The organism is Mesorhizobium sp. BR1-1-15, from assembly GCF_020165475.1.
Classification (GTDB): domain Bacteria; phylum Pseudomonadota; class Alphaproteobacteria; order Rhizobiales; family Rhizobiaceae; genus Mesorhizobium.
The window spans coordinates 1-86754 of sequence record NZ_JAIUIF010000020.1 but is presented as its reverse complement, the minus strand read 5'-3'; the positions used below and the strand labels follow the sequence as shown (position 1 = coordinate 86754).

93 protein-coding genes, 3 tRNA genes and 1 pseudogene are annotated in these 86754 nt (G+C 62.3%); 82 read left to right on the top strand and 15 right to left on the bottom strand.

All coding sequences use genetic code 11. The features are described 5' to 3' along the window. Window positions 1-222: 222 nt before the first annotated feature. The 3 genes from LB541_RS25705 (at window position 223) to LB541_RS25695 (ending at window position 1528) form a co-directional block, all read left to right on the top strand. Window positions 223-429 carry a hypothetical protein gene (locus LB541_RS25705; RefSeq protein WP_140564611.1) on the top strand — a complete coding sequence of 69 codons (207 nt, stop codon included), beginning with the start codon at window positions 223-225 and terminating at the stop codon, window positions 427-429. 218 nt (window positions 430-647) lie between these two features. Then, on the top strand, window positions 648-953 hold the full coding sequence (locus LB541_RS25700) for a BA14K family protein (RefSeq protein WP_140525532.1): 306 nt from the start codon (window positions 648-650) through the stop codon (window positions 951-953). A gap of 215 nt (window positions 954-1168) precedes the next feature. After that, window positions 1169-1528, top strand: coding sequence for a hypothetical protein (locus LB541_RS25695; RefSeq protein WP_140493579.1), 360 nt, complete (start codon window positions 1169-1171; stop codon window positions 1526-1528). On the opposite strand, the gene bhcR is transcribed toward LB541_RS25695, so the two are convergent. Further along, a complete protein-coding gene (bhcR, locus tag LB541_RS25690) occupies window positions 1529-2350 on the bottom strand; it encodes an HTH-type transcriptional regulator BhcR (protein ID WP_140517623.1) in 822 nt (273 codons plus the stop codon). A gap of 214 nt (window positions 2351-2564) precedes the next feature. On the opposite strand from bhcR, the gene gcl reads away from it, so the two are divergent. The 3 genes from gcl (at window position 2565) to LB541_RS25675 (ending at window position 6276) form a co-directional block, all read left to right on the top strand. Then, on the top strand, window positions 2565-4346 hold the full coding sequence (gene gcl / locus LB541_RS25685) for a glyoxylate carboligase (protein WP_224619868.1): 1782 nt from the start codon (window positions 2565-2567) through the stop codon (window positions 4344-4346). Window positions 4347-4367: 21 nt separating this feature from the next. Continuing rightward, the gene (gene hyi / locus LB541_RS25680) at window positions 4368-5165 is read left to right on the top strand and encodes a hydroxypyruvate isomerase (protein WP_224619867.1); all 798 of its coding nucleotides are present in this window, start codon (window positions 4368-4370) and stop codon (window positions 5163-5165) included. 223 nt (window positions 5166-5388) lie between these two features. Next, window positions 5389-6276 carry a 2-hydroxy-3-oxopropionate reductase gene (locus tag LB541_RS25675; protein ID WP_224619866.1) on the top strand — a complete coding sequence of 296 codons (888 nt, stop codon included), beginning with the start codon at window positions 5389-5391 and terminating at the stop codon, window positions 6274-6276. A 54-nt stretch (window positions 6277-6330) separates the two neighbouring features. On the opposite strand, the gene LB541_RS25670 is transcribed toward LB541_RS25675, so the two are convergent. Continuing rightward, window positions 6331-7176 carry a TrmH family RNA methyltransferase gene (locus tag LB541_RS25670; protein WP_140564605.1) on the bottom strand — a complete coding sequence of 282 codons (846 nt, stop codon included), beginning with the start codon at window positions 7174-7176 and terminating at the stop codon, window positions 6331-6333. Window positions 7177-7373: 197 nt separating this feature from the next. Between LB541_RS25670 and LB541_RS25665 the strand changes: the two genes are divergently transcribed. After that, a tRNA-Tyr gene (locus LB541_RS25665) sits at window positions 7374-7458 on the top strand. Between the two features lie 90 nt (window positions 7459-7548). Beyond that, a tRNA-Gly gene (locus tag LB541_RS25660) sits at window positions 7549-7622 on the top strand. Between the two features lie 83 nt (window positions 7623-7705). Here LB541_RS25660 and LB541_RS25655 read toward each other — a convergent pair. Then, window positions 7706-8164 (bottom strand): YidB family protein, encoded by a 459-nt coding sequence (locus LB541_RS25655; protein WP_140517618.1) that lies wholly within the window; start codon window positions 8162-8164, stop codon window positions 7706-7708. Window positions 8165-8293: 129 nt separating this feature from the next. Here LB541_RS25655 and LB541_RS25650 point away from each other — a divergent pair, with 129 nt between their 5' ends. Beyond that, a complete protein-coding gene (locus tag LB541_RS25650) occupies window positions 8294-8551 on the top strand; it encodes a GlsB/YeaQ/YmgE family stress response membrane protein (protein WP_140493554.1) in 258 nt (85 codons plus the stop codon). A gap of 239 nt (window positions 8552-8790) precedes the next feature. Here the strand turns inward: LB541_RS25650 and LB541_RS25645 are convergent, their stop codons facing one another. Further along, window positions 8791-9678 carry a DMT family transporter gene (locus LB541_RS25645; RefSeq protein ID WP_140517617.1) on the bottom strand — a complete coding sequence of 296 codons (888 nt, stop codon included), beginning with the start codon at window positions 9676-9678 and terminating at the stop codon, window positions 8791-8793. Between the two features lie 293 nt (window positions 9679-9971). Between LB541_RS25645 and tuf (LB541_RS25640) the strand changes: the two genes are divergently transcribed. The 12 genes from tuf (LB541_RS25640) to LB541_RS25585 all read left to right on the top strand — a co-directional run bounded on the left by tuf (LB541_RS25640) (window position 9972) and on the right by LB541_RS25585 (window position 25431). After that, a complete protein-coding gene (gene tuf / locus LB541_RS25640; RefSeq protein ID WP_140515452.1) occupies window positions 9972-11147 on the top strand; it encodes an elongation factor Tu in 1176 nt (391 codons plus the stop codon). Between the two features lie 205 nt (window positions 11148-11352). Beyond that, complete coding sequence (locus LB541_RS25635; RefSeq protein WP_140501616.1) at window positions 11353-11835, top strand: group II truncated hemoglobin; 483 nt, start codon at window positions 11353-11355, stop codon at window positions 11833-11835. 211 nt (window positions 11836-12046) lie between these two features. After that, window positions 12047-12122, top strand: a tRNA-Trp gene (locus LB541_RS25630). 398 nt (window positions 12123-12520) lie between these two features. Continuing rightward, window positions 12521-12724, top strand: a complete 204-nt coding sequence (gene secE, locus LB541_RS25625; RefSeq protein ID WP_140501618.1) for a preprotein translocase subunit SecE — start codon at window positions 12521-12523, stop codon at window positions 12722-12724. 27 nt (window positions 12725-12751) lie between these two features. Next, the gene (gene nusG, locus LB541_RS25620; protein WP_140501620.1) at window positions 12752-13279 is read left to right on the top strand and encodes a transcription termination/antitermination protein NusG; all 528 of its coding nucleotides are present in this window, start codon (window positions 12752-12754) and stop codon (window positions 13277-13279) included. 176 nt (window positions 13280-13455) lie between these two features. Next, complete coding sequence (gene rplK, locus LB541_RS25615) at window positions 13456-13884, top strand: 50S ribosomal protein L11 (RefSeq protein WP_140501622.1); 429 nt, start codon at window positions 13456-13458, stop codon at window positions 13882-13884. 4 nt (window positions 13885-13888) lie between these two features. Next, window positions 13889-14587, top strand: coding sequence for a 50S ribosomal protein L1 (rplA, locus tag LB541_RS25610; protein ID WP_140501624.1), 699 nt, complete (start codon window positions 13889-13891; stop codon window positions 14585-14587). 407 nt (window positions 14588-14994) lie between these two features. Beyond that, complete coding sequence (gene rplJ, locus LB541_RS25605) at window positions 14995-15513, top strand: 50S ribosomal protein L10 (protein WP_140515456.1); 519 nt, start codon at window positions 14995-14997, stop codon at window positions 15511-15513. Window positions 15514-15567: 54 nt separating this feature from the next. After that, window positions 15568-15945 carry a 50S ribosomal protein L7/L12 gene (gene rplL, locus LB541_RS25600; protein ID WP_027146630.1) on the top strand — a complete coding sequence of 126 codons (378 nt, stop codon included), beginning with the start codon at window positions 15568-15570 and terminating at the stop codon, window positions 15943-15945. Window positions 15946-16211: 266 nt separating this feature from the next. Then, entirely contained in the window at window positions 16212-20348 is a 4137-nt protein-coding gene (gene rpoB / locus LB541_RS25595; RefSeq protein ID WP_140501628.1) for a DNA-directed RNA polymerase subunit beta, read from the top strand. Between the two features lie 135 nt (window positions 20349-20483). Next, the gene (gene rpoC, locus LB541_RS25590) at window positions 20484-24680 is read left to right on the top strand and encodes a DNA-directed RNA polymerase subunit beta' (RefSeq protein WP_140501630.1); all 4197 of its coding nucleotides are present in this window, start codon (window positions 20484-20486) and stop codon (window positions 24678-24680) included. Between the two features lie 85 nt (window positions 24681-24765). Further along, the gene (locus tag LB541_RS25585; RefSeq protein WP_224619865.1) at window positions 24766-25431 is read left to right on the top strand and encodes an O-methyltransferase; all 666 of its coding nucleotides are present in this window, start codon (window positions 24766-24768) and stop codon (window positions 25429-25431) included. A gap of 49 nt (window positions 25432-25480) precedes the next feature. Here the strand turns inward: LB541_RS25585 and LB541_RS25580 are convergent, their stop codons facing one another. Continuing rightward, complete coding sequence (locus tag LB541_RS25580) at window positions 25481-26407, bottom strand: Gfo/Idh/MocA family protein (protein WP_140561042.1); 927 nt, start codon at window positions 26405-26407, stop codon at window positions 25481-25483. 164 nt (window positions 26408-26571) lie between these two features. Then, complete coding sequence (locus tag LB541_RS25575; protein ID WP_140501636.1) at window positions 26572-26853, bottom strand: transcriptional regulator; 282 nt, start codon at window positions 26851-26853, stop codon at window positions 26572-26574. 464 nt (window positions 26854-27317) lie between these two features. Here LB541_RS25575 and rpsL point away from each other — a divergent pair, with 464 nt between their 5' ends. The 39 genes from rpsL (at window position 27318) to LB541_RS25380 (ending at window position 55748) form a co-directional block, all read left to right on the top strand. Next, window positions 27318-27689, top strand: coding sequence for a 30S ribosomal protein S12 (rpsL, locus tag LB541_RS25570; RefSeq protein WP_006333356.1), 372 nt, complete (start codon window positions 27318-27320; stop codon window positions 27687-27689). A gap of 63 nt (window positions 27690-27752) precedes the next feature. Beyond that, complete coding sequence (rpsG, locus tag LB541_RS25565; protein WP_008875664.1) at window positions 27753-28223, top strand: 30S ribosomal protein S7; 471 nt, start codon at window positions 27753-27755, stop codon at window positions 28221-28223. Between the two features lie 29 nt (window positions 28224-28252). Beyond that, entirely contained in the window at window positions 28253-30343 is a 2091-nt protein-coding gene (gene fusA / locus LB541_RS25560; RefSeq protein WP_140525521.1) for an elongation factor G, read from the top strand. Between the two features lie 65 nt (window positions 30344-30408). Beyond that, a complete protein-coding gene (tuf, locus tag LB541_RS25555; protein WP_140515452.1) occupies window positions 30409-31584 on the top strand; it encodes an elongation factor Tu in 1176 nt (391 codons plus the stop codon). A gap of 66 nt (window positions 31585-31650) precedes the next feature. Continuing rightward, complete coding sequence (rpsJ, locus tag LB541_RS25550; protein ID WP_006205468.1) at window positions 31651-31959, top strand: 30S ribosomal protein S10; 309 nt, start codon at window positions 31651-31653, stop codon at window positions 31957-31959. Window positions 31960-32020: 61 nt separating this feature from the next. After that, a complete protein-coding gene (rplC, locus tag LB541_RS25545) occupies window positions 32021-32749 on the top strand; it encodes a 50S ribosomal protein L3 (RefSeq protein WP_140501257.1) in 729 nt (242 codons plus the stop codon). Further along, window positions 32749-33369, top strand: coding sequence for a 50S ribosomal protein L4 (gene rplD / locus LB541_RS25540; protein WP_140501259.1), 621 nt, complete (start codon window positions 32749-32751; stop codon window positions 33367-33369). Before rplC ends, rplD begins: the two co-directional genes overlap by 1 nt. Beyond that, window positions 33366-33659, top strand: coding sequence for a 50S ribosomal protein L23 (locus LB541_RS25535; protein WP_006205465.1), 294 nt, complete (start codon window positions 33366-33368; stop codon window positions 33657-33659). The genes rplD and LB541_RS25535 overlap by 4 nt, the downstream gene beginning before the upstream one ends. A 22-nt stretch (window positions 33660-33681) precedes the next feature. Next, window positions 33682-34515 (top strand): 50S ribosomal protein L2, encoded by an 834-nt coding sequence (rplB, locus tag LB541_RS25530; RefSeq protein WP_140501261.1) that lies wholly within the window; start codon window positions 33682-33684, stop codon window positions 34513-34515. Window positions 34516-34531: 16 nt separating this feature from the next. Then, a complete protein-coding gene (gene rpsS / locus LB541_RS25525) occupies window positions 34532-34810 on the top strand; it encodes a 30S ribosomal protein S19 (protein ID WP_006205463.1) in 279 nt (92 codons plus the stop codon). A 2-nt stretch (window positions 34811-34812) separates the two neighbouring features. Beyond that, window positions 34813-35202 (top strand): 50S ribosomal protein L22, encoded by a 390-nt coding sequence (gene rplV, locus LB541_RS25520; protein WP_006205462.1) that lies wholly within the window; start codon window positions 34813-34815, stop codon window positions 35200-35202. Next, window positions 35202-35930: a 30S ribosomal protein S3 gene (rpsC, locus tag LB541_RS25515; RefSeq protein ID WP_140501263.1), complete on the top strand. Its 729-nt coding sequence runs from the start codon at window positions 35202-35204 to the stop codon at window positions 35928-35930. The genes rplV and rpsC overlap by 1 nt, the downstream gene beginning before the upstream one ends. A gap of 27 nt (window positions 35931-35957) precedes the next feature. Then, complete coding sequence (gene rplP / locus LB541_RS25510; RefSeq protein WP_027026963.1) at window positions 35958-36371, top strand: 50S ribosomal protein L16; 414 nt, start codon at window positions 35958-35960, stop codon at window positions 36369-36371. Window positions 36372-36384: 13 nt separating this feature from the next. Beyond that, window positions 36385-36585, top strand: coding sequence for a 50S ribosomal protein L29 (rpmC, locus tag LB541_RS25505; protein ID WP_006205459.1), 201 nt, complete (start codon window positions 36385-36387; stop codon window positions 36583-36585). Between the two features lie 11 nt (window positions 36586-36596). After that, window positions 36597-36836, top strand: a complete 240-nt coding sequence (gene rpsQ / locus LB541_RS25500; RefSeq protein ID WP_010909280.1) for a 30S ribosomal protein S17 — start codon at window positions 36597-36599, stop codon at window positions 36834-36836. An 85-nt stretch (window positions 36837-36921) separates the two neighbouring features. Then, on the top strand, window positions 36922-37290 hold the full coding sequence (gene rplN / locus LB541_RS25495; protein ID WP_006205457.1) for a 50S ribosomal protein L14: 369 nt from the start codon (window positions 36922-36924) through the stop codon (window positions 37288-37290). 12 nt (window positions 37291-37302) lie between these two features. Next, entirely contained in the window at window positions 37303-37617 is a 315-nt protein-coding gene (gene rplX / locus LB541_RS25490; RefSeq protein ID WP_006205456.1) for a 50S ribosomal protein L24, read from the top strand. Next, complete coding sequence (gene rplE, locus LB541_RS25485; RefSeq protein ID WP_023717521.1) at window positions 37610-38188, top strand: 50S ribosomal protein L5; 579 nt, start codon at window positions 37610-37612, stop codon at window positions 38186-38188. Before rplX ends, rplE begins: the two co-directional genes overlap by 8 nt. A gap of 27 nt (window positions 38189-38215) precedes the next feature. Further along, window positions 38216-38521, top strand: coding sequence for a 30S ribosomal protein S14 (gene rpsN / locus LB541_RS25480; protein ID WP_013895695.1), 306 nt, complete (start codon window positions 38216-38218; stop codon window positions 38519-38521). A 12-nt stretch (window positions 38522-38533) separates the two neighbouring features. Beyond that, on the top strand, window positions 38534-38932 hold the full coding sequence (gene rpsH / locus LB541_RS25475) for a 30S ribosomal protein S8 (RefSeq protein ID WP_006205453.1): 399 nt from the start codon (window positions 38534-38536) through the stop codon (window positions 38930-38932). A 91-nt stretch (window positions 38933-39023) separates the two neighbouring features. Further along, entirely contained in the window at window positions 39024-39557 is a 534-nt protein-coding gene (gene rplF, locus LB541_RS25470) for a 50S ribosomal protein L6 (protein WP_140501269.1), read from the top strand. A 139-nt stretch (window positions 39558-39696) separates the two neighbouring features. Further along, the gene (gene rplR / locus LB541_RS25465; protein WP_140501271.1) at window positions 39697-40056 is read left to right on the top strand and encodes a 50S ribosomal protein L18; all 360 of its coding nucleotides are present in this window, start codon (window positions 39697-39699) and stop codon (window positions 40054-40056) included. 147 nt (window positions 40057-40203) lie between these two features. Next, the gene (gene rpsE, locus LB541_RS25460; protein ID WP_006333394.1) at window positions 40204-40767 is read left to right on the top strand and encodes a 30S ribosomal protein S5; all 564 of its coding nucleotides are present in this window, start codon (window positions 40204-40206) and stop codon (window positions 40765-40767) included. A 24-nt stretch (window positions 40768-40791) separates the two neighbouring features. Continuing rightward, window positions 40792-40989 (top strand): 50S ribosomal protein L30, encoded by a 198-nt coding sequence (gene rpmD / locus LB541_RS25455; protein ID WP_006205449.1) that lies wholly within the window; start codon window positions 40792-40794, stop codon window positions 40987-40989. Between the two features lie 22 nt (window positions 40990-41011). Beyond that, the gene (rplO, locus tag LB541_RS25450; RefSeq protein ID WP_140501273.1) at window positions 41012-41485 is read left to right on the top strand and encodes a 50S ribosomal protein L15; all 474 of its coding nucleotides are present in this window, start codon (window positions 41012-41014) and stop codon (window positions 41483-41485) included. 190 nt (window positions 41486-41675) lie between these two features. After that, window positions 41676-43016, top strand: coding sequence for a preprotein translocase subunit SecY (gene secY, locus LB541_RS25445; RefSeq protein WP_140501275.1), 1341 nt, complete (start codon window positions 41676-41678; stop codon window positions 43014-43016). Continuing rightward, window positions 43013-43621 (top strand): adenylate kinase, encoded by a 609-nt coding sequence (locus LB541_RS25440; protein WP_140501277.1) that lies wholly within the window; start codon window positions 43013-43015, stop codon window positions 43619-43621. The genes secY and LB541_RS25440 overlap by 4 nt, the downstream gene beginning before the upstream one ends. A 191-nt stretch (window positions 43622-43812) precedes the next feature. Next, on the top strand, window positions 43813-44181 hold the full coding sequence (rpsM, locus tag LB541_RS25435; protein ID WP_006205445.1) for a 30S ribosomal protein S13: 369 nt from the start codon (window positions 43813-43815) through the stop codon (window positions 44179-44181). A 156-nt stretch (window positions 44182-44337) separates the two neighbouring features. Further along, complete coding sequence (rpsK, locus tag LB541_RS25430) at window positions 44338-44727, top strand: 30S ribosomal protein S11 (RefSeq protein ID WP_006205444.1); 390 nt, start codon at window positions 44338-44340, stop codon at window positions 44725-44727. Between the two features lie 101 nt (window positions 44728-44828). Then, the gene (locus tag LB541_RS25425) at window positions 44829-45839 is read left to right on the top strand and encodes a DNA-directed RNA polymerase subunit alpha (RefSeq protein ID WP_023682599.1); all 1011 of its coding nucleotides are present in this window, start codon (window positions 44829-44831) and stop codon (window positions 45837-45839) included. 43 nt (window positions 45840-45882) lie between these two features. After that, window positions 45883-46314, top strand: a complete 432-nt coding sequence (gene rplQ / locus LB541_RS25420; protein ID WP_140501279.1) for a 50S ribosomal protein L17 — start codon at window positions 45883-45885, stop codon at window positions 46312-46314. A gap of 162 nt (window positions 46315-46476) precedes the next feature. Continuing rightward, window positions 46477-47967: a DegQ family serine endoprotease gene (locus LB541_RS25415; protein ID WP_140525519.1), complete on the top strand. Its 1491-nt coding sequence runs from the start codon at window positions 46477-46479 to the stop codon at window positions 47965-47967. Between the two features lie 45 nt (window positions 47968-48012). Next, window positions 48013-49320, top strand: a complete 1308-nt coding sequence (locus tag LB541_RS25410) for a replication-associated recombination protein A (protein ID WP_140632698.1) — start codon at window positions 48013-48015, stop codon at window positions 49318-49320. 333 nt (window positions 49321-49653) lie between these two features. Beyond that, window positions 49654-50484 (top strand): aspartyl/asparaginyl beta-hydroxylase domain-containing protein, encoded by an 831-nt coding sequence (locus LB541_RS25405; RefSeq protein WP_224619864.1) that lies wholly within the window; start codon window positions 49654-49656, stop codon window positions 50482-50484. A gap of 67 nt (window positions 50485-50551) precedes the next feature. Beyond that, complete coding sequence (gene crcB / locus LB541_RS25400) at window positions 50552-50926, top strand: fluoride efflux transporter CrcB (RefSeq protein WP_140561136.1); 375 nt, start codon at window positions 50552-50554, stop codon at window positions 50924-50926. Between the two features lie 60 nt (window positions 50927-50986). After that, window positions 50987-51967, top strand: a complete 981-nt coding sequence (locus tag LB541_RS25395) for an RluA family pseudouridine synthase (RefSeq protein WP_140515445.1) — start codon at window positions 50987-50989, stop codon at window positions 51965-51967. Between the two features lie 2 nt (window positions 51968-51969). Then, complete coding sequence (locus tag LB541_RS25390) at window positions 51970-52893, top strand: DMT family transporter (RefSeq protein ID WP_140561143.1); 924 nt, start codon at window positions 51970-51972, stop codon at window positions 52891-52893. Window position 52894: 1 nt separating this feature from the next. Then, complete coding sequence (locus LB541_RS25385; protein WP_224619863.1) at window positions 52895-53686, top strand: ATP12 family chaperone protein; 792 nt, start codon at window positions 52895-52897, stop codon at window positions 53684-53686. 172 nt (window positions 53687-53858) lie between these two features. Continuing rightward, entirely contained in the window at window positions 53859-55748 is a 1890-nt protein-coding gene (locus LB541_RS25380) for an MFS transporter (protein ID WP_140525514.1), read from the top strand. A 77-nt stretch (window positions 55749-55825) separates the two neighbouring features. On the opposite strand, the gene LB541_RS25375 is transcribed toward LB541_RS25380, so the two are convergent. Continuing rightward, window positions 55826-56020, bottom strand: a complete 195-nt coding sequence (locus LB541_RS25375; RefSeq protein WP_224619862.1) for a DUF2735 domain-containing protein — start codon at window positions 56018-56020, stop codon at window positions 55826-55828. 311 nt (window positions 56021-56331) lie between these two features. Here LB541_RS25375 and LB541_RS25370 point away from each other — a divergent pair, with 311 nt between their 5' ends. After that, window positions 56332-57372, top strand: coding sequence for a glutamine synthetase beta-grasp domain-containing protein (locus LB541_RS25370; protein WP_140501300.1), 1041 nt, complete (start codon window positions 56332-56334; stop codon window positions 57370-57372). A gap of 849 nt (window positions 57373-58221) precedes the next feature. On the opposite strand, the gene glnA is transcribed toward LB541_RS25370, so the two are convergent. Together glnA and LB541_RS25360 are read right to left on the bottom strand one after the other, a co-directional pair. Beyond that, window positions 58222-59631, bottom strand: a complete 1410-nt coding sequence (glnA, locus tag LB541_RS25365) for a type I glutamate--ammonia ligase (RefSeq protein WP_140527990.1) — start codon at window positions 59629-59631, stop codon at window positions 58222-58224. A 55-nt stretch (window positions 59632-59686) separates the two neighbouring features. After that, complete coding sequence (locus LB541_RS25360; RefSeq protein ID WP_224619861.1) at window positions 59687-60025, bottom strand: P-II family nitrogen regulator; 339 nt, start codon at window positions 60023-60025, stop codon at window positions 59687-59689. A 331-nt stretch (window positions 60026-60356) separates the two neighbouring features. Between LB541_RS25360 and LB541_RS25355 the strand changes: the two genes are divergently transcribed. Further along, complete coding sequence (locus LB541_RS25355) at window positions 60357-61886, top strand: NAD(P)H-hydrate dehydratase (protein WP_224619860.1); 1530 nt, start codon at window positions 60357-60359, stop codon at window positions 61884-61886. Between the two features lie 17 nt (window positions 61887-61903). Here LB541_RS25355 and LB541_RS25350 read toward each other — a convergent pair whose 3' ends face one another. After that, window positions 61904-63436, bottom strand: a complete 1533-nt coding sequence (locus LB541_RS25350; RefSeq protein ID WP_140501306.1) for an acyl-CoA carboxylase subunit beta — start codon at window positions 63434-63436, stop codon at window positions 61904-61906. Window positions 63437-63834: 398 nt separating this feature from the next. Between LB541_RS25350 and LB541_RS25345 the strand changes: the two genes are divergently transcribed. Then, the gene (locus LB541_RS25345; RefSeq protein WP_140501308.1) at window positions 63835-65250 is read left to right on the top strand and encodes a DEAD/DEAH box helicase; all 1416 of its coding nucleotides are present in this window, start codon (window positions 63835-63837) and stop codon (window positions 65248-65250) included. Window positions 65251-65358: 108 nt separating this feature from the next. Here LB541_RS25345 and LB541_RS25340 read toward each other — a convergent pair. Further along, window positions 65359-66332: pseudogene (locus LB541_RS25340) on the bottom strand (alpha/beta hydrolase). A gap of 92 nt (window positions 66333-66424) precedes the next feature. Beyond that, window positions 66425-67246 (bottom strand): SDR family oxidoreductase, encoded by an 822-nt coding sequence (locus tag LB541_RS25335; protein WP_140501312.1) that lies wholly within the window; start codon window positions 67244-67246, stop codon window positions 66425-66427. Between the two features lie 229 nt (window positions 67247-67475). Here LB541_RS25335 and LB541_RS25330 point away from each other — a divergent pair, with 229 nt between their 5' ends. From LB541_RS25330 to LB541_RS25305, 6 genes are all read left to right on the top strand, one after another. Further along, window positions 67476-68510: a cysteine synthase A gene (locus LB541_RS25330; protein WP_140515437.1), complete on the top strand. Its 1035-nt coding sequence runs from the start codon at window positions 67476-67478 to the stop codon at window positions 68508-68510. Then, window positions 68510-69253: an alanyl-tRNA editing protein gene (locus LB541_RS25325; protein ID WP_140515436.1), complete on the top strand. Its 744-nt coding sequence runs from the start codon at window positions 68510-68512 to the stop codon at window positions 69251-69253. The genes LB541_RS25330 and LB541_RS25325 overlap by 1 nt, the downstream gene beginning before the upstream one ends. An 81-nt stretch (window positions 69254-69334) precedes the next feature. Further along, on the top strand, window positions 69335-70186 hold the full coding sequence (gene sseA, locus LB541_RS25320) for a 3-mercaptopyruvate sulfurtransferase (protein WP_140501318.1): 852 nt from the start codon (window positions 69335-69337) through the stop codon (window positions 70184-70186). A 2-nt stretch (window positions 70187-70188) separates the two neighbouring features. Then, a complete protein-coding gene (locus tag LB541_RS25315) occupies window positions 70189-70752 on the top strand; it encodes a GNAT family N-acetyltransferase (RefSeq protein ID WP_140501320.1) in 564 nt (187 codons plus the stop codon). A 96-nt stretch (window positions 70753-70848) separates the two neighbouring features. Then, window positions 70849-71406, top strand: coding sequence for an OmpA family protein (locus tag LB541_RS25310; protein WP_140501321.1), 558 nt, complete (start codon window positions 70849-70851; stop codon window positions 71404-71406). A 143-nt stretch (window positions 71407-71549) separates the two neighbouring features. Continuing rightward, window positions 71550-72017: a DUF1203 domain-containing protein gene (locus LB541_RS25305; RefSeq protein ID WP_140525509.1), complete on the top strand. Its 468-nt coding sequence runs from the start codon at window positions 71550-71552 to the stop codon at window positions 72015-72017. Between the two features lie 376 nt (window positions 72018-72393). On the opposite strand, the gene ald is transcribed toward LB541_RS25305, so the two are convergent. Next, on the bottom strand, window positions 72394-73509 hold the full coding sequence (gene ald / locus LB541_RS25300) for an alanine dehydrogenase (RefSeq protein ID WP_140501325.1): 1116 nt from the start codon (window positions 73507-73509) through the stop codon (window positions 72394-72396). Between the two features lie 158 nt (window positions 73510-73667). Between ald and LB541_RS25295 the strand changes: the two genes are divergently transcribed. Continuing rightward, window positions 73668-74141 carry an Lrp/AsnC family transcriptional regulator gene (locus tag LB541_RS25295; RefSeq protein ID WP_140501327.1) on the top strand — a complete coding sequence of 158 codons (474 nt, stop codon included), beginning with the start codon at window positions 73668-73670 and terminating at the stop codon, window positions 74139-74141. Between the two features lie 30 nt (window positions 74142-74171). Here LB541_RS25295 and LB541_RS25290 read toward each other — a convergent pair whose 3' ends face one another. Continuing rightward, window positions 74172-74831: a 5-formyltetrahydrofolate cyclo-ligase gene (locus LB541_RS25290; protein ID WP_140501329.1), complete on the bottom strand. Its 660-nt coding sequence runs from the start codon at window positions 74829-74831 to the stop codon at window positions 74172-74174. Between the two features lie 165 nt (window positions 74832-74996). Here LB541_RS25290 and LB541_RS25285 point away from each other — a divergent pair, with 165 nt between their 5' ends. The 7 genes from LB541_RS25285 (at window position 74997) to LB541_RS25260 (ending at window position 81457) form a co-directional block, all read left to right on the top strand. Continuing rightward, entirely contained in the window at window positions 74997-76262 is a 1266-nt protein-coding gene (locus LB541_RS25285) for an NAD(P)/FAD-dependent oxidoreductase (RefSeq protein WP_140525508.1), read from the top strand. Window positions 76263-76413: 151 nt separating this feature from the next. Continuing rightward, complete coding sequence (locus LB541_RS25280; RefSeq protein WP_140650873.1) at window positions 76414-78393, top strand: bifunctional 2',3'-cyclic-nucleotide 2'-phosphodiesterase/3'-nucleotidase; 1980 nt, start codon at window positions 76414-76416, stop codon at window positions 78391-78393. Window positions 78394-78594: 201 nt separating this feature from the next. Continuing rightward, window positions 78595-78729 (top strand): hypothetical protein, encoded by a 135-nt coding sequence (locus LB541_RS28575; RefSeq protein WP_263486323.1) that lies wholly within the window; start codon window positions 78595-78597, stop codon window positions 78727-78729. Between the two features lie 118 nt (window positions 78730-78847). Beyond that, a complete protein-coding gene (locus LB541_RS25275) occupies window positions 78848-79138 on the top strand; it encodes a Dabb family protein (protein WP_140501335.1) in 291 nt (96 codons plus the stop codon). A gap of 48 nt (window positions 79139-79186) precedes the next feature. Continuing rightward, entirely contained in the window at window positions 79187-80077 is an 891-nt protein-coding gene (locus LB541_RS25270) for a VOC family protein (protein ID WP_140501350.1), read from the top strand. Next, complete coding sequence (gene kdsA / locus LB541_RS25265; protein WP_140557261.1) at window positions 80074-80919, top strand: 3-deoxy-8-phosphooctulonate synthase; 846 nt, start codon at window positions 80074-80076, stop codon at window positions 80917-80919. Before LB541_RS25270 ends, kdsA begins: the two co-directional genes overlap by 4 nt. Window positions 80920-81091: 172 nt before the next feature. Then, entirely contained in the window at window positions 81092-81457 is a 366-nt protein-coding gene (locus tag LB541_RS25260; RefSeq protein ID WP_140501340.1) for a PRC-barrel domain-containing protein, read from the top strand. Window positions 81458-81527: 70 nt separating this feature from the next. Here the strand turns inward: LB541_RS25260 and LB541_RS28570 are convergent, their stop codons facing one another. Continuing rightward, entirely contained in the window at window positions 81528-81650 is a 123-nt protein-coding gene (locus tag LB541_RS28570; RefSeq protein WP_263483006.1) for a hypothetical protein, read from the bottom strand. A 199-nt stretch (window positions 81651-81849) separates the two neighbouring features. On the opposite strand from LB541_RS28570, the gene eno reads away from it, so the two are divergent. From eno to LB541_RS25235, 5 genes are all read left to right on the top strand, one after another. Beyond that, complete coding sequence (eno, locus tag LB541_RS25255) at window positions 81850-83124, top strand: phosphopyruvate hydratase (RefSeq protein ID WP_140501342.1); 1275 nt, start codon at window positions 81850-81852, stop codon at window positions 83122-83124. A gap of 157 nt (window positions 83125-83281) precedes the next feature. Beyond that, complete coding sequence (locus LB541_RS25250; protein ID WP_140501344.1) at window positions 83282-83605, top strand: FtsB family cell division protein; 324 nt, start codon at window positions 83282-83284, stop codon at window positions 83603-83605. 214 nt (window positions 83606-83819) lie between these two features. Continuing rightward, entirely contained in the window at window positions 83820-84857 is a 1038-nt protein-coding gene (gene pdhA, locus LB541_RS25245) for a pyruvate dehydrogenase (acetyl-transferring) E1 component subunit alpha (protein ID WP_140525504.1), read from the top strand. A gap of 15 nt (window positions 84858-84872) precedes the next feature. Continuing rightward, window positions 84873-86264 (top strand): pyruvate dehydrogenase complex E1 component subunit beta, encoded by a 1392-nt coding sequence (locus LB541_RS25240; RefSeq protein ID WP_140501348.1) that lies wholly within the window; start codon window positions 84873-84875, stop codon window positions 86262-86264. 18 nt (window positions 86265-86282) lie between these two features. Beyond that, the coding region (locus LB541_RS25235; protein WP_224619858.1) for a biotin/lipoyl-containing protein at window positions 86283-86754 on the top strand (472 nt) is incomplete at its 3' end.

Here is an 86754-nt window from a genome sequence, read left to right as displayed (position 1 = left end):
CAGTAGTCAGTAGTCAGTAGTCAGTAGTCAGTAGTCAGTAGTCAGTAGTCAGTAGTCAGTAGTCAGTAGTCAGTAGTACTCACTACTCACTACTCACGATTCATCCCATCTCCGGCCTTGCCGAAAAAAATCTCCTCCACCTTTCGAACCTTTTCCCGCGCCGCGCCGACTGATGGTCAGAGGCGAATGGGTCGCCTCGATCAAAAGATCCAGGAGATCATCATGTTCCAGCGCACTCTCGTTTCAGGCCTCGTTGCCATTTTCGTCGCCACCGGCGCGCTCGCCGGCACCGTCGGCACGTCGTCGGCCCACGGCATGCACGGCCACCATCATCACCACAACCATCACAAGAAGCACTTCAAGAAGTTTTGGTGGAAGCACCACAACCATCATCACCACAAGCACGGCAAGGTGATCATCTTTCTTTGATGGAGGGACCCAATTCTCCCGAAAGGGCGGCTTCGGCCGCCCTTTTTCGTTGGGCGAAATGGGACGGTCATCAATGTCTAGCCAGGCCCTTGCAGGCCGCCGTCAGCATGACCTCCTTGGTTCACGTTCAAAAAAGATTTGAACCTTTTTCTTGTGCCGAACGACAGATGATCAAGAGGCGGATGAGTCGCCTCTCCAAACGAAGCAAGGAGATCGTCATGTTCAAGCGCGCACTCGTTTCCGGCCTCATCGCCACCGCTGTCGCCGCCACCGCACTGGTCGGCACCGTCCAGCCCTCGGCGGCTCATTCGCATCACCACCACCATGGCATCGGCATCGGCATTGCCGCCGGCGTCGGCGGTTTTGTCCTGGGCAGCCTGCTTGCCCAGCCCCGCACCGTCTACGTCGACGAGGGCGGCGGCTCGTGGCACGTCCGCCGCTGCTTCGATCGCTATTCGAGCTACGATCCGGACTCCGACACCTACATCGGTTACGACGGCTATCGCCATTACTGCCGTCTCTGAGAGGAGGAGCACCGTTCAGCACCAGAAGAGGGGCTCAGGCGAGCCCCTTTTCTACGCTTGGATGGCGGCACACCTGTTGGATTAGCCGACTTTCACGGAGACGCCTGAACCCTCGGTCATCGGCTTTTGTCGATGCGATCGGCAATGTACAGGCATTTCCCGAAGGCCTAATCTGCTGGGCGATAATCTGCGGGCGATATGGGGGAGGGTGATCCTTGGACGAGCAGGACCCGAAAGAGGAACAGGTCGAAATCATTTTCCGCAACGGCACGGTCACGGCCGTTGGCATCCTGCTGGCGTTTTCCCTGGGCTTCATCACGCATTGGGCCGCCAATCCGATCCCGTGGCAGACCTATCATCTCGTCGCCGTGCTGCCGATCCTGGCCGGCATCGCCTTGCAGATGCGGGCATTGTCGCTTCTGCTCGACACAAAGTGCCTGCGGCTGAGCGCCTATGAACGCGCCAACCGCATCTTCATCACCGGCCTCGTCTTCACCGCCTGCGGTGTCGGCATGGCGATCCTGCTCGATTTCTTCGATCTTGCGAGCAGAAGCGCGCTGCCCGGAGCAGGTTGATCATCCGGTTTGCACGCCGCCGATCATCTTTGTGACCTCGGCCGCGGCGCTGTGCACCAGCGGGCCGATCTCGGCCAGCCGTTCAGGCGTCACCCGAACCGTCGGGCCCGACACCGAGACTCCGCCGATCGGCTCGCCGAATTCGTTGAAGATGGCTGATGCCACGCAGCGCATGCCTGGATGCCGTTCCTCGTCATCGACCGACCAGCCGCGCAGCTTGATCGTCGCGAGATCATGCGCGAGGGCAGGGATGTCGGACAGCGTCCTGTCGGTAAAGCGCTGCAGGCCGGCCTTGCGCAGGATGGCTCCGACGCGCTCCGGCTCGAGATGGGCCAGCACCGCCTTGCCGATGCCGGAGGCATGAAAAGGGCTGCGCGTCCCCGGTCGGAAGAAGGCGCGAATTGCCTGGTGCGTCTCGACCTGGCTGACGAACACCACGCAATCGTCCTCGGCGACGCCGAGATTGGCGGTCTCGCCGGTTTTCTCCATCAGCTCCTGCATGACGATGCGCGCGCGGTCGACCAGCTTGCGGCGGCGCAGGAACGCCGCGCCCATCCGATAGGTCTCGACGCCGATCGACCAAAGCTGGTCCGAACTGTCGAACTCGACCATGCCGTGGTTTTCGAGCGTCGTCAGCATGCGGTAGGCGGTAGAGGCGGCCAGACCGCTTTGCGCGGATATCTCGCTCAGCGATAGGCCGCTGCCTTCGGCAACGATGGCCAGGATGCGCAAGGCCCGGTCCAACGACTGCACCGAAGCCGCTTCCGAGGGGCCGTTGAAGGCGCGCGGCCGGCCGCGCTGGCGTTTTTCAGCGGTTTCCATTTACGCCATCATGCACGATTTTCCCGAACGGACAATGAAAAAGTTTTTCACGCGTTCTGCATTGCCACTTTTTGGAAAACAAAAAGAGAAAGGAAATCAATTGGCAACGGCAGCTTCCTAGAAATGAAAAAATATTCTGAAAAAATTGAAAAATAGCCGGCTTGCTGACATTCTCGGTCATCCAACAATCACAACCCTGTGGAGGGTCGGAACAATGGCCAGGATGCGCGCTGTCGATGCTGCGGTTCTCGTTCTCGAAAAGGAAGGCATCGCCTGCGCCTTCGGTGTGCCGGGCGCGGCGATCAATCCGCTCTACTCGGCCCTGAAGGCGAGGGGCACGATCCGCCATGTGCTGGCCCGTCATGTCGAGGGCGCCTCGCACATGGCCGAAGGCTTCACCAGGGCCAAGGCAGGCAATATCGGGCTCTGCATCGGCACGTCTGGCCCGGCCGGCACCGACATGATCACCGGGCTCTACTCGGCCGCAGCCGATTCCATCCCGATCCTCTGCATCACCGGCCAGGCGCCGCGGGCGCGGCTGAACAAGGAGGATTTCCAGGCCGTCGACATCGCCGCTATCGCGTCGCCCGTCGCCAAATGGGCGGTCACCGTCATGGAGCCTTATCTCGTGCCGATGGCGCTGCAGAAGGCATTCCACCTGATGAGGTCTTCGCGCCCGGGACCGGTGCTGATCGACCTGCCGGTCGACGTCCAATTGGCCGAGATCGAGTTCGACATCGACGCCTACGAGCCGCTGGCGCCGTTCAAGCCGGCGATGACGCGCGCCCAGGCCGAAAAGGCTCTGGCGATGCTCAACGCCGCCGAAAAGCCGCTGATCGTCGCCGGCGGCGGCATCATCAATGCCGATGCGTCGGACCTGCTGATAGAATTCGCCGAGATTACCGGCGTGCCCGTCATCCCGACGCTGATGGGCTGGGGCGCGATCCCCGACGACCATCGGCTGATGGCCGGCATGTGCGGCCTGCAGACCTCGCACCGCTATGGCAACGCGACGATGCTGGAAGCCGACTTCGTCTTCGGCATCGGCAACCGCTGGGCCAACCGCCACACCGGTTCGGTCGATGTCTACACCAAGGGAAAAAAGTTCATCCATGTCGACATCGAGCCGACGCAGATCGGCCGTGTGTTCGCCCCGGATCTCGGCGTCGTCTCGGATGCGGGGGCTGCGCTGAAGATGCTGCTCGACGTCGCCACCGAGTGGAAAACGGCCGGAATACTGCGCGACTGGTCGGGCTGGGCGAAGGAATGCCAGGACCGCAAGAAGACCATGAAGCGCAAGACGCATTTCGACCAGGTGCCGCTGAAGCCGCAGCGCGTCTATGAGGAGATGAACAAGGCGTTCGGGCGCGACGTCACCTACGTCACCACGATCGGCCTGTCGCAGATCGCCGGCGCGCAGTTCCTGCATGTCTACAAGCCCCGCAACTGGATCAATTGCGGCCAGGCCGGCCCGCTCGGCTGGACACTGCCGGCAGCCCTTGGCGTGCGCGCCGCCGATCCCGACCGCACCATCGTGGCGCTGTCGGGCGACTATGACTTCCAGTTCATGATCGAGGAACTGGCGGTCGGCGCGCAGCACAAACTGCCCTACATCCACGTCGTCGTGAACAATGCCTATCTCGGCCTGATCCGCCAGGCGCAGCGCGGCTTCTCGATGGATTACGAGGTCAGCCTTGCTTTCGAGAACATCAACCGGTCGGACGATCCCGAGGCCGGCTACGGCGTCGACCACGTCGCTGTTGCCGAGGCGATGGGCTGCAAGGCGGTCAGGGTGCGCAAACCGGAAGAATTCGCCGGTGCCTTCAAGGAGGCGCAGCGGCTGATGAAGGAGCATCAGGTTCCCGTAGTGCTCGAATTCATCCTCGAACGCGTCACCAACATCTCGATGGGCACCGAGATCGACAAGGTCACCGAATTCGAAGACCTTGCCGAACATCAAGAGGATGCCCCGACAGCGATCGTCATGCTCGACTAGAACGGAAGAAGGACAAAAAGAATGCCGCGTTTTTCAGCCAATCTTTCGATGCTCTTTGGCGAGCATGACTTCCTCGAACGTTTTGACGCAGCTGCCCGCGCGGGCTTCAAAGGCGTTGAATATATAGGCCCCTACGACCATGCGCCCGAGGTGGTGGCCGCGCGGCTGAAGAAGAACGGTCTGACGCAGGTGCTGTTCAACCTGCCGGCCGGCGACTGGGGCAAGGGCGAGCGCGGTATCGCAGTGCTGCCGGACCGAGTGCCGGAATTCCGCCAGGGCATCGCCAAGGCGATCACCTACGCGCAGGCGCTCGGCTGCTCACAGATCAATTGCCTGGCCGGCATCGCGCCCGCCGGTGTCGACCGCAAGGTGCTCGAGGATGTCTTTGCCGAGAACCTCGCCTTCGCGGCGGAGAAACTGGAGCAGGCCGGTATCAAATTGCTGATCGAGCCGATCAACACGCGCGACATTCCAGGCTTCTTCCTCAATTATTCCGACCAGGCGCTGGCGCTGATCGACCGCGTCGGCTCGAAGAACCTGTTCCTGCAATACGACATCTACCACATGCAGATCATGGAGGGGGATCTCGCCCGTACCATCGAGGCAAACCTCGGCCGCATCGCGCATATCCAGCTTGCGGACAATCCCGGCCGTCACGAGCCGGGGACGGGCGAGATCAACTATCCCTTCCTCTACGAGCATATCGACCGCATTGGTTATTCCGGCTGGGTCGGCGCGGAATACAAGCCGAAGGCCGGAACTGAGCAAGGGTTGGGGTGGTTCCGGGAACTGGCCGGGCAGGGAAGCGCGGCGGCTTAGCTGTCGAAATCGAACTCGCGTTCCTTCACGCCCTCCTCTGGCCTGTCGGCCATCTCCCCCACCAAGGGCGGAGGTTGGATGTCACCGGCGGCTTCGCTAAATTTTGAACCGGGAAAGTTGGGGCCAGCGCCGAAACTGCCAATCTCCCCACCTGTGGGGGAGATGGCCGGCAGGCCAGAGGGGGGCGTGAAGGAACGCAACCTCAACAAGACGGAGAACCACAATGGAAACCATCGGCTTCATCGGCCTTGGCATCATGGGCGCGCCGATGGCGGGACATTTGCTGGACGCCGGCTACACGGTGATCGCCAGCGACCACCGCTCCAAGCCACAGGCCGAACTGGTGGCCAAGGGACTGAAAACTGTCACCGGCCATGCCGCCGTGGCGAAGGCCGCCGATATCATCATCACCATGGTGCCCGACACACCGCACGTGGCCGAGGTGCTGTTCGGCGACAACGGCGTCGCATCAGGTCTTTCCAAAGGCAAATTGGCCATCGACATGAGCTCGATCTCACCGATCGAGACCAAGGTCTTCGCCAAAAAAATCAACGAACTGGGCTGCGACTATCTCGATGCGCCGGTCTCGGGCGGCGAGGTGGGAGCCAAGGCCGCATCGCTCACCATCATGGTCGGCGGCGAGGAGAGGGCGTTCGAGCGCGCCAGGCCCGTTTTCGAGAAGATGGGCAAGAACATCACCCTGGTCGGACCGAACGGCGTCGGCCAGACCACCAAGGTCGCCAACCAGATCGTCGTCGCGCTGACCATTGAAGCCGTCGCCGAAGCGCTTGTTTTTGCTTCAAAAGCCGGCGCCGACCCCGCCAAGGTCAGGCAGGCGCTGATGGGCGGGTTGGCCGCCTCGCGCATCCTCGAAGTGCATGGCGAACGCATGGTCAGGCGCACCTTCGCGCCGGGTTTCCGCATCGAACTGCACCAGAAGGATCTCAACCTCGCCCTGGAAGGCGCAAGGGCGCTCGGCGTCTCCCTGCCCAACACGTCGACCACCCAGCAACTGTTCAATTCCTGCACCGCCAATGGCGGCGCCAGGGAGGATCACTCGGCCCTGGTCAGGGCGCTGGAGCGGATGGCCGGGCATGAGGTAGGGCAGTAGGGCAGTAGGAGCCGCCCGTTCCGGCCGATTTGGAAACCCTACTGCCGTACTGCCCTACTGCCTCAAGAATTTCCGTGCCGCATAAAGGCTTACCGCCGCCGCGTTCGACACGTTGAGCGAGCGGATCGCGCCGGGCATGTCGAGGCGAGCCAGTGTCGTCACCGTCTCGCGCGTCTTCTGGCGCAAGCCCTTGCCTTCCGCGCCCAGCACCAGGGCAAGCTTGTCGCCGGCAAAGCTCGTTTCGAGTTCGGCCGGGCCGTCCGAATCGAGACCGATTGTCTGGAAGCCGGCCTCGTGCAGTTGCGCGAGCGCGTCGGCCAGGTTCTTGACCTCGATCTGGTCGATATGTTCGAGCGCGCCCGAGGCTGATTTCGCCAGCACGCCCGATTCCTGCGGGCTGTGGCGCGCCGTGGTGATCAGCGCGCCGGCATCGAAGGCGACCGCCGAGCGTAGGATGGCGCCGACATTGTGCGGATCGGTGATCTGGTCGAGCACCAGCACCAGCTTTGTATCGCCGAGAGCGTCGAGTCGCTTGGGCTTCAGCGGCTCGGCCTCGATCAACGCGCCTTGGTGCACGGCATCCGAACCCGTGATCTTGTCGATGTCCCTGGGTTCGACCAGTTCCGCCTTGAAGGGCAGAGCCGCGAGGTCGGCCAGTCCCAGCCGCTCGGCGGCATTGCGCGTCACCAGCATTTTCCGGATCTTGCGGCGCGGATTGTCGAGTGCCGCGCGCACCGTATGCAGGCCATAGAGCCGCACCAGCCCGTGGGCTGCGTTCTCGCCCGGCGGCATGGGCTGGCGCGGCCGGAACGCCGGCGCGCCGCCGCTCTTTTCGTCGCGGTGTGCACGACGCAGCTTGGCGTAGTGGGTGTCTTTCGGGGTGCCGGTCTTGTTGCTCATGGCCGGCTTCTATAGCGGTCTCCGGCGGCCAGGGATATGGCCCGTCGCCGCAGCCGGCGAACAACATCGAAAAACCCTTCCCACGCGGTTGACACCCACTGACCTTGCCGCCATAAGGCGCTTCGCTGATTTCGGAGAAGTGATACTCGGGTCCGGATCGGCAAGAATGCCTCGTTGCATGGCTCCGGCGGCAGACTGGAGAGGTGCCCGAGTGGTTAAAGGGGACGGACTGTAAATCCGTTGGCTTAGCCTACGTTGGTTCGAATCCAACCCTCTCCACCACTGCCGGCCCGGAAGCCCTGAAACGTGAAAGCATCGGAGGCGAAAAGCGCATGGCGCTTTTCCGCGGAATCCGGTACTTCAGTGCACGGCGCGGGTATAGCTCAGTGGTAGAGCAGCAGCCTTCCAAGCTGAATATGCGGGTTCGATTCCCGCTACCCGCTCCAGATTTCCAACCCATGCCATCGGCAAGCTGAAACGCTGCGCGGCCAAGTCGCGCAGCGCTCCAGAGGATGGCTGTCCACTGGCTTCAGCTGTTGAAGGCCGACGCGACCTGGTGTTGCTGCGGCACCTGGCCGTTCGGCGTCAGCTTGTCGACGATGCCAGGCAAGGCTGCGGACAATTGCTTGAGCAGTTCCTGCTCGTCGAGTCCCGTCCGTTGCGCGATCTCGTGGATGACCTGCGGTCCGATCGCGTTGCCCAGGTCGTTGGCGTTGATCGGTTGGTTCTGGCCGGTGCCGACCCAGGAATCGGCGACGTTGCCGTGGCCGGAGTTCTTCAATTTGTCGAGCAGGCCGCCCAGTCCGCCAAGCAGGCCGCCATCGCCGGCAGTGGTTTCACTGGGCTCGGCCGGTACGGGAGCTTGGGGTTGCTCCGGCTGTTCGGCACTCCTGCCGCTGAGCATCTTTCCGACCAGCAGCGCGCCGAGCGCGATCATCAGGGGTTTGGTGATGTTGCCGCCCGGAACGGCATTGTCAAACAGTCCCATCGTGGATCTCCTTGTCAACCAAGCCCGTCCCATCGTCACAATGACGCAATCGGGCGGAATTTCAAGCTGGCTTGAGCTTTTGACAATCATATGAAAATGATGGACGCGGCAGGGGATTGGAGAGGAAAAATGTCAATCATCAGCTGGATTATTCTGGGAGTCATCGCCGGCTTTCTTGGCAGCAAGATCGTCAACAAGAGCGGCCAGGGCATGATCATGGATATCGTGCTCGGCATTGTCGGCGCCATTGTCGGCGGCCTGATCTTCAGCGCTTTCGGCGCGTCGGGCGTCACCGGTCTCAACATCTACAGCCTGATCGTCGCGGTGGTGGGCGCCGTGGTCGTGTTGTGGGCTTACCACCAGTTCGCCGGCAAGCGGACTATTTAGCACCAGTCCCATTCCGAAGGTTCGGGATGGGATTTTATCCGTTCGCTTGTCCATGACCTTTCCCGAAACCGGATCCCGCCTTTCGGGTCATGCGCCGTCGTCTGTCCATCATCGGCGGTGTTTGCCACCGCGGAGCGCCGTCTGGCGCGTCCTATCTGACCCTCTTGAGGATCTCGCGGGCAGCGTGTTGAGCTTTGCGGCGAGACCCCCGGCGATAATCGGCCGCAACTGGAGCCGACTTAGGCCACGACAGTCAGCCGGCGCTTGCGCTGGTCGAGCGAGACGATGGCCAATCCGCTACCGACAACCAGAAGGATGCCGCAAATCGCCAGCGCGTTTGGGAATTGTCCGAACACCAGCAGGCCCGAAATCATCGCCCAGACGGTGAAGCAGTAGTAGAACGGCGCCACTGCGCTGGTCGGCCCGACGCGATAGGCCATGAAGATGAAGAAATGGCCGAAGATCAGGAAGAACCCGGCTCCGGCCATGAGCAGCAAATGATGTGCTCCGGGCATGATCCAGCGCTCTGAAACCAGGTGTGCCGCACCGGCGCCGATCAGCACCACGACGACGGCGGAAATCGCCACGATCATTCCCGGCACCTCGGCCGGAACCCGCCTGCCGGTGAGATCGCGCGCGGCCGACAATGCCGCGTTGCCGAGTGCCAGCAGGGCATAGACCGAGATGCCCTGCATTGTCGGTTGCGCCACCATCAGCGCGCCGATGAAGCCGAGGCCGATCAGCGCCATGCGCTGGCCGCCGATGCGCTCGCCGAACAGGATAGAGGAGCCGACCAGCATCAACAGCGGCGTGACCTGTCCGAGCGCGGTGGAATCGGCAATCTGCATGTTGGCGAGCGCCACGACGTAACAAAGGATGGCGGCCAGTTCGAGCAGGTTGCGGTGCAGCACGCGCTTGTCGAAGATCAGCGGGATCTGTTTGCCATAACCAAGCGCAAACAGCAGCGGAAAGCCCCAGAGCGCTGCCGCCGCGCCGCGCAGGAACAGCACTTCATAGGACGGCAGGCCCGCCGTAGCGAGCTTCATCATCGTATCGTTGACGAGATACGACCCGGTCGAGACGATCATGAACAGAGGGCCGCGAACGGCTGTCGGGATGAAATGCATCGGTGCAGGAAATCAGAGCGGGAACACCGCCGCAATGGGCCATGAAGCGCCGACAAATCCGACAGCGACCGACGAGCGGGGCGCGGGAGGCCGGCGCGATTGCGCAGGGGTTTAGGCCATTCCATTTCACGCGACACGTTCCTATATCAGCGCCATATCCCCGCAATCGGATCACGGGTTCGGGCCGAGTGAGAAGGCGCCCGGGCAAAAGACGCTTGTGTTTTTTGGCCTTTGTCGCTAATCGCCCCGCATTCGACTGAACTGAAGGTCCAGGCCGTCCAAGGAAAGAGACTATGGCAAAAGGTAAATTCGAGCGCACCAAGCCGCATGTGAACATCGGCACGATTGGCCACGTTGATCATGGCAAGACGTCTTTGACGGCAGCGATCACCAAGTATTTTGGCGAATACAAGCGCTATGACCAGATTGACGCGGCGCCGGAAGAGAAGGCGCGCGGCATCACGATTTCGACGGCTCACGTCGAGTACGAGACGGAGAACCGCCACTACGCCCATGTCGACTGCCCCGGCCACGCCGACTATGTGAAGAACATGATCACCGGTGCGGCGCAGATGGACGGCGCGATCCTGGTTGTGTCGGCCGCCGACGGCCCGATGCCGCAGACCCGCGAGCACATCCTTTTGGCCCGCCAGGTCGGCGTGCCGTCGATCGTGGTGTTCTTGAACAAGGTCGACCAGGTCGACGACGCCGAGCTGCTTGAGCTGGTCGAGCTCGAGGTTCGCGAATTGCTGACCAAGAACGAGTTCCCCGGCGACGACATTCCGATCGTCAAGGGTTCGGCGCTGGCGGCGCTGGAAGATTCGGACAAGAAGATCGGCGAGGACGCGATCCGCGAGCTGATGGCTCAGGTCGACGCCTACATCCCGACGCCTGTTCGTCCGCTGGACAAGCCGTTCCTGATGCCGATCGAGGACGTGTTCTCGATCTCGGGCCGCGGCACGGTCGTGACCGGTCGCGTCGAGCGCGGCGTGGTCAAGGTCGGCGAGGAGCTGGAGATCATCGGCATCCGTCCGACCACCAAGACGACCTGCACGGGCGTCGAGATGTTCCGCAAGCTGCTCGACCAGGGCCAGGCCGGCGACAACATCGGCGCGCTGCTGCGCGGTGTCGACCGTGAAGGTGTCGAGCGCGGCCAGGTTCTGGCCAAGCCCGGTTCGGTGAAGCCGCACAAGAAGTTCGTGGCCGAAGCCTACATCCTGACCAAGGACGAGGGTGGCCGTCACACGCCGTTCTTCACCAACTACCGTCCGCAGTTCTACTTCCGCACCACCGACGTGACCGGCATCGTGTCGCTGCCGGCCGGCACCGAGATGGTGATGCCTGGCGACAACATCACGGTCGACGTCGAGCTGATCGTGCCGATCGCCATGGAAGAGAAGCTGCGCTTCGCCATCCGTGAAGGCGGCCGCACCGTCGGTGCCGGCATCGTCGTCACCATCAAAGAGTAATCGACACCGGCATCAGCCGGATCGAGAAGGAAGGGCGGTCCTCGGGCCGCCCTTTTTGTCGGCGACCGAAGATCAGCGCTGGCATGGCGGGGCCGACACGCGGTCGAACGGTAGCCGTGTCATCGAACTGGCCATCGAGCCAGGTTGGGGCTTGCTCGATTTTTCCGCTATCGTCGCTGCAGGCGGCGCTGGGCGGAGGTCAAGTATGAGCCAGGATGTTCCGACACTGTACGAATGGGCCGGCGGCAGCGAAGCGCTCAACCGGCTGACGCAGACCTTTTATGACAAGGTGGCGCGGGATCCGGTCGTCGGGCCGGTGTTCAAGCATATGTCGCCCGACCATCCCGCCCATGTCGCGGCCTTTATCGGCGAGGTTTTCGGCGGGCCGAAAACCTACAGCGAAAAATTCGGCGGCCACCGCGAGATGGTGATGCATCATCTCGGCAAGCATTTGACGGAGGAGCAGCGCCGCCGCTGGATCAACCTGCTGGCCGATGCCGCGGATGCCGTCGGGCTGCCTGACGATCCGGAGTTCCGTTCCGCCTTCATGGGCTATATCGAGTGGGGATCGCGGCTCGCCAGGATGAATTCCAATCTCGGCGAAACGTGCGACCCGGAGACCGAGCCGATGCCGGCCTGGGGCTGGGGCGTGCCCGGCGGGCCTTACCGGGTCCCGGACACCAAATAGCGTCCAACGGATACACGGGCCGGCAGGCAAGATCTCCGCGAACAGCATGCCGGCGCACTTGAGCATGAAACCGGAGATCGATGGCGGCGGGCTGGTCGTCGACCATCCCGATTTCCGGGAAAGGGGATGAAGGCGCGTTTGCTTGCAAACCGCTCTTTACAGAGCGCGCGGAAGCTTTTAGGAAGCCCGTGCTGCGCCGAGGCGCACGTGTACGGGCATAGCTCAGTTGGTAGAGCGGCGGTCTCCAAAACCGCAGGTCGTAGGTTCGAGCCCTGCTGCCCGTGCCATTTCAAGAAATGGCACGTCAAAACAAAAACACAGCCATTTCCAAAATGGCCATCGAAACGATCTTTTGCAGGCTGCCCTTTGAAAATCGGCGACCGGCTTGCCATATTAGGCTGATTGAGGCATAAGGGCGCCATAGCCGGGACGGAACGACTGGATGGTTCCGAGGCGGCGTTTGGTCATAAAGCGGACACTTGCCACTTGCGTGGATCAAGAATCGGTTTTATGTAGACGAAACAGACACGCGACGCGTGGAGCTGGGAAGCCGGCTTTACGCGTCTGATTTGCATGGGCGAAATGATTGCGCTGATTCGGCGCGAAAATGGACCCAGGCGGCACGTCCCGGCCAGCGGGATCATCCAGGAGACCCGGCCAACGGGTCTTGAAGACAGAGCGGCATATGGCTTCGAAAACCACAAATCCTTTCGTCTTTCTCCAGCAGGTTCGCGCGGAGACCGCCAAGGTGACTTGGCCGTCGCGACGCGAAACGATGATCTCGACAGTGATGGTTCTGGCTTTCGCTGTGATCGCGATGGTCTTTTTCTTCACCGCCGATCAGCTCATGGGCCTCGCGGTCGAACAGATTCTGGGCATTGGACGCTAAGTCCGGCGATTACGGAGAAGTCGTGAAATGACTACGCGCTGGTACATCGTCCACGCCTATTCGAACTTTGAGAAGAAGGTCGCCGAGGACATCGAGAACAAGGCCAAGCAGAAGGGCCTGTCCGCCGATATCGAGCAGATCGTCGTGCCGACCGAGAAGGTCGTCGAGGTTCGTCGCGGCCGCAAGGTCGACGCCGAGCGCAAGTTCTTTCCGGGCTATGTGCTCCTGAAGGCCAACTTGACCGACGCCGTGTTCTCGCTGGTCAAGAACACGCCGAAGGTCACCGGGTTTTTGGGCGACTCCAAGCCGGTGCCGATCACCGAGGCCGAGGCGCAGCGCATCCTGAACCAGGTGCAGGAAGGCGTCGAGCGGCCGAAGCCCTCGGTTACTTTCGAGATCGGCGAGGCGATCCGCGTCTCGGATGGCCCCTTCGCGTCCTTCAACGGCTTCGTCCAGGAAGTGGACGAGGAGCGGGCGCGGCTCAAGGTGGAAGTTTCGATCTTCGGGCGCGCCGTGCCTGTCGATCTGGAATTCGGACAAGTCGAAAAAGGCTGATCCGAAATCCCTGGCGCCGTTCCGGTGGTCAGGGGAGGCGGCGCGGCAACGCGCGGGCCTGAGAACGGTGGGAGGCGAATGCGGCTTTAGCCGGCCGCAGGAACCGCACCACCAGACTGCAACAGCCGGTGTTTTCCCAGATCGAGGGGCCGGCATAGACAAAGGCAGGAATAGAGATGGCTAAGAAAATTGCAGGCCAGCTCAAGCTCCAGGTTGCCGCGGGCTCGGCTACGCCGTCGCCCCCGATCGGCCCGGCGCTTGGTCAGCGCGGCATCAACATCATGGAGTTCTGCAAGGCGTTCAACGCGCAGACCCAGGAAATGGAAAAGGGATCGCCGATTCCGGTCGTCATCACCTACTATCAGGACAAGTCGTTCACCTTCGTCATGAAGACGCCGCCGGTGAGCTACTTCCTGAAGAAGGCCGCTAACCTGAAGTCGGGCTCCAAGGAGCCGGGCAAGGTCAAGGCCGGCACGATCGGCCGCGACAAGGTCCGCGCCATCGCCGAGCAGAAGATGAAGGATCTGAACGCAAACGACGTCGAGGCGGCCATGCGCATGGTCGAGGGCTCCGCCCGCTCGATGGGTCTGGAAGTGGTGGGCTGAGATCATGGCAAAGATTGCAAAGCGTGTATCGAAGACCCGCGAAGGCATCGATCCCAACAAGGCTTATACCTTGGGTGACGCGCTGAAGCTGCTCAAGGATCGCTCGACGGTTAAGTTTGACGAGACGATCGAAGTCGCGATGAATCTCGGCGTTGATCCTCGCCATGCCGACCAGATGGTCCGCGGCGTGGTCAACCTGCCGAACGGCACCGGCCGCTCGGTCCGCGTCGCCGTGTTCGCCCGTGGCGACAAGGCCGAGGAAGCCAAGGCCGCCGGCGCCGACATCGTCGGCGCGGAGGACCTGGTCGACATCGTCCAGAAGGGCACGATCGATTTCGATCGCTGCATCGCCACGCCGGACATGATGCCGCTCGTCGGCCGTCTGGGCAAAGTGCTCGGCCCGCGCGGCATGATGCCGAACCCGAAGGTCGGTACCGTCACCACCGACGTCGCGGCCGCCGTCAAGGCATCGAAGGGCGGCGCTGTGGAGTTCCGCGTCGAGAAGGCCGGCATCGTTCACGCCGGCGTCGGCAAGGTCTCGTTCGACGTCAAGGCGCTGGAAGAAAACGTCCGCGCCTTCGCCGATGCGGTGACCAAGGCAAAGCCGGCTGGCGCCAAGGGCAACTACGTCAAGAAGGTGTCCGTCACCTCGACGATGGGCCCGGGCCTCAAGCTCGACGTCTCGACGCTCGCGGCGTCCTGATTAACCGTTTGGATCGGCCGCTGAACGGGCCGATCCGTAAGTGAATTCCGGGCCTGGATCGTTCTGGGCCCGGTACCGGGAGCCGAAAGGTTTCCGGACATCCTGTCCGAGATTGCAGGCGGCCCGGCCTTGATTGAAAAGGGCGGCCTTAATTCATGTGGGCCTGCATGAGACGGGTGAAGACCTGACAACGGAGCAAGCGCTCCAATGAAAGGTTCGAACCGTGTTTGCCTTTTGTCTGCGCATCGTCCGGCTTGCCGGCGATGTGGCGAAAGGGGGCAGGATCCTCGAGCGCTGTTCGGGAGATCCGTTACTGGATGGCCCGGCCGGCAAAAGGCAACCCGACGCCTGTCCTCGTGAATGGGAATGTTCCCGTTAGCAGGATGGGGGTCAACTGGAGATAGGCAGTGGACAGAGCGGAAAAACGCGAACTCGTCACGGGCCTGAACGATGCGTTCTCGAACGCGGGTTCAGTGGTCGTGGCCCACTATGCCGGTATCACCGTCGCGCAAATGAACGACCTCCGGTCGAAAATGCGCGCTGCCGGTGGCACCGTTAAAGTCGCGAAGAACCGTCTCGCCAAAATCGCTCTTCAGGGCACGGACTCCGCATCGATCATCGATCTGTTCAAGGGACAGACGCTGGTCGCCTATTCGGAGGATCCGATTGCGGCGCCGAAGGTCGCGTCCGATTTCGCCAAGGGGAATGACAAGCTCGTCATTCTCGGCGGCGCAATGGGCACCACCTCGCTCAACGCCGACGGTGTGAAGGCACTCGCCACACTTCCGTCGCTCGACGAGCTGCGCGCCAGGCTGGTTGGCATGATCGCCACGCCGGCAACCCGGATCGCCCAGATCGTCAATGCGCCCGCGGCTTCGGTCGCGCGTGTCATCGGCGCTTACGCCCGGAAGGACGAGGCGGCATGAGGCCGTTCCTCGCTATCACAAACACACGTTCGAACCTTATGAAGGAATACAACAATGGCTGATCTCGCAAAGATCGTAGACGACCTTTCGAAGCTGACCGTCCTTGAGGCGGCTGAGCTGTCGAAGCTTCTGGAAGAAAAGTGGGGCGTTTCGGCTGCTGCTCCCGTGGCTGTTGCCGCTGCCGGCGGCGCTGCCGCTGCCGCCGCTCCGGTCGAGGAAAAGACGGAATTCGACGTCGTCCTCACCGATGCCGGCGCCCAGAAGATCAACGTCATCAAGGAAGTCCGCGCCATCACCGGCCTTGGCCTCAAGGAAGCCAAGGACCTGGTCGAAGCGGCTCCGAAGCCGGTCAAGGAAGCCGTTTCCAAGGCCGACGCCGACAAGTTCAAGGCCCAGCTGGAAGCAGCCGGCGCCAAGGTCGAGCTGAAGTAAGCGTAACAATCGGCGGACGGCCTCGCGCCGTCCGCCACTCCCTCGGGCGACCTGGGGAGGCTGCCTAGCGCGAGATGCACGAAAACCTCTTTCCTGAGGGCCGGAAACCGGCTCTCAGGAAACGGGTTTTCTCCCGTTTTAGCCGGCCGCCGCCAAGTAGTTTGGTAATGGGGCCGGAGAACAGACAGAGAGCCGCTGCCCAGGCGGTTCGGATGCAAGGCGAGCCGCGGCGAGGCTCGCCCCGAGTTTAGAGCTAAGGAGCGACGATGGCCCAGACCCAGACTTTCAATGGCCGCAGACGCGTACGCAAGTTCTTCGGAAAGATCCCGGAAGTTGCGGAGATGCCGAACCTCATCGAGGTTCAGAAGGCGTCCTATGACCAGTTCCTGATGGTGGACGAGCCCAAGGGCGGACGTCCGGACGAGGGACTGCAGGCTGTTTTCAAGTCGGTCTTCCCGATCTCCGATTTTTCCGGCTCCTCGATGCTGGAGTTCGTGAAGTACGAGTTCGAAGGACCGAAATTCGACGTTGACGAATGCCGTCAGCGCGACCTCACCTATGCCGCACCGCTGAAGGTGACGCTGCGCCTGATCGTGTTCGATATCGACGAGGATACCGGCGCGAAGTCGATCAAGGACATCAAGGAGCAGGACGTCTACATGGGCGACATGCCGCTCATGACCTCGAACGGCACCTTCATCGTCAACGGCACCGAGCGCGTCATCGTCTCGCAGATGCACCGCTCGCCGGGCGTCTTCTTCGACCATGACAAGGGCAAGTCGCACTCGTCGGGCAAGCTCCTGTTTGCCGCGCGCGTCATCCCCTATCGCGGTTCGTGGCTCGACATCGAGTTCGATTCCAAGGACGTCGTGCACGCCCGCATCGACCGTCGCCGCAAGATTCCGGTGACGTCGCTGCTGATGGCGCTCGGAATGGACGGCGAAGAGATCCTGTCGACCTTCTACAACAAGATCACCTACAAGCGCGCCGGCGATCACTGGCGCATTCCGTTCAACGTCGATCGTTTCCGCGGCCTGAAGGCCGTCGGCGACCTGGTCGACGCCGACACGGGTGAGGTCGTTGTCGAGGCCGGCAAGAAGATCACCGCCCGCCAGGCCCGCCAGCTCGGCGAAAAGGGCCTGAAGGCGATCAAGGCGACCGACGAGGACCTGCTCGGCAACTATCTCGCCGAGGACATCGTCAATTACGCCACCGGCGAGATCTTCCTCGAGGCCGGCGACGAGATCGATGACAAGACGCTGAAGGTGCTGCTTGGCACCGGCGAGGACGAGATCCAGATACTCGACATCGATCACGTCAATGTCGGCGCCTACATCCGCAACACGCTCGCCGTCGACAAGAACGAGAGCCGCCAGGACGCGCTGTTCGACATCTATCGTGTCATGCGCCCCGGCGAGCCGCCGACGCTCGAAACCGCTGAAGCCATGTTCAACTCGCTGTTCTTCGACAGCGAGCGCTACGACCTGTCCGCCGTTGGCCGCGTCAAGATGAACATGCGCCTCGAACTCAAGGCCGAGGACACCGTGCGTGTATTGCGCAAGGACGACATCCTGGCCGTGGTCAAGACGCTGGTCGAACTGCGTGACGGCAAGGGCGAGATCGACGACATCGACAATCTCGGCAATCGCCGCGTGCGTTCGGTCGGCGAGCTGATGGAAAACCAGTACCGCGTCGGCCTGCTGCGCATGGAGCGCGCGATCAAGGAGCGTATGTCCTCGATCGAGATCGACACGGTCATGCCGCAGGACCTGATCAACGCCAAGCCGGCGGCTGCCGCCGTGCGCGAGTTCTTCGGTTCCTCGCAGCTGTCGCAGTTCATGGACCAGACCAATCCGCTGTCGGAGATCACCCACAAGCGCCGTCTCTCCGCGCTTGGACCGGGTGGTCTGACCCGCGAGCGCGCCGGCTTCGAGGTGCGCGACGTGCACCCGACGCATTACGGCCGCATCTGCCCGATCGAGACGCCGGAAGGCCCGAATATCGGCCTGATCAACTCGCTCGCCACCTTCGCGCGCGTCAACAAGTACGGCTTCATCGAGAGCCCGTACCGCAAGATCGTCGACGGCAAGCTGACCAATGACGTCGTCTATCTGTCGGCGATGGAAGAGGCCAAGCACCATGTCGCGCAGGCCAATGCCGAGCTCGACAAGGATGGTCGCTTTGTCGACGAATTCGTCATTTGCCGCAGTGCCGGCGAAGTGATGATGGCGCCGCGCGAAAACGTCGACCTGATGGACGTTTCGCCCAAGCAGATGGTGTCGGTGGCCGCGGCCCTGATCCCGTTCCTTGAGAACGACGACGCCAACCGCGCGCTGATGGGCTCGAACATGCAGCGCCAGGCCGTGCCGCTGGTGCGCGCCGAGGCGCCGTTCGTCGGCACCGGCATGGAGCCGATCGTCGCTCGTGACTCGGGCGCCGCCATCGGCGCCCGCCGCGGCGGCATCGTCGACCAGGTGGACGCGACGCGTATCGTCATCCGCGCAACGGAAGACCTCGATCCGGGCAAGTCCGGCGTCGACATCTACCGGCTGATGAAGTTCCAGCGTTCGAACCAGAACACCTGCATCAACCAGCGTCCGCTGGTGCGCATGGGCGACCGGGTCAACAAGGGCGACATCATCGCGGACGGTCCTTCGACCGAGCTCGGCGATCTGGCTCTCGGCCGCAACGTGCTGGTCGCGTTCATGCCGTGGAACGGCTACAACTACGAGGACTCGATCCTCCTGTCCGAGCGCATCGTCGCCGACGACGTCTTCACCTCGATCCACATCGAGGAGTTCGAGGTCATGGCGCGCGACACCAAGCTCGGACCGGAGGAAATCACGCGCGACATTCCGAACGTCTCGGAAGAAGCGCTGAAGAACCTCGATGAAGCCGGCATCGTCTATATCGGTGCCGAAGTTCAGCCGGGCGATATCCTGGTCGGCAAGATCACGCCGAAGGGCGAAAGCCCGATGACGCCGGAAGAAAAGCTTCTGCGCGCCATCTTCGGCGAAAAGGCATCCGATGTGCGCGACACCTCGATGCGCATGCCTCCGGGCACCTTCGGCACCGTCGTCGAGGTGCGCGTGTTCAATCGCCACGGTGTGGAGAAGGACGAGCGCGCCATGGCGATCGAGCGCGAGGAGATCGAACGCCTCGCCAAGGACCGTGACGACGAGCAGGCGATCCTGGATCGCAACGTCTACGCGCGCCTTTCCGACGTGCTCGTCGGCAAGGAAGCGATCGCCGGACCGAAGGGCTTCAAGAAGGGCTCGACGCTGTCGAAGGACACGCTCGACGAGTATCCGCGTTCGCAGTGGTGGCAGTTCGCCGTGGAGAACGAAAAGCTCCAGAGCGAACTGGAAGCCCTGCGCGGCCAGTACGACGATTCCAAGAAGGCACTCGAACAGCGCTTCATGGACAAGGTCGAGAAGGTGCAGCGCGGCGACGAAATGCCTCCGGGCGTCATGAAGATGGTCAAGGTCTTCGTGGCGGTGAAGCGCAAGATGCAGCCGGGTGACAAGATGGCCGGCCGTCACGGCAACAAGGGTGTCGTGTCGCGCATCGTTCCGGTCGAGGACATGCCTTTCCTCGAGGACGGCACGCATGCCGATATCGTGCTCAACCCACTGGGTGTGCCGAGCCGCATGAATGTCGGCCAGATCCTGGAAACGCATCTGGGCTGGGCTTGCGCCGGAATGGGCAGGAAGATCGGCGAGATGATCGACGCCTACAAGTCTGCCGGCGACATCAAGCCGCTGCGCAAGACGCTGGAGAGCTTCATGCCCGCCAACGACCGCAACGAGCCGGTCCGCGAGTATGACGACGAGAGCATCGTTCGCCTGAGCGAGCAGATGCGCCGCGGCGTCTCGATCGCAACCCCGGTGTTCGACGGCGCGCACGAGGCCGACATCAACGTCATGCTGGAGCAGGCGGGCCTGCACACCAGCGGTCAGTCGCAGCTCTATGACGGACGCACCGGCGAGCCGTTCGATCGCAAGGTGACGATGGGCTACATCTACATGCTCAAGCTTCACCACCTCGTGGATGACAAGATCCACGCGCGTTCGATCGGTCCGTACTCGCTCGTCACCCAGCAGCCGCTGGGCGGCAAGGCGCAGTTCGGCGGCCAGCGCTTCGGCGAAATGGAGGTCTGGGCGCTGGAAGCCTACGGCGCCGCCTATACGCTGCAGGAAATGCTGACGGTGAAGTCGGACGACGTCGCTGGCCGCACCAAGGTCTACGAGGCGATCGTCCGCGGTGACGACACCTTCGAGGCCGGCATTCCCGAGAGCTTCAACGTTCTCGTCAAGGAGATGCGGTCGCTCGGCCTCAACGTCGAATTGGAGAACACCAAGCTCGACGAAGCCCCGGTTCGGCTGCCCGACGCAGCGGAATAAACAAGACACCCGGTCGCGGGAGAGGCTCCCGCGACCGGGTGCACCAAATTCTTCGGCCGGTGGGCCGACCACTCAGCGGGCATTTGCCCCGCATCAGATGCAAGGGGTTTTCGAGGACCCCGAAAGGAGAACGGCATGAACCAAGAGGTCATGAATCTCTTCAATCCCCAGGCGCCGGCGCAGGTGTTCGATTCCATCCGGATATCGCTCGCCAGCCCTGAGAAGATTCTGTCCTGGTCGTTCGGCGAGATCAAGAAGCCGGAGACCATCAACTACCGCACCTTCAAGCCGGAGCGTGACGGTCTGTTCTGCGCGCGCATTTTTGGCCCGATCAAGGACTACGAGTGCCTGTGCGGCAAGTACAAGCGCATGAAGTACAAGGGCGTCATCTGCGAAAAGTGCGGTGTCGAAGTCACGCTGTCGCGCGTTCGCCGCGAGCGCATGGGCCATATCGAGCTGGCGGCACCCGTCGCCCATATCTGGTTCCTGAAGTCGCTGCCCTCGCGCATCGGCACGCTGCTCGACATGACCCTGAAGGACATCGAGCGCGTCCTCTACTTCGAGAACTACATCGTCACCGAACCCGGCCTCACCGCGCTGAAGGAGCACCAGCTGCTCAGCGAGGAAGAGTACATGATCGCCGTCGACGAATATGGCGAGGATAGCTTCACCGCCATGATCGGCGCCGAGGCCATTCATGACCTTCTGGCCGGCATGGACCTGGAGAAGATCGCCGGCGACCTGCGTTCGGAGCTGGCTTCGACCACGTCCGAGCTGAAGCAGAAGAAGTATCTGAAGCGGCTCAAGGTCGTCGAGAACTTCATGGAGTCCGGCAACCGTCCGGAATGGATGATCATGAAGGTGGTTCCGGTGATTCCGCCGGACCTGCGCCCGCTCGTCCCGCTGGACGGCGGACGTTTCGCGACGTCGGACCTCAACGATCTCTATCGACGCGTCATCAACCGCAACAACCGTCTGAAGCGGCTGATCGAGTTGCGTGCCCCCGGCATCATCGTGCGCAATGAAAAGCGCATGCTGCAGGAAGCCGTCGACGCGCTGTTCGACAACGGCCGCCGTGGCCGCGTCATCACCGGCGCCAACAAGCGTCCGCTGAAGTCGCTCTCGGATATGCTCAAGGGCAAGCAGGGCCGGTTCCGCCAGAACCTGCTCGGCAAGCGCGTCGACTATTCCGGCCGTTCGGTCATCGTCACCGGTCCGGAGCTCAAGCTGCACCAGTGCGGCCTGCCCAAGAAGATGGCGCTCGAACTGTTCAAGCCCTTCATCTACGCCCGCCTCGACGCCAAGGGTTACTCCTCGACCGTCAAGCAGGCCAAGAAGCTGGTCGAGAAGGAGCGTCCGGAAGTCTGGGATATCCTCGACGAGGTCATCCGCGAGCATCCGGTGCTCTTGAACCGCGCGCCGACGCTGCACCGCCTCGGCATCCAGGCGTTCGAGCCGATCCTGATCGAAGGCAAGGCGATCCAGCTGCATCCGCTGGTCTGCACGGCCTTCAACGCCGACTTCGACGGCGACCAGATGGCGGTCCACGTGCCGCTGTCGCTGGAAGCACAGTTGGAAGCCCGTGTGCTGATGATGTCGACCAACAACATCCTGCACCCGGCTTCGGGCGCGCCGATCATCGTGCCGTCGCAGGACATGGTTCTGGGTCTCTACTACCTCTCGATCGTCAACCAGAACGAGCCGGGCGAGGGCATGGTGTTTGCCGACATGGGCGAACTCCAGCACGCGCTCGAGACCAAGGCGGTGACCCTGCACGCCAAGATCAAGGGCCGCTTCCGCTCGGTCGACGCCGAAGGCAAGGTCGTGTCGAAGATCTACGACACCACGCCTGGCCGCATGATCATCGGCGAGCTTCTGCCGAAGAACGTCAACGTGCCTTACGAGACCGCCAACCAGGAGATGACCAAGAAGAACATCTCCAAGATGATCGACACCGTCTACCGCCATTGCGGTCAGAAGGAGACGGTCATTTTCTGCGATCGCATCATGGCGCTCGGTTTCGCCCATGCCTGCCGCGCCGGCATTTCGTTCGGCAAGGACGACATGCTGATCCCGGATACCAAGATCAAGCTGGTGTCGGACACCGAGGCCTTGGCCAAGGAATACGAGCAGCAGTACAATGACGGCCTGATCACGCAGGGCGAGAAGTACAATAAGGTCGTCGACGCCTGGGCCAAGTGCTCGGAAAAGGTCGCCGACGAAATGATGGCCCGCATCAAGGCGGTCGAGTTCGAGGACAATGGTCGTCAGAAGCCGATGAACTCGATCTACATGATGTCGCACTCCGGTGCGCGCGGCTCGCCCACCCAGATGCGCCAGCTCGCCGGCATGCGCGGCCTGATGGCCAAGCCGTCGGGTGAAATCATCGAGACGCCGATCATCTCCAACTTCAAGGAAGGCCTGACCGTGCTCGAGTACTTCAACTCGACCCACGGCGCCCGCAAGGGTCTGGCAGACACCGCCTTGAAGACGGCGAACTCGGGCTATCTCACCCGTCGTCTGGTCGACGTGGCGCAGGACTGCATCGTCAACTCCGTGGATTGCGGCACCGACAAGGGCCTCACCATGCAGCCGATCGTCGATGCCGGTCAGGTCGTCGCTTCGGTCGGCCAACGCGTGCTGGGCCGCACCGCGCTCGACGACATCAACCATCCGGTGACCGGCGAATTGCTGGTCAAGGCCGGAACGCTGATGGACGAGCGCGACGTGGAGCAGATCGAGAAGGCCGGCGTGCAGTCGGTCCGCATCCGCTCGGCGCTGACTTGCGAAGTCAGGGTCGGCGTCTGCGCGGTCTGCTACGGACGCGATCTGGCCCGGGGCACCCCGGTCAACCAGGGCGAGGCCGTCGGCGTTATCGCGGCGCAGTCGATCGGCGAGCCGGGCACCCAGCTCACCATGCGTACCTTCCACATGGGCGGTACGGCGCAGGTGGTGGATAGCTCGTTCCTTGAAGCCTCCTATGAGGGCAAGGTCGAGATCCGCAACCGCAACGTGGTGCGCAACTCGGACGGCCAGCAGATGGTCATGGGCCGCAACATGGCGGTGCTGATCCTCGACGAGGCCGGCAAGGAGCGCGCCACGCACCGCGTCACCTATGGTTCGCGCATCTTCGTGGACGATGGCGACAAGGTGAAGCGCGGCCAGCGCATCGCCGAGTGGGATCCTTACACCCGCCCCATCCTCACCGAAATCGAGGGCAAGGTGGCGTTCGAGGATCTGGTCGACGGCATTTCCGTCCAGGAAACGGCCGACGAGTCGACCGGCATCACCAAGCGCGAGGTCATCGACTGGCGTTCGACGCCGCGCGGCAACGACCTGAAGCCGGCGATCGTCGTTCAGGACGCCAAGGGCAAGGTCGGCAAGCTGTCGAAGGGCGGCGATGCCCGCTTCCTGCTCTCGGTCGAGGCCATTCTCTCGGTCGAGCCGGGTGCTCAGGTTCGCCCCGGCGACGTCCTGGCGCGTATCCCGATGGAAAGCGCCAAGACCAAGGACATCACCGGCGGTCTGCCGCGTGTTGCCGAGCTGTTCGAGGCCCGTCGTCCGAAGGATCACGCCATCATCGCAGAGATCGATGGTACGATCCGCTTTGGCCGCGACTACAAGAACAAGCGCCGCATCATCATCGAGCCGCATGACTCGACGCTTGAGCCTGTCGAATACCTGATCCCGAAGGGCAAGCCGTTCCATCTCCAGGACGGCGACGTCATCGAGAAGGGCGACTACATCCTCGACGGCAATCCGGCGCCGCACGACATCCTGGCGATCAAGGGCGTGGAGGCGCTTGCGTCCTACCTCGTCAACGAGATCCAGGAGGTCTACCGTCTGCAGGGCGTGTCGATCAACGACAAGCACATCGAGGTGATCGTTCGCCAGATGCTGCAGAAGGTCGAGATCACCACGCAGGGCGACTCGACCTATATTCCGGGCGACCACGTCGACGTGATCGAACTGGAAGAGGTCAACGAGCGCCTGATCGAGGACGGCAAGAAGCCGGCCGAAGGTCAGCCGGTGCTGCTCGGCATCACCAAGGCCTCGCTGCAGACGCCGTCCTTCATCTCGGCCGCCTCCTTCCAGGAGACGACCAGGGTGCTGACGGAAGCCGCGGTTGCCGGCAAGACCGACATGCTGCAGGGCTTGAAGGAAAACGTCATCGTCGGCCGGCTGATCCCGGCCGGTACCGGCGGCACGATGAGCCAGATCCGCCGCATCGCCACCTCGCGCGACGAACTGATCATCGACGAGCGCCGCAAGGCCTCCGGTGTCGAAGTCGCCGAGCCGATGCTGGCCGACATGACAACCGCCGCGCAGTAAGCGCGGCGGCACGAAATCTCAGGCAACAAGGCCGCCGGGGCAACCCGGCGGCTTTTTCGTTTCAACGAACAATCGAGGAAGGCAGATGAGCATGAAAACCTGGACGGCTGTCGATAACTACATCGTTTCCTCGCTCTTCGAGGCGGATCCTGTTCTCGACGCGGTCCTGGCGGCCAACCGCGACGGTGGCTTGCCGGCGATCGACGTCTCGGCGACGCAAGGAAAGCTGCTCTCGCTGCTGGTGCGCATTCGCGGCGCGAAAAAGGTGCTCGAGATTGGTACGCTGGGCGGTTATTCCACCATCTGGATGGCGCGGGGATTGCCGGCCGGCGGAAAAATCGTGACGCTCGAACTCGATCCGCACCACGCCAAGGTCGCGCGTTCGAATTTCGAGCGGGCAGGGGTTTCCGAACAGGTCGATCTGCGGGTCGGGCCGGCGCTGCAGTCGCTCGCTGCGCTGGGGGCCGAAGACGCCGGGCCGTTCGACCTCGTTTTCATCGACGCCGACAAGCCTAACAACCCCAACTATCTCTCCTGGGCCATGCGGCTGTCGCGCTCGGGAACGGTCATCGTCTGCGACAACGTCATTCGCGAAGGCACGGTGCTCGACGAGGATGGTCGCGACGCCAACGTCGAAGGTGCACGCGCGGCGTTCTCCTTCATCGGCGGCGACAAGCGCCTGGACGGCACCGCGATCCAGACTGTCGGCGCCAAGGGCTATGACGGGTTCGCCATAGCGATTGTCGATTGAGTTGTTGCGATAGGCGGACCGGATCCGCGATCCGGGCGACAGTCGCTATTCAGTCGAAGAACGCCTCGACCACATTGCGCTTGCCGAGCATGAAGGCGTCGGCGACATGCTGGAGGGGCGCGAGATCGACATCGGAAGTGCCGGCGCGCACGATTTCGGCGAAACGCCTGTAGAGTTCAGGATATTCCGATTCCGGTTCTTCATGGACGACGCGGCCGTCGATGGAGAGTTTCGAGCCACCGCCCGAGAGCACCATCTTGCCGGCATCGGTATCGGCGAGAATGTCCCAGCTCTGCGGCCCGGTCTGGAGCCAATCCAGATCCATCGTCACCGCCGACCCGTTCGCCGCGCGGAAGGCGACCTGGGCGGCGATCGGCGCGTCGCGGTTCTCCGGGAAGTCGAGCGCGGCCGAGGTGATGTACATGGCGGGCAGGATGTAGGTCGCGATCGACAGCGCGTTGATGCCTGGATCGAAGACGCCGAAGCCGCCTGGCTGCCAGATCCAGTCCTGGTTCGGGTGCCAGCGGCGCACGTCTTCCTTCCAGACGATTGCCGCTGATTTGATTTGCGTCGCGGCCAAAAAAGTCCGTGCCGCTTCAACCGCCGGCGCATAGCGCGAATGCCAACTGGCGAACAGCGACACGCCCTGTTTCGTCGCCAGCGCCTTCAGGTCCTCGACCTCGCTGACCGTGGCGCCGGGCGGCTTTTCCAGGAACACGTGCTTCTTCGCCTCGAGCGCGGTGCGCGCCGCAGCGTAGCGGAATTGCGGCGGCATGCAGAGTGAGACGGCGTCGAGTTCGGGAACGGCGCCAAGCATCGTCTCGATATCGGGAAAATTATGGATGTCTTCAACCTTGCCATGCCGGCTGGCAGCGGCGATCAGCCGGTAGTCCCGGTCCTTGGCGAGCGCCGGAAGGTGTTGGTCGCGGACGATCTTGCCGACACCGACAATACCTATCTTGATGGGCTGGGACACGGCCGCTCCGTCTGTGGATGATGGTGAGCGCTTCTTATCAGAACACTTGCCCCGGACAAGCCGAAGCCGAAAGGTCAACTCCGTCTTTGCCGGAGCTGCAGCGTGGGCCTTTCACTCGTTGGAAGGCTTCAGCGGCGATTCGAACGGCAAGGGCCGGCACGCTTTCAGATCGGCACGTCAAAGGTCACGATCGACACTTCGCCTTCGAGCGCGCCCTGGAAGGCCGAAAGATGCGGCTCCTCGTCGGGCTCGCCCTCCATGTCGCCGATCTGGTCGAGCTCGGCTTCGGCGTAACCCTCCGCCGCCAGCGATTCGAGCGCACGGCGCACCGCCGAATCGTCATCAGGCGCAACCAGCATGACGTGCACGCCTTCCGGCTTGCCGCCTTTTCTCTTCCACACCCGGCCGGTGATGATGGTGACCGGGCGTTCCTCGTTGTCGTTCACGGGCCGATTCCTTCGCGGCGAGGGGCTTTGACTGTTCATGCGGCTTTTTCGCATGAAGCCGCGCCGCGCAACAGCCAAAACCCGGTCACTTTCTTCCTCGCCCTTGCAAAATGACGAAAGAAAATTACATGCGGTTTACGCATGGCTGCCAAGCCCCGGCTTCAATGCAATATTTGCCGCTCCGGGGTTGACGGTACGCGGGCTTGCGAGTAGAAGCCGCCCAGTCAGAACCGATGTGAGGCTCTCCCTTCCGAAGCGACACGCTTTGGAGTTTGCCTCAAACAGGGTTCGTTTTACGAGCGAAAAGACATTTCCGGCGTGCACGAAGCGGTATCCGCTTCCTCTGCGATTTGTTCGGGCAAGACCGCAAGGCGCGGTTTGTGGCCCGAATTTGCGTATGGAAATGACGCTTTGAGCGAGCCTTGACCGGCACGAGACACGGAATTGAGAGACAAGAGGGTTTAATGCCTACCGTCAACCAGCTGATCCGCAAGCCGCGCATTGCGCCGGTGAAGCGCAACAAGGTCCCGGCCATGCAGCAGAACCCGCAGAAGCGGGGCGTCTGCACGCGCGTCTACACAACGACGCCGAAGAAGCCGAACTCGGCGCTGCGCAAGGTGGCCAAGATCCGCCTGACCAATGGTTTCGAGGTGATCGGTTACATCCCCGGCGAAGGTCACAACCTTCAGGAGCACTCCGTGGTCATGATCCGCGGCGGCCGCGTCAAGGACCTTCCGGGTGTCCGTTACCACATCATCCGCGGAGTGCTCGACACGCAGGGTGTGAAGAACCGCAAGCAGCGCCGTTCGAAATACGGTGCCAAGCGTCCGAAGTAAGGTTTTCCGGCTTCGGCGCTTTTTTGACTGCGCCGGGCTATGAGAGATTGAGAGACAAAAGCCATGTCCCGTCGTCACAGTGCAGAAAAGCGTGAGATCAATCCGGACCCCAAGTTCGGCGATCTGATCGTCACCAAGTTCATGAACGCCGTCATGTATGACGGCAAGAAGTCGGTTGCCGAGACCATCGTCTACGGCGCGCTCGACCAGGTCCAGTCGAAAACCAAGCAGGAGCCGGTCACCGTCTTCCATCAGGCGCTCGACAATGTCGCGCCGCATGTGGAAGTGCGTTCGCGTCGCGTCGGCGGCGCCACCTACCAGGTTCCGGTCGACGTGCGCCCCGAGCGCCGTCAGGCGTTGGCCATCCGCTGGCTGATCGCCGCGGCCCGCAACCGCAACGAGACCACCATGGTCGACCGCCTCTCCGGCGAGCTGATGGACGCGGCCAACAACCGCGGCACCGCCGTGAAGAAGCGTGAAGACACCCACAAGATGGCTGAAGCCAACCGCGCCTTCGCGCACTACCGCTGGTAAAGCGCGAAAGAGACTGAGAGGCAGTTACGATGGCCCGCGAATATAAAATCGAAGACTACCGCAATTTCGGTATCATGGCGCATATCGACGCCGGCAAGACGACGACCACCGAGCGCGTCCTCTATTACACGGGCAAGTCGCACAAGATCGGCGAAGTGCACGACGGCGCCGCGACCATGGACTGGATGGAGCAGGAGCAGGAACGCGGCATCACGATCACGTCGGCCGCGACCACGACCTTCTGGAAGGGCCGTGACGGCAAGATGCACCGCTTCAACATCATCGACACGCCCGGACACGTCGACTTCACCATCGAGGTCGAGCGTTCGCTGCGCGTGCTTGACGGTGCCATCGCGCTGCTCGACGCCAATGCCGGTGTGGAGCCGCAGACGGAAACCGTCTGGCGCCAGGCCGACAAGTACCGCGTGCCGCGCATGATCTTCTGCAACAAGATGGACAAGACCGGCGCCGACTTCTACCGCTCGGTCGAGATGATCGGCTCGCGCCTTGGTGCGCAGGCTGTCGTCATGCAGCTGCCGATCGGCGCCGAGACCGAATTCAAGGGCGTTGTCGACCTGGTCGAGATGAACGCGCTGGTCTGGCGCGACGAGACGCTGGGCGCTGCCTGGGATGTCGTCGAGATCCCGGCCGACCTCAAGGCCCGCGCCGAGGAATACCGCGAGAAGATGATCGAGGCCGCCGTCGAGATGGACGAGACGGCTCTTGAAAACTACCTCGAAGGCAAGATGCCGTCGAATGACGAGATCCGCGCGCTGATCCGCAAGGGCACCATCGCGGTCAAGTTCTTCCCGATGTTCTGCGGCTCGGCATTCAAGAACAAGGGCGTGCAGCCTCTGCTCGACGCGGTCGTGGAATACCTGCCGTCGCCGGCCGATGTGCCCGCGATCAAGGGTGTCGATGCCAAGACCGACGCCGAGATCGAGCGTCACGCCGTCGACGACGAGCCGCTGTCGATGCTGGCGTTCAAGATTATGAACGACCCGTTCGTCGGTTCGCTGACCTTTGCCCGCATCTATTCGGGCAAGCTCACCAAGGGCATCTCGGTCGACAACACCGTGAAGGGCAAGAAAGAGCGCATCGGCCGCATGCTGCAGATGCATGCGAATTCCCGTGCCGACGTTGAAGAGGCCTATGCCGGCGACATCGTCGCTCTCGCAGGTCTCAAGGACACGACCACCGGCGATACGCTGTGCGATCCGCTTCATCCGGTCATCCTCGAGCGTATGGAATTCCCCGATCCGGTCATCCAGATCGCGATCGAGCCGAAGACCAAGAACGACCAGGAAAAGATGGGCCTCGCGCTGCATCGCCTGGCTGCCGAGGATCCGTCCTTCCGCGTCAAGACCGACGAGGAAAGCGGCCAGACCATCATTTCCGGCATGGGCGAGCTGCACCTCGACATCATCGTCGACCGCATGCGCCGCGAGTTCAAGGTCGAGGCCAATGTTGGTGCGCCGCAGGTGGCTTATCGCGAGACGATCACCCGCAGGCACGAGCAGGACTACACGCACAAGAAGCAGACCGGTGGTACCGGGCAGTTCGCCCGCGTGAAGATCGTGTTCGAGCCGAACCCCGATGGCGAGGATTTCGTGTTCGAATCCAAGATCGTCGGCGGCGCTGTGCCGAAGGAATACATCCCGGGTGTCGAGAAGGGCCTGCTGAGCAAGATGGGTTCCGGCCCGTTTGCCGGGTTCCCGATGATCGGCGTCAAGGCTACCTTGATCGACGGCGCTTTCCACGACGTCGACTCTTCGGTGCTCGCATTCGAAATCGCTTCCCGCGCTTGCTTTATGGAAGCTTCGCCGAAGCTCGGCGTGCAGCTGCTCGAGCCGATCATGAAGGTCGAGGTCGTGACGCCGGAAGATTATGTCGGCGGTGTCATCGGCGACCTCAACGGCCGTCGTGGCCAGATCCAGGGCCAGGAAGCCCGCGGCGTGGCAGTCGTCATCAACGCGATGGTGCCGCTCGCCAACATGTTCAAGTACGTCGACAATCTGCGCTCGATGAGCCAGGGCCGTGCGGCCTACACGATGCAGTTCGACCATTACGAGCCGGTCCCGACCGCGGTCGCCCAGGAAGTCCAGAAGAAATACGCGTAACCCGGCAGGGTGCTGCGGCAACTTAATTAAGAGCCCGTACGGGCGAGCAGGAATGGAGACATCACATGGCAAAAGGTAAATTCGAGCGCACCAAGCCGCATGTGAACATCGGCACGATTGGCCACGTTGATCATGGCAAGACGTCTTTGACGGCAGCGATCACCAAGTATTTTGGCGAATACAAGCGCTATGACCAGATTGACGCGGCGCCGGAAGAGAAGGCGCGCGGCATCACGATTTCGACGGCTCACGTCGAGTACGAGACGGAGAACCGCCACTACGCCCATGTCGACTGCCCCGGCCACGCCGACTATGTGAAGAACATGATCACCGGTGCGGCGCAGATGGACGGCGCGATCCTGGTTGTGTCGGCCGCCGACGGCCCGATGCCGCAGACCCGCGAGCACATCCTTTTGGCTCGCCAGGTCGGCGTGCCGTCGATCGTGGTGTTCTTGAACAAGGTCGACCAGGTCGACGACGCTGAGCTGCTTGAGCTGGTCGAGCTCGAGGTTCGCGAATTGCTGACCAAGAACGAGTTCCCCGGCGACGACATTCCGATCGTCAAGGGTTCGGCGCTGGCGGCGCTGGAAGATTCGGACAAGAAGATCGGCGAGGACGCGATCCGCGAGCTGATGGCTCAGGTCGACGCCTACATCCCGACGCCGGTTCGTCCGCTGGACAAGCCGTTCCTGATGCCGATCGAGGACGTGTTCTCGATCTCGGGCCGCGGCACGGTCGTGACCGGTCGCGTCGAGCGCGGCGTGGTCAAGGTCGGCGAGGAGCTGGAGATCATCGGCATCCGTCCGACCACCAAGACGACCTGCACGGGCGTCGAGATGTTCCGCAAGCTGCTCGACCAGGGCCAGGCGGGCGACAACATCGGCGCGCTGCTGCGCGGCGTCGACCGTGAAGGTGTCGAGCGCGGCCAGGTTCTGGCCAAGCCCGGTTCGGTGAAGCCGCACAAGAAGTTCGTGGCCGAAGCCTACATCCTGACCAAGGACGAGGGCGGCCGTCACACGCCGTTCTTCACCAACTACCGTCCGCAGTTCTACTTCCGCACCACCGACGTGACCGGCATCGTGTCGCTGCCGGCCGGCACCGAGATGGTGATGCCTGGCGACAACATCACGGTCGACGTCGAGCTGATCGTGCCGATCGCCATGGAAGAGAAGCTGCGCTTCGCCATCCGTGAAGGCGGCCGCACCGTCGGTGCCGGCATCGTCGTCACCATCAAAGAGTAATTTGGACTTAAACCGATCTGTCGCGGGCGCGGGTGCCCGCGCCGCGCCAGAACAAGGAAGTGACGCATGAACGGACAGAATATCCGCATCCGCCTGAAGGCGTTTGATCACCGGGTGCTCGACGCCTCGACGCGCGAAATCGTGTCGACGGCCAAGCGCACCGGTGCCAACGTCCGCGGCCCCATTCCGCTGCCGACGCGGATCGAAAAGTTCACGGTCAACCGGTCGCCTCACGTCGACAAGAAGAGCCGCGAGCAGTTCGAGATGCGCACGCACAAGCGTCTGCTCGATATCGTCGATCCGACCCCGCAGACCGTCGATGCTTTGATGAAGCTCGATCTGGCCGCCGGTGTCGACGTCGAGATCAAGCTCTAAGGGAATGAGAGCGCGGTAAGGGGCGGTGCCCCTGGCCCGGAACTCTAAAGGAATTGAACCGATGCGTTCAGGTGTGATTGCAAAGAAGGTGGGAATGACCCGCATCTACAACGATGCCGGGGAACATGTTCCCGTCACCGTTCTCCAGATGGAGAACTGCCAGGTCGTGGCGCAGCGCACGCAGGAGAAGAATGGCTATACCGCCGTTCAGCTCGGCGTTGGCCTTGCCAAGGTGAAGAACACGTCGAAGGCGATGCGCGGCCATTTCGCGACCGCTTCCGTCGAGCCGAAGGCCAAGCTTGCCGAGTTCCGCGTCTCCGCCGACAACATGATCGATGTCGGCGCCGAGATCACGGTCGAGCATTTCGTCGCCGGCCAGAAGGTCGACGTCACCGGCACGACGATCGGCAAGGGTTTCCAGGGCGTCATCAAGCGCCACCACATGGGTGGTGGCCGCGCGACCCACGGTAACTCGGTCTCGCACCGCACGCACGGCTCGACCGGCCAGCGCCAGGACCCCGGCAAGGTGTTCAAGGGCAAGAAGATGGCCGGCCACATGGGCGACACGCGCGTCACCACGCAGAACGTCGAGATCGTCTCGACCGATGCCGACCGCGGCCTGATCCTGATCCGCGGCGCGGTTCCCGGGTCGAAGGGTGCCTGGATCCTGGTTCGCGACGCCGCCAAGGTGGCGCTTCCGGCCAATGCGCCGAAGCCCGCCGCGATCCGCCCAGTTGCTGCCGGTATGGGCACGAAGAATGAGGCTCCGGCCACAGAGGGAGCGGAATAATGGATCTCAAGATCACAACGCTGGGCGGCAAGGACGCCGGCAAGGTGAAACTCTCCGAGGAGATTTTCGGCCTTGATCCGCGCGAGGACATTTTGCAGCGCGTCGTGCGCTGGCAACTCGCCAAGAAGCAGCAGGGCACGCACAAGGCCAAGGGCCGCGCCGAGATCGCGCGCACCGGCGCCAAGATGTACAAGCAGAAGGGTACGGGCCGCGCCCGTCACCATTCGGCACGCGCTCCGCAGTTCCGCGGCGGCGGCAAGGCTCACGGCCCGGTCGTTCGCAGCCACGAGCACGAACTGCCGAAGAAGGTCCGCGCGCTCGGCCTCAAGCATGCTCTCTCGGCCAAGGCCAAGAGCGCGTCGATCATCGTCATCGACGAGCTGAAGCTGACCGAGGCGAAGACCAAGGCGCTGATCGCGAATTTCGCGACGCTGGGCCTGACGAACGCCCTGGTGATCGGTGGCGCCGAGCTCGACCGGAACTTCAAGCTGGCCGCGACCAACATCCCGAACATCGACGTGCTGCCCATCCAGGGCATCAACGTCTACGACATTCTGCGCCGCGGCACGCTGGTCCTTTCGAAGGCCGCCGTCGAGGCTCTCGAGGAGCGCTTTAAATGACCGACCTTCGTCACTACGACGTAATCGTCAGCCCGGCGATCACCGAAAAGTCGACCATGGCTTCCGAGCAGAACCAGGTCGTCTTCAACGTCGCCAAGAAGGCGTCGAAGCCGGAAATCAAGGCCGCCGTCGAAGCGCTGTTCGGCGTCAAGGTGATGGCCGTGAACACGCTTGTCCGCAAGGGCAAGATCAAGCGCTTCCGCGGCACGATCGGCCGCCAGAGCGACGTCAAGAAGGCGGTAGTGACGCTGGCAGATGGCCAGTCGATCGACGTCGCGACGGGTCTCTGAGCAAGGCCGCGAGGACAGGACAATGGCACTTAAAAAATTCAACCCGATAACGCCGAGCACCCGTCAGCTGGTCATCGTCGACCGCTCGGGCCTCTACAAGGGCAAGCCCGTCAAGGGTCTGACCGAGGGCCTGACCAAGTCGGGCGGCCGTAACAATTACGGCCGCATCACTGCACGCTTCATCGGCGGCGGTCACAAGCGTTCGTACCGCATCATCGATTTCAAGCGCCGCAAGTTCGACGTCGTCGGCACGGTCGAGCGCATTGAATACGATCCGAACCGCACCGCCTTCATCGCGCTGATCAAGTATGACGATGGCGAGCTGTCCTACATCATCGCTCCGCAGCGCCTTGCCGCAGGCGACAAGATCGTGGCTGGCGAAGCGGTCGACGTGAAGCCGGGCAATGCGATGCCGCTGGCCTCGATGCCGGTCGGCACGATCGTCCACAACATCGAGCTGAAGCCGGGCAAGGGCGCCCAGGTCGCCCGTTCGGCTGGCGGTTACGCCCAGCTCGTCGGCCGCGACCAGGGCATGGCGATCCTGCGCCTCAACTCGGGCGAGCAGCGTGTCGTTCACGGCTCCTGCATGGCTACCGTCGGTGCCGTGTCCAACCCGGACCACGGCAACATCAACGACGGCAAGGCCGGCCGCACGGTTTGGCGTGGCAAGCGCCCGCACAATCGCGGCGTGACCATGAACCCGGTCGACCACCCGCATGGCGGTGGTGAAGGCCGCACCTCCGGTGGCCGCCATCCGGTCTCGCCGTGGGGCAAGCCGACCAAGGGCAAGAAGACGCGGTCCAACAAGGCGACCGACAAGTTCATCCTGCGCTCGCGCCATCAGCGCAAGAGCTAAGAAGAGGTAACGCCAAGTGACTCGTTCTATTTGGAAAGGCCCCTTCATCGACGGCTACCTTCTCAAGAAGGTGGACAAGGTTCGTGAAGGTGGTCGCAATGAGGTGATCAAGATGTGGAGCCGTCGCTCCACCATCCTGCCGCAGTTCGTCGGCTTCACCTTCGGTGTCTACAACGGCCAGAAGCATGTTCCCGTCTCGGTGAACGAGGACATGGTCGGTCACAAGTTCGGTGAATTCGCTCCGACGCGGACCTATTACGGTCACGGCGCGGATAAGAAGGCGAAGAGGAAATAATCATGGGCAAGGCCAAAGCTCCGCGCAGGCTTGCTGACAACGAAGCGCGCGCCGTACTGCGCACGATCCGTATCAGCCCGCAGAAGCTGAACCTGGTTGCCGCGCTGATCCGCGGCAAGAAGGTCGCGACAGCGCTTTCCGACCTGGAATTCTCGGCCAAGCGGATTTCCGGCACGGTCAAGAAGACGCTGGAATCGGCGATCGCCAACGCGGAAAACAATCACGACCTCGACGTCGATGCGCTGATCGTGGCGGAAGCCTATGTCGGCAAGTCGATCGTCATGAAGCGGTTCCATGCCCGGGGCCGTGGTCGCGCCAGCCGTATCGAGAAGCCGTTCTCGCACCTCACGATCGTCGTTCGTGAAGTCGAAGAAAAAGGGGAGGCCGCATAATGGGCCAGAAAGTCAATCCGATCGGTCTTCGCCTCGGCATCAACCGCACCTGGGATTCGCGCTGGTTCGCGAACACCGGCGAGTACGGCAAGCTGCTGCATGAGGACATCAAGATCCGCAAGTACCTCGAGAAGGAGCTCAAGCAGGCTGCCATCTCGAAGGTCGTGATCGAGCGTCCGCACAAAAAGTGCCGCGTCACCATCCATGCCGCGCGCCCGGGTCTGATCATCGGCAAGAAGGGCGCCGACATCGAGAAGCTTCGCAAGAAGCTGATGGAGATGACCAAGTCCGAGACGCACCTCAACATCGTCGAAGTGCGCAAGCCGGAAATCGACGCGACCCTGGTCGCCCAGTCGATCGCCCAGCAGCTCGAGCGCCGCATCGCGTTCCGCCGCGCCATGAAGCGTGCCGTGCAGTCGGCGATGCGCCTCGGTGCCGAAGGCATCCGCATCAACTGCTCGGGCCGTCTCGGCGGCGCTGAAATCGCGCGCATGGAATGGTACCGTGAAGGCCGCGTGCCGCTGCACACGCTGCGTGCCGATGTCGACTACGGCACGGCCGAGGCGAATACGGCGTACGGCATCTGCGGCGTCAAGGTGTGGGTGTTCAAGGGCGAGATCCTCGAGCACGACCCGATGGCTTCGGAGCGCCGCGCGACCGAGGGCGATCATGCGCATGGCGGTGGTGGTGGTGATCGCGAACGCGGTCGTCGTCGCGAAAACGCCTGAGACATTTAGGAATTTGGAGTTAGAACGATGCTGCAGCCAAAGCGCACAAAGTTCCGCAAGCAGTTCAAGGGCCGCATCCACGGTACCGCCAAGGGCGGCACCAACCTGGATTTCGGTGGTTTCGGGCTGAAGGCGCTTGAGCCGAACCGCGTCACCGCGCGCGAGATCGAAGCGGCCCGCCGCGCGATCACCCGCGAGATGAAGCGCGCCGGCCGTGTCTGGATCCGTATTTTCCCGGATCTGCCGGTCACCTCGAAGCCGACCGAAGTCCGCATGGGCAAGGGCAAGGGCGCGGTCGACTACTGGGCGGCGCGCGTCAAGCCGGGCCGGATCATGTTCGAGATCGACGGCGTCAATGAAGAAACCGCCCGTGAGGCACTGCGTCTCGGCGCGGCCAAGCTCTCGGTCAGGACGCGCTTCGTACAGCGCATCGCAGAATAAGGACGGGCTGATCATGAAAGCCGAAGACATCCGGACCAAGACCCAGGACCAGCTGACCGACGACCTGGCCAGCCTGAAGAAGGAGCAGTTCAACCTGCGCTTCCAGAAGGCGACCGGCCAGCTCGAAAAGACCGCGCGCGTGAGGCAGGTCCGCAAGGACATTGCGCGTATCAAGACCATCGCTGCGGAAAAGTCCGCGGCTAAGAAGGCTTAAGGACGAAAACCATGCCAAAGCGCATTCTGCAGGGCACCGTCGTCAGCGACAAGAACGAGAAGACGGTTGTCGTCAAGGTCGAACGGCGCTTCACGCATCCCGTGATGAAGAAGACCGTGCGCATGACCAAGAAGTACAAGGCGCACGACGAGAACAACGCCCACAAGGTTGGCGATCAGGTGTTCATCCAGGAATCGAAGCCGATTTCCAAGGACAAGCGCTGGATCGTCGTGTCTTCGGACCAAGCCTGATCTCTGGGCGTAAACAAACGAATTTTGGACAGACCGGGGAGGGGTGAAGAACCCGTCCCGTTAGAAAAGAAGAAGGCGGCCAGTCATGATTCAGATGCAAACAAACCTCGACGTCGCGGATAATTCCGGCGCCCGTCGTGTCATGTGCATCAAGGTGCTGGGCGGCTCGAAGCGGAAATACGCTTCCGTAGGCGACATCATCGTGGTGTCGATCAAGGAAGCCATCCCGCGCGGCCGCGTGAAGAAGGGCGATGTGATGAAAGCGGTCGTGGTTCGCACGGCCAAGGACATCCGCCGCCCGGACGGCAGCGTGATCCGTTTCGACAAGAACGCGGCCGTTCTCGTCGACAACAAGAAAGAGCCGATCGGCACGCGTATCTTCGGACCGGTTCCGCGCGAACTCCGCGCCAAGAACCACATGAAGATCATCTCGCTCGCGCCTGAAGTGCTGTAAGGAGCCGGACCAATGCAGAAGATTAGAAAAGGCGACAAGGTCGTCGTGCTGGCTGGCAAGGACAAGGGCCGTTCGGGCGAAGTCCTGTCGGTTCAGCCGAAGGACGACACCGCGCTGGTGCGCGGCGTCAACATGATCCGTCGTCACCAGAAGCAGTCCCAGTCCCAAGAGGGCGGGATCATCACCAAGGAAGCGCCGATCCAGCTGTCGAACATCGCGCTGGCCGACCCCAAGGATGGCAAGCCGACCCGCGTCGGCTTCATCTTCCAGAAGGACGGCAAGAAGGTGCGCGTCGCCAAGCGCTCGGGAGAAGTCATCAATGGCTAAGGCTCAAACCAAGCAGGCGACTGCCCAGAACACGCCGCGCCTCAAGCAGGTCTACAACGAGACCATCCGCAAGGCCTTGCAGGAGCAGTTCGGCTACGACAACGAGATGCAGGTTCCGCGCATCGACAAGATCGTGCTGAACATGGGCGTTGGCGAAGCGACCGGCGATTCGAAGAAGCCTTCGATCGCGGCCGAGGATCTGGCGATGATCGCCGGCCAGAAGGCCGTCGTCACCCGCGCCCGCAATTCGATCGCAGGCTTCAAGGTCCGCGAGAAGATGCCGATCGGCGCCAAGGTCACGCTGCGCAAGGAACGCATGTACGAGTTCCTCGACCGCCTCGTGAACATCGCGCTGCCGCGCGTCCGCGACTTCCGCGGACTGAATCCGAAGAGCTTCGATGGCCGTGGCAACTACGCCATGGGCATCAAGGAACACATCGTGTTCCCGGAGATCAACTACGACAAGGTTGATCAGATCTGGGGCATGGACGTCATCGTTTGTACGACTGCGAAGACGGACGACGAAGCCAGGGCACTGCTCAAGGCCTTCAACTTCCCCTTCCGCCAGTAACGGCAGCGAGAAAAGGAAAAATCTGAAATGGCAAAGACCAGCTCAGTCGAGAAGAACAACAGGCGCCGCAAGCTTGCCGACCAGTACGGTCCCAAGCGCGCTGCCCTGAAGGCGATCATCATGGACCAGTCCAAGCCGATGGAAGAGCGCTTCCGCGCTCAGCTCAAGCTTGCCGCCATGCCGCGCAACTCGGCCAAGATCCGCATCCGCAACCGCTGCGAAGTCACCGGCCGCCCGCGTGCCTATTATCGCAAGCTCAAAGTATCGCGCATCGCGCTTCGTGATCTCGGCAATAACGGCCAGATCCCGGGCCTGGTCAAGTCGAGCTGGTAAGGAGGACATAACATGTCATTGAGCGATCCTCTCGGCGATATGCTGACCCGCATCCGCAACGCCTATGGCCGCAAGAAGTCGAGCGTGTCGACGCCGGCCTCGCGTCTGCGCACCCGCGTCCTCGACGTGCTGAAGGCTGAAGGCTATATCCGCGACTACAGCCAGACCGACTTCGACAACGGCAAGTCCGAAATCGAGATCGAGCTGAAGTATTTCGATGGAGCGCCGGTCGTGCGCGAAATCGCCCGCGTCTCGAAGCCGGGCCGCCGCGTTTACGTTTCGGCCAAGTCGATCCCGCATGTCGCCAACGGCCTCGGTATCGCCATCCTTTCGACGCCGAAGGGCGTGATGGCCGACCACGAAGCGCGCGAACAGAACGTCGGTGGCGAGATCCTCTGCCAGATCTTCTGATCCGGCAGCGTGATCCCGAAAAATGGAATCCGGTCTTCGGATCGTTCCGAAGACAGAGACCTGAAACAAGAGAAGTGACGAGGACAACAAAATGTCTCGTATTGGAAAGAAACCCGTTTCGCTGCCGCAGGGCGTGACCGCGACCGTCAACGGCCAGACCGTGACGGCGAAGGGCCCCAAGGGCGAGCTGAAGTTCGTGGTCAACGACGAAGTGCTGGTCAAGATGGAAGGCAGCGAGATAGCTGTCGAGCCGCGCGACCAGTCCAAGACCGCCCGCTCCAAGTGGGGCATGTCGCGCACGCAGATCGTCAACATCCTGCAGGGCGTCAAGGACGGCTTCGAGAAGAAGCTCGAGATCACCGGCGTCGGCTATCGCGCCGCCTTGCAGGGCAAGAACCTGCAGCTGGCGCTCGGCTTCAGCCACGACGTCGTCTACGAGACGCCGCAAGGCATCACCATCACCGTGCCGAAGCCGACCGAAATCACCGTGGCCGGCATCGACAAGCAGCAGGTAGGCCAGGTGGCTGCGGAAATCCGCGAATACCGTGGTCCCGAGCCCTACAAGGGCAAGGGCGTCCGCTACGCAGGCGAGAAGATCGTCCGCAAGGAAGGCAAGAAGAAGTAGTGGGTTTGGCCCCGGGAAGGTGCAGACTTTTCGGAAGGGGCCAAGCCAGGAAGTGTAACGCCGCGGGGAGCGGTCGCGGGAGGCGCTTTCGCCTACCGCACAGGGCGGCCCCCGTTTTCTGAAGGCAAGGAAGACCATCATGGGTACCAAGGAAGCCACTCAGCGCCGCGCGCAGCGCGTCCGCCGCCAGATCAAGAAGGTCGCCGGCGAGCGTCCGCGCCTGTCGGTTCACCGCACGTCGAAGAACATCTACGTCCAGGTCATCGACGACGCCAAGGGCCACACCATCGCTGCCGCCTCGACCCTCGAGAAGGACCTCAAGGGTTCGCTCAAGACCGGTGCAGATACCGCTGCCGCTGCCGCGATTGGCAAGCTGATCGCCGAGCGTGCCGCCAAGGCGGGAGTCAAGGAAGTCGTCTTCGACCGCGGCCCGTACATCTATCACGGCCGCGTCAAGGCGCTGGCCGAGGCGGCTCGTGAAGGCGGCTTGAGCTTCTAAGCCTGATCCGGACCGAAAGTCGGCAGAAAGTTGCAGACTTTTCGAAACGGATCATGCAAGGGAGTGATGATTTTCACCGTCGGCGACCCGCAATGAGGCGTCGGCATTCAGCAACCCGTGCTTCCGGAAAAGAACAAGGAACAGGATATGGCACAGGAACGTAGGGATGGCGGCCGCGGCCGCGATCGTGAAGAACGCGATGACGGCATGGTCGACAAGCTCGTCCACATCAACCGTGTCGCCAAGGTCGTCAAGGGCGGCCGCCGCTTCGGTTTTGCAGCACTCGTCGTCGTCGGCGACCAGAAGGGCCGCGTCGGCTTCGGTCACGGCAAGGCGCGCGAAGTGCCGGAAGCCATCCGCAAGGCAACCGAATCGGCCAAGCGCGACATGATCTTCGTGCCGCTGCGCTCGGGCCGCACGCTGCACCACGATGTCGAGGGACGCTGGGGCGCCGGCCGTGTTCTCCTGCGCGCCGCCAAGCAAGGTACCGGCATCATCGCCGGCGGCCCGATGCGTGCCGTCTTCGAGACGCTCGGCATGCATGACGTGGTCGCCAAGTCGATGGGTTCGTCGAACCCTTACAACATGGTTCGCGCCACTTTCGACGCGCTGAAGAGCCAGATGCATCCCAAGGATGTGGCTGCCGCGCGCGGCATCAAGTATTCGACCCTTCAGGCCCGCCGCGGCACCGCCGTCGCGGCTGAAGAATAGTCGATCTGACCAGGGATTTTGACCATGGCCAAGAAAGCAACCAAGACCATCACCGTTGAGCAGATCGGTTCGCCGATCCGCCGCCCGAAGGAACAGCGCGCGACGCTGGTCGGCCTCGGCCTCAACAAGATGCACAAGCAGCGCACGCTGGAAGATACGCCTTCCGTGCGCGGCATGATCGCTGCCGTCCAGCATCTCGTCCGCGTCGTGGACGAGGGCTGAGCACAGGCGCAGGAGAAGCAAGATGAAACTCAACGATCTGCGTGACAAGGACGGCGCGACGCATTCGAAGAAGCGTCTCGGCCGCGGCATCGGCTCCGGTTCCGGCAAGACTGCCGGTCGCGGCGTCAAGGGCCAGAAGGCGCGCTCCGGCGTCGCCGTCAACGGTTTCGAGGGTGGCCAGATGCCGCTCTATCGGCGCCTGCCGAAGCGTGGCTTCAACAACATCTTCGCCAAGAGCTTCACCGTCGTCTCGCTGGCCCGTATCCAGGCCGCTGTAGACGCCAAGAAGCTCGACGCGAAGGCGACCGTGACGGCCGAGGCGCTGGTAGCCGCCGGCGTCATCCGTCGCGTGAAGGACGGCGTGCGCGTGCTGTCGGACGGCGATCTCAAGGCGAAGCTCGCCTTTGACGTCGCCGGGGCCTCCAAGGCCGCGATCGAGAAGATCGAAAAGGCCGGCGGTTCGGTCAAGCTGCCGCAAGAGGCGGCCGCCGAGTAACAGCAATTTGAAGCGCGGTCGGCAAGGCCGATCCGGTTTTGCTTTCGATCACGCTTCGACCTGTTCAATATGGCGGCCGCGTCAACGCGGCCGCTTGCATGTTTACAGTCCGGAGCTTATCTCGTGAGCTTCGGTGACACGCGCCGCCTGACCTTAGGGCCATCAAGCGTGACCAAGCGGAGAATCGGGCATGGCTTCGGCTGCTGAACAACTAGCCTCGAATCTGAATTTCTCAGCCTTCGCCAAAGCGGAGGACCTGAAGAAACGAATCTGGTTCACCGTCGGCGCGCTGCTCGTCTACCGCCTCGGCACCTACATCCCGCTTCCCGGCATCAATCCCGATGCCTTCGCGCAGGCCTTCTCTTCGCAGAGCAAGGGCGTGCTGGGCATGTTCAACATGTTCGCCGGCGGCGCCGTGCAACGCATGGCGATCTTCGCGCTCGGCATCATGCCTTACATTTCCGCTTCCATCATCATGCAGCTGATGACCTCGGTCATCCCGTCGCTGGAAGCGCTGAAGAAGGAAGGCGAGCAGGGCCGCAAGGTCATCAACCAGTACACGCGCTACGGCACGGTGCTCCTGGCGCTGGTGCAGGCCTATGGTATTTCGGTCGGGCTTGAAGGCGGCAACGGCATCGTCAGCGATCCCGGCATGTTCTTCCGCATCTCGACCGTCGTCACGCTGGTCGGCGGCACCATGTTCCTGATGTGGCTCGGCGAGCAGATCACCGCGCGCGGCATCGGCAACGGCATTTCGCTGATCATCTTCTCCGGCATCGTCGCCGGCCTGCCGCATGCCATTTCCGGCACGCTGGAACTCGGCCGCACCGGAGCGCTGTCGACCGGCCTGATCCTGGCGATCATCGTGCTGGCCATCGTCGTCATCGCGCTCATCGTCTTCTTCGAGCGCGCCCAGCGGCGTCTGCTGATCCAGTATCCGAAGCGTCAGGTCGGCAATCGCATGTTCCAGGGCGACACTTCCCACCTGCCGCTCAAGCTCAACACGTCGGGCGTCATCCCGCCGATCTTCGCCTCGTCGCTGCTCTTGCTGCCGGCCACCGTCGCCGGCTTCTCGCAGACCACGAACATGCCGGCCTGGGCCAGCACCATCCTGGCCTCGCTCGGCCATGGCCAGCCGCTCTACATGTTGTTCTACGCGGCGATGATCGTGTTCTTCGCCTTCTTCTACACCGCGATCGTCTTTAACCCGAAGGACACCGCCGACCAGCTCAAGAAGCACTCCGGCTTCATCCCCGGCTATCGTCCGGGCGAGCGCACCGCCGACTATATCGACTACGTTCTTACCCGCATCACTGTCGTCGGTGCCATCTATCTGGTGCTGGTCTGTCTGCTGCCGGAGTTCCTGATCTCGGCGACTGGCGTACCATTCTACCTTGGTGGCACATCGCTTCTGATCGTGGTCAGTGTCACGCTCGACACGGTTGCGCAGATTCAGGGCCACCTGATCGCGCACCAGTATGAAGGCCTGATCAAGAAGTCGAAGCTGCGCGGGGGGAAGAAAGCCAGATGAGGTTGATTTTGCTTGGGCCGCCAGGAGCGGGCAAGGGGACACAAGCACAAAGACTGGTAGAGAGGCACGGCATCCCCCAGCTTTCCACGGGCGACATGCTGCGCGCCGCGGTCCAGGCCGGCACCGAGGTCGGCAAGCGCGCCAAGGCGGTCATGGATGCCGGCGAGCTGGTCTCGGATGCCATCGTCAACGCCATCGTGGCCGAGCGCATTGACCAGCCCGATTGCGCCAATGGTTTCATCCTCGACGGCTACCCGCGTACGCTGGTGCAGGCTGATGCGGTTGAATCGATGCTTGACGAACGTGGCATTGCGCTCGACACCGTCATCGAGCTTGTCGTCGACGACAAGGCGCTGGTCGGCCGCATCGTCAAGCGAGCCGATGAGGCCAAGGCAGCCGGTCAGCCGGTGCGCAAGGACGACAATCCGGCGGTGTTCGAGGAGCGGCTGCGGGAATATTACAAGAAGACCGCTCCGCTGATCGGCTATTATTATGCCAAGCGCCGGCTGAAGAGCGTGGACGGCATGGCTGGTATTGATGCCGTGACGTCGGAGATCGAAGCCGTGCTCGCGGCGACGGTGAAAGAGGCCGCCTCGGCCAAATAGCGATTGTGCTTGACTGAAGCGGTCCGCTGGGGTATGGCGGCCCGTCTTCCTGTCAGGCATGGAGTTTGCTTGCCCGCAAGGGCAGGGCAGCCGTTTTTGACCAGGAAACTCCCGCAAGGGCCGGCCTCCACCGGACGCGGGGCAACGCAGACAGCGCCGGCTCGTCCGGCCTATATGGAGATGAGAAGAACATGGCTCGTATAGCCGGCGTCAACATTCCGACCAACAAGCGCGTTGTCATCGCGCTTCAGTACATTCACGGCATCGGCAAGAAGTTCGCCCAGGAAATCGTCGACAAGGTCGGCATCCCGGCCGAGCGCCGCGTCAACCAACTGACCGACGCGGAAGTGCTGCAGATCCGCGAGACGATCGACCGCGACTATCAGGTCGAGGGCGACCTGCGCCGCGAAGTGTCGATGAACATCAAGCGGCTCATGGACCTCGGCTGCTACCGCGGCCTGCGTCACCGTCGCTCGCTGCCGGTTCGCGGCCAGCGCACGCACACCAATGCACGCACCCGCAAGGGCCCGGCCAAGTCGATCGCCGGCAAGAAGAAGTAATTTAGGGCAGTAAGGGAGTAGGGGAGTAAGGCAGTAGGGAATGCCCGGCAATCGGGTCGCACTTTCCCTACTCCCTTACTGCCCTATTCCCCACTCCCTTACCAAGGTGGAGCCGCTGGCATTACGGCGGTGTAGAGATCAACTGAAAGGAATACCATGGCCAAGGAAGCCGCTCGTGTTCGCCGTCGCGAACGCAAGAACATCTCGTCGGGCGTTGCCCACGTCAATTCGACCTTCAACAACACCATGATCACCATTACCGACGCGCAGGGCAATTCGATCGCCTGGTCGTCGGCCGGAGCCCAGGGCTTCAAGGGTTCGCGCAAGTCGACCCCCTTCGCCGCCCAGATGGCTGCCGAGGATGTTGCCAAGAAGGCCCAGGAACACGGCATGCGCATGCTCGAGGTCGAGGTCTGCGGACCCGGCTCCGGCCGTGAATCGGCGCTGCGCGCCCTGCAGGCGGCTGGTTTCACCATCACCTCGATCCGTGATGTGACCCCGATCCCGCACAATGGCTGCCGTCCGCGCAAGAAGCGTCGCGTCTAAGGAATTACCGAACGCCGCGTGAACGCCAGAAGCGTTCCTCCGCGGTTTTCCAGGTCGCCCGCCACGATTGGATGGTGGCGGGTCAACGGAAGGAAAGCATCATGATCCAGAAAAATTGGCAGGAACTGATCAAGCCGAACAAGATCGAGTTCTCGTCGAAGAAGAAGACGCTGACCACGCTGGTGGCCGAGCCGCTCGAACGCGGCTTCGGCCTCACCCTCGGCAATGCGTTGCGCCGCGTGCTTCTGTCTTCGCTGCGCGGGGCGGCCGTCACCGCCGTACAGATCGACGGCGTCCTGCATGAATTCTCGTCCATCGCCGGCGTGCGCGAGGACGTGACCGACATCGTCCTCAACATCAAGGAAATCGCCATCCGCATGGAAGGCGACGGCCCCAAGCGCATGGTTGTGCGCAAGCAGGGCCCGGGTGCGGTTCTCGCCGGCGACATCCAGACGGTGGGCGACGTCGAGATCCTCAATCCGGATCACGTCATCTGCACGCTGGACGAGGGCGCTGAAATCCGTATGGAATTCACTGTCGATACCGGCAAGGGTTACGTGCCGGCCGACCGCAACCGCGCCGAGGATGCGCCGATCGGCCTGATCCCGGTCGACAGCCTCTATTCGCCGGTCAAGAAGGTCTCCTACAAGGTCGAGAACACCCGTGAGGGCCAGGTTCTCGACTACGACAAGCTGACCATGACCATCGAGACCGACGGTTCGATCTCGGGCGAGGACGCGGTGGCTTTCGCCGCCCGCATCCTGCAGGACCAGCTTGGCCTGTTCGTCAATTTCGACGAGCCGCAGAAGGAAGTCGCCACCGAAGCCGTCACCGAGCTTGCCTTCAACCCGGCGCTGCTCAAGAAGGTCGACGAACTCGAGCTTTCGGTGCGTTCGGCCAACTGCCTGAAGAACGACAACATCGTCTACATCGGCGATCTCATCCAGAAGACCGAAGCCGAGATGCTGCGTACCCCGAACTTCGGCCGCAAGTCGCTGAACGAGATCAAGGAAGTCCTGGCGGCGATGGGCCTGCACCTCGGTATGGAAGTGCCGGACTGGCCGCCGGAAAACATCGAAGACCTCGCCAAGCGTTACGAAGATCAATATTGAGGCTCCGAGGAGCTTCTCGAACCCGGAATGAAGGAGAAGAGCCATGCGCCATGGATTTAAAGGCCGCCGGTTCGCCCGCAGCATAAGCCATCGCAAGTCGATGTTTGCCAACCTTGCCGTGTCGCTGCTCGAACACGAGCAGATCGTCACCACCTTGCCCAAGGCGAAGGACCTGCGTCCGATCGTCGAGAAGCTGGTGACGCTCGGCAAGCGCGGCGACCTGCACGCCCGCCGCCAGGTGATCGCGCAGATCGGCAATGAAGGCGTCGTCAAGCGCCTGTTCGACACCATCGCGCCGCGCTACGCCACCCGCAACGGCGGCTATCTGCGCATCATGAAGGCGGGCTTCCGCCACGGTGACAATGCCGCGATGGCGGTCATCGAATTCGTAGACCGCGACACGGAGGCCAAGGGCGCCGGCGACCGCGCCCGCCTCGAAGCCGAAGGCACCGATGCGGAAGCCGCAGCCGCTTAAGGCTTCGCTTTTCAAATGATTTAAAGGGGCCTGCGGGCCCCTTTTTCATATTCTGGCCGCCTCGGCTGCTCCTGCGTCAAAATAATTCGATTTAATCGCCTTAGCCTTTCATTTTGCACATTCGTCGGGACAATGCGCCCCAACTCGCACGGAGGATTCGCAATGCGCGCTAAAAGACTGTCCCTGGTTCTGCTCTGCGCCTTTATGGCGTTCGCAACCACGCCGACAGTCCGGCAGGCATTGGCCGAGGATGCCCCCAAAGCCGATCCGGGCCTCTCCGACGTGCTCACCGACCTGCTGCACGGCGTCGAGGGCGAAAACGCCACCTCGGGCCCCGACAAGCGCGTGCCGTTCGGCCGTGAGGAAGTGCAGTTGTCGTTCGCGCCATTGGTCAAGCAGACGGCGCCGGCCGTGGTCAATGTCTATGCCTCGCAAACGGCCAAGGTCGTTTCGCCCTTCGAAGGCGATCCGTTCTTCGAAGAATTCTTCGGTCGCGCGCAGCCGCGCGCGCAGTCCTCGCTGGGCTCGGGCGTGCTTGTCGATCCGAGTGGCGTCATCGTCACCAATTTCCACGTCATCAAGAATGCCGACGAGGTGAAGGTCGCGACCGCCGACGGGCGCGAATTCACCAGCAAGGTGATGCTCAAGGACGAGACGCTCGATCTTGCCGTGCTCAAGATCGAATCCGACAAGCCATTCCCGGTCATCGCCATCGGCGATTCCGATGCGCTCGAAGTCGGTGACCTGGTGCTGGCCATCGGCAATCCTTTCGGCGTCGGGCAGACCACCACCAGCGGCATCGTTTCCGCACTTGCCCGCAGCCATATAGGCGTTTCGGATTCGGGTTATTTCATCCAGACGGACGCTGCCATCAATCCCGGCAATTCCGGCGGCGCGCTGATCAACATGGGCGGCCAGCTGGTCGGCATCAACACCGCCATCTTCAGCCGCAGCGGCGGCTCGATCGGCATCGGCTTTGCCATTCCTGCCAATATGGTGCGCGCTTTCGCCGATGCCGCCAAGGCCGGTCTCGATTTCTTCGAGCGGCCTTACATCGGGGCCGAGTTCGAAGCGGTGACGCCGCAGATCGCTGAATCGCTCGGCATGGAAAAGCCTGCCGGCGCGCTGGTCTCGTCCGTTGACGCGTCCGGACCGGCCGGCAAGGCCGGATTGAAGCCTGGCGATGTCGTCCTGCAGATCAACGGCAAGCCGGTCGAGAGCATCGAGGCACTGGACTATCGCATGGCGACGCTGTCGATCGGTACAAAGGCCAATTTCGCGGTGCTGACCAAAGGCCAGCAGGCAGCGATGGACATCGCGCTGGAACGCGCGCCCGAGGGTGCAAAACCCTCGGAGGTGACGCTGCATGGCCGCAGCCCCTTCTCGGGCGCCAAGGTTGCGGAATTATCGCCGCGGCTGGCTCAGAAGCTCGGCCTGCGCACCGACATCAAGGGCGTCACCGTGGTCGACATCAATCGCGATTCGCCGGCCGCCGATTTCGGCTTCCAGCCGGGCGACATCGTGCGCGAGGTCAACGGCACGACAATCGATACGGCGGCGACGCTGGCGCAGGCTTCCCAGCAGGATACGCGCTGGTGGCGCTTTACCGTCGAGCGCGGCGGGCAGATACTGCGCCAGGTGTTGCGTTACTGAGCTCGATCGCTGAAGAGATCGCGCTCCAAACCCAAAAAGAAGTGCATGGCCGATCTGTTCAGTGTCGATGAACCGGAAAAGGCGCCGCCAGGCCGGCCGCTGGCAGACAGGCTGCGCCCGAAAAACCTTGGCGAGGTCGTCGGCCAGGAGCATCTGACCGGCCCCGATGGTGCGCTGACCCGGCTGATTAATTCCGGTTCGCTCGGCTCCATGATTTTCTGGGGGCCGCCCGGCACCGGCAAGACCACGGTGGCGCGCCTGCTTGCCGGTGAAACCAGCCTTGCCTTCGAGCAGATTTCGGCGGTTTTCTCCGGCGTAGCCGACCTGAAGAAAGTGTTCGAGGCGGCCAAGCTGCGCCGCGCCAATGGCCGCCAGACCCTGCTGTTCGTCGACGAGATCCACCGCTTCAACCGCGCCCAGCAGGACGGCTTCCTTCCAGTCATGGAAGACGGCACCGTCGTGCTCGTCGGCGCTACCACCGAAAATCCGTCCTTCGAGCTCAATGCAGCTCTGCTGTCGCGTGCGCGCGTGCTGGTTTTCCATTCGCTTGGCGAGGAAAGCATCGCAAAGCTTCTGGCCAGGGCCGAAGAGACGGAGGGCAGGGCGCTGCCGCTCGATGATGAGGCGCGAGCGATGCTCATCCGCATGAGCGACGGCGATGGCCGGGCCTCGCTGACGCTGGCGGAAGAAGTTTGGCGCGCCGCCAAACCAGGCGAAGTGTTCGGTCCCGAAGGCTTGCAGCGCATCATCCAGCGTCGGGCGCCGATCTACGACAAGGGCCAGGACGGTCATTACAATTTGATCTCGGCGCTGCACAAATCCGTGCGCGGCTCCGATCCCGATGCCGCGCTCTACTACCTCGCGCGCATGTTCGACGCCGGCGAGGATCCGCTCTATCTCGGCCGCCGGCTGGTGCGCATGGCGATGGAGGACATCGGGCTGGCCGATCCGCAGGCATTGGTCATCGCCAACGCGGCCAAGGACGCCTACGATTATCTGGGTTCGCCCGAAGGCGAACTCGCCTTCGCCGAGGCCACCGTCTATCTCGCCACGGCGCCCAAATCCAACGCGGTCTACACCGCATTCAAAGCCGCCACGCGCGCCGCCAAGGAGCACGGTTCGCTGCTACCGCCCAAGCACATCCTCAACGCGCCGACAAAGTTGATGAAGGACGAAGATTACGGGGCCGGCTATCGCTACGATCATGACGAACCGGACGCGTTTTCCGGCCAGGACTATTTTCCGGAAAAGATGGGCCGCCAGACCTTCTACGACCCACCCGAACGCGGTTTCGAGCGCGATATCAGGAAACGGCTCGACTACTGGGCAAAGCTGCGCAAAGAGCGGGAATAGCAGGCTTGCGACGGCCGGTGGCGGTTGCGGTCCGAAACGAGGTTTCACCTGGGGTATTTCCACGTCGGTTCTTCTGCACGCGCTGCTCGCGGCCACGATTATATCGATGCCAATGCCGCAGCTTCCGAGCCGGCCGGAGGAAGAGCAGGTAACGGTCGACATCCTGACCCCGCGACAGTTCGAGGTCTCGGCAAGGCAGTCAGCCGGCCACGATGCCGTGGCCGTTGTGCGGCAACCCAAAAGACCTTATCAAGGCGCACGGCCGGGCGGTGGTCGTTGTCGTGATTTTGGCACTATTCATTCGCAACAGGATCGCGCTCGGCGCGTGGAAAAATGACAAAAACCCTTCGCAAGACCCTTCGCAAATTCGCCATTGCCATCCCGCTCCTTGCCCTTGGCTTCTATTTCATTCCGATCCTAACGACGATTTTCGTCGTTTGCGGCCTGATCGACGTGCTGCGCAACGACCGCAAGAATCTGTCCCTGTTCAGCGGCTATTTCCTGGGCAATGGCCTCTTCACCTGGCTGCTTTCGCCATTCAACCTGCTGGTCGACCTCCTGTGCTACAGAAATCCGGGCGTGTGGAAGCTGGAGCAGTTCCCTCAGGATTATCAGCGCGAAGTCAACGAGGTCTTGGATGTCTTCAAGGCGCGCAAGGCCGAAATCATCGCCGACATCGACGCCAATTTCGGCGCCGGCCGGCGCGGCATGTATGTCTACCAATGGTATGGCAAGAACAGGATAGACAACGTCGCCGAGTTCAACAAGGATTTCAAATACATCAAGACGATTGCCGTCTCGGTCTTCAGCAAGCGCGAATCGACCTCCTGGCACTTCGGACCGTTGCGGCTCAGCCTCCGCATCCTCTACAACCTCATTCCGATGAAGTCAGAGATCTTCGTCGAGTGCGGCAACGTCAAGAACTACTGGTACGACAATCCGCTGTTCATTTTCGACGACACGCTGCTGCATCGCTCGGTCAACGAGTATGACGGTCGTCGCTACTGCGTATTCATGGACATTATCAGGCCGTCCCCGGTCCCCAGGCTCATCGCCGGCCTTCTCGCCATCGTCTCGGTGAGCGTCGAGAGGATCAATTCGATGTTCTACAAGAACTGGAAGATGATCGGCTCGACCAAGCCGAAGAAGGCCGAAACCACCTGAGCTGGCAAGTTTTCGAACGTAGCCGGCGCGCCGGATAGGTATGAATAGTCGGGGACAGTATACGGCGATGTTCAATCTGCTTCTCGTGGCCGCCGGCGGCGGCATTGGCGCCGGCGTTCGCCATCTGACCAATATGGGCTCGCTGCGCCTTGTCGGCCCCAACTATCCCTGGGGCACGATGGCGATCAACATCGTCGGTTCGTTCGCGATGGGCCTGTTCATCGCCGCCCTGGCGCGCCGCGGCGGGTCTAACGAAGTCAGGCTGTTTGTTGCCACCGGCATCTTAGGCGGCTTCACGACGTTTTCCGCCTTTTCGCTCGACTTCGCGACCTTGTGGGAGCGGGGAGCCACCTTGCCGGCGTTTGGATATGCGCTGGCCAGCGTGATTGGCGCCATCATTGCCCTGTTTTTGGGTCTTTGGCTCGCAAGAAGCCTGCCTTAATGCTATTGCCGCGCCGAGAGCAGGCCTGGGCCTGCCAGGAAACGGGTAAGCGAAAACAATATGGCAGGCGTTGAACAGATCACGGTGGAGGCCGGCGAGGCGGGCATGCGGCTCGACCGCTGGTTCAAGACCCATTTCCCGGGCCTTGGCTTTGGTCATCTGCAGAAGCTGCTTCGGTCCGGGCAGATCCGCGTCGACGGCGGCCGCGTCAAGGCCGACACCCGTGTCGAGCCTGGCCAGACGGTGCGCATTCCACCGCTGGAAGTGGACAAGAAGGGCGACAGCCCGCTGACCGGCCATTCGATCCGCAACCAGGGCGATGCCGAAGTCCTGGCAAAGATGCTGATCCATGAGGATCCGAAGGTCTTCGTCTTCAACAAGCCGGCTGGCCTTGCGGTGCAGGGCGGCTCGGGCGTCACCCGTAACGTCGACGACATGTTGGAAGCCTGGCGCAACCAGAAGGGCGAGAAGCCGCGGCTGGTGCACCGGCTCGATCGCGACACGTCTGGCGTGCTGGTCGTCGCCCGCACCAGGCTGGCGGCGATGAAGCTCTCCGAGGCGTTTCGCGCCCGCGAGACCAAGAAGACCTACTGGGCCCTGGTCAAGGGCGTGCCGCCCAAGCGCGAGGATAAGATATCGACCTGGCTGATCAAGGAAGCCACGCCGGATGGCGATCGGGTGCGCATTGCCAAGCACGGCGAAAAGGGCGCCGACCATGCCGTATCCTACTATCGCATCATCGAGCAGGCGGCGCAGGCGCTGACCTGGCTGGAGATGGAGCCCTATACCGGCCGCACCCATCAGTTGCGCGTTCATGCCGCCCATATCGGTTGTCCCATCATCGGCGATCCCAAATATTTCGAGGCCGACACCAACTGGGATTTTCCGGGCGGGATGCAGAATCGCCTGCATCTGCACGCGCGCCGCATCGTCATCCCGCATCCGGACCAAGGTTTCATCGACGTCACCGCGCCTATGCCGCCGCATATGCGCCAGAGCTGGAACCTGATCGGCTTCGACGACGCCAGTGCGGAGGATTGACCATGAGCGGCGCTGCCGATGCGCTCGACCGTCGCGATGCGGTCGACATGGCGGCCGCCGCCATAATGGTCGGCCTGACGTTCTCCTGGGGCCTGAATTATGTCGCCGCCAAGATCTCCTATGCCGGCTATGATCCGGTTTTCCTGTCGATCGCGCGCTCGGTTATCGGCGGGCTCTGCGTCTTCCTCTGGTGCCGCTGGCGCGGCATTTCGCTTTTCAAGAGGGACGGGACATTGCTCGCGGGCATTGCAGTCGGCGTGCTCTTCGGCATCGAGTTCCTCTGCCTTTATGTCGGGCTGGAGCACACCACGGTCGCCCGCAACACGCTGCTGGTCAACACCATGCCGTTCTGGATGCTGCTGGGAGGGCATTTCCTGCTCGGCGAGCCGATCAGCCTGCGCAAATCCCTTGGCCTTCTGCTTGCCTTTGCCGGCCTCGCCGCGGTCTTTTCCGACAAGCTCGGCGGCAGCGGGGACATGCTGTTCGGCGATCTGCTGAGCCTTGGCTCCGGATTCGTCTGGGCCTTGACCAATATTCTCATCAAGCGCTCGAAGCTGGTCGAGACGAGCGCCGAAAAGCTGCTGCTCTATCAACTCTCCGGCGCTGCGATCGTCGGCGTCCTGGTGTTGCCTCTGGCCGGCCCCTCCGTGCGCGATCCCACGCTGTTGCCAACTTTGGCCCTGCTTTTCCAGGCGCTCTATATCGTCGCCTTCACCTATGTGTTGTGGTTCTGGCTGCTGCGGCGCTATCCCGCCTCCAGCCTGTCGAGTTTCACGTTCCTGTCGCCGGTCTTCGGCGTGCTGTGCGGCGCCCTGTTCTTGAACGAGCCGCTGACCATACGCATTTTTCTGGCACTTGGTCTCATTGCCGCCGGTCTGGTCATCGTCAACAGGCCGCCGCGCCAGCAGACGGCCGAAGGAGGCTGACATGCGCGATATCCTCAGCGATCTCGAGGCGGGGAAACTGCTCTCCGACCCCGATCCGGTGCGCCGCGCCCAAATCCAGATGAAGAAGCCGCTGCCGAAACGTTTTTACAAGACCGTTTCGGTCGCGCCCGCCGATGGTGGCTTTGCCGTCCATCTCGACGGAAAGCCGGTGCGCACGCCGGGCAAGACGCTGCTGACGCTGCCGACCGAGAAGGCGGCATCGCTGGTTGCCGATGAATTCGCCGCCCAGGGCGAGACCATCGATCCGGTGTCGATGCCGGTGATGCGTCTCGTCAACACCGCGCTCGACGGCGTCGCCAGCGATCCGCAGGCGGTGGTGGAGGACATACTGCGCTTTGCCTCGTCGGATCTGCTCTGTTATCGCGCCGACGCACCACAAGGCTTGGTCGAGCGGCAGAACGAGCTGTGGGATCCTGTCCTCGACTGGGCGCAGGCAGCACTCGGCGCTCGCTTCAACCTTGCCGAGGGCATCATTCACGTCGAGCAACCGCGCGAAACTATTGCTGTGCTGGGTGTGCATCTTGCCCAGCGCACCGAGCCGCTGCGCCTGGCAGCGATCCACGTCATGACCTCGCTGACCGGTTCGGCGCTGCTGGCGTTGGCCGTGGAGTTCGGCGAACTCGGCGGTGAGGCGGCCTGGACTGCCGGCCATGTCGACGAGGATTGGCAGATCGAGCATTGGGGACAGGATGCGGAAGCTGTCGCGCGCCGCTCCGCCCGCAAGCGCGACATGATGGCTGCCGTCGGTCTGATCGAGGCGCTCGAAGGCTGACCGGCCACCGCACCGCACCTAATACCAAAGTCATAATCCCAAAGTCATCTGCCGTTGGCAGGCGCTTTCTGTCATTTTTCCCGTGATTGCTGCCGCGAGTCTGCGTTCGGAAGAGAATGCGAACGCAAGGGCGCTGCATCGAGCACAAGGGTCTCACGGGAGGAGCATCTCAATGGCTATCGCATCGACCGCCAGCGGAAAGAGCCGCGGCATGACGCGAGAGGAGAAGAAGGTCATCTTCGCTTCTTCGCTCGGCACCGTTTTCGAGTGGTACGATTTTTATCTCTACGGGTCGCTGGCGGCTTTTATTGGTTCGACCTTTTTCAGCCCGACCATTCCGGAAGCGACGCGCAATATTTTCGCGCTGCTGGCTTTCGCCGCCGGCTTCCTCGTCCGTCCGTTCGGCGCTTTGCTGTTCGGCCGCATCGGCGACCTTGTCGGCCGCAAATATACCTTCCTCGTCACCATGACGATCATGGGCCTGTCGACCTTCCTGGTGGGCTTGCTGCCTGGTTATGCGAGCCTCGGCATCGCGGCTCCGGTGATCCTGATCATCCTGCGCATGCTCCAGGGCTTGGCACTGGGCGGCGAATATGGCGGCGCGGCCACCTATGTCGCCGAGCATGCGCCGGACGACCGGCGCGGCTACTATACGTCGTGGATCCAGACGACCGCCACACTCGGCCTGTTCCTGTCGCTGATCGTCATCCTGATCGTCCAGGGCTCCATGAGCAAGGAAACCTATGCCGCCTGGGGCTGGCGCGTTCCTTTCATCGTGTCGTTCCTGTTGCTCGGCATTTCCATCTGGATCCGGCTGTCGCTTTCCGAATCCCCCACCTTCCAGCGCATGAAGGAAGAGGGCAAGGGTTCCAAGGCACCGCTCTCGGAAGCCTTCGGCCAGTGGAAGAACGCCAAGATCGCGCTGCTGGCACTGCTCGGCCTTACGGCTGGCCAGGCCGTGGTCTGGTATAACGGCCAGTTCTACGCCCTGTTCTTCCTCCAGAACGTGTTGAAGCTGGACGCACAGTCGGTCAACATCATGATCGCCATCGCGCTTGCGCTGGGCTCCATCTTCTTCGTCGTGTTCGGCTGGCTCTCCGACAAGATCGGCCGCAAACCGATCATCATGGCCGGGCTCGCACTGGCGATCGTCTGCACCTTCCCGCTGTTCAAGGCATTGACCTGGGCCGCCAATCCGGCCCTTGCCGAGGCACAGCAGAGCACCCGCGCGACGGTGACCGCGGCACCCGGCGACTGCAGGTTCCAGTTCAATCCGGTGGGCACCGCCAAGTTCACGACGTCTTGCGACATCGCGACCTCGTTCCTGACCAAGAACTCGGTGCCCTATGACGTCGTTTCCACGGCGGCACCCGGTACGGCTGCTTCGGTCAAGATCGGCAATGAAACGGTGGCATCCTACGATGCTGTCGCCGCGGGCGACCAGGCCAAGGCCAAGGAGGCCGCCTTCGTCAAGGCCGTCAACATGTCGCTGCAGGACGGCGGATATCCGCTGAAGCGTGCTGCGATCAAGATACCGGACCAGAAGCTCGACGCGTTTGTCGCTGCCAATCCCGAACTGAAGCTCGACGCCGCCGCCATCCGCGCCGGCGAGAAGGCGACGGTTCCTACCGATCAGGCTATCAAGGACAAGCTTTTGACCGCCGACGAGGCTGCCGGTGCGCCTGAGGTCACCGTCTACAACATACCCGGCGGCGGTGCCTTCGCCATGTTCGCCGACCCTGCGGCCGTGAACTGGCCTATGACGATCGCCATCCTGTTCGTCCTCGTCCTGTTCGTGACCATGGTCTACGGTCCGATCGCGGCCATCCTGGTCGAGATGTTCCCGACCCGCATCCGCTACACCGGCATGTCGCTGCCCTACCATATCGGCAATGGCTGGTTCGGCGGGTTGCTGCCGGCGACGGTGTTCGCGCTCAGTGCCTACAGGGGCGACATCTATTATGGCCTCTGGTATCCCGTGATAATCGCGGCGATGTCGCTCGTCATCGGCATGATCTTCGTCAAGGATACGCTGGGCACGAACCTGGAGACCAAGCAGTAACGGGTCGGATCCACATGCATGAGAAAACCCGGCGCGAGCGATCGCGCCGGGTTTTCATATCGAGGCTGAAGATGCGTTCAGCTCTTCGGCTGCTGGTTTTCGTCCTCGACAGCGGCCTCGTGATACCAGCCATCGAAATCGGCATGCGTGTTACGCAGCGAGGCAAGCTCTGCCGCGAACTTGGCCTTCGCGCCTAAATTTGAGGCAGATACGCGGCCTGCAAGCGGGAACATCAGGATCTTTGCCGACGGACGGGCGAGGGTGACTTCCATTGGCGGTCTCCTTTCTTCTCCGAGGGTCAGTTGATTCAGCTTTTCCTCAAAATAGGTTCTGCGATTCATTTAGGCAATATGCTTATGAAAAGATCAGTTATTGCCTATTATTTGCGCAATCTCTGCGTCTGATCGATCCCGGCGCATTGCTGGGGCGGTGCAGTGAATTCACGGGAATCTTACGACCATTTTGTCGCACCGGTCGATGCCAGAGTGGCATATGAATTGCTTTTTACCACTCGGCAGGTCGGCTTGCTCCGGCCATGCGTCGACACCGCGTGCGGTGGTCAAGCACAACGAGAGGCTCTAGAATGACCAAATACAAGCTCGAGTATATCTGGCTCGACGGATACACCCCGGCCCCCAATCTTCGCGGCAAGACCCAGATCAAGGATTATGCCGAGTTCCCGAAGCTCGACCAGCTGCCGCTGTGGGGCTTCGACGGCTCGTCCACCATGCAGGCCGAGGGCCGAAGCTCCGATTGCGTGTTGAAGCCGGTCGCGCTTTATCCCGATCCGGCCCGCACCAACGGCGTTCTCGTCATGTGCGAAGTCATGATGCCCGATGGCGTCACGCCGCACGTGTCCAACAGCCGCGCGACCATTCTCGACGACGAGGATGCCTGGTTCGGTTTCGAGCAGGAGTACTTCTTCTACAAGGATGGCCGTCCGCTCGGTTTCCCCGAGAGCGGTTATCCCGCCCCGCAGGGCCCGTACTACACCGGCGTCGGCTATTCGAACGTCGGCAGCATCGCGCGCCAGATCGTCGAAGAGCATCTCGACCTCTGCCTTGCCGCGGGTATCAACCATGAAGGCATCAACGCCGAAGTGGCCAAAGGCCAGTGGGAATTCCAGATTTTCGGCAAGGGCTCCAAGAAGGCCGCCGATCAGATGTGGATGGCCCGCTACCTGCTCCAGCGCCTCACCGAAAAGTACGGCATAGATATCGAGTTCCACTGCAAGCCGCTCGGCGACACCGATTGGAACGGCTCGGGCATGCATTGCAACTTCTCGACCAAATATATGCGCGAAGTCGGCGGCAAGGGTTATTTCGAGGCCCTGATGGCGCAGTTCGAAAAGAACCTGATGGACCATATCGCCGTGTACGGCCCGGACAACGACAAGCGTCTGACCGGCAAGCACGAGACGGCCCCCTGGAACAAGTTCAGCTATGGTATCGCCGACCGCGGCGCCTCGATCCGCGTGCCGCACTCGTTCGTCAAGAATGACTACAAGGGTTATCTGGAAGACCGCCGCCCGAACTCGCAGGGCGACCCCTACCAGATCGCTTCCCAGGTCCTGAAGACGATCTCGCAGGTTTCGACCGGCGCATCGGTTTCGGCCGCTGCTTGATATTTCACGTCGGGCCTCAAGATCCCCGACAACCATGACGCGAGCCCCGGCGGGAGTTGCCGGGGCTTTTTCGTGTGACGATGGCGGGCACTATCGCATGCCGCTGTTTCCGTTCGCCGCTCCTCGTCTTCCTGGCTCCTGGCCTGGCAAAGCAAATTCCCCCAAAAAAAGTCAGGTTAAGAAGGGCGGCTCAAACCCATCCCGACAAGGCGGCTTTGGGCTGACGAAAGCATACCTTGGCGCCGGGCCGCAGGCTTCGAAATCCTCGAAAAAGCCCGGAAATCCGGCCATTCCGGCAAGAATGCCTGTCGACCGATCCTTTCATAAGCCCCTGTTCATACACCAAAATCGACCGTCTCGACGCCCGGCAGGCGACATTGACAGGCTGCGGCGCAACATGCGTATTCGCAGGCATTGGGGGATACGCCAAGCGGTGCTGTTCGAAGGGGCGGGGTTTCTTGAACGACAGCATTGGCGGGGGCGCCGGACGAGCGGGCATTGCAGCCTGAGGCAGTGTGCCGCTCGCTCCTGGCTTATCCTTTACTTGCAAAAAGCGCATGCCGGATCGCCTGGCAGCCCAGCTTGGCTGGCTCAAGCCGGTCTGTGCCTCAGCGCAATCGACACGTGTGACGTGACCAGCCGACGGAACCTCAGCAGCCGGTGCGCCTTTCCAGTCGCTGGATCGGGCAGCATCCGATCGAACGCGTCGGTGTCCGCGGATTTGGCTGAATGGAAGCCTCGATATGAGCAAACAAAGAGGCCGGAAGAGGTTCATCTTCCGGCCTCGCATTTGCAGGCTGAATTGAAGCCGCTGGATCCGGGTTATGCCGGGTCCAGGGAGATCAAAAATCAGACCGAATAGTACATGTCGTATTCGACGGGATGCGGTGTCATTTCGAAGCGCATCACCTCGGCCATCTTCAACTCGATGTAGCTGTCGATCTGGTCGTCGTCGAAGACGCCGCCGGCCTTCAGGAATCCGCGGTCCTTGTCGAGGCTCTGGAGCGCCTCACGCAGCGAGCCGCAGACGGTCGGGATCTTCTTCAGCTCCTTCGGCGGCAAATCGTAGAGATCCTTGTCCATCGGCTGGCCGGGATGAATCTTGTTCTTGATCCCGTCGAGGCCGGCCATCAGCATGGCGGCAAAGGCGAGATAGGGGTTCGCGCCCGGATCGGGGAAGCGGACCTCGACGCGCTTCGACTTTGGCGACGAGCCGAACGGGATGCGGCAGGATGCCGAGCGGTTGCGCGCCGAATAGGCGAGCAGCACCGGCGCCTCGTAGCCCGGCACCAGGCGCTTGTAGGAATTGGTCAGCGGGTTGGTGAAGGCGTTGATGGCCTTGGCGTGCTTGATGATGCCGCCGATATAGAACAGGCAGCTTTCCGAGAGGCCGGCATACTCGTTGCCGGCGAAGGTCGGCTTGCCTCCTTTCCAGATCGACTGGTGGACATGCATGCCCGAGCCGTTGTCGCCGAAGATCGGCTTCGGCATGAAGGTGGCGGTCTTGCCATAGGCATTGGCGACCTGATGCACGACATATTTGTAGATCAGCATCTTGTCGGCGTTGCGGACCAGCGTGTCGAACTTGATGCCGAGTTCGTGCTGGGCCGCAGCCACCTCGTGGTGATGCTTCTCGACCCGCACGCCCATCTCGGCGAGCACGGTCAGCATCTCGGAGCGCATGTCCTGCGCCGAATCGATCGGCGGCACCGGGAAATAACCGCCTTTGACGCGCGGACGGTGGCCGAGATTGCCGGTTTCGTAGTCGGTGTCGTCATTGGACGGCAGTTCGGTGGAATCGAGCCTGAAGCCGGTGTTATAGGGATCGGCTTTGTACTTGACGTCGTCGAAGACGAAGAACTCGGCTTCCGGGCCGACATAGATGGTGTCGCCGATGCCTTCCGACTTCATGTAGGCCTCGGCCTTCTTGGCAGTGCCGCGCGGGTCGCGGTTATAGGATTCGCCCGAAACCGGATCGAGGATGTCGCACAGGATGACCATGGTCGACTGAGCGAAAAACGGATCCATATGGACCGTTTCAGGATCGGGCATCAGCACCATGTCGGACTCGTTGATCGCCTTCCAGCCGGCGATCGAAGAACCATCGAACATCACGCCATCGGCGAACATGTCTTCCTCGACCTCGATGACATCCATCGTCACGTGCTGCAGCTTGCCCTTCGGGTCGGTGAAGCGCAGGTCAACGAACTTCACATCGTTGTCCTTGATCTGCTTCATGATGTCTTTGGCTGTCGTCATGTCATGTATCCCTGTGTGACGTTTTTTAATAATGACGTTTCGGATGGGCGAGGTATCAGACGGCATCCATGCCGGTTTCGCCGGTGCGGATGCGCACGACTTCCTCGACGTTGGAGACGAAGATCTTGCCGTCGCCGATGCGCCCGGTCTGGGCCGCCTTGCGGATGGCTTCGATGGCGCCTTCGACGGCATCGTCGCCGAGCACGACCTCGATCTTCACCTTGGGCAGGAAGTCGACGACATATTCAGCGCCGCGATAAAGCTCGGTGTGGCCCTTCTGTCGTCCAAAACCCTTGGCCTCGGTCACGGTGATGCCTTGTAGCCCGGCCTCCTGAAGCGCTTCCTTCACTTCGTCCAGCTTGAATGGCTTGATGATCGCTTCGATCTTTTTCATGTAAAAAGTGGCCTCCACTGCCAAAAAACGGGTTGTTAGCCCCGCTTGCGCCTCCATCAAGCACGAATTGTGCCAATTGGCGGGATTTCAAGCGGTGTCATTCGATTCCAGAACATGCCGCACGAAGATGCAAATTCGCATCGTTCACTGCATCCAGCGCGCGACGGATGGCTGCAGCCTACGCGGCGTCGGTGTTTATGTCTGCCCGATATTTAGGCGTATTGCTTATTTGGTAGGCATTGCTCAGCTTGGCTGGGACCGCGCCAACTCCTCTGCGTTTGCGTCGAGCCGAAAACTGGACAATGCTTTATCGAATGCGGATCGGCAATCCATGAGCAACGAACTTCTTTCTCCCGAGGAGATGAGCGAGGCGGATCGATTGACGATTGCCGCCGGCGCAATCGACGGCATCGGCCTGATGCGCCGTGCAGGCGAAGCCGTCGCGGCTGAAATTTTCAGCCGCCATCCGGCGGCGAAGCGGGTCCATGTGCTTTGCGGTCCCGGCAACAATGGCGGCGATGGCTATGTCGTGGCCCGCTGCCTGGCAGCCGCTGGCGTCGACACGATGGTGTGGGCGTCGGGCACGCCGAAGCCGGGCAGCGATGCCGCGCTCGCCGCCGGTGAATGCCCGGTCAAACCTCGGCCGCTGGCGAATTTCGCGACCGAAGCCGGCGCTGTCGTCGTCGACGCTCTTTACGGAGCAGGGCTGTCCAAACCGCTGTCCGGTGAAGCGGCGAGAACGGTTGGCATTGTGGCAAGCCTGGCCTTGCCGGTCGTCGCGGTCGATCTGCCATCAGGCGTTTCCGGAGGCAGCGGCCAAGTGCTCGGCCAGGCTTTTCGCGCTGGGGTCACCGTCACCTTCGCACGCAAAAAGCCTGGCCATCTTCTGCTCCCCGGGCGCAAGCTGTGCGGGGAGGTCGTGCTGGCCGATATCGGCATCACCGACGGTGTCATTGCGCGGATTCGACCCCAGGCGTTCGAGAACACGCCGGCGCTTTGGCTCGACGTTTTTCCGATTCCGGGTGTCGATACGCACAAGTACAAGCGCGGCCATGTCGGCGTCTTTTCCGGCGGCCCGAGCGCCACCGGCGCGGCGCGGCTTGCGGCGCTTGCCGCGGCGCGAAGCGGGGCAGGGGCGGTCACCGTCCTGTCCCCGGCGAACGCCATGCAGGTCAATGCCGCGCATCTGACCTCGATCATGCTGCGCAAGGCCAATGACAGCGGCGACATCGACGCCTTCATCGGCGAACGCCGGCCCTCCGCCTTTGTGCTGGGGCCTGGCTTCGGTGTCGGTGAAAGAACGCGGAATTTTGCGCTTACGCTGCTTGCCGCCGGCCAGCAGCGGAACGTTGCGGCCCGGGTTGACGGCCTGGTGTTCGACGCCGACGCGATCACTTCGTTTCGCGAGGCGCCGGACGTCCTGTTCGAGGCCGTGCGCAAGCCGGGCGCACCGCCGCTGGTGATGACGCCGCATGAGGGGGAATTTGCCAGGCTGTTTGCTGACATTGCGGGCGGCGCCGTTTCGTCCAAACTGACCAGGGCCCGTATGGCCGCCACCCGTGCCAACGCCGTGATCGTCTACAAGGGCGCCGACACCGTAATCGCTGCTCCCGATGGCAGGGCTGCGATCAACTCCAATGGCGCGCCATGGTTGGCAACCGCTGGTTCGGGCGACGTGCTCTCGGGGCTCGTGGCCGGCTTCCTGGCGCAAGGCATGCCGGCCTTCGAGGCGGCATGCGCGGCGGTATGGATCCATGCCGAGTCCGGCAGCCGGTTCGGGCCGGGGCTGATCGCCGAGGACTTGCCGCTGGCGCTGGTGCCGGCGTTGCACGAACTGGTGGCGGCTCGCGGCGCGCGCTGACCGGCTCGACATTCAGCTCACAGCGGAATGTTGTCGTGCTTCTTCCAGGGGTTCTGCATGTCCTTGTTGCGCAGCATTCGCAGAGCGCGGGCAATGCGGCGGCGCGTCGAATGCGGCATGATCACCTCATCGACATAGCCGCGCTCGGCGGCGACAAAGGGTGACAGGAAGCGGTCTTCGTAAGTCTTTGTATGGGCAGCGATCTTTTCGGCGTCGCCGATGTCCTTGCGATAGATGATCTCGACCGCGCCCCTGGCGCCCATCACGGCGATCTGCGCCGTCGGCCAGGCATAGTTCATATCGCCACGCAGGTGTTTCGAAGCCATCACGTCATAGGCGCCGCCATAGGCCTTCCTGGTGATGACGGTGATCTTCGGCACGGTCGCCTCGGCATAGGCGAAGAGCAGTTTGGCGCCGTGCTTGATCAGCCCGCCATATTCCTGCGCCGTTCCCGGCAGGAAGCCCGGAACGTCGACGAAGGTGACGATCGGGATTGAAAAGCAATCGCAGAAGCGCACGAAGCGCGCTGCCTTGCGGCTGGCGTCGGAATCGAGCACGCCGGCCAGCACCATGGGCTGGTTGGCGACGAAGCCGACCGTGCGGCCTTCGATGCGTCCGAAGCCGGTGACGATGTTCTTGGCGAAACTTTGCTGGATCTCGAAGAAATCACCCTCGTCGGCGACTTTCAGGATCAGCTCCTTGATATCGTAAGGCTTGTTGGCGTTGTCGGGGATCAGCCGGTCGAGCGACAGATCGTGATCGGTGACCGACTGGTAGCATTCGATCTCGGGAATCTCCGATGTGTTCGAGGCCGGCAGCAAATCGACCAGCCGGCGCATCTGCAGCAGTGCTTCGACGTCGTTGTCATAGGCGCCGTCGGCGATCGAGGATTTCGTCGTGTGAACGGAAGCGCCGCCGAGGCTCTCGGCGGTCACCGTCTCGTTGGTGACGGTCTTCACCACGTCCGGTCCGGTGACGAACATGTAGGAGGTGTCGCGCACCATGAAGATGAAGTCGGTCATGGCCGGCGAATAGACGTCGCCGCCAGCGCAAGGCCCCATGATCACGGAAATCTGCGGAATGACGCCCGACGCCAGCACATTGCGCTGAAAGATCTCGGCGTAGCCGCCGAGTGCAGCCACGCCTTCCTGGATGCGGGCACCGCCGGCATCGTAGAGGCCGATGATCGGCGCGCGGTTGCGCAGCGCCATCTCCTGCACCTTGATGACCTTTTCGGCATGCGCTTCCGACAGCGAGCCGCCGAACACGGTAAAATCCTTGGCGAAAAGGTAGACGGGACGGCCGTTGACGGTGCCCCAGCCGGTGACAACGCCATCGCCGGCGATCTTGGTCTTTTCCATCCCGAAGTCGGTCGAACGGTGCTCGACATACATGTCGAACTCCTCGAACGAACCCTCGTCGAGAAACACCTCGATGCGTTCGCGGGCGGTGAGCTTGCCCTTCTTGTGCTGCGCGTCGATGCGAGCCTGACCGCCGCCCATGCGGGCGATCTCGCGACGACGCTCGAGTTCCTTCAGCACGTCCTTCATTCTCGATCTCCTGCGCGGGCTGCTTTGTGGTAATGATGCCCGCAGGTGAGCGCAAGCGTCGCTTTTTCGAGGCGTTTTGTTGCGCTGCAACATGATGCCCTTGCATTTCAGAGCGAACTCAGCCATATGCACGGCATAGGCGCTTGGGCCGGACCGATCCGGCCTTCTCCTCGAATGAGACTGGTTGCGTCTGTTTTCCCTCTTTCCTGCTGATCGGCCCCGATTGGTTAGCAAGGTGGCGAAAAAGCCCCGTGGCATGATGCCTGCGGGCACGACAGCGCAGCCGCGCGGACGAACACGTCCGCCGCCTTGTCGTTCCATGACAATTGATTCGACGGCAGGTTGCGCCCTGCCGCCATTGATGTTTGCGGCCAGAGGCCGCGTGAAAGAAGAATATTTTGACCAACGAAAACACTTTGCCCGGCAACGACACTGGAGAACTCTCCGGTTTCGCAGCACTGGGAATCACGGGTGCGCTGCTCAAGGCCACCCATGCCGCCGGCTTCACCGATCCGAAGCCGATCCAGGCTCAGGCGATCCCGCCGCAGATGGAAGGCCGTGACATTTTCGGCATCGCCCAGACCGGCTCCGGCAAAACTGCGGCCTTCGCGCTGCCGATCCTGTCGAAGATCATTGCGCTCGGCACCAAGCGCCGGCCGAAGACGGCACGCGCGCTGATCCTGGCGCCGACTCGTGAGCTCGCCGTGCAGATCGAGGACACCATCAAGATCCTCGCCAAGGGCGCGCATGTCTCGACCGCGCTCGTGCTGGGCGGCGTCTCGCGCTTCAGCCAGGTGAAGAAGGTTGCGCCTGGTGTCGACATCCTGATCGCCACGCCTGGCCGGTTGACCGATCTGGTGCGCGAAGGCGACCTCATGCTTGCCGACACCAAATGGCTGGTGCTCGACGAGGGCGACCGCATGCTCGACATGGGCTTCATCAATGACGTCAAGCGCATCGCCAAGGCGACCGCGCCGGACCGTCAGACGGTGCTGTTCTCCGCGACTATGCCCAATGAAATCGCCGAACTGGCGAAAGGCCTGCTGAAGAACCCAATCCGTGTCGAAGTCGCGCCGCAAAGCACGGCGGCGGCCGAGATCGCGCAGAGCGTCGTCCTTGCCCGCACCAAGCAGAAGCGCCAAGTGCTGTCGACGATGCTCGCCGACGAGGCGATGAAGTCCGTCATCATCTTTTCGCGTACCAAGCACGGCGCCGACCGGGTAACCAAGGACCTCGAGCGCGACGGCTTCAAGGCCGCTGTCATCCACGGCAACAAGTCGCAGAATGCGCGGCAGAAGGCACTGAACGATTTCCGCGAGGGTTCGGTGCGCATTCTGGTGGCCACCGACATCGCCGCGCGCGGCATCGACGTGCCCGGCATCAGTCATGTCGTGAATTTCGACCTGCCTGATGAGGCGGAGAGCTATGTCCACCGCATCGGCCGCACCGGCCGCAACGGCCGGGACGGCATTGCGATTACGCTCTGCGATCCGTCCGAGAACAGCAAGCTGCGCCAGGTCGAACGCATCATCCGCGCCAAGCTGCCTGTTGTCGCCGACCATCTCGGCAGCCCCGATCCGCAGCGCAACCCGGCTGAGAAGAACGAGCGCTTCGAGCCTGCCAATGACCGCAACGAGCGCAATGGCCGTCGCGACGGCAGGCGGCCGGGCGGCCAGAACAACGGCTCCGGCAAGAAGCGCTTCGGTGACAAGCCGGCCTTCGCTGGCGACCGCAAACCGGAAGGCGCCAAGCCCTTCAAGGGCAACAATAAACGCCGCTTCGGCGGCAAGCGGCCCGCGGCGCGGGCCGCGTAGGCAGGCCGCTTCGTATTGGCCGGGCATTTGCGTGCCCGGCTGGTCACCAGTGAGATAAAGGGCGACCGCGGTGAGGCTGCGGTCGCCCTTTCCGTATGGAAGCTCGGGCTACTTCGCGACCGCCTCGATCCAGACGGCAATTCTTTGTGCAAGGAAGGTCGTGGTCGATGGCGACAGGGCGTCGCCGGCGATGACGTGGTTGTCGGGATCGCCGGTATCGTCGACCGGAACCAGCTCGTGCGGCGCGCCCCAACGCCCGGCGATTTCACGCGTGCGGTCAGGCCGCACCACGCTGTCCGAATCCGAAAAGATGAAGAGGGCAGGGACCACCGCTTTCTCCACCGGCGCGCCATAGGCAAGTTCCGTCAGCGCCTGCATCGGCAGCGTCGCGGCAAGGGGATATCTGGTGGTCCAGAATTTCTCGTGCAGCGCGTTGCGCGGCATGAAGCTGCGCTCCTTGCCGGCGACGAGTTCGGCTATTTGTTTGCCCCATCGCATGGTCAGGATCCGGCGCCCGACGCCTTGACGCCGAAATTCGGCGAGATGAACGCGATCGCCGCCACGCCGTCCGAAGCGCCCGGCTGTGTTGCCGCCCAGGCCGCCAGCGAGCCGCCGGTCGAGGTAGAGATGACGATCACCTTGTCGCCGATGGCCCGGCCGATCGCGAGCGCCTCCTCATAGTCGTTGATCCAGGCATTGAGGCTGCCTTGCGTCATGGCCGCGCCATCCTGCCCGTGGCCGGTGAGGCGGGTGAAGAACAGATTGGCGTCGAGTTGGTCGGCAACCTCGTCGGGCAGCGGGCGGAGCTCGCCCTTCGACGCCGAAAGGCCGTGGATATAGACGATGGACAGCCGTGTCCTGGCATGCACCATCGGATTGGCCCAGATGATCTCTTTCTCCAGCCCGTCACGGATGCCGGATATCGCCGCTTCCGTCCTGGCCACGTAGGCCTGCGGATCGTCGCCGATTGCGGATGGATCGAAGCGGATCGTGGTGTCGACGGGAACCCGCGGGCCGAGCACGAAGGCCAGTGCGAGGATGGCGACTAACCCCAGCACAGCAAGCACGATTCGTCGCCCCATCGCAGACTCCAAACGCAACAACAACAAACCTACGGCGGTGGCGGGGAACAGGCAACGACCGGCCGGCGATGAAGCCGCCGATCCGCTGGCTTCTATTCGCTCGGCGGCTTGCGGTCGTAATTCAGCGGCCGTGCCTTCCAGCTCGTCATGAGGCTGATCACGCCTCGGTACACCGGTCTCGGCAACAGGCTGAGCAGCTTCAGGGGCCAGCTCGTCCGGCGCGGGAATGTGACCTCGAAGCCGCCGGATTTGATACCCCGCACCATGCGCCGCGTCGCTCGGCTGACCGGCATCAGCCCCGGCATGGGCAGCATGTTCTTCTCGGTCAGCGGTGTGTCTATGAAGCCCGGATTCATGACCTGGACGCGCACGTTCATCTTGTCGAAATCGTATTTCAGCGATTCGGCCAGGATGTTGATCGCCGCTTTGGTGCCGCCATAAGCGGCGGTCGTCGGCCAGCCGAAATAAGCGGTGACCGAGCCGACCAGCACAATATGACCGCGCGCCCGCACGCGCATGCGTTCGACGACCGGCACAAGCCCGTTGATGATGCCGAAATAGTTGACCTCGAAAGACCGGCGAAAATCGCTGACGACGAGAGCCTCGCCAGGCGTGGAAATGTAGTTGCCCGCGTTTAAGACGGCGAGCACGATGGGGCCAAGCTCGTTCTCGATTGCAGCGACGGTTCTTGCCATGCGCGGCTCGTCGGTCACGTCGCAGGGAAAAGCCTTGACCTTGCCTGGCATCTGCGCGGTCTCGACAATCAGCGTGTCGATGGGATCGCCATCGGGTGCCGTTACGGCCACCGCATAGCCCTGGGACGCAAGGTCCCTGGCCAGCGAACGGCCGATGCCGCTGCTGCCTCCCGTGACCCAGGCGACGCCATGCTTCGGGTCGGCCCGATAGAGTGTCATGCTGCGCCCCCGTCGAATTGTTCTTGGCTTTTGCTCTAACCGCGAAGAAATCGAATGAAAAGAGCGGTTTTCGACGCCGGCCGCAAATGAACAACGCGGATAGGCCCGGCACCAAGGTGACGCCGGCGCAAATGCAGTACGGAAAATGCGACTGGACCAGGCAAATTCTTGCCTTGAAACCGAAGCTTCGGGTTTCTAGGGTTTCGCGCAGCTACACAAGGACTCCCGAATGCCCCGCTCCGTGATCGACGCTATCGGCAACACGCCATTGATCCGCCTCAACAGGGCTTCGGAAGAAACCGGCTGCGAGATCCTGGGCAAGGCCGAATTCATGAATCCCGGACAGTCGGTCAAGGACCGCGCCGGCCTGTTCATCATCCGCGATGCCGAAGAGCGTGGGCTGCTCAGGCCGGGCGGCGTCATTGTCGAGGGCACGGCCGGCAATACGGGCATCGGGCTGACGCTGGTCGCCAAGGCGCTCGGCTACCGCACCGTCATCGTCATTCCCGAAACGCAGAGCCAGGAGAAGAAGGACACGATCAAGCTGCTCGGCGCCGAGCTGATCGAGGTTCCGGCCGTGCCGTACAAGAACCCCAACAATTACGTGAAATTGTCGGGGCGGCTGGCTGAGCAAATGGCGCGTTCGGAGCCGAACGGCGCTATCTGGGCCAACCAGTTCGACAATGTCGCCAACCGCGACGGGCACATCCGCACCACGGCGCAGGAGATCTGGAGCCAGACCGGCGGCAAGGTCGACGGCTTCGTCTCGGCGGTCGGCTCGGGCGGAACGCTGGCCGGCGTCGCTTTCGGACTGAAGGCGAAAAACAGGGACGTCAAGATTGCTCTCGCAGATCCGCTGGGCGCCGCGCTCTACAGTTTCTACACCAGCGGTGAGCTGAAGTCGGAAGGCAGTTCGATCACCGAAGGCATCGGGCAGGGGCGCATCACAGCCAACCTCGATGGGTTCACGCCCGACTTTTCGTTCCAGATTCGTGATGAGGATGCGTTGCCGATCGTCTTCGACCTGGTCCAGGAGGAAGGCCTTTGCGTCGGCGGTTCGACCGGCATCAACATAGCGGGCGCGATCCGACTGGCGCGTGAACTCGGCCCCGGCCATACCATCGTGACCATTCTTTGCGACTACGGCACACGCTACCAATCGAAACTGTTCAATCCCGAATTCCTGCGCGAAAAGAAGCTGCCGGTGCCCGGCTGGATGGAAGAGAAATCAGATATTTCCGTGCCGTTTGAAAAGGTCGTGTGATGGCGCACAAGACCGAAGCGCTGTTTCGCGACGACGCCTATCTCAGGACGGCCGATGCCGTGGTGGTCGCCGTCAACGAGCGCGGCGGCATCGTTCTGGACCGCACCATCTTCTATGCCACCTCGGGCGGGCAGCCGGGCGATAGCGGCCATCTCCAGCGCGCCGATGGCAGCCGCATCGTCCTGGCCGCCACCATCACCGGGGAAACAAAGGACGAGATCATCCACGTGCCGGCGCCGGAACAAGCCGCGCCTGCGGTCGGCGAGCGCCTGAAGCTCGCAATCGACTGGGAGCGACGTCATCTCTTGATGCGCATGCATGCCGCTTGCCATTTGCTCACCGTCGTCTGCCCGTTTCCGATCACCGGCGCGGCGGTTTCGGAAGACGACAGCCGTGTCGATTTCGACATTCCCGACGCCAGCTTCAGCAAGGAAGACGTGACGGCTGGCCTGATGGGCCTGGTGCGGGCCGATCATCCGATCTTTACCAGGCTGATCAGCGACGAGGAACTGGCCGCCAATCCGGGTCTGGTGAAGTCCAAGAATGTCCGTCCGCCGCTAGGTACCGGCAAAATCCGGCTGGTCTGCATCGGCGAGAATGCTTCGGTGGACAGTCAGCCCTGTGGTGGCACCCATGTCAAAAGCACCGGCGAGATCGGCGAAATCCATATCGGCAAGATTGAGAAGAAGGGGCGTGAAAACCGGCGCTTCCGCATCCGGTTTGGACCGATGCCCCAAACATGATCTCGAAAGCTACGATGTTTTCGGACAAGATCATGCGGCAAGGCAAGACAACGTCTGGTCAATGGCGGCAGGAGAACCACAATGGCTGAAGACAGTCCTTTCACCGTCGACGCTGACTGGTTGCAGGAGCGTTTGGGCCAGCCTGGCCTGACGATTGTCGATGCATCCTGGTATCTTCCGGCGCAAAACCGCGACGCGCGCGCCGAGTATGACGCTGGGCACATTCCGGGCGCCCGCTTCCTGGATCAGGACGCGGTCTCCGATCCGGACGCCGCGCTGCCGCATACGCTGCCGTCGCCGCAGCATTTCGCGCAGTATGTCGGCGCGATGGGCGTTTCGGCAGATGACACGATCATCGTCTATGACGGCCCGGGCTTTTTCTCGGCACCTCGGGCATGGTGGATGTTCCGGGTGATGGGCGTCTTCCAGACGTATATCCTTGACGGTGGTTTCGATGGCTGGAAAGCGGCCGGCCGGCCGGTGACGGCCGAACCGACCAAAATCGCGCCCAGCGTGTTCCACGCCGATTTCGACGCCGGCCGGGTCGCCAGCCTTGCCGATATGCGCCGCATCGTCGGAACCCGGGAAAGCCAGATTGCCGATGCGCGCGGGGCAGGGCGCTTCACCGGCGCGGAGCCGGAGCCGCGCGCGGGCGTCCGTTCCGGCCATATGCCGGGCGCGCGCAACTTGCCTTATTCGGCGCTGTCGGAAAACGGCGTGCTTCTGCCGAAGGAGCGGTTGCGCAAGGTGGTCGAGGACGCCGGCCTCGATCTGTCGAAGCCTATCGTCACTTCCTGCGGCTCCGGCGTTACGGCGGCGGTGATCACGCTTGCGTTGGAAACGCTTGGCCATACCGACAACAGGCTTTACGACGGCTCATGGACCGAATGGGGCGGTCTCTCCGACACACCAGTCGTGACAGGCAAGGAATGACGATGGAAAACGGCGAGCTGAAGGACATCGAAGTCACGGTGACGTTCCTCGAGATGCATGCGCCACCGGCCGTGTCGCCGCCCATGCCCTACAACCGCCAGGTCGCACTCCTGAAAACTAAAGACATTCCGCTGCATTTCTACCGGTACCTGATGGATCGGGTGGGGCGTAAATGGCACTGGGTCAATGTGCTGAGGCTGGATGACGACGAGCTTTCGGCCGGCATCCACCGCGAGGATCGCGACATCAGGGTGCTCTATCTCGATGGCGCACCCGCCGGTTTTTTCGACCTCAAGCCGCATCTGCCGGAAGAAGTCGAGCTCGCCTATTTCGGCATGATGGAACACGCCACCGGGCAAGGCATCGGCCGCTGGTTCCTGGGATCGGCGATCGCCGCGGCTTGGTCGTATGGACCGAAGCGGGTGACGGTGCAGACCTGCACGCTCGACCATCCTGCTGCCTTGCCGCTCTACCAGAAGCTCGGCTTCGCGCCGGTGGCGCAGAAGAAGGAGACCGTTCACCCTCTGCCCTTCGCCGAGCGCTCGGCCAGCGTCATGCGGCCATAGCGACGCCCTCACAAAAGCTGAACCTCTCGTTCATCCGCGCTTCAGCCTGTCTCTGCCATCTTGCCCGCACATAATACGGGCCGAAGGAGAAAAGACATGCTGACCCGCCGTACCCTTGCCGCCGCGCTGATCGCGGCAATCGCAATGCCCGGTCTCGCCGCCGCGCAGGCGACAACGCCTTCGGCCGCAACCATCGAACGAAAGCTCGAGGCGGCACCCCGCGTGAAGCTGCGCCCGAACGAGCGCGTCACCATCCGTGAGTTCAAGCGCCGGCCGGACCTGCGCCGCATGGCCCGGTCGATCGATATCCAGTCGATCAATTTCGCTTTCGGCTCGGCCGCGATCTCCAGCTCGCAATACGACAAGATCGACACTATCGCCGATGCGTTGCAGCGTATCCTGCGCCGCAACCCCGGGGCGCGCGTCCTCATCGAGGGCCATACCGACGCCGTCGGCTCCTTCCAATCGAACCGGATCCTGTCGGAACAGCGCGCCGCCTCGCTGAAGCGCACGCTGGTGCGCGAGTTCGGCGTGCCGGCCTATGCTTTGGAGACGGTCGGTTATGGCGAGGAATTCCTGCTGGTGCAGACGCAGAACGAAAACTGGCGGAACCGGCGGGTCACCCTCCGTCGCTTTGACGACTTCATTCGCTGAGGGAGTTCCGACAATCCGGTAAAGTTCGCCTTGCCTTGGTCGGCTGGAACAAGCCGACCAAGGGCCAATGATTGTCAGGAATCGGGTGGGAGGCGGGGGCTGATGCGCATAATTTCCGATCAACGACATCGGAGATTTTCGCCATGACCATCCAGTTCAAAGCCTTGCCGACACAAGATGTACGAGCGCTTCAGCGCGGCGGGCCCGATGCCTATGGAAACACGCCCGAGCGTAAGGTCTCCGACGGCGACGGCATGCCATGCCGGCATTGCCTGAAGAACATCGCCGACGGAGACGACTATCTCATCCTGGCCTACCGGCCATTCCCCAAACTTCAGCCCTATGCCGAGACCGGACCGATCTTCCTTCACGCGCAGGAATGCGAGCGCGCCGCGGAATCTCAGGCACTTCCCGAAATTCTCGAAGGCCCGGACTATATAGTGCGCGGCTACGGCAGGGATGACCGCATCGTCTATGGCAGCGGTGGCGTCATTGCGACCGATGCGATCGCCGCGCGCGCCGAGGCTCTCTTGGAACGCGACGAGATTGCCTACGTGCATGTCCGCTCGGCGCGCAACAATTGCTTCCAGTGCCGGATCGAACGTGTCTGACGGGCGCATGTGGCGGTGCGATAGCGGAGCGCTGTCGTACTCCTGTCATACCATTGCGGTACACGGGTAGCCGTCGATCGATTTGTCGACCGCGGATGAACCGGCGGCAAATCTCGACCTCGAGGAAGCGGGGCCTTGGCTCCGCTTTTTTGTTTGCCTGAACCTTCCACAGAAATTTTCTGCGCAAAGAAGCATATGGGCTTCGACTATTTGCCTGGAGGGCTCAGTTAAACTTGCAATTGGCGCCGAGACGCAGGTTGCGGCACATGTTTTAAGTCCGAGCCGGGTGCAGGCCTGACAGCCGCCAATCCGGAAAGAAAAAACCCGCCGGGAATGACCGGCGGGCTGACGGGAGGCAGGTATCCTCTCAGGAGAATCAGGCCGCGAGAACCGCCTTCGGTTCGACCAGTTCGTAGCCGAGCGCTTCGGCGACCGCACGGTTGGTGATCTTGCCTCTGTGGACGTTGAGTCCATTGCGCAGATGATGGTCGTCGACCAGCGCCTTCAGGCCCTTGTCAGCGAGCTGAAGGCCATAGTGCAGAGTCGCGTTGTTGAGTGCATGTGCTGAGGTGACCGGCACGGCGCCCGGCATGTTGGCGACGCAATAGTGGATGACGCCGTCGACCTCGTAGGTCGGCTCGGCATGCGTGGTCGCGTGCGAGGTCTCGAAGCAGCCGCCCTGGTCGATGGCAACGTCGACCAGCACCGACCCCTTCTTCATGCCCGAAAGCATTTCGCGCGAGACCAGCTTCGGCGCCGCAGCACCCGGGATCAGCACGGCGCCGACAACGATGTCGGCGGAAAAGCACTCTTCTTCCAGAGCCTCCACGGTCGAGTAGCGGGTATGGACGCGGCCGGCAAAGAGGTCATCGAGCTGGCGCAGGCGCGGGATCGAGCGGTCGATGATGGTGACGTCGGCGCCCAGGCCAGCCGCCATCCTGGCTGCGTGCAGGCCGACGACGCCGCCGCCGAGCACGGTGACCTTGCCGGGCAGCACGCCGGGCACGCCGCCGAGCAGCACGCCGCGGCCGCCATTGGCCTTCTGCAGCGCCGTGGCGCCGGCCTGGATCGACAGGCGGCCGGCGACTTCCGACATCGGCGCCAGCAACGGCAGGCCGCCCCGGTCGTCGGTCACCGTTTCATAGGCGATGGCGGTAACGCCCGAAGCGAGCAGGCCCTTGGTCTGTTCCGGATCCGGAGCAAGGTGAAGATAGGTGTAGAGGATCTGGCCATCGCGCAGTTGGGCCCATTCGTTAGGCTGCGGCTCCTTGACCTTGACGATCATATCCGACTTGGCGAACACATCGGCCGCCGTCTTGGCGATGGTGGCGCCGGCAGCGCGATAGGCGTTGTCGTCGGCTCCGATGCCGGCCCCGGCGCCGGTCTCGACCAGCACCTCATGTCCGTGGGCGACATATTCGCGGACCGAGCCGGGCGTAAGTCCGACGCGATATTCATGATTCTTGATTTCCCGGGGGCAGCCGACGCGCATTTTCTTTTCTCCTGACACGGCCCTTCGGGGCTCGTTCCCTGTATTGACGCAGTCAACCACGAATCGTTGCGTAAGTGTTTGCGAATGCACTTGCAGGAGGGTTCGCTATTCGATAATTGTTGCGTAGAATGCGCAAAAATTCGCAGGAATCACGAAGAATGCCACTCGACAGGATTGATATCGCCATTCTGGAGACCTTGCAGAAGGATGGCAGGATGCCGAACGCCGCCCTTGCCGAAAGGGTCGGCCTGTCGCAGTCGGCCTGTTCGCGCCGGCTCGACAATCTGGAGAAATCCGGAACCATCCGCGGCTATCATGCCCGGCTTTCCAATGCAGCACTTGGTCACCAGATGACGGCGATCGTGCACATATCGCTGTCGGGCCAGTTCGAGAAGACGCTGTCGGATTTCGAGGCTGCGATCAAGCGCTGCCCGAACGTGCTGTCCTGCCACCTGATGTCGGGCGAGTACGACTACATCCTCAGGATCGCGGCCAAGGACCTTGCCGACTACGAACGCATCCACAAGGAGTGGCTGTCGGCGATGCCGCATGTGACGAAGATCAATTCGTCTTTTGCCCTGCGCGAAATCGTCGACCGGACGGCGATGGGCCTGAAGCCCGAAATGGCCTGAGCATTCTCAGCCTTCCACGCCTTCAGCCGTCTACGCCTTGGCAGCCTCCGTCACGATCCGGTCCATCGGGATATCGTGCGGCTGCGGGTAGATGGTGGCGATTCGCTGCAATTCGTAGCCGACGCCGATGACCAGCGGCTTGAACGGCATCGCCGCCAGCGTTCGGTCGTAGAACCCGCCGCCATAGCCCAGGCGATAATTGCCGGAATCGATGCCGACGATCGGCGAGATGACGATGTCGGGCAAGACCGGTTCGCCCTCGGCCGGAATCGGAATGTTCCACACGCCCTTCTCCAGCCGGTCGCCCGGAACATAGGCCCGGAAGATCAGCGGCTGTGCCTTTTCGATGACGACGGGCAGCGCGGTGCGCCCGCCTCGTTCATTGATGGCGGCCATCCATGGCCGCAGGTCCGGCTCGCCGCGAAACGGCCAATAGAGGCTGACCATGCGGCCGGCGATATCGCCGATCGCCGCGTCGAGGGCTCCGGCGATGCTCTGCGACATCGCCGTTCGCGCATCGGCGGAAACCGCGAGACGCGCCGCGATCAGGCGTTCCCGTTCGGCCTTGCGCCATCGTCTGACGTCGGTCCAATCGGATATCGGCGCGTGAAACGCGGGATCGAGTTCGTGCATGAAGCATGGCGGCGAGGAATATTGCGCCGGACCCTGGTCGTCGTGATCGTTGGCCATGCTTCACCTCATCGCTGTTTTCCATAACGCTATACCCGGCGGGGGGATGCGACATGTGCATTCACGACATGGAACGACGAGTCTCGGGCACGGCCTTCGTGTTGTTGCATTGCACAAAAGCTCCTACATCAAAGGCATGCGATATTGCTGGTCAGGGTGAATGCGATGGATCAAGCCAATCACCATGTCGTCGTCGTAGGGGCGGGGTTCGGCGGCCTCGAATTCACCCGCGCTCTCGCCGGTGCGCCCGTGCGCATCACCATGATCGACAAACGCAATCACCATCTTTTCCAGCCGCTGCTCTACCAGGTCGCAACGACGGCGCTGGCGACCTCGGAGGTCGCCTGGCCGATCCGCCACCTGCTGCGCAAGCGCAAGGACGTGACGACGCTGCTCGCCAATGTCACCGGCATCGACCGAGCCGGAAAACGCGTGCTGCTCGATGACGGCAGCACCGTCGCCTACGACACGCTGGTGCTCGCCACCGGCGCCCGACACGCCTATTTCGGCCACGACGAATGGGAGCCGTTCGCGCCAGGGCTGAAGACGCTGGAGGACGCCACCACCATTCGACGGCGCATTCTGCTCGCCTTCGAGCAGGCCGAGCGGGAAACCGATCCTGCCAGGCGCCAGGCGCTGCTGACGATTGCGATCGTCGGCGGTGGTCCGACCGGTGTCGAACTTGCCGGCACCATTGCCGAACTGGCGCACGACACACTGCGCGGCGAATTCCGCAACATCGACACGCGCGAGACGCGTGTGGTGCTGATCGAGGCTGGCGACCGCATACTGGCCAATTTTGCGCCGAAACTGTCCGATTATGCCGGAAAGGCGTTGAAGCGGCTCGGCGTGACGATCGAACTCGGCCGGGCGGTCACGCGCTGCGACGCCGAGGGCGTCGTCTTCGGCGACACGCATCTGCCGGCGAGGACCATATTGTGGGCGGCGGGCGTTGCCGCTTCGCCGGCAGCCGAATGGCTGGGCGCCGCCGCCGACCGGGCGGGAAGGGTGCTGGTTGAACCCGATCTCACCGTGCCGGGCAGCCCCGAGATTTTCGTCATCGGCGACGCCGCTCTCGTGCTGCGGCCCGATGGACGGCCCGTTCCCGGCGTGGCGCCTTCCGCCAAGCAGGAGGGCCGCCATGTTGCCGCGACCATCAAGGCCAGGCTTGCCGGTGATACGAGCGTACGGCCGTTCCACTACAAGCATGCCGGGGACCTGGCCACGATCGGCAAGCGCGCCGCGGCGATCGATTTCGGCTGGATCAGGCTGACCGGCTGGCCGGCCTGGTGGCTGTGGGGACTGGCGCACATCTATTTCCTGATCGGCTTCCGCAACCGGCTCGCGGTGTCGCTGAGCTGGCTATGGATCTACGTCACGGGCCAACGCAGCGCCCGCCTGATCACGCAGGGCGACGACGACAAGGGCTGATCTTCCGCGCTTGCGACCGTTCATCCGCGCGTCATCTGTTGCTGATCGACTGACAGCTCCGACGCGCGCAACTTCTTGAATGGACTCGAATAGGTTTCAGCGCGAAGTTCGCTTCGGGCAGGGTCTTTCGTGTCGTCGAAAAGGAGAAAACATGTCGCAGCCGCTCCATTCCGTCTCCCGCCGCGGTCTCCTCGCGGGCGCCGCCGCCACGGGCGCGCTAATTGCGCTTCACCCTTTCTCCGCCCGCGCCCAGGCCAACCAGGCGCATCTCCGGATCATGGAGACCACCGACATCCATGTGAATGTGCTGCCCTATGACTATTACGCCGACAAAGCGAATGACACGATGGGACTGTCGCGCACGGCCTCCCTGATCGACGCGGTGCGCAAGCAAGCCGTTAATTCGATGCTGATCGACAATGGCGACCTGCTGCAGGGCAATCCGATGGGCGACTACATCGCCTATGAAAAGGGCATGAAGGACGGTGACCTGCATCCGATCATGAAAGGCATGAACCTGCTCGGCTACGAGTGCTCGACGTTGGGCAACCACGAATTCAACTACGGCCTGTCCTTCATGGACAAGGTTCTGGCCGGCGCCAATTTCCCCTTCGTCTGCGCCAACCTGATCCGCGGCACCGAGCTTGCCGCGAACCCGCGCGACGACAAGCTCTACCTCAAGCCCTACGTCATCCTCGACAAGAAGATCAGCGACGGTTCAGGCACCGAGCAACCGATCAGGATTGGCATCATCGGCTTCGTGCCGCCGCAGATCATGGTCTGGGATCTCAAGAACCTCGAAGGTAATGTCAGAACGCGCGACATTGTCGAGGCCGCCAAGGCCTGGGTGCCGCAGATGAAGGAAGAGGGCGCCGACATTATCATCGCGCTCTCGCATTCTGGCATCGACGTCAAGCAGGGCGATATGATGGAGAACGCATCGTTCTTTGTCGCCGGCGTCGAAGGCATCGACGCGGTGTTCACGGGTCACCAGCATCTGGTGTTCCCTGGCAAGAAGGATTTTCAGGCGCTCGAAGGCGTCGATGCGCAAAAGGGTACGCTGCAGGGCAAGCCGGCCGTCATGGGCGGCTTCTGGGGCTCGCATATGGGCCTGATCGACCTGATGCTGGAGCGCGACGGCTCGAAATGGAAGATCGTGTCCGCCACCTCGGAAGCGCGGCCGATCTTCGAACGTGTCGACAACAAGAACAAGCCGACTGTCGCGGACGACAACCGCATCATCGCCGCGCTCGAGCAGGACCATCAGGCAACGCTCGCCTATGTGCGTCGTCCCGTCGGCAAGACCGCAGCGCCGCTCTATTCCTATTTCGCGCTGGTCGCCGACGATCCGTCGGTTCAGGTCGTCAGCCAGGCGCAGACCTGGTACCTCCAGGACATCCTGAAAAACACACAATGGAAGGACGTGCCGCTGCTGTCGGCGGCAGCCCCCTTCAAGGCCGGCGGGCGCAACGGCGCCGACTACTACACCGATGTGCCGGCAGGCGACATCGCCATCAAGAACGTCGCCGACCTCTACCTTTATCCCAACACCGTGCGGGCCGTTGAGATCACCGGAGCGCAGGTCAAGGAATGGCTGGAAATGTCGGCCGGCATCTTCAACCGGATCGAACCTGGCAAGGCCGACCAGGCGCTCATCAACACCGACTTTCCGTCCTACAATTTCGATGTTATCGACGGCGTCACCTACAGAATAGATCTGTCGCAGCCGCCGAAATACGATGCCAAGGGCGGGCTGGCGAATGCTAGTGCCAATCGCATCGTCGGCCTGATGTTCGACGGCAAACCGATTGATCCCAATCAGAAATTTGTCGTTGCAACGAACAACTACCGGGCCGGCGGCGGCGGCAATTTTCCTGACATCGACGCTTCCAAAATTATCTACGAAGCGCCAGACACCAACCGCGACGTCATCGTCCGCTACATCGTCAAGCAGGGCACCATCAACCCGTCGGCGGACGGCAACTGGTCGTTCGCGCCGCTGCCCGGAACCAGCGTCGTGTTCGAGACAGGGCCCAAGGCGAAGGACCTCATCGCCGAAGTGAAGTCATTGAAGATCGAGCCGGCGGGCGCCGGCGAGGCAGGATTTGCGAAATACCGCATCCTTCTCTGACCGCCATTCGCAATTGCGCCGCGGGCCATTTCTGGATCATGCCCGGCCAGTCGCCCGGCGACGAGATCGAAGGCGCGCCGGCATTGATTTGGCAGTTCCAGGTGCCGAGAGTTCATATACCGGACGAGGGTCGACACGGATCCCGTCTTTGCCTGGCGGAAACGTCTATGAGCACAGCCGGGCTTATGCGATAGATTAGCCATGCGTTATGTCATCGTCATCGCCGCCGTTGCGTTTTTCCTGATCTGGGACGGTCTCTACAACCAGGGCCGGTACCTCGATATGACGGTGAGGAATGTCTCTCACGTGGTGCGTTACGTCACCGGCAAGGCCTAGTTCCCGTTCAGGTCTCGTGCATCCCGGGCGCGTCGCAAGGACGCGCGGCACCCTGAACGGTTGACCTGACGGTTTCGTCGTCACAAAAGACCCCGGATTTTTGATCGAGGAGGCGGGGTTGATCCGGCATATCGTTTTCTTCAGCGCGCGGCGTGGCGAGGATGTGGAGGCAGTGCGCTCTGGGCTGCTGGCGCTCGGCGGCATTCCCCATTCCAGCCTGTTCGAGGTGACGCTGAACACCAAGGTCGATCCGCTGTCGGATGAGATCGACGTGGTCGTCTACGCCGAGTTCACCGATGCCGCCGCATTGGCCGCCTACAAGGCGCATCCGCTCTATGCGCAGACCACCAGCAGGGTCAAGCCATTGCGCGAACTGCGTTATTCCGCCGATGTGGTGGCCGGAAGCTGATTCGAGCGCCCTTGAACCCTTTTGCGCAATGATGCACACCGCGCTGGCATGATCCAAACACCACCCACAGGCACTCATCCGCTCGATCACCTCGTGCTGCCGACCTCGAGCCTGGATGTGGCGCGGGCGCGGCTAACGGCCCTCGGCTTCATCGTCGCGCCGACAGGCATCCATCCATTCGGCACGGAAAATTGCTGCGTCTTCCTCGCGGACGGCACCTATCTGGAACCGCTGGCTGTAGGCGATGATCAGGCCGCGATGAAGGCCGCCGGCCAGGGCAATGTCTTCGTCGCGCGCGACCGGCTCTATCGTGACCGCAATGGCAATGAAGGTTTTTCCGCCGTGGTCCTGACCACGGACGACGCCGATGCGGACCATGCACGCTTTGTCGATGCGAGCCTGTCGGGCGGGGACATGCTGGGCTTTTCGCGGGCGTTCACCGACGCTGCCGGCAAAAGCGACATGGCGTCATTCAAACTGGCCTTCGCGTCGACCGGGGGTTCAACCGATGCGTTCCTGTTCGCCTGCCAGCGCGTCAACGCGCCGGAAGTGGACCGCACAGCGCTGCAGGCTCATGCCAACGGTGCCACGGGAATTGTCGAGATCGTGGCGATCAGCGACGAGCCCGCCGAGCAGCGCCGGCTGATTTCCGTGGCAGTAAACGATCCGACGGCTGACGCGCGCGCCTCCATTTTTCGTCTACCTAACGCTATCTTGGCTGTACTCGACCCGGCCTCTTTCACGGCACGCTTTGGCGTGCCCGCCGGTAAGCCGACGCAACTCCGCTTCGCGGCAGTCGTCTTTTCGGTTCGGCGTGCCGCTGTGGCGGCAGGTCTGCTTGCAGCCAATTCCATCAGATACGATATGTCGGGCAGTGATATCGTCGTGCAGCCGACATCCGGGCAGGGCGCGGCCTTCATCTTTCGGGAGATACAATGAGCAACGCCTTGGCGCCCAATTCATCGGTAACCGTCGGCAATGTCGTCTTCGACAACGCAGCACCGCTGTCGCTGATTGCCGGCCCCTGCCAGTTCGAATCACGCCAGCATGCCTTCGACATGGCCGGCGCGCTGAAGGAATTGACAGGCAGGTTGGGCATCGGCCTCGTCTATAAGACCAGCTACGACAAAGCCAACCGCACCTCCCTGTCGGCAACGCGCGGTGCCGGCATGGAGGCGGCGCTCCCGGTCTTCGACGAGTTGCGCAAGGAATTCTCCTTGCCGGTACTGACCGACGTCCACACCGAGGAACAGTGCGCCATCGTTGCGCCGCATGTCGACGTGCTGCAGATCCCGGCCTTCCTGTCGCGCCAGACCGACATGCTGGTTGCCGCCGCAAGGACGGGCAAGGTGATCAACGTCAAGAAGGGACAGTTCCTCGCGCCCTGGGACATGAAGAACGTGGTGGCCAAGATCACCGGCTCCGGCAACGCCAATGTCTTGACCACCGAGCGCGGCGCCTCGTTCGGCTACAACACGCTCGTCTCCGACATGCGGGCCCTGCCCATTATGGCCGACATCGGCGCGCCTGTGATTTTCGACGCCACCCATTCGGTCCAGCAGCCGGGCGGGCAGGGCGGTTCGTCCGGCGGCGAACGCCGCTTTGTCGAGACCTTGGCCCGCGCGGCTGTCGCCGTCGGCGTTGCCGGCGTCTTCATCGAGACCCACCAGGATCCGGATAATTCGACCTCGTCCGACGGACCGAACATGGTGCCGCTGAAGGACATGCCGGCACTTCTGGAGAGGTTGATGGCGTTCGACCGGGTGGCGAAGGCCCGCTGACCCGGCGCAACTGAAGGTCGTCGCCGCGGAGGGCATATATCGGCCTGCCACGTCAGTGAGAAGTCACCTTCATACAGGCGGAAAAAGTCGAACAGACCGGCGGAAAAGTCGGGAACCTTCGATCTCGCCCCTCATTGTGAAAGTCCAGAGCAACGACAATGAGGAGCACATCATGACAACCCAGGCAGGACACACAGAGGCTATCGCTGCTTCGCGGGTCATCGGCACATCCGTCTATAACACCGAAGGAACGAAGATCGGCAGCATCGAGGACGTCATGCTCGACAAGCTGTCCAACGGCATCATGTTCGCTGTGATCGGTTTTGGCGGCTTTCTTGGCATGGGTGAAAAATATCACGCCATCCCGTGGGCGAGTTTGGATTACGATGAGGATAGGGGCGGCTATGTCGTGCCATTCTCGAAGGACCAGCTGAAAGCCGCTCCCGCCTATTCGATCAACGAGCTGACGGGCGCCGATGGCGAGGCCGCACGTGACGCCTCCTACAATTACTACAAGGTCGAGCCTTACTGGCATTGACCGGCCAGCCTGACGTGAAAAGGCCCCCGCAAAACGCAGCGGGGGCCTTTTACATGATCGCCTGCCGTGCTTACTCCGCGCTGCGGAGGGTCGACAGTTGCACCGCGCCCTGTGGAGGCTGCTGGTTGTCGCAGGACGTCAGGAACGCCGCCGCGATCAGGAACAAACTCACGATACCGCTTAACTCGGACATGGCGAAACTCCTCCTGTTTCGCCCCGCGCAGCCGCCATCATAGACCGGCGGCCATCCTATGGCGCATGACTTATGATGACAGGAATTTGCGCTTCGTGAATCGCGCCGGCGGCAATAATTGGCGGTGGCCCGATTGCCTTTTGCGCCGCTTTGGCTAAGACGGGCGCGACGTTTCGTCAGATCAATCGGGGACATCGCAATGACCGCCATCATCGACATTGTCGGGCGTGAAATCCTGGACAGCCGTGGAAATCCGACCGTCGAGGTCGATGTCGTGCTCGAAGACGGTTCGATGGGCCGCGCGGCCGTGCCGTCTGGAGCTTCCACCGGCGCGCATGAAGCCGTCGAACTGCGCGACGGCGGCGCCCGCTATCTCGGCAAGGGCGTGCTGCGGGCCGTCGAGGCGGTCAACGGCGAACTGTTCGAGGCAATCGGCGGCATGGAAGCCGAAAACCAGATCCACATCGACCAGACCATGATCGAACTCGACGGCACGCCCAACAAGAGCCGGCTCGGCGCCAACGCTATTCTCGGCGTGTCGCTGGCGGTGGCCAAGGCCGCGGCCGAAGCCGCCGGCCTGCCGCTCTATCGTTACGTCGGCGGCACCAAGGCGCATCTGCTGCCGGTACCGATGATGAACATCATCAATGGCGGCGCCCATGCCGACAACCCGATCGATTTCCAGGAATTCATGATCCTGCCGGTCGGTGCGCCAACGCTGCGCGAAGGCGTGCGCTGGGGTTCTGAGGTCTTCCACACGCTGAGGAAGAAGCTGAAGGACGCCGGCCACAACACCAATGTCGGCGACGAAGGCGGCTTTGCCCCGAACCTGAAGAGCGCGCCGGTGGCGCTCGATTTCATCATGGAGTCGATCGAGCAGGCCGGCTTCAAGCCGGGCGAGGAGATTGCGCTCGGCCTCGATTGCGCTGCGACGGAATTCTTCAAGGACGGCAACTACGTCTATGAAGGCGAGAAGAAGACACGCGATCCGAAGGCGCAGGCGAAATACCTGGCCAAGCTCGCCGCCGATTATCCGATCATTTCGATCGAGGACGGCCTTGCCGAGGATGACTGGGAAGGCTGGAAATATCTGACCGACCTGATCGGCAAGAAGACGCAGCTCGTCGGCGATGATCTCTTCGTCACCAATACGGCGCGCCTGCGCGATGGCATCCGCATGGGGGTCGCCAATTCGATCCTGGTCAAGGTCAACCAGATCGGATCGCTGACCGAGACGCTCGATGCCGTCGAGACCGCGCACAAGGCCGGCTACACCGCCGTCATGTCGCATCGCTCGGGCGAGACCGAGGATTCGACCATCGCCGACCTCGCCGTCGCCACCAATTGCGGGCAGATCAAGACCGGATCGCTGTCGCGTTCCGACCGCATGGCCAAATACAACCAGCTCATCCGCATCGAGGAAGAACTCGGCAAGCAGGCGCGCTACGCCGGCAAGTCGATGTTGAAGGGCTGAGCCGGAGCATCTGACACAGGGATGGCGGTGAGGGGCGGGAATTCCCGCCCTTTTTCGTTGGAGCGCCTGTGGACGCGTCATCCGTAACCGTCCGTTAAGCACAATGGAGCGAAAAAGACCGTGGTCGCCCGAGTTCGCGACTGCGAGGGAACGGACGATGTGGACGCGTCAGCACAAACAGAGAAACACCGGCCGGCTGATTATCCCCTCGCTCTGCGCGGTGTTCCTGGCCTATTTCGGCTTTCATGCCTATCACGGCGAGTTCGGCATCAATTCGAAATACCAGCTGGAGGCCGAGACTGTTGCCCTGCAGGCCCAGCTCGATGCGATCAAGGCGCGCAGGATGGAGCTGGAACGGCGCGTCAAGCTGATGCACGACGGCACGCTGGAGAAGGACATGCTCGACGAGCAGGCGCGTAAGGCGCTGAATTTGTCCCAGGCCGACGAAATCACCATCATGTTGCCGGTCTCGGCAAAGTAACCAATATCAGGTTAATCACCAATATTTTCAATGATTCTAATTGCTTAGTCGCATGCCAGCTATGCAATTTCGACATGGCGGAACACGTTCTCACGTGTTAGCCTCCCCAAAATCAGTGGGGAGAGCTGATCTCCCCTGAGCAGATTTCATCTTGCTCGAGCAGATTTCATCTTGCTCGAAATGTCCGCGAAGAGACGCCAACAGGGAGTGATGCATGGCAACCGCAGCCAGGAAAGCGCCTGCCAAATCGAAATCCGACGGCAAATCGGGCCTTTCCGCGCCCAAACCAGTGGAATTCACCAAGGACGAGGAGCTCGCCGCCTACCGGCACATGCTGCTTATTCGCCGTTTCGAGGAAAAGGCCGGCCAGCTTTACGGGATGGGCTTCATCGGCGGCTTCTGCCATCTCTACATCGGCCAGGAAGCGGTCGTCACCGGTATGAAGATGGCGCTGATCGACGGTGACCAGATGATCACGGCCTACCGCGACCACGGTCATATGTTGGCGATGGAACTGTCGCCGCGTGGCGTCATGGCCGAACTGACCGGCCGCCGAGGCGGCCTGTCGAAGGGCAAGGGCGGCTCCATGCACATGTTCTCCAAGGAGAAGCATTTCTACGGTGGCCACGGCATCGTCGGCGCGCAGGTGTCGCTCGGCACGGGCCTGGCCTTCGCCAACCGCTATCGCGGCAACAACAATGTCACGCTGACCTATTTCGGGGACGGGGCCGCAAACCAGGGCCAGGTCTACGAAAGCTTCAACATGGCCTCGCTTTGGAAGCTGCCGGTGATCTACATCATCGAGAACAACCGCTATGCCATGGGCACCTCGGTATCGCGCTCCTCGGCGGAGACCGACTTCTCGAATCGCGGCGCCTCGTTCAAGATTCCCGGTATCCAGGTCGACGGCATGGACGTGCGTGCTGTCAAGGCCGCCGGCGATCTCGCTACCGAATGGTGCCGTGCCGGCAATGGGCCGCTGATCCTCGAAATGCAGACTTACCGCTATCGGGGCCATTCGATGTCCGACCCGGCGAAATACCGCTCCAAGGAAGAAGTGCAGAAGATGCGCTCCGAGCATGACCCGATCGAGCAGGTCAAAGCGCGGCTGATCCAGAAGAAGTGGGCAAGCGAGGACGAATTGAAGACCATCGACAAGGAGGTTCGCGACGTCGTCGCCGATGCCGCCGAGTTTGCCCAGCACGACGCCGAGCCGGATCCGTCCGAGCTCTGGACCGACATCGTATTGTAACGGGAGGGCAAGGACATGCCGATCGAAATTCTCATGCCCGCCCTTTCGCCGACCATGGAAGAGGGCAATCTTTCCAAGTGGTTGAAGAACGAGGGCGACAAGGTCGTCGCCGGCGACGTCATCGCCGAGATCGAAACCGACAAGGCGACGATGGAAGTCGAAGCTGTCGATGAGGGCACGCTTGCCAAGATCGTGGTTCCCGCAGGCACCGAAGGCGTCAAGGTCAACGCGGTGATCGCCGTGCTGGCTGTCGATGGCGAAGACGTCGACAAGGCCGGCGAAGGCATCGGTGAAGAGCCCGCCAAGACTGAGGCAAAGGCGCCGACACCGGCACCCGCTGCGGCCAAGAGCGAGGCAGCGGCGCCTGTGGCGGCCGCGCCGAAGACGGAAGTCGCCGCCGATCCTGACATACCCGCCGGGACCGAGATGGTCTCGACCACGGTGCGCGAAGCGCTGCGCGATGCGATGGCGGAGGAAATGCGCCGCGACGGCGATGTCTTCGTCATGGGCGAGGAAGTTGCCGAGTACCAGGGCGCCTACAAGATCACCCAAGGCCTGCTGCAGGAGTTCGGACCGCGTCGCGTCGTCGACACGCCGATCACCGAGCACGGCTTTGCCGGCGTCGGGGTCGGTGCGGCGATGGCTGGGCTGAAGCCGATCGTCGAATTCATGACCTTCAACTTCGCCATGCAGGCGATCGACCAGATCGTCAACTCGGCCGCCAAGACGCTCTACATGTCCGGCGGACAGATGGGCGCGCCGATCGTCTTCCGCGGGCCGAACGGCGCGGCGGCTCGCGTCGCCGCCCAGCATTCTCAGTGCTACGCCGCCTGGTACAGCCACATACCAGGCCTGAAGGTGGTGATGCCTTATACCGCCGCCGACGCCAAGGGACTGCTCAAGGCGGCGATCCGCGATCCGAACCCGGTCATCTTCCTCGAAAACGAAATCCTCTACGGCCAGTCCTTCGACGTGCCGAAGCTGGACGACTTCGTGCTGCCGATCGGCAAGGCGCGCATCCACAAATCAGGCAAGGACGTCACCATCGTCTCCTTCGGCATTGGCATGACCTATGCGGTCAAGGCCGAAGCGGAACTGCGCGGCATGGGCATCGACGCGGAGATTATCGATCTCAGGACCATCCGTCCGCTCGACTTCGACACCATCATCGCCTCGGTGAAGAAGACCAACCGGCTGGTCGTGGTGGAAGAAGGCTTCCCGCAGAACTCGGTCGGCGACCATGTCGCCAACCAGGTGTCGCAGCGAGCCTTCGATTTCCTCGACGCGCCGGTCATCACCATCGCCGGCAAGGACGTGCCGATGCCCTATGCGGCCAATCTCGAAAAGCTGGCTTTGCCGAATGTCGGCGAGGTCATCGAGGCCGTCAAAGCCGTCTCATATCGCTGAACCGGGCGGGAGGACACAATGCCAATCAACATCACCATGCCGGCCCTCTCGCCCACCATGGAAGAGGGCAATCTGTCGAAGTGGCTCGTGAAGGAGGGCGACAAGGTTTCGCCCGGCGATGTCATTGCCGAGATCGAGACCGACAAGGCGACGATGGAAGTCGAAGCCGTCGATGAGGGCACGGTGGCGAAACTGGTCGTTCCCGCCGGCACCGAAGGCGTCAAGGTCAATGCGCTGATCGCCGTGCTTGCCGCCGAGGGTGAGGACGCAAGTGCCGCCGCGAAAAGCGGTGGCGATGCCGCACCGGCGAAAGCGGAGCCTCCCAAGGCTGAGACATCGAAGACCGAGAGTCCCACCTCTCCGTCCGATGGGGGAGGTCGCGCCGCGGGTGAACCCACCGCCGCGCCCCCCACCCCGGCCGGAAGGCCTGCCGACCCTCCCCCCAAGGGGGGGGGGGGAGGGCGCCCCGTTGCTTCGCCGCGCGCGCGCC

Bases quoted from the DNA above. Each gene is read 5' to 3' on its own strand.
- LB541_RS25705 (WP_140564611.1), top strand. From the start codon at position 223: ATGTTCCAGCGCACTCTCGTTTCAGGCCTCGTTGCCATTTTCGTCGCC.
- LB541_RS25700 (WP_140525532.1), top strand. From the start codon at position 648: ATGTTCAAGCGCGCACTCGTTTCCGGCCTCATCGCCACCGCTGTCGCC.
- bhcR (WP_140517623.1), bottom strand. From the start codon at position 2,350: ATGGAAACCGCTGAAAAACGCCAGCGCGGCCGGCCGCGCGCCTTCAAC.
- gcl (WP_224619868.1), top strand. From the start codon at position 2,565: ATGGCCAGGATGCGCGCTGTCGATGCTGCGGTTCTCGTTCTCGAAAAG.
- hyi (WP_224619867.1), top strand. From the start codon at position 4,368: ATGCCGCGTTTTTCAGCCAATCTTTCGATGCTCTTTGGCGAGCATGAC.
- LB541_RS25675 (WP_224619866.1), top strand. From the start codon at position 5,389: ATGGAAACCATCGGCTTCATCGGCCTTGGCATCATGGGCGCGCCGATG.
- LB541_RS25670 (WP_140564605.1), bottom strand. From the start codon at position 7,176: ATGAGCAACAAGACCGGCACCCCGAAAGACACCCACTACGCCAAGCTG.
- LB541_RS25655 (WP_140517618.1), bottom strand. From the start codon at position 8,164: ATGGGACTGTTTGACAATGCCGTTCCGGGCGGCAACATCACCAAACCC.
- LB541_RS25650 (WP_140493554.1), top strand. From the start codon at position 8,294: ATGTCAATCATCAGCTGGATTATTCTGGGAGTCATCGCCGGCTTTCTT.
- LB541_RS25645 (WP_140517617.1), bottom strand. From the start codon at position 9,678: ATGCATTTCATCCCGACAGCCGTTCGCGGCCCTCTGTTCATGATCGTC.
- tuf (WP_140515452.1), top strand. From the start codon at position 9,972: ATGGCAAAAGGTAAATTCGAGCGCACCAAGCCGCATGTGAACATCGGC.
- LB541_RS25635 (WP_140501616.1), top strand. From the start codon at position 11,353: ATGAGCCAGGATGTTCCGACACTGTACGAATGGGCCGGCGGCAGCGAA.
- secE (WP_140501618.1), top strand. From the start codon at position 12,521: ATGGCTTCGAAAACCACAAATCCTTTCGTCTTTCTCCAGCAGGTTCGC.
- nusG (WP_140501620.1), top strand. From the start codon at position 12,752: ATGACTACGCGCTGGTACATCGTCCACGCCTATTCGAACTTTGAGAAG.
- rplK (WP_140501622.1), top strand. From the start codon at position 13,456: ATGGCTAAGAAAATTGCAGGCCAGCTCAAGCTCCAGGTTGCCGCGGGC.
- rplA (WP_140501624.1), top strand. From the start codon at position 13,889: ATGGCAAAGATTGCAAAGCGTGTATCGAAGACCCGCGAAGGCATCGAT.
- rplL (WP_027146630.1), top strand. From the start codon at position 15,568: ATGGCTGATCTCGCAAAGATCGTAGACGACCTTTCGAAGCTGACCGTC.
- rpoB (WP_140501628.1), top strand. From the start codon at position 16,212: ATGGCCCAGACCCAGACTTTCAATGGCCGCAGACGCGTACGCAAGTTC.
- rpoC (WP_140501630.1), top strand. From the start codon at position 20,484: ATGAACCAAGAGGTCATGAATCTCTTCAATCCCCAGGCGCCGGCGCAG.
- LB541_RS25585 (WP_224619865.1), top strand. From the start codon at position 24,766: ATGAGCATGAAAACCTGGACGGCTGTCGATAACTACATCGTTTCCTCG.
- rpsL (WP_006333356.1), top strand. From the start codon at position 27,318: ATGCCTACCGTCAACCAGCTGATCCGCAAGCCGCGCATTGCGCCGGTG.
- rpsG (WP_008875664.1), top strand. From the start codon at position 27,753: ATGTCCCGTCGTCACAGTGCAGAAAAGCGTGAGATCAATCCGGACCCC.
- fusA (WP_140525521.1), top strand. From the start codon at position 28,253: ATGGCCCGCGAATATAAAATCGAAGACTACCGCAATTTCGGTATCATG.
- tuf (WP_140515452.1), top strand. From the start codon at position 30,409: ATGGCAAAAGGTAAATTCGAGCGCACCAAGCCGCATGTGAACATCGGC.
- rpsJ (WP_006205468.1), top strand. From the start codon at position 31,651: ATGAACGGACAGAATATCCGCATCCGCCTGAAGGCGTTTGATCACCGG.
- rplC (WP_140501257.1), top strand. From the start codon at position 32,021: ATGCGTTCAGGTGTGATTGCAAAGAAGGTGGGAATGACCCGCATCTAC.
- rplD (WP_140501259.1), top strand. From the start codon at position 32,749: ATGGATCTCAAGATCACAACGCTGGGCGGCAAGGACGCCGGCAAGGTG.
- LB541_RS25535 (WP_006205465.1), top strand. From the start codon at position 33,366: ATGACCGACCTTCGTCACTACGACGTAATCGTCAGCCCGGCGATCACC.
- rplB (WP_140501261.1), top strand. From the start codon at position 33,682: ATGGCACTTAAAAAATTCAACCCGATAACGCCGAGCACCCGTCAGCTG.
- rplV (WP_006205462.1), top strand. From the start codon at position 34,813: ATGGGCAAGGCCAAAGCTCCGCGCAGGCTTGCTGACAACGAAGCGCGC.
- rpsC (WP_140501263.1), top strand. From the start codon at position 35,202: ATGGGCCAGAAAGTCAATCCGATCGGTCTTCGCCTCGGCATCAACCGC.
- rplP (WP_027026963.1), top strand. From the start codon at position 35,958: ATGCTGCAGCCAAAGCGCACAAAGTTCCGCAAGCAGTTCAAGGGCCGC.
- rpmC (WP_006205459.1), top strand. From the start codon at position 36,385: ATGAAAGCCGAAGACATCCGGACCAAGACCCAGGACCAGCTGACCGAC.
- rpsQ (WP_010909280.1), top strand. From the start codon at position 36,597: ATGCCAAAGCGCATTCTGCAGGGCACCGTCGTCAGCGACAAGAACGAG.
- rplN (WP_006205457.1), top strand. From the start codon at position 36,922: ATGATTCAGATGCAAACAAACCTCGACGTCGCGGATAATTCCGGCGCC.
- rplX (WP_006205456.1), top strand. From the start codon at position 37,303: ATGCAGAAGATTAGAAAAGGCGACAAGGTCGTCGTGCTGGCTGGCAAG.
- rplE (WP_023717521.1), top strand. From the start codon at position 37,610: ATGGCTAAGGCTCAAACCAAGCAGGCGACTGCCCAGAACACGCCGCGC.
- rpsN (WP_013895695.1), top strand. From the start codon at position 38,216: ATGGCAAAGACCAGCTCAGTCGAGAAGAACAACAGGCGCCGCAAGCTT.
- rpsH (WP_006205453.1), top strand. From the start codon at position 38,534: ATGTCATTGAGCGATCCTCTCGGCGATATGCTGACCCGCATCCGCAAC.
- rplF (WP_140501269.1), top strand. From the start codon at position 39,024: ATGTCTCGTATTGGAAAGAAACCCGTTTCGCTGCCGCAGGGCGTGACC.
- rplR (WP_140501271.1), top strand. From the start codon at position 39,697: ATGGGTACCAAGGAAGCCACTCAGCGCCGCGCGCAGCGCGTCCGCCGC.
- rpsE (WP_006333394.1), top strand. From the start codon at position 40,204: ATGGCACAGGAACGTAGGGATGGCGGCCGCGGCCGCGATCGTGAAGAA.
- rpmD (WP_006205449.1), top strand. From the start codon at position 40,792: ATGGCCAAGAAAGCAACCAAGACCATCACCGTTGAGCAGATCGGTTCG.
- rplO (WP_140501273.1), top strand. From the start codon at position 41,012: ATGAAACTCAACGATCTGCGTGACAAGGACGGCGCGACGCATTCGAAG.
- secY (WP_140501275.1), top strand. From the start codon at position 41,676: ATGGCTTCGGCTGCTGAACAACTAGCCTCGAATCTGAATTTCTCAGCC.
- LB541_RS25440 (WP_140501277.1), top strand. From the start codon at position 43,013: ATGAGGTTGATTTTGCTTGGGCCGCCAGGAGCGGGCAAGGGGACACAA.
- rpsM (WP_006205445.1), top strand. From the start codon at position 43,813: ATGGCTCGTATAGCCGGCGTCAACATTCCGACCAACAAGCGCGTTGTC.
- rpsK (WP_006205444.1), top strand. From the start codon at position 44,338: ATGGCCAAGGAAGCCGCTCGTGTTCGCCGTCGCGAACGCAAGAACATC.
- LB541_RS25425 (WP_023682599.1), top strand. From the start codon at position 44,829: ATGATCCAGAAAAATTGGCAGGAACTGATCAAGCCGAACAAGATCGAG.
- rplQ (WP_140501279.1), top strand. From the start codon at position 45,883: ATGCGCCATGGATTTAAAGGCCGCCGGTTCGCCCGCAGCATAAGCCAT.
- LB541_RS25415 (WP_140525519.1), top strand. From the start codon at position 46,477: ATGCGCGCTAAAAGACTGTCCCTGGTTCTGCTCTGCGCCTTTATGGCG.
- LB541_RS25410 (WP_140632698.1), top strand. From the start codon at position 48,013: ATGGCCGATCTGTTCAGTGTCGATGAACCGGAAAAGGCGCCGCCAGGC.
- LB541_RS25405 (WP_224619864.1), top strand. From the start codon at position 49,654: ATGACAAAAACCCTTCGCAAGACCCTTCGCAAATTCGCCATTGCCATC.
- crcB (WP_140561136.1), top strand. From the start codon at position 50,552: ATGTTCAATCTGCTTCTCGTGGCCGCCGGCGGCGGCATTGGCGCCGGC.
- LB541_RS25395 (WP_140515445.1), top strand. From the start codon at position 50,987: ATGGCAGGCGTTGAACAGATCACGGTGGAGGCCGGCGAGGCGGGCATG.
- LB541_RS25390 (WP_140561143.1), top strand. From the start codon at position 51,970: ATGAGCGGCGCTGCCGATGCGCTCGACCGTCGCGATGCGGTCGACATG.
- LB541_RS25385 (WP_224619863.1), top strand. From the start codon at position 52,895: ATGCGCGATATCCTCAGCGATCTCGAGGCGGGGAAACTGCTCTCCGAC.
- LB541_RS25380 (WP_140525514.1), top strand. From the start codon at position 53,859: ATGGCTATCGCATCGACCGCCAGCGGAAAGAGCCGCGGCATGACGCGA.
- LB541_RS25375 (WP_224619862.1), bottom strand. From the start codon at position 56,020: ATGGAAGTCACCCTCGCCCGTCCGTCGGCAAAGATCCTGATGTTCCCG.
- LB541_RS25370 (WP_140501300.1), top strand. From the start codon at position 56,332: ATGACCAAATACAAGCTCGAGTATATCTGGCTCGACGGATACACCCCG.
- glnA (WP_140527990.1), bottom strand. From the start codon at position 59,631: ATGACGACAGCCAAAGACATCATGAAGCAGATCAAGGACAACGATGTG.
- LB541_RS25360 (WP_224619861.1), bottom strand. From the start codon at position 60,025: ATGAAAAAGATCGAAGCGATCATCAAGCCATTCAAGCTGGACGAAGTG.
- LB541_RS25355 (WP_224619860.1), top strand. From the start codon at position 60,357: ATGAGCAACGAACTTCTTTCTCCCGAGGAGATGAGCGAGGCGGATCGA.
- LB541_RS25350 (WP_140501306.1), bottom strand. From the start codon at position 63,436: ATGAAGGACGTGCTGAAGGAACTCGAGCGTCGTCGCGAGATCGCCCGC.
- LB541_RS25335 (WP_140501312.1), bottom strand. From the start codon at position 67,246: ATGACACTCTATCGGGCCGACCCGAAGCATGGCGTCGCCTGGGTCACG.
- LB541_RS25330 (WP_140515437.1), top strand. From the start codon at position 67,476: ATGCCCCGCTCCGTGATCGACGCTATCGGCAACACGCCATTGATCCGC.
- LB541_RS25325 (WP_140515436.1), top strand. From the start codon at position 68,510: ATGGCGCACAAGACCGAAGCGCTGTTTCGCGACGACGCCTATCTCAGG.
- sseA (WP_140501318.1), top strand. From the start codon at position 69,335: ATGGCTGAAGACAGTCCTTTCACCGTCGACGCTGACTGGTTGCAGGAG.
- LB541_RS25315 (WP_140501320.1), top strand. From the start codon at position 70,189: ATGGAAAACGGCGAGCTGAAGGACATCGAAGTCACGGTGACGTTCCTC.
- LB541_RS25310 (WP_140501321.1), top strand. From the start codon at position 70,849: ATGCTGACCCGCCGTACCCTTGCCGCCGCGCTGATCGCGGCAATCGCA.
- LB541_RS25305 (WP_140525509.1), top strand. From the start codon at position 71,550: ATGACCATCCAGTTCAAAGCCTTGCCGACACAAGATGTACGAGCGCTT.
- ald (WP_140501325.1), bottom strand. From the start codon at position 73,509: ATGCGCGTCGGCTGCCCCCGGGAAATCAAGAATCATGAATATCGCGTC.
- LB541_RS25295 (WP_140501327.1), top strand. From the start codon at position 73,668: ATGCCACTCGACAGGATTGATATCGCCATTCTGGAGACCTTGCAGAAG.
- LB541_RS25290 (WP_140501329.1), bottom strand. From the start codon at position 74,831: ATGGCCAACGATCACGACGACCAGGGTCCGGCGCAATATTCCTCGCCG.
- LB541_RS25285 (WP_140525508.1), top strand. From the start codon at position 74,997: ATGGATCAAGCCAATCACCATGTCGTCGTCGTAGGGGCGGGGTTCGGC.
- LB541_RS25280 (WP_140650873.1), top strand. From the start codon at position 76,414: ATGTCGCAGCCGCTCCATTCCGTCTCCCGCCGCGGTCTCCTCGCGGGC.
- LB541_RS28575 (WP_263486323.1), top strand. From the start codon at position 78,595: ATGCGTTATGTCATCGTCATCGCCGCCGTTGCGTTTTTCCTGATCTGG.
- LB541_RS25270 (WP_140501350.1), top strand. From the start codon at position 79,187: ATGATCCAAACACCACCCACAGGCACTCATCCGCTCGATCACCTCGTG.
- kdsA (WP_140557261.1), top strand. From the start codon at position 80,074: ATGAGCAACGCCTTGGCGCCCAATTCATCGGTAACCGTCGGCAATGTC.
- LB541_RS25260 (WP_140501340.1), top strand. From the start codon at position 81,092: ATGACAACCCAGGCAGGACACACAGAGGCTATCGCTGCTTCGCGGGTC.
- LB541_RS28570 (WP_263483006.1), bottom strand. From the start codon at position 81,650: ATGTCCGAGTTAAGCGGTATCGTGAGTTTGTTCCTGATCGCGGCGGCG.
- eno (WP_140501342.1), top strand. From the start codon at position 81,850: ATGACCGCCATCATCGACATTGTCGGGCGTGAAATCCTGGACAGCCGT.
- LB541_RS25250 (WP_140501344.1), top strand. From the start codon at position 83,282: ATGTGGACGCGTCAGCACAAACAGAGAAACACCGGCCGGCTGATTATC.
- pdhA (WP_140525504.1), top strand. From the start codon at position 83,820: ATGGCAACCGCAGCCAGGAAAGCGCCTGCCAAATCGAAATCCGACGGC.
- LB541_RS25240 (WP_140501348.1), top strand. From the start codon at position 84,873: ATGCCGATCGAAATTCTCATGCCCGCCCTTTCGCCGACCATGGAAGAG.